Here is a 115,343-nt window from a genome sequence, read left to right as displayed (position 1 = left end):
TTCAGTACGTGATGGAATTAAACATCCACCATCATTAGTCAATATTTTTAAAGAATTACAAACGGACATTGGGCAGGATGTACCGGTAAGTGGTAATTTAGAGCATTGGGCTTCGCAAGGGATTTTATTACTGAATGCCACTTTAACTGTTCGCGCTCATGAAGCGGGTAGCCATCAGGGTAAAGGATGGGAAAGATTTACCAATGCGGTCATTAAAACTATCTCAGACAAAAAAGAGAATGTCGTTTTCTTACTATGGGGTGGGTTTGCAAAGAAAAAAATAAAATTGATTGATTTAAAGAAACATCATGTACTTTCAACAGGTCATCCATCTCCATTAAGTGCGAATCGAGGGTATTGGTTTGGTAACAAGCATTTTAGTAGGACTAATGAAATATTGCGAAAAACGAATCAGGACCAAATAAAATGGTAGGAAGACTAGTTATTGTGTATTGTATAATTTAATTTTAATGAGCGAACTTTAAATTACATTAAAGTTAATGAGCTAAATATTATTTTTTTAACAAAATACATTCACATTCTTTAAATCTTTTGTAATACTTACAACATTTGATGTGTTAAAAGAATAATACTCATAAATTTGTACAGAAAATTACTACTTTTAAAAAAACCAACAAACGCTATGATTTCCAAAGCTGTAAAATCGCTATTACTTGTCGACGATGATACTATTAGTAATCTATTGAATACCGTTTTCATAAATAAACTAAACCTTAAGGCTGATATTCATGTAGCACTACATGGTAAAGAAGCGATTGATATTTTAACTAAAAACCAATCAGTAATCGAGACGCCTTGCTTGCTTTTACTTGATATTAATATGCCTACAATGAATGGTTGGCAGTTTCTTGAAGAATATGAGAAAGTAGTAAGTCAAGAACTTAAGGATGATATAGTTATTGTTATGCTAACTATTAGCGAAGAACAAAGTGATGAAGTAAAGGCAATACAAAATCCTAATATTAAAGAATTTGTAAGAAAACCACTTTCAGAAAAATCCTTATCAAAATTGATTGCTACTCATTTTAAAGCCGATGAAAATGCCATGGTTTAGCGTAGCGCAATTTCATGTGATAGTTCATGATTAATTAATTTTAAATCAATTAAAGTGGAAACTACTTTTTGATATGTTTCTAAGCTAATTTGATTTTGACTCCATTCGGTAATAAAAAGCCAATCTTTAATATCTTCCAATTGTTGCCCATATCTATTAGAAAGTGTTCTATCAATGCTAGGTATTTGTTTAAATTCAATGGTGTAATCATTAATTACATTAAGAATATGCTTTATTAAACCATCATGCTTAGAAATAAATTTATTCGTCGCTGCAATTACAAAGCAAGGCCAGGGTGTCGGACAATCTCCTAATCTTCTAAATATTCCACTATCTACAATTGGTTTGGTGGTAAAATGCTCCCACATAAAATAATCAGCGGTTCCATCAGCGAGCCCCTTTTTGGCGCCTTCTAGATTATTTACAATCTCAAATTTTAAATTTTCGGTATTCCAACCCTCATTTTGCGCATTTACATAAGCCATAAGATGACTTCCGCTGCCAAACCGACTAATTGCCGCTTTAGTGTTCAAAAGGTCTGAAACAGCCTTAAACTCACTCTCAGCAGCTACATGAATTCCCCACAATAGTGGAGATGCTATATATTCTTGAATGATTTTAGAATTATTACCTTCAGAAATACTTTTTACAAGACCTTCTGTTAGAATAATTGCCAAATCTGTTTCCTCATCATTTAACATTTGGCACATTCGGCCAGTACCTTCAGGAATATCAGTCCATTGCAAATCTATGCCTCGTTCCTCAAATGCACCTTCTTCAACAGCCATATGCCATGGTAGATTAAAATGTTCAGGAACACCGATTATTCGAACTTTTTTCATTTTGCAATTTTATTTAAAGTGTATTCTATTAATTCATCTACCACCTCATTGGGTCTTTTTGAAAATTTACCAGTAGCTCTATTTGCCAATATAGCATTTAGCGAAATGGCACGATGCCCAAACAATTTAGAGAGACCATAAATGCCGGCTGTTTCCATTTCTAAATTCGTCAATTGCCAATTTTTGTATGAAAATTGCTTGATTTGCTCAAACTGATTATCTCCTTCCGCTTTTAACCGTAGTTCTCTAAATTGAGGAGCGTAAAATCCTGATGCCGTTATTGTTGCGCCTAATCGTATACGATTTGAAGCGAAAAGGGATAGTAGCGATTCATCGCCTTTTACCGCATAGGGGGTTGGTTTATCACTAGACCATGTTACTTGATCTCGAAATGCTTCTTCGAATGCTAAATCTCGTATGGAAACACCTTCATAATTACTTAAAAGAGCATCTAACCCTAAGGCATATTCACTTATTAAAAAACTATCTAATTCAATTTCGGGTTGAATTGCTCCAGAAGTTCCAATTCGAATAATATTAAGCTTTTTGATTTTCTCGTTTACGGTTCGTGTTTCTAAATTGATATTTGCGAGCGCGTCCAATTCATTTAAAACAATATCAATATTGTCAGTGCCAATTCCTGTGGAAATAACCGTAAGACGTTTTCCGTTTTTGGTTCCAGTATGGGTTATGAATTCTCTTTTCCCTTTTTTTAGCTCAATTATGTCAAATTTCGAAGAAACTTGACTAACGCGATCAGGGTCGCCAACAGTGATAATTGTATCAGCTATATCTTCTGGTAATAAGTTGAGGTGATAAATGCTTTTATCAGCATTTAAAATAAGCTCCGAGGATCCGAAAATCATTTTAGAGTTTTAGAATCTTATCGGTATCTGTGTTGTAAAGGAAATTATATTTTAAAGCTCCACCCAAATAAACATCGTTATCTTGAATACATGAATAATAGCTGGTTTGATTTTCCAAAATATCTTTGCCCTTTTTGGTAAGTCTAACTGGATTGAAAGAAGTGAAGAGTGGTTTTAGCCTACTAAAAGCTCTTCCGTATTGTGTATCTCCAAATCCTAATCCACCCTGATTCTGAAGTACTGTTTGGAGGAAGGCGCCTTTAGATTTTGGTTTTTTATCAATTGCAAGTCGTAAAATGTTATTTTCCATCTCGTTTAAACCATTTTTAATACTAGGAAAACGGTGCAAATGATTTTTTACGGCCTCCGATAAATAGTTAAACTGGTAATTTTCAAAATCACTAAGGTTTTCTAGGCGAATAGGGTTATCGCTACAATACAATTGCCATACATAATCTGCATATTCAATATCATCTTGACTTAATGTTACTCGATTTTCGTAAAGATTTAATAATTGCTCATCATTTAAATCACAAAGCCCATACATTTTATCCGTTTGGTCTTCTTTGCCACTGCAAACTAGTGTGATTTCTGCGTATTTGCGGTGCGTTTTAAGCCAGCTTATAACAGCAAGCATGTTTATTTGACAAAATAGGTCGTATTCAAACCAAAGCACAATTCTATCTTCTTGCTTGTGATTACACAAAGACCGGTATTCTTTAAGAGTTTTTTCAATAAACCAAGATTTTGAAACCTTGTAGTTTTTATTCAGGAATTCAAATCTGGTTTTCCAAAATGTTTCGCTACCAACATTTGTAAGTGTTTTGCCTTCACAAAGCATTTCACGCCAAGTAATAATATCACCTTTTAATTTGAGTGATTTTAACTTTTCAGTGAAACTGTCTCCGTTAGTGATATGTAGTAGGGAGCTCATATTTTTGGGTGTGGTTATAGATTAGTAAATAAAAATACCAAATAATTTCAATCTTCAAAATAAAATTAACAGAAAAAACAATTTCAATCTTCATTTGTGATATTCCTATCATATCACCAAAAAATCTATCCGCCAACTCGCTTTACGTTAAACCCTTTTTGCTTAAGTAATTCCATGATTTTATCTCTGTAATCGCCTTGTATTATGATGCTTTCGCCCTTAATACCGCCACCAACACTTAAAGCTTTTTTTAATTCCTTTGCAAGCTGTTTAATATCTTTGTCGGCACCGTTATATCCTTCTAATATTGTTATTGGCTTGCCTTTTCGCTTTTCGTACTTGCAAATAATAGGGTCTTCCTGGAGCCAAATAGTACTCTTAACAACCTTCTTGGGTTGCTCTTTTTCTATATGGTCTGGAAATAAGTTCTTTAATTGATCTTTTAAATCCATAAGAATTTTATAGTCTTAAATTCATTCAAATGGGAATGGCAATGTATTAAAAACTTTGCTTAATTGTTTTAATTTTTATCATTTCGTATACATTCTAAAAAATGTTGTAACCAAAAACTAAATTAACTGCCTTATAATCAGTTGACCAAAAAGTATAATCATTTAATATATTTCTTGAAAATGTATAACGCAATTCTAATTGTAACTTTTTATTTAAAGCATATCCAATACCTGAGACAAAATTTTGATTCGAACTCATTTCTAAATCATCTATATTACCTAAGATAATTTCAGAATCTGTATGAAAATCATGCGAAAAAGCAAAATCTATAAAAATTCTTGATTTTGTATTTAAAAACATTGAATAACGAACCCCTATTGGTAATTCAATGGAACTATAATTAACGCTAGCATCGTACTTCTCATTTTCTATAAACTCCTTGTAAATTTCTATCTTTTGCTCCGAAGCATATGTTTGGTAGGTAGGCTCAACAAATACAGACCACTTGCTTTTATTATATGGTAATACAAATTCTAGTTCTGTACCAAATCGAACACCGGCAGCATTAGGGAAATCAAAGGTGTATTTAGGATTAATACTATTGGATACACTAAAGGTATTATAAGTAAGAGCGGGACGCAGCCAAAGATTAAAATCAATTTTCCGAACCTCGGATTCTTCTATCACGAAATCACTATTTGTACAAGAATTGTAGTTGTCAAATACCCTTTTAAGTGATTTTGTGGTGTACTCCAATTTGTTTATTAGCGATGGCTTTACAGTTTCGCAACGCAAAGAGTTTAAGATTTGTTGGCGATAATGGTTGTTAATTTTGATTTTGTCAAACTCAGTTAAGTATTTTTTATATACTAATTGCGTTATTTCTCCGTCGTTGTAACTAATAAAGAATCTTCTTAAGCCTTGTTGATTATAACTATATAAGTTTGCAGATCCTTCTACGACAACCTTTAAAAATAATCTCTCATTTATAAATTTTGGTTGTTTATTGCGGTCTAATTTTTTTATAATATTAGAGGAACGGTCAATATCAACAGCAGTTCCAATATATTTAGCGCCGTTTAAAACTCCAAATTCGATTACATCCGAAACATCTGCTCGTTGAATTTTATCGTTTTCAGAAAGTTTGTAATTGAAACTAGTAGGACTTTCTTTCCAATCTACATTCCGAATTAAGCAACTAACTTTTTCGCCAGTGGCACTAATAAAATAGCCCTTTTCGTATTCAATTTGGGCAATAGCAGTACTTAAAAACAAGAACATTAATAAAGTTGAAATCTTTTTTTTCATTTTATAAACTATCATTTCTATGAATGCTATTAACGAATCATTTCAATAAATAGTCTATTAATCAAAAGGCTTTAGTAGATCTTATCTAGTGTACAGCATATATTGTTAATCCGCTGTTACTTTGCTTCCCCACCAATCAGGATTGGGTTGGAAATCATCTGATAATACCTCTAAACGCTGTTCTTCTAATTGTGGCCATTTTTCAGTTACGATACTTTCATGCCTTTTTTGATTTAAATCGGCATCGAACTTAGAATCTTCTGAAGCCATGTTTGCATTGACACTATTTAGCCAGGTTAAAAGATTTTTGCTTAATTCTTCTTTAATATTTTTATTGCTTTCTGAAAGATTGTTTTGTTCTCCAGGGTCCACTTCTAGATTGTACAGTTCTTCATGACCATCTTCCCAATAATGAATTAGTTTCCACTTACCCAAACGTATAATAGAAGACGGGTCGCCTCCTTGATTTCCATAATGAGGATAGTGCCAGTACAAGGGTCTTTTCGATAATTTACTTCCTTCAAGTAAAGGTTTAAGACTAACCCCATCAATATGCTGATTAGGTTTAAGTTCTATATTTGATAAATCTAATATTGTTGGGTATAAATCAGCACCAGTAACTGGATATTCAATAGTTTTTGTGGTATTTGCAATTGTCGGAACCTTCATAAAATAGGGTTCACGAATACCGCCTTCCCATTGGTATCCTTTGCCACCTCTAAGAGGAAGATTCGCTGTAGAAAATGAATCGCCGGATGCAACGCCACCATTATCAGATGTAAATACCACAATTGTATTTTTGTCTAATCCTAAGTTGTCTAAAGTTTTTAAAACTATCCCAACAGCATCATCCATTTGCGCTACTAAACCTGCATAAATAGGATTATCTTGCACTTGTCTAATCGGTAGTTTGCGTTCCATTATATATCCAGTATCTGCCAATCCTGCATTAACAGCTTTGTTTTGATATTTGGTCCATTTCTCTTTAGTCGTCTGTATTGGACCATGCACTGCATAAAACGAAAGCATTGCAAAAAAGGTAGTGTCTTTGTTTTTTTCAATGAAACGTGCAGTTTCATTAGCCAATCGCATTGATAGGTTCTCACCATCTTTTTCATTTTCGAGACTCGGATTTACCCAAGGTGAAAAATACCCACCCATTGGACTTCCTTTTTCCCATCCACCAGCATTAATATCAAAACCATGGTCTTCTGGATAAGATCCTTCATCTCCCAAATGCCATTTCCCCGCAAAAAACGTTTTGTATCCTCCTGCTTTCATGGCTTCTGCCATTGAAATATCTTCTTTGGGTAGTTCATGAGTATATGTGGCAGGTAGCATTTTATCATATCGATTATGCTCACGCCAAGCTTCGCCTGACTTGGCACCAATCCAATCTGTAACTTTATGGCGTGCGGTAAATTTGCCTGTCATTATAGTTGCCCGAGATGGGCTACACACACGACTTCCAGCGTAACCTTGCGTAAATTCTACGCCTTCCTTTGCAATTCGGTCAACATTGGGTGTTTCATAGTAGGTGCTGCCAGTATAACTTAAATCGTGAAGTCCGAGATCATCAACTAAAATAAAAAGCACATTAGGTTTTACTTTTTCCGGTACTGTAGCCTTTTCTTGACAAGAAGACATTACAATACCACATAGTAATAGAATAGAAAGGTTTCGCATTATTCTTTTATTAAACCAAGTTCGATCAAACGCTCATGTAAAAATTCGCCAGCAGTTATGTCCTCATATTGTTTCGGATTTTCATCATCGATGCAGTTTTCCAAACAGTTTAATGGCATCTCACTAATAGGATGCATAAAAAACGGAATCGAATATCTTGATTTTCCCCAACTTTCTTTTGGTGGATTAACAACTTTATGAATTGTGGACTTCAAACGGTTATTAGTGTGTCTAGATAGCATATCACCAACATTTATCATTAGCTGATCTGGTCGTGCTATAGCATCTACCCATTCATCATTGTGATTTTTAACCTGTAAACCGCGACCATGGGCACCCATTAATAAGGTGATAAGGTTAATATCGCCATGGGCTGCAGCTCGTTCTGCATTTTTTGGTTCAGCAGTTATCGGTGGATAATGTATAGGTCTAAGAATGGAATTTCCATTTTTAATGTAATCATCGAAGTAAGTTTCTTCAAGATTTAAATGGAGTGCCAACGCTCTTAGAACATATTTAGCAGTTTTTTCAAGCATTTTGTAAGTTTCTTTTCCCACTTCATTAAAAGCAGGTAATTCTTTTACATCAATGTTGTTATGATATTCTGCTTCCAATTTTGGATTGTCTTCAACATACTGTCCGAAGTGCCAAAATTCTTTTAGATCGCCTTCCGTTCTTCCTTTTGCATGTTCTTTTCCAAAAGATGTATATCCTCTTTGGCCACCGATACCTTCTATTTCATAGCTATCTTTAACATCTTGCGGTAGGTCGAAGAACTTTTTTATTTCTGCATATAGATTTTCAACTAATTCTTCGGATAGAAAATGGCCGCTTAAGGCTACAAAACCAATATCTTCAAAGGCAGAACTGATTTCGTTAATGAATTTCTGTTTTCTCTTTTCATCTCCTGATAGGAAATCTTGTAGGTCTACACTTGGTATTGCGCTCATGAAAATACTTTTTTAGTGGAATCAAAGTTAATAAATAAAGGTTCAATTCGCTATCTGGTTAAAATCGGAGATGTAAATCACGATTTTGCTATTTTTACTTAAATAATGTTAGTTTTTTATAAAGTTCAAATGGAATTCAAAACTAAAGGCATTGCCTCAGCCAAGCAAGTGCAGCTTTTTGAGCGAATGCTAAAGCCAAGAATGGTTGAAGAGAAGATGTTGATTCTCTTACGGCAAGGTAAAATTTCTAAATGGTTTAGTGGTATTGGACAAGAGGCTATTGCTGTTGGTGTTGCAAGTGCTCTAAGTAATGAAGAGTATATATTGCCAATGCACCGAAACCTTGGTGTTTTCACTTCGAGAGACATTCCATTGCATCGACTTTTTTCGCAATGGCAAGGTAAGTCCAATGGCTTTACGAATGGACGTGATCGCAGTTTTCATTTTGGCACTCAAGATTATAAAATAATAGGTATGATATCGCATCTAGGCCCACAATTAGGGGTGGCCGATGGTATTGCCTTGGGGAATCTGCTTAAGAAAAATAAAGAAATAACTGCTGTTTTTACTGGTGAAGGTGCTACTAGTGAAGGTGATTTTCATGAAGCATTAAATATTGCGGCGGTATGGAATTTACCAGTGCTTTTTTGTATTGAGAATAATGGTTACGGACTTTCTACGCCTACCAATGAGCAATACCGATGTAAAAACCTTATAGATAAAGGTGTTGGTTATGGCATAGAAGCTCATTTAATTGATGGTAATAATGTAACAGAGGTTTATGCGAAGGTGAAATCGCTTTGCGAACAACTTCGGAAGGAACCAAGACCAGTTATTTTGGAGTTTCAAACATTTAGAATGCGAGGGCATGAAGAGGCAAGTGGAACTAAATATGTACCAGAAGAGCTCATGCAAACTTGGGCTAAAAAAGACCCAATTGAGAATTATCAAAAGTTTTTACTTCGCTCTGGGGCACTATCTAAAGAAGATATAAATAAACTTCGTCATAATATTGCAGCTGAAATCAATGATGAATTGAAGCTTGCCTTTAATGAGAATGAAGTTGTATTAAACAAGGAGAAAGAGTTGCTAGATGTTTTCGCACCTTTTAATTATCAAGAAGTGCAACCTTGCAGTACCGTTAAGAATATACGCTTAGTTGATGCAGTATCTAGTGGCCTAAAACAATCAATGGAAAAACATGATGATTTGGTTATCATGGGGCAAGATATAGCAGAATACGGAGGTGTTTTTAAAATCACGGAAGGTTTTGTGGAAGCTTTCGGCAAAGACAGAGTTAGAAATACACCAATTTGTGAGTCTGCTGTTGTTTCAACTGCAATGGGATTAGCGATACAAGGCATGAAAGCCGTTGTGGAAATGCAATTTGCTGATTTTGTAAGTACCGGTTTTAATCCGATTGTAAACTACTTGGCTAAGTCTTATTATAGATGGGGCCAGTCAGCAGATGTTGTTATTCGTATGCCATGTGGTGCTGGGGTGCAAGCAGGACCTTTTCATTCGCAAACCAATGAAGCCTGGTTTACAAAAACACCAGGTTTAAAGGTTGTATATCCTGCTTTTCCTAAAGATGCTAAAGGGCTTCTGGCAACTGCTATAAATGATCCTAATCCGGTTTTGTTTTTTGAACACAAAGCATTGTATCGTAGTGTTTATCAAGATGTGCCTGTTGATTATTATACCATACCATTTGGGGAGGCTGTTTTGCTGAAGGAAGGCGTATCAGTAACCATTGTAACTTATGGTGCTGGAGTACATTGGGCTTTGGAAACACTTTTAGAATTACCTAATGTGTCTGCGGATTTACTAGACTTACGGACGTTAGTCCCAATGGATATTGAAGCGGTTTATGCATCTGTAAAGCGAACAAATAAATTAATCATTCTACAAGAAGATAGTCTCTTCGGTGGCGTTGCTAGTGATATTGCAGCTGCCGTTATGGAAAATTGTTTTGAATTTTTAGACGGACCTATTAAAAGGGTAGCCAGTCTTAATACCCCGATACCATTTGCTAAGACGCTTGAGGATAATTATTTGCCTAAAGAGCGATTTAAGGAAGAGCTACTGAACTTAGTCGCCTATTAATTTTAAGCGACATTATATTATCTCGAATTTTCTTACTAAGACTCTCTGATTTTTGTTAAAATTCCTATCTTTCATTATATGATTGCATATGATGTTATTATTGTTGGTGGTGGCCTAGCTGGACTTACTGCAGCAATTGATGCTAGAATTAGAGGTCATTCCATTTTGATTATCGAAAAAAAGACATACCCGCATCATAAGGTATGTGGAGAATATGTATCAAATGAAGTACTACCTTATCTTGAAAGTTTAGGTGTTTCTTTAAATAATCTTGGTGCTGTTAGCATCAATACTTTACAATTTAGTACAGTTGCTGGTGATGCAGTTTCTACGAAGCTCCCGTTGGGGGGAGTTGGAATTAGTCGCTATGCCTTTGATAATATATTATATAAAAAAGCAATTGATTTAGGTGTGAAATTCTGTTTTCAAGGTGCTTTGTCCATTGAATTTGAAAATAAACAATTTGAAGTTGCTACGGATCAAAAGGAAATCTATTCAGCACTAGTAGTTATTGGTGCTTATGGGAAGCGAAGCAATTTAGATAAACAATTAAAGCGTGATTTTATCCAGCAAAAATCATCTTGGTTGGCAGTTAAGGCGCATTATAAATATGAGTTTCCTTCAAATTTAGTGGCCTTGCATAATTTTAAGGGAGGTTATGGGGGACTGTCTAAAGTGGAATCGGGTGCCGTTAATTTTTGCTACCTGGCTAATTATGCCGATTTTCAAAAAGAAAGGAATATCGTAAGCTTCAATAAAAATGTGGTTTCGAAAAATCCATTTTTGGCTTCTTTTCTAAAAAATGCAGAATCACTTTTTGAAGAACCTTTAACTATTGCTCAGATTTCTTTTAATTCGAAAAAAGCAACAGAAAATCAAGTAATAATGTGTGGTGATACTGCTGGGTTAATTCATCCACTTTGTGGAAATGGAATGTCAATGGCTATTCATGCTGCAAAAATTGCTTCTGAACTCATTCATAAATTTCTAGATGAGAAAACTTATAGTAGAGAACAACTAAATACGGATTATGAAAATGAGTGGAATTATACATTTAGACAAAGATTATGGGTTGGGCGAAGAGTGCAATCTATTTTATTAAATCAAAGATTATCGAAGGTTGCTTTGGCAACAGCTGTGAAATCTCCAAGTCTTCTTCGTACCTTAATACAAAGAACGCACGGTAAACCAATTAAAGTGTAATGGATTTTTCATTTCGACATAGCGAATCCGAGTTGATGGATGATGCTCAAGTTCCTATGGATACTTTGAGGGCAACGTATCTTGATATTAATCGTGCGAATAATTTTTTAGGTGGAGATCGAATTGTTTTAAATACTTTGAAAATATTAGTGTCTGAAAATCCTAAAGAGAAATATAAGGTATTTGATGTTGGATGTGGTGATGGTGCTATGCTTCGTAAAATAGCAGATGTTTTTCGAAAGGAAAATATCAATGTAGATCTTTTAGGAATCGATATTAATGAAAAAGCAATTGTCTTAGCTGAAAAGGCTTCCAAGTCATATCCTGAAATAAAATATGAAGCTCTAGATATATTTAAAGTCGATGGATTAAAAGCTGATTTTGTGATTACGACACTTACGATGCATCATATTGCTGAGGGTGATGTTTTAATTTTTTTGAAAAGCTTGTTGAAAATGTCGCGGTTTGGGATCATAGTTAATGATCTGCAGAGAAGTCGCATTGCATATTATCTGTTTAAATTGTTTAGTGCTATTTTTATAAAAACAAAGATTGCTAAAAGTGATGGACTAGTTTCAATTCGGAGTGGATTCACAAAACAAGAGTTTAAGAACTACTCCAAACTATTTCCAACAAACCAACACTCCATCAAATGGAAGTGGGCTTACCGATTGAATTGGGTTATGCGTTTTAATGAAAAAGAAATTAATGAATAAAGTTCGAATTGCGGCAGTCGACAAAGAATTGCCAAAATATTGTCGAGAAACTTCTGATATTATCCCTTTGGTTGAAGCTTGGTTAGGACATCAAGATCAACGTTTTATGCGTAAAGTTGTAAAGATTTTTGAAGGTGCAGCTGTGGATAAGAGATATAGTATTATGAGTCCCGAAGATGTTTTTTCTGCTACATCTTTTGAGGATAAAAATAATATTTACATACGGGAAGTCAAAAAGTTAGGGTCTTCAATTTTAAGTAAAACTTTAGGTAAGTGTAATTGGCAACCTGAATCAATAGATTATATAATAACAGTTAGTTGTACTGGTTTTATGATACCTTCTTTAGATGCGTATCTAATTAATGATTTAAAGCTTCGACAAGATGTTGTTCGCTTGCCCGTTACTGAAATGGGATGTGCTGCTGGCGTGTCCGGATTAATTTACGCCAATAACTTTTTGAAGTCTAACCCAGGTAAACGTGTGGCATTGGTAGCTGTGGAGAGTCCTACTGCTACTTTTCAGCATACGGACTATTCGATGGCAAATATGGTAAGTGCTGCAATTTTTGGGGATGGCGCGGCTTGTGTGCTTTTGTCCTCAGAAGAAACGGTAGAAGGACCATGTATTATTGGTGGAGAGATGTATCACTTTGCGGATACTACCCAGATGATGGGATTTGATTTAACAAATCACGGATTAAAAATGATCTTAGATATAGCTGTTCCAGAAACGATAGCGGCTCATTTTCCAGCAATCGTACATCCCTTTCTTAAGAAATACGGGGTATCTATAGCGGAAGTGGAGCACTTGATTTTTCATCCCGGAGGAAAGAAAATAGTACAGACTGTTGAAGATTTGTTTGGTGCTTATGGGAAGAATATTGATGATACTAGAGCGGTTTTAAGGGAGTATGGCAACATGAGTAGTGCTACTGTCTTATATGTTTTGGAACGTTTTATGGAAAAGGAATTAAAGTCCGGTGATAAGGGTTTAGTGCTTAGTTTTGGGCCAGGTTTTTCAGCGCAACGCATATTGTTGGAATGGTAAAGTAATTATTCACTTTAAGTTATTAATTATCTATTTATCAATTAATTGTGATTTTATTCCTTTGTTTAATTAGTTTATTTTTGAGTTTTGATATTTGAAAATAACCCAGTTGCCAAATGGATTTTTAATACGATATTGAATTTAATGTATTTTCAAATGTTTTATATCTTATATAACTTTATGTAAAGTTTTATAAATAATTGCAATATAGTGTTTTACATAAATTTGTTTCTATATATTTCGACATGAATCAACAAGAAATTTTAAGTAAACTGCCGTATCAAGAACCTTTTTTATTTGTGGACACCTTAGATCAAATAAATGAAGACGGTGTAACGGGGAGTTATCACTTTAAAGAAAACGCTGATTTCTACAAGGGGCATTTCAAAAATGAGCCTGTTACTCCGGGAGTGATTTTAACGGAATGTTGTGCTCAAATCGGATTGGTTTGTTTGGGATTGTATCTGTTGCAAGAAAGTGAATTGAAATACATACAAATTGGAATGAGTAGTTCTGAAATGGAATTTTACATTCCTGTTTTGCCAAATGAAAAAGTAAAAGTGGTTTCAGAAAAAATCTATTTTAGATTTAATAAGTTGAAGTGTAATGTGAAAATGTATAACGAAAAAGATGCTTTGGTTTGCAAAGGATCTTTAGCTGGAATGTTTAAAATTATGTCTAATGCGTAGACGGGTTGTAATTACAGGTTTAGGTGTTTGTGCTCCAAATGGTATAGGTCTCGATGCATTTGGATTGGCCTTAGAAAATGAAACTAGTGGTATTCGTTTTCAACCGAAATTAGCCGAGCTCAATTTTGGTTGTCAAATTGCGGGAGAGCCACTGGTGCCATCTAACTTGGGAAATAATTACTTTACTCCATTGCAGTTACGTGGACTGAATGCCAGTGGTATAGTGTATGGTGTAATTGCAGGTGTAGATGCATGGAAAGATGCTAAACTATCTGTGGTTGCCGATACAAACCCTGATTGGGATAGCGGTATTCTCTTCGGGACTGGGATATTGGGCGTAGATAAGTTTAGAGAGGCTATTCATAATATTGACGATGGTAATGTTAGACGTTTAGGTAGTACTAGTGTTTTACAAACGATGGCGAGTGGTATTAGCGCCTATTTAGGTGGAATATTAGGTTGTGGAAATCAGGTGACTACTAATTCATCTGCTTGCACTACAGGCACAGAAGCCGTATTAATGGGTTATGAGCGTATTTCGACTGGTAAAGCAGAGCGAATGTTGGTTGGTAGCTGTAGCGATAGTGGTCCTTATGTATGGGGCGGATTTGATACTTTACGTATTCTTCCAAGAAAATATAATGAAAACCCAACTCAGGCAAGTAGACCTATGAGTGCTTCCGCATCAGGATTTGTGCCTGGTAGTGGGGCAGGGGCACTAGTCTTAGAATCTTTGGAAAGTGCTCAAAAAAGAGGTGCTAAAATTTATGCAGAAGTTTTAGGGGGTGCAGTTAATAGTGGCGGACAACGCGGAGGAGGTAGCATGACTGCACCAAATAGTGAAGCAGTACAAAGGTGCATAGCATCGGCTATTGTAAATTCGGAAATTGAGAAATCGGATATCGATACCATCAATGGGCATTTGACTGCTACTTCAAAAGATGCTGATGAAATTGCCAATTGGAGTGCTGCATTAGAAAGTAGTGGTGTAGATTTTCCATATATCAATTCTACAAAAGGTACTATCGGACACTGTTTGGCAGCAGCAGGCAGTATAGAGTGTGTTGCTTCAATATTACAATTTGATAAGCAAAAAGTTTTTGGAAATCGAAATTGTGAAGATTTGCATCCAGACATATTAAAAGTAATCGATGCTAGTCGCATTCCGCAAAAAACTTTTAATTATAAACCACAAGTTCTAGCAAAAGCTAGTTTTGGTTTTGGCGATGTAAATGCTTGTGTTATTTTTAAGGCGTACAATATACAATAGGTTGCTGAATAAAAACCTTCAGTATACTTCGATTTTCATATCAATAAAAAGTAGCAATGAATACGGAAGAGCGCTATCAAAAATTAAAGGCAATTGTAAAGTTATACTTACCTGAAGATGTTTCGGAAAGTGAAATATCCGAAGAAAGTCATCTCATTAATGAACTTAATATTAATTCTGCTAATCTAGTAGATATTATACTTGATGTTGAAGATGCATTTGATATAGTTCTTGAAAATGAAGACATGGATAAAATGGAAACCGTTAAAGATGCGCTACAGATTATTGACCAAAAACTAAGTGCTAAATAGGAAAAATACTATAAGATTCAAAATTCCAATTTTCTTCCTCAAACTAAGTGTTTGACTTTAAGGTGTTACCGAATGGTAAAAGTTACGTTAAATTTGAAATGGACTATCATTTATCCGAAGTTTATTCCTATATTTAAGTAACTAAATACCTCTAACTACATAGCTTTATTTAATGTGACCCATAAAAAGTGAAGGCACTTTTTATTCGATTGCCATCGAATACTTCCAAAGTTCAAAGGCAAGCTTTAAGCAACAGATTACCAAAAATTGAATTTTTAATTGGACTTAGCCCATAGTGTATAACTACGGACTTAAGAATTGAAATGTTTGTTTAACCCTAAATCGGAGTATATGGAAACTTTATCAAGAAAAAACAGTAATGATGTAAGTGCTATTAGAACTAATAGCTTGTTGAGATTAAAACGTGCTAACAATGAAATTAATTTGTTAAGCAATAAATTAAGGTCTTACACCTATGAACCCTGTACATACAGCCTTCATCAAAAGTTTCAATCGCTAAAAGAGCGAATGGAAAATCTTAAAAAGAGCAATGAGGAAATAATTTCGTCTGTAGAACAAGGAAGAGCTTTTGTAGGCGATGTTTCAGACAAAGTGATGGAACAAATTCGTGATTTCAATGATTTACGAATGGGGATTTTCGATTACACCAATATGGTTAAATCACACTAAACAGGTTCTTTTTTAATCGTTTTTTTGGACTTCCTCTTTTTCAGGAATTACCATAGAAACAACTATACCGCTTATTAGTGCAATAGATATAACAGCTAACGATACCCATTCTGGTGGATGGACATAGCTGGAGAAAAGCATTTTTAAACCTACAAATGCTAGTATGACTACCAGACTATAGTTGATGTATCTAAATTTATCTAGCATTCTTGAAATTAAGAAGTACATAGATCGTAGCCCTAAAATGGCTAAAATATTAGAACTAAAGACGATAAAAGGGTCTGCAGTAATTGCTAAAATGGCCGGTATACTATCAAGTGCGAATAGTATATCGGTCAATTCTATTACAATAAGTGCTACAAATAAGGGCGTGGCGGCATTAATACCCATTCGTTTTACGAAAAAGTCGTGACCATGAATGGTACCTGTAACAGGAAATACCTTTTTTATTTGACGAAAAACCCATGATTTCTTAGGGTCGAAATTTTCTTCATCAGATTTCAACATTTTAAAAGCAGTCCAGAGTAGAAATATTCCAAATACATAGATAATCCAATCGAACTTAGTGATTAATGCAACTCCGAATAAAATCATTAAGGCCCTAAATATTATAGCGCCTAAGATGCCCCAGAATAATATGCGGTGCTGATAAATTGCAGGAATTTTAAAAGACGAAAAGATAACAGCGATTACAAATACATTATCTACACTTAAAGAAAGTTCAATAAGATAGCCGGTAACATATTTTAATACTGCTTCATTCGGTGTAAGGTTCGTGGGGTTGTCAATTAAGCCGCTAGAAAATAACCAATAGATAACACCACTAAAGCTCAATGCAATGGTTACCCAAATAGCTGTCCAGATACTAGCTTCTTTACTACGGACAACGTGATCATTTTTATGAAAAACACCTAAGTCTAGTGCTAAAAAAACGAGAACAAAGGCAATGAATACTCCCCAAACCCACATAGTTTAATTTTTAAGGACGCGAAGTTAAGCAACTTTTATAAATGTTAAACAAAATGTTGTATTCATATTGATTATCAATTAAGTATGAATATCATATTAATTTTAACTGTATTGTCTTCTGCATGTTTTTTTATATTGATTCCGTATTCAGAAGTATTTATAGTCGCGATACCTATAAGTTGATTCCCCTTTTTTACAAAATTAATGGTCATTGGTTTTTCGATTGCTTTGATTGCCAATATGCCTTGTACGGTGAAACCAGAAGTGGTATTTTGCACCGATGTGCTTTCGAAAAATATTTTAGGATGCAATTCTTCATTAAAGTACTTACTGCCTTTTAGTGCCCAATCGCGAAGAAAAATTCCCGTTTTGATGGTTTTGACAGTAACGGCACCTTTCAATTTTGAATTTTCTATAGTATCGAAATCTATTTCTGTATCTGAAGAGAATCCAGCAATTGTTCCATCTACATCTTTGGCTTCAAAATTAAAAGTTATTTCGGCTGATTTTATGGTTGAAACTTGTCCGAAATTTAAGATAGGGTAGAGGACTAAAAAAAATAGAATCAGTTTTAATTTCATTATATTAAATGCTAAAGTGTGAAATCAAAGTTATCAATTTTGGTTTTGTGGTTGACAATAAGTTTACTTTTTAGAAGTTTTAGTTAAAAAGGTGTAGTTCATCGATAATCTCATTTAAGGATTTCGATAATCGGCAATTAATTTCGACAATCGGCTGTTAACCCTGTTGTTTATTGCTCTTTGTAGATTTTTATTTAACTTGCAACGAGAACTTTATATGAGAATGAAAAAGAATATTTTAGCGATACTCAGTATCGGATTTTTAGTTTTTAGTACAACTACGCTTTCTGCGCAGCAAACTAAAGAAGAGAAAAAGAATGTGCTTTCTGATGAAGAAGAAGGACCATTAATGTACAAATTTGAGCCTAATTTCTTGTCTGCTGTTGAAATGCGACAAGAAGAAATTAATAAGGCTAGGGCGGTAATAGATACCATGCAAATTTCGGATCGTAAAAGACGACGACTTTTACGCGATTTACACAAAAACCCAAATACGGTATCAATTTCAAAAACTTCGGTTGCCGACACCAAGTTTGAAGACAATTAGCGTTTAGAGAACAATCCCCAAAGTTCTTTGCCTACTTAAAGTGTTGCGACACATTGCTATGTGAATTATTCGTATTTTTAATAACGGATGTTTTACATCACAATATTATTTTGAACATGACAAAGTTTAAGGGGCAAATCACACTATTATTTTTAATTATTGCTACAGCTGTGCAAGCGCAAGATTCAATTTCTTATGCCGCTGACGAAGAAATTAGTGTGAAGAAGCATACAGTAATGGAAAAGTTTGAAGCTGATTACGTCTTACCAGTTGCAGAACGTAAACGTATGAAAGTAGAACGCCGTGAAGTTATTGCACATAGAAAAAGCATTCTAGATACTTTAAACATTTCGGATCGTAGACGCGAACGCTTGTTTCGCGAATTGAATAAAAATCCTTTTTCAGATAAAGTAAACAAACAGTTTGCTGAAATAGAATTTGAAGACGAAGACCCAGATATGGTCAATAATAATAAATAGAATGCTTTTTGTTCTTGTAGCTTTTTAGCGAATGTCAAATCGCAATTAGTGCGACTTCATTTTATCTTTTCGCTTACTTAGTTGTCTTTCCAACTCACCAATAGATTCTTTTGCCGAAGCTTCGAATACACCTGTACTAGATTCTGAAAATAATCGTGGTCCTGGAGCACTCAACCGAATATTGCAAATTTTACCTTTGTTTTCTTCCGAAGTGTTTTCGGTTTTGAAAAATACATCTGCACGTACGATAAAATCATATTTATCGGCTAACTTATTTAGGTGCTTTGTAGCAAATTCTTCAAGGCGTTCGCTTGCCTTTACATTGTGATATTCGAAAATTATATTCATGGAGGTATTGTTTTATTTAAAGTTACATTTCCATATCCATATGGCAAAGAAAAATTGGGTTAAAACAAAGCTAAAATATTAGGTGTACGTACACATCTAGATTAATAAAAGGTAGTGCTCACTTTGTTTACTTTGAAAGGCAATAATTTCCTATTACTTAGAATTTAAGAATCACTTTTAAAAAGGTAAATTTGTGATGCACTTTTTAAAAATTGAAAAAATGATTCGAATTTTGCTTACGTTTTGTGCTTTTACATTGGTATTGGTTTCTTGTAGAGAAGTGAAAACAACGTATGTAGATCAAGCTTATACGGTAGACCTTCAGGAATTTACCAATCCAGAACGTGGCTTCTATCGTCCTTTTGGTACACAATCGAGTAATTTTAAAGCGTTGAATGCAGAAGAATTATTAGCCTTACAAAAACCGAATCCCGCTGCGGGTGGTTTTTCGGTAGGGAGTACCTTAACCTATAGATCTTATCAATTTGATACGTTTCGAGATAAGCCACTTGATGAAGATATTTTACAGGCTATTCAGACCGATATGAATACGGTTAGAGCGGTAGGGAATAAAATAATATTACGATTTACCTATTCTTCAAATTGCTGTACACCACCTTTTAATGATGTGCCTAAAGAGATTATTTTTGAACATTTAGACCAATTAGAAGCACTAATACACAAAAACACAGATGTAATTGCTGTTGTGCAAATGGGACTAATAGGACCTTGGGGCGAGCAGTTTTATTCGGATTATTTTGGGGATTTGGAACACGGACCGGTGACAGCCCAGCATTGGTTGGATAGAAATGCTGTTATTCAGAAATTATTGGATATTGTACCAAAATCTAGAATGGTGCAAGTTCGTGCGCCCTATTATAAATTGCGTTATTTAGAAGGGGAGGAGGCACTACCAGAAAATGCTAAGCCACTTACAGCTGAAGAGGCATTTAGCGAAAGTGACAAAGCACGTTTAGCCCACCATAATGATTGTATTTTGGCAAATGCAGATGATTACTGGACCTATAATTCTTTTCATACATGGCCGGCAACGAGTGATACCTTGAATTTGAAAAAGTACATTGCTGATGAAACTAAATATTTAGTTTTTGGAGGAGAAACTTGTCCCGGTGGTGCAGCAGGGGAGGATGTTTTTAGTCCGTATAACGATTGTATCTCCGAAGGAGGGAATGCACAGAATTATTTAAAACGATTTCATACTTCATTTTTGAATACTTCGTGGTCGGGAGCTGTTAATGGGGATTGGACCAACAAATGTATTGATGAAATAAAACGGAATTTAGGCTATCGATTTGAGCTTAGAAAAGGAAATTTTCCAACAACACTTATAAATGGAAAACCTTTTAAAATGCAATTAGAAATTGAAAATGTAGGCTATGCTTCACCGTATAATTATAGGGCTGCAGAACTCATTTTAAAAGATAGTACTACACAAAAAGAATACCATCAGAAATTGGATGTGGATACGCGTTTTTGGTTTACAAATGAAGTGCAAAAAATTGCTACAAAGGGCGTATGGCCAGAAAAAGTCTCAAAAGGGAACTATAAGCTTTATATCAATTTTCCGGATGCTTCAGAAAGTATTGCAAACCGACCAGAATATGCTATTAGAGTAGGGAGTTTAAAAGATGGCACATCGGTATTTGATGCCGAAACTGGGTGGAATTTGTTGTTCAATGATATTGTGGTAAAATAAATTGATTTATTAGTTAGTTGGCTACAACTATTTTAGAATTTCTATCGTATATGTTTAGCGTAAAAGTGAGAACTGCGTAAGAAGAAGTTCAATATTAATAGGGTGTTAGCAGGTATATTAGCGGTGAAGCTCAGATATAGGCCGTTATTAGAAAGTTAATTCTTTATTATCAAAAAGATTATATACTGTTGATTTTCAACACAATGTTGTTCTTTGTATTGCGTTAGAAAGTATACACAACTTATTTTTCACAACTTAATCAACCTAGCTATTATGAATGCTCTATTAAAAAACACCGAGAAAACTTATGTGATTAGAGAATTACAGCGTAAGAGAAGTGCTGTAGATCAATTGCAACGAAAATTGAATTCGTATACTTGTGTACCAAAGACATTTCATCTTTTTGAAAAAATGGCCGCACTTAAAGCGGAATTAACATCTTTGGCTAACAATACTTCAGAGTTAGTAGCGACTTTACAAATAAACGATATCGTAATTGTAGACTATATAGAAAATGTAGAATTGCAATTTTCACGTTTTAATGTTTTGCATAACGAAATAGAAGAATACATACAAACTTCTAGATAAGGGAAGGAGCTTATTGAATTATCTTTTGGATGATTTATTTAGCTTGTAGTAGTAAGACTATTTAGAATACAATACCAAAAGCGGCAATCTTTGCGGCTATAGTGGTATATTTATATACGTGGTATTAATAAAGTAGTCTTATGAAAGTAAACCTTTTGTCTTGTGATGCTCAAAGACCGGATAGCAGAGCTATTGCGCAATGTATTACAGAAATAGGATCTGTAAGTGCATCATTGGCGCACGAGCTTACTGCAATTCTTTTAGAAGGCGATCCTGTTGATATTGAATTAGGCGATAAAAGTACGGGTACTGCTTTAAGAGCGTTACGGAAACTTAGTATAGATTACGAGATTTTAGAATAAGTTATCGAGAGGCTTAATATTAGTTTGTTGCTATTTTAGATTGTCCTGTGGATGATTTAAAATTTCGGCGAGATGTTGCAGGAGGACTTCATAATATGAATTTATAATTTATTTTGTGAGATATAAAAAGTAAGGTAAACAGAGGGTCTTCAAATATTCTATTTTACATACGCGAGCATTTTAGATTATCCTGTGGATGATTTAAAATGTCGGCGAGATGAAGCAGAGGGACTTTACAGATAGAATTTATAATTTATTTTAAAGGAGAGTTTTTAAGTACTATGAATAGTGGGTTCTTAAAAAGTCTATTTTACATAATATAAATTATAGTACAAAGTATAGCATTTGAACCACACAAAAGAATATACGTTTGTAAGCTATAATTCTATATTATATAAAATATCCCTCAAGCTCCGAGAATCGATTAAAACTTACAACAGGGTCATTAAACTTTTTTAAGCGGTGTCTGCGACGCATATTTTCATTTGTACCATAATTTGCCGTTATGTAAAATAGCCGCTGCCAAACGCTCGATTGCTTTTTAAAATCAAATTGCTCAGGCAATTTATTTTAAACACAATTTGCCACAGCTTGCCAACGCCATTTAAAAGCTAGCATTTTAGATTCTTTCAAAATTTGAGTATTCGAGGAAATGTGTGCAAAATTTTTTTCTACGACATTCTCGTCAGCTTGCCGCAACAGCTAAAAATTACTCTGCGAGATAATTTCTTAGCCCTTGCTAACCTCTCGTCTTGTTTGAAGTTTTTTTGAATGTGTTCCTAACATTATGTAAAATAGACTTTCAGCATTGTACCCGTAAGCGTTTTTATTTATCTTTTTTTCTTGATAAAAAAAGAAACAAAAAAATCAAGGCTTACAGATAATTTTAGAAACAATGTACGGCTCAGTCGCTATATTCTAGAAATCATTTTAACTCTTAAGACCACTTTGAACTCTTTGAAACATTAAGATGGTCAAAAAACCTTATAACCAGCCATCTAGAATATGGCCGCTCCCCTCGCCTATTGTTTAGCTAAAATTCTCTTAGGCCATAACGTTTACTTCAATAACCAACGTTTTAGAAACTACTTTTGAATAGAAAATTATTCAGATACCATTATATTCTTCGTCTAAAACCGGTTTAAACCACTGCGCGGGTCCTTTATCGCGACTTGAAATTGCTATATGTGCAAACTCGGAATTTGGAGCGGCACCATGCCAATGTTTAATATTTGGTAAACACTTTATCGTCTCTCCAATGCGTAATATACGTTTGGGTTTTCCTTCTTCTTGATAGTAACCTTCACCTTGGGTTACGATTAATATTTGCCCAGCTGGATGTGAATGCCAATTGGTATGTGCAGCGGGTTCAAAAGTAACCAAACCGGCATACATGGTATTTAAACTGTCCGGTGCTGCCAACATATTTAACCATGCGGTACCTGTAAAATTCGAATTTTCTATTTTAGTCCCTTTCTCGAAAAGTTGAACTTCCTTTTTACTTTCCTTTGGCGTGTTACATGCTGTCAAAAGTATCAGTAAAATGGCAATAGTATAGTATCCAGTATTTTTCATGGTTGTTTTTATTCAGTTCGTCTTTTCAATACTTCTGTAAGGACTGTTTTTGTTGCAAAAACATTGTCTTCAGTTGTAGTAATCACTAAGGTTTCAGTAAACTCTTTCAATTGTTCGGCTTGCCAGCCAACGTTCAATGAAAGGTTTAAGTGGCTTCTTAGCATAGGCTCTAAACTTCCCAAACTTGCAATGACGGAAATGGTCACCAGTTCACGTTGTTTATAGGTAAGCACATCTCGCTCAAAAATATCCGCAAATAAATGCTCTTTAAGAAACCTGTCCATTTCGGGTGAAAACTTTTGGTATTCTGGTTTTCCATCTAACGGTCGTCCAACAAGTTCTTCCAAAATAGTCTTTCCTCGTTCATATTTGCTTCTAGAATCGTCAATAGTTGTGGCTTCTGGGCCCCACTCATCTTCTATACCTTTAGCCGTCCTTTCTTCCAGTACTACTAAAAGTGTTTGCAAACCGCGTATACTTCTTGGGAACCCGGCATAGGCGTACAAATGAACCAATACCTCTTTGGCTTCATTCACGGTTAGCTTATGATCTAATCCTTCATGGAGAACATCCTTGAGCTGAGATAAATTGCCTTGGGCAGTGTGACTTGCAATTTTGATTATACTTTTCTCTTGGTTGGATAAAGCATTGTCTGATGTTGCTTGTTGCGCTATTGATTGACAGCTGATAAATAATACTAACCCGACGAATATATTCGCCGTGCGAAGGATATTTTTTAAACGCATGATAGGTCTTAATGACGTTACTTTCAGTAGTGGTGAATTAGTCGTTCAGTTGATCGGCAACACTATCATAATATTCTTGTGTTACCACTTCGGTCCATGTGGTGGGTTGTCCTCCTCCATAAATTGCTAAATAGGTAACATCACTATCTTTAGTTGAAGCGTGCCAGTGCTCTGTTTCTTTGTCACATTTGATTACATCGCCTGCTTTAAGTATCACAGGGTCTTTTCCTCTTTCTTGATAATAACCTTCACCGTCTACGTAAATAAGAACTTGAGATGTTGAATGTTTATGCCAGTCTAATGTAGAATTAGCCTTAAAAGTGGCTTTGGTAATATTTAAGTCGGTTTCATCATCAGCCTGTAATACACCGCTCAACCAAGCTTCGCCAATATAATGCGTATTTGGTGCCTTGAAGCCCTCGTCTTTGTATGAAGACACTTTGTAGTCCGTATTTTGGGCAAAAATGCAAATTGGAAGCATAAACAGTACTATTGTAATTAGATTTTTCATTTCTTTTATTTTTTAGTTTAATTTCTTTTCTTCTAGCCAATTGTACATTACATCGGCTATTTCTTGATTGTTTAAATCGGACATAGGGAAGTGCGTATTTCCCTTGATTCCTATTTCCGGTAACACAACTAAAGTTACATCACCACTAGCGTCGTTTACTGTTTTTGTCCATTTACGCGCCATGGAAAGGGCGGCGCGCCATTGGTCTTGACCAGGGTTTTTAACTTCAATTTCAGGGATGTAATCCCCATAATAAATTACAATGGGAATTTTGGTCAGTTTTTGAAATTCTTCCAATGAAATACCTTTAGCACGTAATGTTCCGCCCACATAAGAAATAGGTTCAGGAATGTTATCTTCTGGAAATACAAAATTACTACCAGGTTCGTAAGCTACTATAGCTTTTATTCGATCGGTCTTTAGAGCTGCACTCCAACCTTGTCCGCCACTATGGGAATGGGTAACTAGGATTCCGTCACCAATTTTTCCGAATAATTGAGAAACCGCTTCAATATTTAGATTGATGTTTAAAGGTCCCGTATCTGGAGTACTACGACGGAAGAATTGATTTAAAGCTTCAGGGTCCTTAGAAAATTGAACGTTCGGATAAAAACGTTTACCCTCGCCCATTCTGAATATGCCGAACCACAGTTGGTCTTCAGTTTTAGCTTCCAATGTTTTTGGTTCTAAGCTTTGTCCTGCCAATCCCCTTCTGGGTTGATCTAATAAATAGACAGGATACCGTTTTTTAAGGAATATACTTTGAAACCCTTCCCTGCCATCTGGAGTGCTTTGCCAAGTTCGCATGGACTGACCGTAGCCGTGCCAAAACACTAGCGGTAGTTTGCGAGATTCCGTAGGAATTTGATAAAATACCGATGCGTGGTCACCATGCAAGGTCTGCCCTTCGGTACTTTGATTTGAAGGATTAAAAGCACCATGGGCAATGGGGTCGAAAGTTCCATGGCTTTTCTTAACCGAACCACCAACGGCAAAAGTCCCTTGTTTTTGAATAGAAATAATATCATTCGTTTCAACAGGAGTATCTGCTATTTGCTTGTTTTGTTCATTACAGCCAATAAATAAAAGTATGCTACTAAGTACTAATGTATATTTTAGCTTTATCATGTATTACTTTGTTTTTGTAGTTATTTTAATAAGGGTTATGCCTTTTCTTAAATCTTTCTTTTTGTTGGAAAACTATAGTTCAATAGCACGCTCCAAGTGAAATCATCATCGGGCAATATTTGGGTGCTTATGCCTTTATTTATAACACCTGTCAACGAAAATGGACATTGCTTTTTACCAATGGTCAAGAACGCTGAGGTATAATATCCGGTTAAATCGTCAGAGGTAAGATAGTAAACTTGTGGTGTAAAATTTATATAAAACGATTCTGAAATGGGAAATAGACTAAAGGCAGCATTAAGCACCAAAAAATTAGTTTCTTTTACCCCTTTATCAAAACCTCGGGCGTACAGATAATACATGCCAATACTAGTATGCTTTGATAATTTATAACTGGGTATCACTTCGGCACCTAAATATCTTCTAGATTCTAAAAGTTCTTCGGTATTGCCGTTTCTAATAACATTTACAGTTCTAAAATTCAGTCCGGGATGCGCCCCTACCCTCAGTGAAAACTTTTCTTTTTCAATCGCCTTATAGCGAAACCAAAAAAGCATAGTCCACGGTTTGGCATCGAGAGAAAAACGCATGTCAGGCTCAAAACTTAACTTTTTTTTGGTGAATTTTAAATCGAACAGCAATGCGGGATCACCTAAAGAAAAAGAAGGAACTAATGAAACGCCATTATGGGTTATACTTGCACTTCCTCTAAAGTCATCTAAAAACCTATAGTTTTTATCTTTTGCATTTTCCTGCGCATTAGCAGTACTTAATAACAGCAACAACATTAAAGTTCCTATCTTCTTCATTGTACTTGATTACAATGCCAAAATTAGGGGAAGAACTTAGGTGCGGTACTACCCAAATAACGGATGTTTATACCAAAATTACAGATAATACATATGTAGCTTGATGATGTGATCATCAATAGGTTATCTTTATTTCAAATACAATGAGTCGTGAAGAATATTTTAGAAATTAAAACCATTGCAGACTACTTTAAATTGAGAAATTACGAAGTTCTGCATCCTTTGGTAGGTATTGTCGATTTTAAAAAGGTAAACCAAACCGGATATACCAATAAATCGTACGACGGATTTCATTACAGCTGTTATGCTATTTTTTTGAAAGATGCAGTGGGTTGTAAACTTAAGTATGGCGGTAACTCATATGACTATGACGAAGGTACCTTGGTTTTTATGGCGCCCAACCAGACTATTGAACTTGGCGGTTATGAACCGGGTTTTGTACCCAAAGGCTATGCTTTGCTTTTTCACCCAGACCTATTGCTGGGTACAAGTTTGGCAAAAAAGATTCACGAATTTAATTTCTTTGCGTACTCAAGTAATGAGGCTTTGCATTTATCCGCTAAAGAGCGAAAGCTAATCTTGAGTTTATTGGAAAAAATTCAGTTTGAATTGGAACAGCCCATTGATAAACATAGCAAGAAACTGATTGTGACCAATATTGAGCTATTTTTAGACTATTGCCTTCGTTTTTATGACAGGCAATTCATTACACGTGAAGTAGTGAATAAGGGTACTTTAGAGAAGTTTGATCATCTACTTTCTCAATATTTTTCATCGGAAAAGCCAAAAAATAATGGTTTACCTTCAGTAGCATATTTTGCGGATCAGCTTCATTTATCTTCCAATTATTTTGGTGATCTGGTTAAAAAGGAAACCGGCAAATCTGCCCAAGAATTTATTCAAGCGAAATTGATAGATGTAGCTAAGGAAAAAGTATTCGACCCTAACAAATCAGTGAGTGAAATCGCCTATGAACTAGGTTTTAAATATCCGCAACACTTTAGTCGGTTGTTCAAACAAAAAGTAGGGCGTTCCCCTAAGGAGTTTAGGGCCTCTATTAATTAATTGAAGTTAAAACCATTTCACACACATTACACTCCCCTCCTACCGTCGGCTCGTATAATAAGTGTTCCATTACCTTTAGAAGAAAGTTTTTAGAAAGAAAAAAACAAGGAAAAAAGTAGAAACTTTCGCTTTTAACCAAAGCTCAAGTTACATAACGCGGAACATTATAGTACAAATTCGTTCAATATGTAAAACGGCGTATAGCTGTGCTATTTGATATAATTGTAGATATAGCGCCTTTAGGTCTATATCGTCAACAATTATGTCAAAGCCGTTTTTCTGGAAAGTATAAAAATATTTATAGAACGGGCTGATTAAAGTATAACCGTTTTACTGGAAAGTTAAAACAATCGTCAGCAATTTTGTCAAAGCTAAAATGTCGCGACCAGAATAAAATTACCTATTGTGTGAGGCAGCCGCTGCAGCTCGCCACCAAAAGAAATCAGCCACTGGCTAATTTCTTTTGTCACGAATTTAAAAGCTAGCCTTTTAGATTCATTTAAAATTCTCGTATTCGAGGAAATGTGTGCAAGATTTTTTTCTACAGCATTATTCGCAAGACTTTTATTGATTTTTAATGGTGCTTATGAATGCTTCGCATTTCTCGGCAGCTTGCCGCAACACGGCAGTATTTTTGAAGGTCTGGTAGACCTTTTAAAATATGCGCGAGATGAAGCGCTGGCTCTACGAGATAATTTCTTAGCCCTTGCTAACCTCTCGTCTTGATTGAATCTTTTCTTTAGGTGCTTCTAACATTATGTAAAATAGGACATAAATTTTAGAGATTAAGTATCTCTGAAATTTTGGGCCAGTTGTAGCGTTGGTATTGATTAGCACGGTGTTTATTGAATCCTATTTTCTTTGTTTGAAGTCCGTAATTAGTTATTTAATTCTAATGAAGACAAATCAAATGGATCTGTTTTAAGTTCTCCTCTGGCATTAAACAAAAGAACCAAGTTTTCATTATTAATATGGAAACCCTCAAAATCTAGATAATCCAATGTCCCACGAATAGTCAAGCCATCCAAAAGAATTTCAGATATAACTTCCTTAGCAGTTATAAAATGGTCATTGTAATCTTCTGAGAAGTCATAAGTTGCAGATTCAATGATTTCTTCATAAAATTTTCTGTTTGCCATCCAATTCAAGCCTTTATCAATAAGAGCCGAATTTGTATTTGGTGTTAATTTAAAATCTTGGAGAAAAATTGTTTTTTGTTCTTTATTATATGCGGGAACAGTAGTGATATATAAACTCCCCTTAGTTCTTTTGGCTATTCCTTTTGTAACCTTAAAACCTATGTCTATCAAGATTCCTGCCTTGTTATTTTCCAGGATTATCCCTCTCATTTTAATTTCTTTAATCTTGAATTCGTTATTCCCTTCAGAATAAACCTGATCAGAATACTTAGTATTCAGCAAGTCTGTAATTGTTTCAAAGGAACCGTTAATAGGTAAAGATATATTGAAGCCACCTTGTTTTTTTTGATCAATGATTAAATCACCCATGGGTGTTGATCCTTTGACTGGAACATCGGAAATAGAAACTTTAGAAGCTATGCCAAAAGATAAGTTTATCATATTATTTGCGCTGTTCAAATTATCAAAATATACTATTTGAGGATTATTGTTCAAATAGAGTTTGCCATCGTCAATACTTATTGGTTCTTGAAATTTTGGCCATAATCTACCCACCTCTTCTTTAAGATCAATCTTGCTTAATTCCGAATTAATATAATCCTTAATTTGTTGGTCAATGGTCGCCGAATAGTTTCTTAATTGAGGTTCAATCTCATCTCTAATAGAAATATTAAAACGTATTACGTTGCCAATCAAATCAAAACTTAAATGCGGGTTGTTGTTCAATACAGCGTTAAAAGAAGAATAAACGTCCAAAGAATAGTCAGGGTTCATGCTAAACCCAAGAGTTAATTCTGTCATAATTTCGACCGTGGTATTTCCATTTTCCGTACTTGTAACGCCAGGAGTAGCACAACCATTACCAAAGGGGTTTGGTGTTGAGCAACAGTCCCCGTCTCTCCAAAACCCCACGCATGCAGTATAAGAACCACTTGCATTTACAGTAAGGGGAATATTAAATTTTAATTCGTTTCCACTAGGTTTAAAGGAAATAGGCTTGTTTCTAATTACCTCATATGAATAATTCTTTGTATTGCCTTCACTACCGGAACCACGATGAACCACCCCATTAGGGAGTTGAGATTCTACTAATTCCATCAACTGGACACCTTTAATAGATAAAGGAAGAAAGATTGTGGATTCTTTAGTCTCGGGTAGGTCTTCTAATTTTCCTTGTTGTGGGAAATCCACTTTTAGCCTTTCTCCACACCCAAAAACAAAAATTACCAAAAAAAATAAAATAATACGTTTCATACTTTTATGTTTTGTGTTTAATAAAACCTTTTAATTTCAAATGTTAAATCAAAAGGAAATAAATGTAAAACACAATACCCATTAGTGGGTAATTATCTAGAAATCAATTCATTATTTCATCATACACCCCTCACCTCTTATGTTCCATAATAAATAATAGATACAAATAATATTTCACCATATATGATTCCGGTTATAGGATAACACTCCGATTTTGGCTACTAATCAGCGTTAATGGAACAAACTATATTTATATATTGTGCTGACAAACGAATAAGATGACACCTACCAAAGATTACAGAAAATCATTTCAAATTATTAGCTTCGAGCGAGAATTAAACAAAGAAACCCTCTTTAGGAATATACTAAGGCTTTCCTTGGTTGCATGTTTATTAACTTTATTAATGGAAGCTTTTGTTCCGTTGGGTAATACCTATTTATTTACCCTAAATGTGTTGATTTCTTCCTTCATCGCGTTGGTCATAAATTCTTATGGGAAACATGAAGAGTCCTATCATTTTTTTTCTTTATCCACGACTACGGGTTTTTTTATTTTAAGCTTGTCTATTTCCAAGGTTTATCCTTCATTTATAAATCTATATTCTCTTGCGATTCTTTTTGTGATAGCATTTATACCTAGAAATGGATATATACTTATACTCTATCTGTTATATTATACTGTATTACAATTATTTCTGTCCCATCATTTTTTATCACCATTTTTTACCCATTTCCTTTTGTATGAGTGGATTTATGACGCCATTCACATTGTGGCGTATAACGTGGGAATATATTTTATCGCCATATACTTTATTAAATTCGCCAACGTACAGAAGGATGAAATTGATATGCTGAAAACCGAAAGTGATTTTTCTATCAATCGTGAAAAGGTAGATTTTTTAAATCTATCAAAATTTGAAACGTTATCAACACGAGAGAAAGAAATAGCTCTATTAGTTGGAGAAGGATTGACCAACCTAGAAATCGGAGATAGATTGTTCATAAGTGCCGAAACGGTCAAAACCCACAGAAAAAATATGAAGTCAAAACTATCAATCAAAACAAACAAGGACTTTTTTCATTTTGCTCTATTTCACAAGTGAGAAGTATCAAATGGTATTATAACACTCTCTGCTTGCTTGCGGAATTCTTCTATGAAATAGAGTTTCTTTTCTTTTTTTCTTGATAAAAAAAGAAACAAAAAAATCAAGGCTTACAGATAATTTTGGAAACAATCACGGCTCAGTCGCTATATTCTAGAAAGCATTCTGACTCTTAAGACCGCTTAAAACTACCTTAAACATTATGGTGTTCAACAAACCGTATTGCGAGCCCTCTAGAATATGGCCGCTCCCCTCGCCTATTGTTTGGCTAAAATTCTCTTAGGCCACACGCAAACCACGAACTAAACAATAATTCCAAAATTTGAACTAAGAAAGGGATTAATAATTTGCTTGGCCATAGCAATATACTCTTCTTCCGTGTTTAAATATTTTTTTAACCGCTTCATTTCGCGCTTTAAAATCTTATCAAAATATAATCTTTTACTTGAGTTTGCGGTATCCAAATTATCATTCACATTATTAACTGCATCAATAACTCTTTGGATCTGAGCTTTGATATCAATTAATAGTTTTTCTCTAGACTGAACCAATGGAATTCTTTGCAGTACATAAACTTCTATGGACTCTTTACCTTTATCTGTAATACCTCTGACGACCCCACTATTAACATCAAACTCTAAATGATCCTCTGGGTCATCAATACAGGGTTGAATTAAAAGTCTATAATTTTCCTCATCAGTTATATCAGAATTGTGACTTAGAACATATTTAGAAGAATCTGCCAATGGAAATTGATTCATTTTTCCCATTGTTTTTTTATGAGTTTCACCAATTACTAAGTGTCTAAGTTTTTGATTACAATTTCTACAGGATAATAATAAATTATCCCAATCCGCTGCAAGCCAATAATAGCCTGGTTTTAGAGCTACGTTTTCCTTTGTTAAAACTTCCCCTTTTGGTCTAAAATGCTCTATGTCACCAGAGTAAACATGCAAAAATTTACTTTCACAATAGGCACATTTTCCATTAAAAAGATCAATTAAGCTATCTTTTACTTTTGGATTCGAATAAACATTAAATTTTAAATTTTCTGGTTCATTATTATTAATACACTCTACATTTTTATTTGTTTCCTTAATGCCAGATTTTTCTGGATTAATTAGGATTTCAGGAACAGGGTGCGATGCTTTATCAATATATATCATAACATTTCATTATTATCTGAATCCAATTGCTTCCATATATCTTCAACTCTCCGTTTTACTTCCTCCTTTAAGTTTTCAATTTTTTGATTTTTAATATCTACCGTTTTTGTTTGTGCAATTAATTCATCTATAACATATAAAGCTAATTCTTCTCTTAAAGTATCGCCTAAATATTTAATCTTTGATACTTTATCACTTAGAGTCATTAACCTTTCTTTATCTTTTCCAGTTCTATCACTTTCTTCTTTTGCAAGTAAACCATAGTATTCATTAAAAACCTCCTCGGTTTCAGGAGATATTGCACTACTTAATCCAAAAAAGGGAGATGTCAAAAGTTGGTCTACTCTAAATTTACTTGGGTCTGGCAGCTCTGTTATAGGCAGTATATTATCTTCTTTATCTTTAGTTAAAACAACTACTTCACCTTCGTTTAAACCCCTTAAACATAAAGGTTCGTGAGTCGTAACTATAAATTGTAATTTTGGAAAAGCATTTCTTAGAGATTTTACAATTCGCATTTTCCACCGCGGGTGTAAATGAGTGCCTAACTCATCAATTAAAACGATACCTTCCGCTAATTCAAAACTCACATTTTCTCTTATGAAAAATGCCATGATATCAACAGCAAGAGCTATTACAGTTTTATATCCATCACTTTGCTGTTCTAAAGATTGCTTTTTTCCATTTTTATAAATCCATATTTCTTTTTCTTTTAAATCCTGTCGAATCTCATCATTTATTGGGTCAAGAAGCAATAAATCTTTTAACGTTAAGGCAATTTTACCAAAATCAGAAGATGTCCAACTTTTCCTAAGCAGCCATTTTTTTGCGTCTGTTAAGGAGTAACTATAGTCAAATAGATTTAAAACTTTTATTGAACCTCTTGTTCTAATTTCTTCTTGAATATTGTTTTTAGGTAACACTCTTACTGAACCATAACCCGCAAGTAGAGTGATTGCAGATTTTCTATTTGTGATAAAATCATTAGAATCACTTGAAAATTCGATAGAAACTGGCTCCTTATCACCAACTAAAAATAATTTTATATAGCCCTCTTTTTCCTCATTTTTCAACAACCTATTTGGAGTAATATCTTCCAGCTTTTTTCTGTACGTGTCCCCCATCAAACAAAGAGAAATTGCTTGTAATATTGAACTTTTACCTACTCCATTTTCTCCTAAAAAAACAACCCAAGGCTCTTGTAATTCATTTGTTGTATTAAAATCTTCTGTAGAAAAGTCTTGCGATGAAAAATCTCCAAGATTTGATGAATTATTAAAATCAATTTTTAATTCAGAAAAGCACTTGAAATTTTTCAACTCCAAAGATTTCAAATAGACTTGACTTTTAATTTTAGAAAAATCAACTTTTTCTTCATCAACTAAATCAGCAGTAGCAATAGTAAAATTTTCAATTTCATTTAGCCTATTATCAACAGAAGTTATTGTTTTTTTGTCATCCATAAACTTCATGGATACAAAATATTCTTTAATCTCAGCATTTGAATCTAATCTATCAGTAATTAACATTCTCCTTGATGCTAGATATGGCTTTTTATTATTTCCTTCAATTATTGACATCCATTCGGAAAACATTGATTTCAATTCAATAGAATTATCAAGGTCAAATATTTTTGTGATTCTTTCCCAACTACCAAATTCCTCCTTAATAGCTTCATATCTGGATGAAACTAAATCTTCTCTATTTAATTTTAGTATCTCAATAGTAACTTTTCCTTTTTCTGTTAGTGGAATTGCATTTCCTTGCTTATCAAAAGTCAAATGTTCTTTTGGTCGATCAATACAGGGGTCTATTAATAATGGTTTTTCTTTTTTAATTATTTCTTGATAAGGTGTTTTTATTTGTGCGGGCTTATTATTTAAGGGGAACCATGTCGCCTTATATCTATTGCACACAGGGCACGAATAGTAGAGGTTATTCCATTCATACATAAGCCACCAGTAATGTTCTGGGCTAAAACTTTTGTCATATCCTCTAGCACCACTTTTAGGTCTAAAATGATCTAAATCACCAGTTGAGGCAGCAGGGTTAATTTTTGATTCGCAATAAGCACATTTTTCATTAAACAGCTCTCTTAAACTGATTTTTAAATCCTTTTGAAATTCCCCTCTAAATGGCTGACTAAATCTTTGCTGGTTTTTTAACTTATCCCTTCGAGTATAAAACTCTTCAAGTTTTTCAATTGCAATAATGGTTTTTTCAGAATCAAATATTTTGGGCTTAGGTACCCTATTTCGATCTATATAAATCATTTAATAAGGGATTTAGAAAACTTCTCTAGTAATATTGTACTAGGATGATTTGATAATGAAATTAGCTTGTTGGCTAAGGCAACTGGAATGATAGAGTTATCATACATATCACATCTTAACTTTTCTATATTATCTAAAATAATATCGAAATTTTTGAAATCAAGTTTTTCCGGATTAATTACTATATTTTCATTTTCTACCGGTAACGTAATCACATGCATTCTGCCTTGTCTCGATTTAAATATTAATTTTGAACTATAGTATGATGTACTAGCATAAGGGGCTGGTGTATCAGGATTACCTGGCAAAATGTACTTGTAAATATGTTTATTATTTAAAAGGTATGCTTTTCCTAATTTGAAAGGCTCCATATCCTTAATTTCCTCCGCATGCTCAACAAAAGCGCCACTTTTTTCTAAACCAACTAATAAAACATTATAATTATCAAAAAGAAAATTACACAAGTTTCTCATTGGTTCATGAAGTCTTGCTGTTTGTCCAAAAAAGGCTAAAGGACCGTCTTTGATAAACAAAATATTTTTTAATAAGTCTGGCTTGTTGGAATAAATGAATTTTATAGTATGAATAATATTAAAATGCTCCAATATGTTTGTCAAATAACCTAAAATACCGCCGGCTCCTAGTTCATCATCAATTACTTCATGAAACCTAAAAACATCAGTTATATATATGACCTCTTTACAAACACACGAGCGAGATATAAAATCATTATTAAAATCATTCTTATTAAGTTTCACTTTTTTCTCACCACAATTGGGACAACTGGCAAGTTGAAAATCAACATCCTCATCCTTATAGGTTTCAAATAAAAACCAATGTAAAGTTTCTAATAAACTGGTTTTATCCTTTTTATTTTTAAAATACTCGAATATGCATTGCCTTATAGAATCAGTAAGGGTCAAATTTTCCTTGTAAGCGACATTTTTCGTTGGTAGTACCAATTTATCTCGTTCCAATTCTTTTAACTTGGACATTGATTCCCTTGATATAAATGGCTTTTCTGATAAACTGTTTAGATCTACAGTTTTCAAAACAAGAGTCCCTATTTGAAAAAAAGAAATTTGACTTGAGGGAAATGTTTTCTTGACAGAAACAGTTGAATACCCACCATCAACTGCGACAATAAGATTTACAGTATTCTCTTTAGGATATTCAATATCAACAAGTAAAGATGGATCTAAATGAATCTCTTCTTTAGATTTTGGATACGAGCAATTCGATATAAATTCTTTTACAACTTTATCGTTTATTATATGTGAATGAGAAATTTTACTTGCATTCTCATCTGGTCTTCTTCCAGTTTTACTTGAGTATGCCATCGTTATTTTACTTCAAATTTATCTATTTGTACAGGTACAACAAATGGGTTTGAATATGTTTTCATTCTAACAAAGCCTTTATCATTCTTTGCACTAAACCTTGTTAAAGATTCGGTAAAATCACTAAAATCGTAATATTTCTTTAGTTCCCTTGTTTCGTCATCATTATTTAAATGGGCTATAAACCAATTCTGTGTATTCTTGAGAATATTTGAGCTAATAGAACTAACTTCTTGTGTTGCGTATATCATACCTAGATTAAGCTTTGCTCCTTCTTTTGCTATTCGATTATAAATCTGACTGAGGTCTGAATCATCTTTTTTGGGAAAAAGATTATGCGCTTCTTCATAATAAAATTGAATAAAGTTATTAGGCTTATTATTAATAAATACCTTCATAGAATCATCGAAAATTTCTTTACACAGCATTTCCGAATACATTCTCTGAATTTTTGGAGGTCCTTGTGAAATGTCAATTATCACAATTTTTCCTTGCCTTAATAAATTCACAATATCTACAGTAAATGCACCATTACCCGTTGCTGTATGTTGGTCTAGAATACCTCTTAATCTTAGGAATCCATCATTGTCTACAGCACCACCTGACCTTCTTTTTCTTGTTAAAAAGACAAGTAAAGCTTTCAAGTCCGCATCAGCCCATTCTTTATCTTTTGAAGATCGATATTTCTGAAAATAATCTAAACTCTCATAATTTTCCCAAATAATACTAAACCAGTTAATTGCTTGATCGTAGGTTATGCCTTTAACGGGATCTAATGAGCCGTCTTCTTTAACCAGTTTATTCAAGATTGCGTTACCTTGAAATTTAATTGTTTTCATGTCACTTGGTATTTCAAACCCCGCAGATTTTAGACAACAGAAATATGCCGCAATCTTTCTTTCCCACCTACAGACTGCACTTTTATCTGTTTTATCTAAAGGTTCCTCTAAACTAACGGCAAGTAAACTCTTTACAAAACCTGCAGAATCATTTGCTAAATAGCTTTTTATTAACTCAAATCCTGATTGAATTTGTTTAAAGAAGTTAATCTTCATTACGACAAAGCCATCTTTCTTTAAAACGCTATATCGAGTAACATCATCTTTAAACATTTCAAAAATTGCAGTTCCTTCATCTTGCATATTGGGGTTTGCATATTCTCCATTTACATCGAAAATTATTTGGCCTACTGGATATTTAGGCGCTCCGTGCTCACTTAAAGGTTTTAAATTTCCTTCAATACTACCATCATAATCTTCTAATTTAATAGTGGCTTTGGAAGATATTTGGACTGTAGCTTCAATTACTTTTTTTACTGTATTGGATTTACCAGTTCTTGTCATGCCAAAAAGAGCAGTTCTTTTGCCTAACAAATCTGATGGATTCATATATACCCTTGCACTTTCTTCTTTACTCTGGAATCTCCTACTAGAACTATATCTGACATAACCAAAATCAAATTCATTTGGGTTTCCTGGAACTATGTCAGGGGAATCACGTTGATTTACTATAAACCCCAAAACATTTTTGTTGACTTTATAAACACTATAATGATGAGCGGAATAAAAATTCTCTAAATCAGCCCCAAATTCAATTTTACCTTCCTTCCTATAGAAAGTACCTAAAACCCGACATTCTAATCCTGAAAAGCTAAACTCATATTTCGTAAAGTCATCTAACTTTGAGTCATCACCAGTTGTTGGTAAATTATCTTTATAGTATTCAATCATTGAACTGACATTAGCGCTATCAGTCGGCAGTTTTGCTGGTGTTAAAGCCCTTAATAAAATTGCTTCTTCAACTATTTCCTCATTATCATAAAACGCTAGTAAAAAAGTGCCTTGAGCAATACCATTTACTTTCATTTTATCATCATCACAGATTAGAACGCTTGCATTTTCATAGGACAAAGAAAATGGTCGACCAGCAAAAAAATCTTTTAGCTTTCCTTCTTTGAGAATATCAGTATTTATAAATTCATTTAGTATTTTATCGTTAGCTGTCATATTACCCATTATTTTATAGCATTCTCTTTTACTAAAGGATTTTGAAATCTAATTTTTGCTTGTTCTAAATAATCTTCTTTTATTTCAAATGACATCCATTTTCTTCTCAATACTTCTGCGCAGAAACCAGTAGTGTTACTACCACCAAAAGGATCCAAAACCAAATCACCCTCATCAGTTAAAAATTCGATAAAAAAATTAATTAAACCACCATTCATCCTAGCTGGATGTGGAGTAACTTCCTTCTCTCTGCATGTCTTCAGGAAAAAATCATTTGAGTTTGTGTTTGAAAAACTTAAAACACTATGAGGTAGCCTAACATCTCTTTTTTCGTCATAGTTATTGAGCTCAAAAAAGTTATGAGCAATACTTCCTCCATGATCTTCTAAAAAGCCTTTTTCACTTATCACATGTTCAGATGGTCTTTTTCCCGAATTATATTTTTTCCTTTTCAAAAGATTAATCATACTCTTGCTATAGGGTTTTAAAACTTTACTATTATCTGCTTTTGGAAAATCTGATTTTGCAAGCCACCAGATATGAGTGTAACTATCTACTGTTCTAATTCTATTAACAGTTACCCATTGTGCGGGAGAAGGGAGTTTTGAAGGATTATAACAAATAAACTCTTGAATAAGTCTAAGACTCGCAGTTGGATGCTTTACTAGACCAAATAAGCACTCTAAATGGAGTAAAGATTGAATTGGCCTATTTGGTTCCCAAGAATTTCCAATTTCTATAACTAATGAACCTGTATCGGATAAAAGATTCGAAAAGACAGGAGCCAAATCGGTAAACCATTTAAGGTATTCTACACCTCTTTCATTACCGTATTTTTTTTTATTGTTTAAAGGAAATGGAGGCGACGTTATTATTAAGTCTACTTTTCCTTTTAATTTATGATTTAACTCATTGGACAAAATTTCAATCGAATCTCCATGAATATACTTTCCCTGTTTAGTTTTATATGTAATCTTCATTTATAATGTTTGATTTGAGTAAATTAAAAATAGGTTACTTTTTCTCATATAAAAAGCTATCCTTCCCATCTTCTCCATCTATCAATACCATCTTGATATAATTTATCTCCCTTAATAAATAACAAATCATTATTCCTTTCTACTTTAAACTCTATTGGTTGGTTATAAATCTTCCCTTTTTGCCATGCTTTGAAACATTCCATAAGAGAAGTTATTTCTTCATCCTTTGTTAAATCCATGTCTAACAAATACAATTTACTAATCAACGGTATAACTTCTTTTGGTGTTGCTGTATCAAAGTGTATTAATGGCGATAACCTTATAATATTTTCATTTGTCGTGAGTCCCGTAGTTGCTTTAAGAAACATCATAGCAATATAATTAGCTGTATCTGGTGGTTGATATAAAATTGTCTTCGCTTGATTCAATACAGTTTCTGAAAAAAACTTTGACTGAGGTTTTAGTTTCAAAAAGAATAGCTTTTTTCTTCGATATTTCAATGCAATTTGTTTCCATTTCCAAAAGCTCTTTTTATCATCCAATGACATTAAGGAATTACTTGTTCCAATGGAAATCATTCTAATTTTTTTTAGATCCACCCCTAGTTTGAAAGCTTCTATAACTCCTGCCAATACTGGGTTATTAAAGCCACCGAGCGCTCCGTCCCACAATTCAAAAAAAATATCACTTTCTTTAGCTTTAAATCTAGCAGGGAAATCAAAATACTGCACCGGGGCATTCGACGAACCATTTATTGCCTGCGTTAGTTTTACAGAATCATAACCATTGTTACTTGATGTATAAGATTTAAAAAATTTTGCTCGATTATTTAGAGCATCGTACGTACAAACTACTATTTTGAGTGATTCCTTTCCGATAAACTTAGGTAGTTCATCCATTTGAACCATATTTATCTTAGGGAAGAAATACTCGAAAGCCTCCTTTTTCTTTTTGGCACTATACTTTGGACCAAAGCCCATACCCAAAGCACGTATGTAGTCAACAGGAAAAAATCTATCCCTAAAAGAGTTTTTGTAAAAAATACGTTCTCGATTTTTCTTATCCTTAAATAAGCTGATAGCTTGGTCTATAGAGTAGTTTTCAGCCAGGGCAGCTAAAACAATACTACCGCCCGAATTTGCTATTATTAAATCGAACTTTTTTAGTAGCTCATGGCCTTTTATATTACCATATCTATCTTTGAGTGTTAAGAGTTGGATAATTGCCCAACTCCCTCCTCCGTCAAGTGATAATATTTTATACATATTGGTCAATAACATTGTTTAATACCAAATAGTTGGCATCTAGAGTTTACATAATTAGAGTTGTGGGAATTAGATTTATTGGAGATTATAAATATATTAATATTTAACAAGTAATCAATTATGTAAAAGCGTAATAAATTTTAGAAAATGTAGTAAAATACCACTACACATACATTACCTTCTCTCCTATCGTTGGTCAGTTAATTGTAAAGGATTCCTTCTCTAGATTTAATTATTCGAAGGTTTTGGAACCAATAACCCAGCTAATGCACCGATGGAAGCTGAGGCTATCATAACAAAAAAATTATTAACGTCTTTTTCTATAAGCTCTTTAGTTTTTGAGTTAGTTGTAGGGTCTATGATTTCGTTGTATTCGTATGGAAAAATACTGAATCCAGCAAAAACTATACATAACAATAGAGCTCCTCCCACTATATAAACTACTCCCATAAAAATTTGCTTATCCCAAATAGGTGGTTTATCGTTCTTTGCTTTTTCTTTCAGAACAGCTATTTGTTCATCTGTAAAACTGTTCTTAATTTCTGAATCTTTTTCTATGGAAGATACAAATTTTTGTAATCTATTCATATTCTTAAATTTATTGTTAGTCATTTTTTAATACAATTGTATGAGTTACGACCACTTTATGAGTTGGAAACCTTTCCTGGTGACGATTTTTAGCATCAAAAGCCTGGGTTTCTGTTTCAAATGAAGAACTGTAATCACTTTCTAAACATGTAACCTTATAAGGCTTTTCCCTGAGAATTCTAATTTTTGTTTTTACACTCATTAGTTTTGTTTTTATAATTGATATTTAAATTTAATAGGTACGGTTAATCGAAGGCCTAGTGTATTTCTTCCTAATAGATTAAGATTAGAATTTACGCGATTACCAATATCATTTAATGAATAGAATAATTCAGCATTTACAACAGACCCTGGATTGTCTTTGTTTTTATAGGATAGTAATAGGCCTATTTGTGTGCTAAATAAAGGTTTTTGCATTTGACTAAAGTTAGCTGTAGGGTAAAGGTGCAATGCGGCAAGGTTACCTTTAAAAAGGAAATAATAAATATCAGTATACAGCCTTAGTCCGGTTAAATTATTTTGATAATCTCCAACGTAGACATTTGTTTCGTCACGAATACTTCGAGTAACATTATTTATGTTAGAAATCAGAGTCTGGTCTTCAAGAGTTAGACTTTTTAATGAGTTTAAATTATCACCGTAGGTAATATTCAAGCCAGCATTAACCAAATAAGATTTCCAACTTTTTAGATAATTTCTACTATGCCATGAATATTGTAAGGTAAGTTCTAAGTTGGCATTTTCACTTGGCATCAATTGCTCTTCGTAAGGAGCTTCAGAGTCATAAAGAATAAAACTTTTAAGCCCACCTTTAAATCCAATAGAAAACCAATTAAATACTGAACCATATGTCTGTACAGCGTTTCTATCGTGTTTCTTTAATGCAGTTTGCAATTTGGTGCCCTCAATACTAATAAGCAATGATTTTTTACTTTTTAGATAAGCTATCTCTTCTTCCAATTCTTTTAATTTAGTTTGATGCTTGGTTTTTTCGTTTACTAAATCTTTTTGATGTTTAATTATATCAAAAGTTTTAAGTTTTAATTTTATAGCGGTCAATTTTGATTTAAGCTTGTCTTTATTCATCAAAGTATTTTTAACCGCAATATCATTTTCTAATAAACTTTTTTCTTCTATACATTTTTTTGTAAAACAATTTTGTAGATTATTTAAGATTACTTGTTTTCGGTCATTGTATTTTGTGCTTTTTTTGGATATAAAATCTAGATATTCTTGAAGGTTCGAGAGTTTTTGTTCTATAATGGCTATCTGTACTTTTAATAAGTCAACAGTGATAGTATTCACTCCCCCCGACTTTTTTATGTATTCAATCTTATTATCGAAATCATCTATTTTAGAAGATGTGGCAATTTTTTTTGCAATAATAGTTTTTAAGTTTTCACCCTGTCTGATGGCTTCTTTTTTCTTTTTTGCATCAGCAAGAAATTTTCTTCTTTGCATACGTTTGGATTTCCAATCCTCAACATCAACTTCAAACTGAATTTTTTTGGAAGCATCTATAAAATGAAACTGAAAACCCACATCAAGATTGTAATTCAATTTATTATTGTTTAAGAGCCTTAATGTACCGTCAGTAGTACTACCACTTATATTTAAACCAAAAACACTCCCTTCACGTACAAAAGATGACGCAAAAGATGCTTTTTTAGCCCCCACATTGATACTTGCAAAATTTCCAATGTAATTAGATGAAACATCAGATAATGCTGCAGTAAACTCTTTATTAAACAATGCTTTACGTTCTAAAGAATTAAGTCTTTGTCCGTTATTTGAAATCTCATCAAAAGATATGGAAGTGAAACCACTTTGTTCCTCTTTGTCTACAACTTGAGAAAAACTTGCAATATGGTAAAATGAAAATGACGTATAAAGTAAAATAGTAAGTGCTGTACATTTCATAATTATATGGTTTAATCAAACTTCAACTTTAAACAATGATTAATCAATACCCATTATTTGGTATTTATATTTCATTAAAAGGGGGAGAAAATTGTAGGAAATAAATTGTTTGAGGAATCTAAATATATTAAAAATTAACAAGAATCCAATTACGGTTTTTTGTAGTCTTTCGTGATTTGTAGTAAAACACCATTCCACACACATTTATTCATGGCTAGTTATTTTGTGTTTCTGAATTCATGCACCTCGTTAAAATCTCGGTGTCACTTCCCTCCTCTCGTCGGTCAGTTAATACGTGTTTATTCATTGCTAGTTATTTAGTTTTTAAAGGTATTCATGAATCTAGAATTTGATTTGGTTGGCTGAAATGCCAAAAAGACATTTGGCCATCGCCTAATCTCATTCTTCGATTTCATTACCTTATAAGAAGAGACTTTTTAGAAGAAAAATTCAAAGAAGATGTAGTACAAAATACTTTGCTTTACCAAAGCAAAGTGTCATAATGCAAGACATTATGTTTCAAAAACGAAACATAATATGACGTTATATCAAATAGTGATAAGTTATAAGTTATTGTTGGGTATTTCTAGTTTTTTTGCAGCTTACGGAAACGGTATAAGATTTAAGTCTTTATCGAACATTCCCATATTAACCCCAGTCCAGAGCTTTTCTGACATAAAAAGTATATTGTCATTGAATTTAACAAACCCATCAACATCCTCCCCTCCGTAATAAAGTTTTGCTAATTGATTTCCGTCAAAATCATATTTGAAAATCCAATCAATACTTGATAGGATAATGGCATCATTTAATAAAATTACCTCCTGTTTCGAATACCTATCATTGATTAATTCTTCATACGCTACCGTCAAATCAGGGTTCAAAATACGGAGACTACGTTGACCATATAGCAGGATTTTGTTATTGGGTAGGTTCATCATATGAGTTGATTCAATATAGGAACCAATATTGGAACCATTAAGTTCTCCAACTATGGCTAGTTCATTAGTTTGAATTAATTCGAAGTTAGCATCCAATTCCAGTAGTAATGGTTTTTCATTAGATAAACCATTATAGGCCCTGTCAAAGGAGTATGCCGAAGCTAAATATCCATTATTGTAAGAGATTAAATTGGTTATTATACCATTTTTATCGCCGAAATCGAATTCTTTTAAAATTGTTGTTCTGCCTGCATATCGTTCTTTTATCGCCGGAACATATATATTTACCCCGTTAATATTTTTTACATTCCCTCCTACAGCATATTTTTCATCATTGATTGTTGCATAGTTAGCATTGAAATTATTGCTAACCAAAGCTATTGGGTCATAAGATTCTCCGGTAGTTGGGTTTACCCAATAAGTATAGGGCTGAACTGTGGCTGTTGTTGCATAAGGGATATCCAAGTAAACCACACCATCAGACTCGAAACTACAGAGGGCTATTGGAAAACCATTTCTATCTGCACCACGAGAATCAATTTCGGTAAGTGTAAAGTCTAAATTTTCCGAGACATCAACATAATATAGTTCTTCACCATTTTTTTCAATAATAGCATACATTCTACCCAATACCGGATTTGTGCCGAATGCAAATAGTTCTGTATTATTACTAATTAACTCACTTGGCCACAAATAAGAATCATCAACAGGTCTTACATAATAATCTTGCGATGTAGTCACAGCGCCAAGTTTATAAAATACTTCTTGAGTAATGGTTTTGGAACCTACATCTATATCGTACCTTGAGTTTAGTCTTTCTAGAGTGATGTTACCGCCATTCCATTGATAGGTAACGGTGGTACCATCTTTTGAACAATCTTCAACTTCTATACTGTCACCTTGATTAATGGTGTCTTTGGCTATAGTAAAACATGCAGTTGGTACTATATCTTTCTCAACATTGCTATCTTCTTTAGAACAGGCCGAACTTAAAAAGAGTATAGAAACAATGCTAACGAAAAACAATTTATAGCTACTAATCTTAGAAATAGCAGAAATGAAAAGCATAAATGAAGTTTTTTAGCAAACGTAATTTAAAGCGCTTATATTATATAAAAAGAATGATACGTTCTCTTTTAAGGTTGTTCTCGATTATTTTTTAAGTAAAATAATCTTCCAATGAGAAAAGGGCTTAAAGAAGTAATTAAGGCTTTATTCCATTTCACACACATTGCCTTCCCTCCTGCCGTCGGTCGGTTAATAGGTGTTTATTCATTGCTTGTTGATTGTTTTTTAAAGGAGTTCATGAATTTTGAATGAGATTTGGCTGGCTGAAATGCCAAAAAGACATTTGGCCATCGCCTAATCTCATTCTGCTATTTCATTACCTTTTGAGAAGAAAGTTTTTAGAAGAGGACAGAAATTTTGAAGATTGAGAATCTTAAAAAATTTGTACGAGCTGGTGCGATGGATAAAGAAAAAGAAGTACATACCCATGAACTAGCTGGCTCCATTGCTAAAATTTAACTACGGGTACATCTTTTTAACCACCTATCTTAAAAATAGCTTTTAAAGCAGCAATTGCTGAAACCACTCATTTACCAAACTGTCTTTATTCAAATAAATAAGCGTAAGCCATATGGAATCATAAATTCCATGAATTAAAACTAATAGTAATAAGTTACTTCTGTTTTTAAAGTATAATGCAGCGAAAAATAAACTTCCTATTCCCACTCCTATTATTCCAGATAATCCTTGGTATCCGTGTGAAATTCCAAAATAGATAGCAATTATTATTCCTGAAAGGATCCAGGCTTTATTTGTGTCTCCAAATAATTTGGCAAAGCGTTGCATGTAATATCCGTGAAATAGAAGTTCTTCACCAAAGGCGGCAAAAATCCACATCATAACCATCATTGCTGCATAGCTACCAAAATCACCTCGAATATCATCTAGTGAACTTAAATCATGAGCTCCTAAATAATATTGAAGAATTGTATCTAGTATTCCCGATACAAAAAAGAACAAAATGGATATCCAAATACTATGTATTATGGTCTTAAGATTTATTTTTTGCCCAATTCCAGCAAATGACCAATCCCATTTTTTTTGCCAAATAATAAATAGTGTAATTCCTAATCCGAAAAAGTAACCCAAATTTCTATCTTCTAAAGATAATAACGTAGCAATTAGGATTACTACAATAACAGCATAGGGTTTGGTTAAATAATTATATAGTTTGGTTTTCATTTTATAATCTTCTTATAATTGTTTTTTATTTCCATTTGCTAATACCTGAAAGTATTTTCCTTCGGTAATTAAAAGGCCTTCGGATTTTTTAAATGGCCAATGTTTACTATAATCTTTTGGGTGTTTAACATCAATTGCAAAGACTTTTCCGTTGTATAATTTATTTACATTCCATTGAAGCGTATGACCTACAACGATTGCTTTTCCATGAAATTTATCAATTCCTTTTTCTACATCTTCCTGAGATAAATCATCGTTAAAATAACCTCGATACCAGCAAATTCCTTTTCTACTTGAAATGATTAACTGTGCAACATTTTCTTCGGGTTTAGGAAAGTATGCATGACGATAATTAGTTCTATTTATTAGATTAACCTGTTCTATAGTAATATCATAGTTTGCAAAATCTGGGTGAATACCGCCGTGGGCAAAAAGATGACCGTTAATTAATTCTAAAGTGTTTTTAGACGTCATCCATTTACCAATAAATGAATTTTCATCATATAGATTGTGATGCTGCTTTCCAAGAATTGATGCTACACCATTATATTTGTAAGAAGCAGACTTGTACTTTCCTTGCAAATTGTATAGTTCATGATTACCTATAATGAAGTGTACCGTTCCCCCCTCTTTTTTAGCATCTTGTTCTAGTTTATAAATAAACCATAGGACTTGGGTTGTTGAAAAACCCCTGTCCATAAAATCGCCAATTAAAACAAGATGTCCTTTGCCAAATGTCCAGTTTAAATTAGTGTCAATTACATTACTATTAATAAGAAAATCGCGGAATGATTGATATCCACTTTCAATATCAGATATGGCCATAATGGGTTCATTGTCAGAATAAGTGGATTTTGGAATATCGAAAGTAGATTTTAAAGTAAAGCTAAAAGTTGAACCATCAAGAGGAAAATAACTACTGGTTGGTATTGCTGCATTTATTGCATATTCCTTACTATCTAGATAAAATCCATCTGTTTTATTTCCTTTAATGTAATTTACATTTAGAGTGCTATCTGTTTCATAGAAAACGTATGGGCCTTCATTTTCTAAATTTAGTTTCAATGGGTTATCACCAAAATCAAAAGTGCCGTTTAAAGAAACTAAAGTGACTACTCCAATGATTAATAGAACAACTATGGTACCTAATATATGCTTGAGATAGCGTAAAATATTTTTCTTCATTTTCATTGATTTTATATTTGATCTTTTTTTATCACTGCGAACTTAATTTGAAGATTCTAGCGCTATAAATTTTTGTGATAATCGCAGGGCTTGTAATGATGAATTGTTGATAGGGTTGTACAAACCTCATATGTCCTTCATTTCGCTACTTTTAAACCTTGAATGACATCGTTCATCACTTTTTGTTAGATGTATTTAGGATTCTTACTACTTTGCAGTATGCTTTTACTCTTAAAAAGAAAAAATTGGCTTATAGTCAAAATCATTGTTATAGTTTCAATGGTTATTCCATTACTGATTCTTGGCTACGAATTGATTATACTGAAGAAGAATGCTGTCAATTATCATATTCCAGATATGATAGGACTTATTATTATTCTATATTATAGTATTCTTTTAGTGTTAGGAATTCTTTGGATTATTACAAAAATTAAGTCCATAATTAATTTAAAGAATGATAAAATAAAAAACGAAATGTTGCATTTGCAAAGTCAAGTTAATCCACATTTCTTTTTCAATATGTTGAACAATTTGTATGGTTTGGTTGAAAAAGATGTTGAGAAGTCTAAGGCACTAATTCTAAAGCTTTCTGATTTAATGCGATATAGTATTTATGAAGGGGAAAAAAATCAGGTATCACTTGAAGATGAAATTGCTTATTTAAAAAACTATATTGAATTACATCAAATGAGATATCATAAAAAAATTGATATTCAATTCAATGTTAACATGGAGAATAAAGGTCTAAAATTAAGACCGCTATTATTTATTATTCTTTTGGAAAATGCTTTTAAACATGGTGTTGAAAACTTAAGAGAGAATGCCTATGTCCATATCAACTTAAATGTAAATAGCGACAATGTTAATTTTGAGATAGAAAATAATTTTGATGCCAATGAGATTTCAGAACAAAAAGGAATAGGAATAAAAAACCTGAAGCGCAGGTTGGAGTTAGTATATCCAAAAAAACATACCCTTATATTTACAAGTGATAATTCAGTCTATAAGGTCAAATTACAATTGCAATTATGATTAGATACCTTATTGTAGATGACGAATATATAGCTCATGATATTATTAAAGGATATTGTGATTTGCTGCCGCACTTGAAATTAATGAAGCATTGTTATGATGCTATAGAAGCCCTAGAATATTTGAGAAATGATTCAGTTGACTTAATTTTTTTAGACTTAAACATGCCTAAATTAAAAGGATTTGAATTTTTAAGAACGCTACCAAATCCACCCAAAATAATTGTTACCACTGCTTATAAAGAATATGCTATAGAAGGTTATCAATTAGATGTTGTAGATTATTTATTAAAGCCTTTTAGTTTTGAGCGGTTTTTAAAAGCGATTAATAAAACTATTGCTTTAAAAAGTACTTCACTGCAACAAGAGTTACCCAAAACTTCTGAAGAACAGCACATTTTTTTTTACAGCGATAAAAAACATGTTCAGGTTAAATTAATCGATATTTTGTTTGTTGAAGCTGCAGGGAACTATAGCAAAGTTGTTTTAAAAGAAGACCAGATATTGATTAGAGAAAAAATATCTGATGTTTTAGAAATGCTTTCTTCTGACAAATTTATGCAAGTTCATAAATCTTTTATTGTAGCAACTGATAAAATAAAATTTATAGAAGGGAATCGCATATTTATAAACGAAAATAAAATACCTATTGGTCAAACCTATAAAAGTAATATCAATAATTTATTTAGTAGTTAATTCTCACTCCATTCATATTTATTCATCGCCAATTATTTTGTGTTTCTAAATTTAAGCACCTCGTTAAAATTTCGCTCAAAAAAGAAAAAGTCTGCAAGAACTTCCATTTTTATGCCGTCAAAGCAAAGTTACATATCGCAAGACATTAGTTCTAGATGAAATAAATGACCAGAACGAATCAATATTCATTTAAAGGCCGCCGTATCAACTCGCCGAAAAAAGTAATCACCACTGAACTCCTTTTTCTCGCATATATCAAATAGCGAAAAGTTATAAGTAATATAGGGAGTTTTCTAATGTTTTAATTGCATATACATTAGCTCTCAGGTAAAATGACTTCCTGTTTTTAATTACTATTTATTCGCTAATTGTTTAATGTATTTTGATGGTAACATACCATAAGCTTCTTGAAAGCATTTTGAAAAATAAGCAGGGCTGCTAAATCCGGTTTTATAGGCTATTTCAGAAATATTTGAATTTTGTTTCTCCAATAATTCAAGTGCTTCGTTCAATCTATAATCCTTCAAAAAGTTCTTTGGAGATTTTCCTATTATTGATATCATTGTTCTGTATAGTTTAGACTTACTGTACCCTAAATTTTTAAGATAGTCATTTACGGTCATATTTGAATGATACCACATAGTTTCAGTATATTCAATGAGTTGCACTATAAATTCCTCTTCCTGGTTTGTTAATGCTTTAATTTTAGTAGATATGGTTTCATTTTTGTTTTCACTTTCATAAAGATCCTTCACTTCATTTGAAATAAAAATTTTTTCTGTAGAGATTAAAGCTAAATAATTGGCTCTTTTAATAGTATCCTCAAAAATACTTCGTTTTGCAGTTATAGGTATGCCTGCGCTAAGACCTATTTTAAATTGTAGGTCAGGAGTTATCACACAATTATATAGTTCCTGAATTTTAAGGGCACAAAGAACTGCCTTTGTTACTGAATCAAATGAGATTAAGTAAGTATTCGCTTTTTCTTTTACTATGCGCCCGTTATTGTTATTGACAATAGTAGTTATCGATTTATTATAACCGCGAATAGCAGCATTTAAGGTTTCAATTTCTATGTTTCTTAAGACCTTCCTATTTAAATTTAGTACCATTAAGGTTCTAAAAGCTGGGTCGTTTATAATATTGAGCCTGGTATTCTTTGATTTTACCGGGTCTTCTATTCTGCCTAAAAAAGATTCAACAATGGCTTCGTTTACTTCAAGAATGCGCTGTGGTATTGCACCATGTGCTTTTTGGTGCAAATCTATTACTGCCTGTTCATTAGGAGCTTCCATTAAACAAAATGCCGTTCGCCTTCTCTCATCACACCAATAGGTTAACCCGCGGCAATTATAAGTGTGTTCAATTTTCAAATCTTCCTGATGCATTTCAGCAATATCTTTAGCCGTTATACCTTCAGGTAAATCATGTAAATCCATAAATATTGGCATACCATTCTTTTTTGTAATATACTCAATTTCAGAGTACAATAAGTTTTCTTTTAGCAGTCAACTTCTTGTCTAAGAGATGTTATCACTTAAAGCTCGGCCGTTTCGGGACTTATTACTGTGGCAACTTCACTTATAAAATTAGCTGGAAAACCTCCTTTTTTGGCATGATCTTCTATCAATTCTTTATTCTCAGCTTTATAAACACAATAAACTTTTTCACCCGTAACATAACTATGCAGCCATTCAATTTTCGGTCCCATTTCTTTTAGCACCGTACATGATGTTTGAGAAATACTTTTAAGTTGTTCGGCTGTTAAGTCACCAGCTCCTGGAATATTACGTTCAATTACATAAGTTTTCATAATTTCATTCTTTTTAGTTGTTAATTCATTTTGTTGACTTAGTGCATAATTTGTAGAAAAAAACACTAGGATTAGCATTAGTTTAATTGTCTTCATGATATATGTTTTGATTATTAATACTTCAAAACTACGCTATGATTAAATCAGTGGAGTATTCATTTGATCCAAAAAAGTATAATTTTGGTTCAGGTAGTTTAGAGTAACCTCATTTCATACACATTGCTTTCCCTCCTGCCGTCGGTTCTCATTATAAGCCAGTCCAAATTTACCTTTTCGTTACAGGTGGATGTTTATTTAACAGTTTTCTATTTTTTTAAACTAATTATAAATTCGAAGAATAACAGAAATAAATTTGTAAACGCCCCTACAGATAGTCATCATAAGGGGCGCTTACGTAGAAATTAGTATGAATCACCTGTACTTTATTTGTTCGAATGCTATTGGATGCCAAAAGCCTAGGAAATGAATTATTAATGCCTATTAATGAATTCAATAACCTTGTCTGCAAAAAGTTGGGGCTCATTCAACATAAGGTTATGCGCCGATTTCTGAAAAATAAAGAGCTCTTTATCATTAGATCCTAAATTATTAAAAGCTTCTTGTGCTAATGCTGTGGGAACCACCAAATCATATTTACCCCATAATACTATTGATGGGAGTGTTATTTCGGATAATCTATCTGTATATGACACCTGCTGAAAAAGCCCTTGTTCTATCACTAATATGTCATGTATTTTATTGCTATTCCATGTCACTTTTGAAAAGTCATCTGATGGCACATCATCACCATAATCAGCTACTGCTTCATTGATAACTTTATCCTCCAAAAGTTTCCCTTCTCCTTCATGTGCAGCTCCATTCAGCTTGCCAGAGGCTTCAATAGTATTAATTGGACCAGAATTTTGCACTAGATCTAGTACATTCTTCCAATGTGCAACACTATTTTCTAAAGCTATTTGCTCATTGGCAATGGAGTTTAAAGATATCTTATTTTCTTCGTAGAGCCCTTTGGGGTCATGTACACCTGCAACATCTATCCATCCAGAGAATTCTTCTTGGTTTTTTAATAAGGTCGCAGTCCCAAGTGTGCCTCCCCAACTATGGCCCATTAAAAATACTTTCGAGTCTTCACCGTATTTCTTCTTAATTACCTTTGCCAAAGCCACGATATCTTCAGCCATTATTGCAACACTAACCTCCTTTTCGGAATAATTACCTTGGGCATTGTTATGTCCTCTTTGATCAAAATACACAACTGCGTTGTTTTTTTCAATGTCGGTTCTTATGGTATTCAATCTATACCATAATCCATTTCCACCTGGCCCACCATGTAAAATGATGAGGAATACCTTATCAGAAGCATTACCATGAATATAGGCGGGCATGTCAGCCTTTTTATGCCGCACAAAAATGGTTTCATTGAGTTCATTTATATCTAAATTTTCTTTAGCGCATGAATTCATACTTAGCACTAATACTAAGATGGCTACAATTTGTAACTTACTTTTTATAATTTTTTGCATGATTACTTCTTTTTAAAATTAAAACGATGTCCATATTGAATTGAATATCCACCTAATACACCAGCATTATACGGTGTTCTTAAGGTATAGTTTAGATTGAGATACCAACCCGAACGCCTTTCTCCACTGCGCTGCCTACCAATTCCCACACCAATAGATGGTGCGTAATAACTTCTACCGGGAAGCTTAACTTTAGAGACTTTAGTATCTTTTACCTCAAAGGTTTCAGGAAGAAATGAGCGATAATATCCTAATGGATTTACCTCTAGATTGAATTGCCATCTTTTCGGACTTGTTCTCCGCCATATTAGCCCGTAATAGGTATGCAATCCATTATCTGTTTTAGTAGTGAAGTTTGTTGAATAGCCTACGCTTCCGTTTAATAAAAGTTGATGGGTAATTGTTTTAGGACCTTTCCTTTTTTCTTTAACCTTTAGCTTTTCTTTCCATAAATACTCAGCACCCAAATTAAGTCCGTTTTCATAAAATATGTCCCCATAATACCCGACTTTAAATTCTGTTCGATTTAAAAAGGAAGTTCCGTCAACCTTACTTTGGCCGTGCAAATTTATTGCGCAGGCAAGAAGTAACATTAGTGTATGTATTTTCATGTTTTTGAATTGAGTTGTTTGATTTATTGTAGTGGTTCTAAGCCAAATGTGTCTTCAAGACCCTGTACTATGAAATTTTCCAAAGTGGTAGTATGATTTCCTGAACCCTTAATTATATTCGTATTTTTCGATTCTAAAAACTGAACTTCTTCATCAGTAAGACTACCAACAGCTTCGTCTGTGGTTCCATAAATATAGGTTACGTTAGATAAGTCTTCAATGGTATTTAAAAGTTGCGTGTACCTGTTTTTTCCCAATCCTGCACTTATTCTGAGAAGGTTTCTTTCTTTTACATCAGGATCTGGTTCTGCAGCTATCACGGGAGTTGTGCCGTTCTCAAACCCTCCTTCAATTCCCGCTGCAGATGCTTGCCACAAATCTTCATTTATATCTAATCGACCAGTCATAATGAGATATTTATCAGCACTAGCTATTCCCTTTTTTGCAATAAGTTCTTGTGTTACAAATGCACCAAATGAAAAGCCTAAAACATAAACAGTTCTGCCCTGCCCTTTGAAATATGAAACTACCTGATTAAGAATTTCTAAACTTTCGGTATTAATAGTAACTGCTTGGTCTAAGGTGATATCATTATTTTTTACTATTGTAGAATCTAGGGTTTGCGCTTGGTGAACAGCAATGTTTAAAATTTCTGTAGTATTAAACAATTGGGGTATTAATTCTGCTATTTCTGTATTGAATTCTGTACTAGGACCACCAGGAATATTAATTAAAACTGTTGGTGCTTTTTCATCTCCTTTAAAATAAATTAAATCTTTAATTTCTTCTGATATTTCGGTTATCGGTTCAGGAGTCTCTTCTTCCTTGATTGGAAGCTGGTTGTCGTCATTGGAACAGGAGTACGAAATGATGGATAAAAATGCAATTAGCATTACATTGGTGAAGAACCGTAATCGATTCTGTTTTGTCATTTTTAAGGATATTCTTTTCATTGTTATATGTTTAAATTACACAACTAAAGACCAGTGGAATTTTAAACAGTTGCACGAATGAAAAAATAGAAAAGTATAGAAGAGCCTCAAAACAAGCATTTTATGAAGCAGAATGCTTGCTGAGAAGGTGTTTGAAAAAAACAATTTATGAAGTATTGAAGCTGTTATAGCTTCAAACGGACTCATTATTTTTTGGAAAAACTATGAGAATTTTAATGTTTAAGAAGGTGGTTTTTTAACGATTTTATATACTAACATCTTTTAAAATTGCATCCGCAATTGATTTGTTTTCACTATTATGAATAACAGATACATCACCAGTACTTTCAAAAATCACTGCTTTAACTTCATCGAAATTATGCACATTGGCTTCTCTCAGTTTGGCTAATAAATCGTCTTCACCGACATTACATTTTTTAAGTTTTTTGTAGAGAATTTCGCCATTCCACATAACGACTTGTGGTTTGTTTGTAAATAATTGCTGGAAAGCTTTAAAATTTCGAACCAAATATGAAAAAAGCGTTTGAAAGCCTATGATTGCCAATAGCGCAATACCACCTTTTAGTAATGAAAAATCGCTATTTAGAATAATCGACGCTAAAATGGATCCTATAGCAATAGTAGATGCAAAATCGAAGCTAGACATTTTAGCAAAAGTTCTTAATCCGAACACACGTGTTATCACAATTATTATTGTAAAAATTCCGAAAACGGATAGTACAAGCCAAAGTATTTCTTGAATGGTCATGATGTTAAAGTATTGATTCGTATCAAAACTAATTAAAGGACTGCTGAAATATTGATTCATTAAGAAGAAACCTTAACTCATTTATTATAAGAACGATATCTTCCGAAATGAGTTAAAAAATAATTTATTTGAGTTATTTGAAATTGAAATCGTGCTATAGCTTTGAGTATTTTCAATGGTTAAAATACTGTTTGAAATGAGTGTATTTATCAATTTACAATAACAATTTATATGACATCCACTGCATCAATTGATACTTTAGAACAACTAGACAAGATAGAACAAGACTTTAAAGATTTTGTACTGAAGCAAAAGCATCCATGTGTGATGGCCAAGTCATTATTTAAGATGGAGAACTATCATTTGAATATTTATGATGACTTTGATGCGGATAGCGCTATTAAACTTCTGAATGATTTGGAGGGTTATATTGCACAGTATGATTTTGAGAGTAATCAATTTGAAAGCTTTTTAGCTGTTTTTCCAAATACAAATTTTGAATCTGAATTGGCATTTGAAAAAGGCTTGTGGAAGATGCTTCAAATCTTGCACGATTTTGATGATTGTGTTTGGGATAGTGCTGTGAGTGATAATCCTAATAGTCCAAAATTTAGTTTTAGTCTTAAAGGCAAGGCTTTTTATGTGGTAGGCTTACACCCGAAAAGTAGTCGAAAAGCGCGACAAAGCCCTTATACAACTATCATATTTAATTTGCATAGTCAATTTGAATTGCTACGAGACATGGGTACCTATAAGCGCGTGAAAAAACGAATTCGAAAACGTGATAAGAAGTTTCAGGGTAGTATTAATCCTGTATTAAAGGATTATGGGAATGATACAGAAGCCAAACAATATAGCGGAAGACATGTTGGTGACGCTTGGAAATGTCCGTTTCTTTCTAAAACACAATCGTAATGAATTTACCTCATGTTATACCACCACAAAGTGGAAGTGCTTTTACACTAAAGAAAGGTGATTTGTTAACCGTAATTGACCCCAAAGGAGAACAAGTAAGTGATATGGTACTTTTTAATCGTAAGGATCTTAATGAAAAATTAAGTTCTGGAAAGACCCTAGATTTTGAATCGACACTCTTAATTACAAAAGGACATTATTTATGGAGTAATCGTTCTAAAAAAATGATGTATTTACTTGAAGATACAAACGGTAGAAACGATTTTCTGCTTGCACCTTGTAGTATAGAAACTTTTAAGATACTTTATAATCATCAGGGTGATCATCCAAGTTGTTTGCATAATTTATATACCAATCTAGCCCCGTATGGTATTAGTATGGATGACATACCAACAGCCTTCAATGTTTTTATGAATGTACAATTTGATAGGGATGGTCGGATTTCAGTAGAACCACCGACGTCAAAATCTGGTGATTATGTAACATTTAGGGCTGAAATGGATGTATTGGTGTGTTTAACTGCCTGTTCGGCTGAAGATAGTAATGGCGGTTCGTTTAAGCCGATACATTATACAATAAACTAAACATATTCTTAAAATTCTCTACTTCGCTCCCATTGCTTTATCTAAAGGCAGCGAATGTAAATTCAAAATGGTTTGTCAACATAAGTATTTTAATTTTCCCCTTATAATTAATAATACAATCTAAAATCAAGTAGTTTGCAAGCACTGTAATGTCTTTGGTGTAGCTCCTCCACAACAGCTAACATATCATCATCTTCTTTAAACAAATTAAAGAAAGCTTTATCAAGATTAGCACTGCTTATTCCGTTAAATGTATTGCCGTATCCAGAAACGGCTTTTGCACCGGTGATATCTAAAAAGTATTGCGCTTCTTCTTCTTCTAAATCTAGAATTTTTGCATTCGAAAAATGTAAAATCTTGCCTTTTAAACTTCCTTCGAAAATTTCGGCAATTTCTTGTAAACTATAGTAATAGTCATTTAAACAAATACTATTTGCTTCACCAGACATCACCAAATAGATAATTTCATAGTCTTTAAAATTATGATCATCTAATACTAAGGTGTTTAAACTAGCTTCTAAGCTTTCAATGGTGTCGCAAGTTTTGTAAATACTTGCTATTCCATAGTTCATGGCTAGTTGTTCTAAGTCCTTTTGTGCTTCAGTTACCTTGTCCGTTTCTATTTCGGCAACCCCTTCTAAACAGTAAATGAAATGGTCTTCATCTATAGATTGGTTTTGAGGTAACTGTTGTCTTTTTTCTAACAAGTTTTAGAATTTATTTACGTAAATGAAATGCAAAATTAAATAACGCTTTTATATTTTTCAGTGTTTTCAATTTAATTTCTTAACCATTCATGCTATACCCACTTATAGCTTTTTTTATTTGGGATATACAACTAAATACTACTTAAATCTTAGTATAATCCTAGTATTGTTAGTCCCAAATAGCGCTATTTATTTATATTTACCAAGTAAATAATTCACCCCTAATGAAGCACGTTTTTCTTTTAATTTCACTTATATTTTTGTCTGGATTGAATGCTCAAAAAGCTAATGAAAAACCGAGCAAAACTTATAAAAGCATCATTGAAGTATCAAAATCAAATAATTTTCAATCTTTAGTAAACGAAATTGATGCCTATTATTCGACGTCAGCAAAGCAGGAACGAAAAGATTATAAGAAATATATGCGTTGGAGAACATTTGCTGAAAATAGATTGGATGCGAATGGTGAAATTGCAAACATTGGTCAACTTAATTTTGAGGCCGCTTTAGAACAAAATATAAAGTTAAAGAAGGCTAATAAGAACGCATTAAAATCTGCTAAGAATGGTGCTGAACTACAATGGGAGAACATTATACATGAAGCGCCAAAAGAGCGTGGTAGAGTTGATTGTGTTGCCGTAGATCCTTCCAATCCAGATATTATTTACGCAGGAGCTAATACGGGTGGGGTTTGGAAAACCATAGATGGTGGTTTAAACTGGGCTCCACTAACCGATAATTTGCCAACGCTAGGAACAACCAGTATCGTAATAGATCCTAATTCTCCAGTTAATAGTCGAAAAATCTATGTTCTTGTTGGTGACGGAGGATGGGGTAATCAATATCATAGTACAGGTATTTATGTTACAAACGATAGTGGGGCAACATGGTCTCCCCTTAGTTTGCAATTTGATGAGACCGTAAATTATCCCTCGGCAAGAAAATTGGTTATGGATCCAGTGAATTCAGAAATTCTGTATGCGGTTTTTTGGACATCAATTTACAAGACGCAAGATGGTGGCAACTCATGGACTAAATTAAATATTAGTAATACTAATAATTATGGTTTTTATGACTTAGAAGTTTGCCCCGATGATAGTGAAACGTTGTATGTTGTAGAGCGTGATGAAATATTTCATAGATCTATTGATGGTGGAAATTCATGGAATGCTTCAACTATGCCTGGAGGAACTATAACCAGTGGTGCACAAACCGGAATCGCTGTTACACCCGCTAATCCAAATGTGGTGTACTATTTAAGTATGGAGCCTCATGGCACCGATAATTCTAAATTTAGTGGAATTTACAAGTCAACCGATAAGGGACAAACATTTTCTTTATTTGAAGATGATATGCCTGATCCTTATTTTTTAAATCAAAAAAATGGGATGGCTGAAATTGTTGTCTCTCCAACTAATGAGAATGATATTTTTACCGGAAGTTTCTATACACATAAGTATAATTCAAATACGGGTAATTTAGAGGCCATTGATAGTCAAAATGCCCATGTAGATGTTAGGGGTTTATATCTTATTAACGGAAAACTATTTAGCTGTAATGATGGAGGTCTCGATGTAACTACCGACTATGAAAACTGGCAAGATATATCTAATGGGATGCTGATTAAACAAATTTATGAGGTTGATACGGATAGTAATGATTCAAGAAAAATACTTCTAGGCACCCAAGATAATGGGTTCTCTTATGTGAATAACGGGAATGAAGAAGTTATTGCTATTGGTGATGCTTTTTATGTTGCTGCTTCAAAATTGTTTGATCGTGTGTATTTTAATATGAATTATCGATATGTAGGTGGTGCAAACACGAACCCTAACGAATTGAAAAAAATTGAACCGAAAAACACTGGTAGTGGCCCTATGCTGGTATATGATTCGTATTCGGAAAACGGATTAGACACTGATGTTTTGCTATTAGCAGATGGTTTTGATATAAAAAGAATTTTAATAGACCAAGATTTTAATTTTATTTGGCAAAATTTAAGTAATGGTCAGTTTAGTGACGGATATACCCGTTGGGTAGGCTTCGACGTATCTGAAACTAATAAGAATTCTTTTTATGGCGTTTCTGCAAATGGTAATAATTGGAATTTAATAGTAAAGTCTGAGAATTTACTTAATGCTCAACCTACTTTTACTGATATTTCAGATGCTTTTCCGGAGATTGAAAATAAATTGACAAGCGTAGTAATGAGCGATAACGAAACCGATAAAGTTTGGTTGGCTAGTGGAGGGTACACCGCTAATGAGAAAACATTTTACTCTAATGATGGAGGGCAAAATTGGATAAATATGTCTGAAGGATTGCCCAATACACCGGTAAACACTTTGGCTTATCAAAAACTAGATGATTCAGATGTTATTTATGCGGGAACCGATATAGGAGTCTATTACTTTATAAGTAATTTAAGTACCGCATGGCAACCTTATTGTCTTGAAACTTTACCGACTACTATTGTTTATTCATTAAAATATAATGGTAATGATGGACTACTGACTGCAGGAACCTGGGGACGTGGAGTTTGGCAAATTGAGGCTCTTTCAGAGGTGCCGAATAGTCTTGTCATAAGTCCAGAAACCCAGAACGTTGATGCTAATTCGGGAACAATCACCTTCAACGTTTCCTCAAATATAGATTGGAGTATGAGTGAAAGTTCTGATTGGCTGGATGCGGTTAAAACGGATAATACTACTATAACAGTAACGTATGATGAAAATATAATCGCAGCAAATAGGACAGCAACAATATCAATTTCGGGTGGTGAACTTAACAATGAAATATTAGTAACACAAAACGGTACAACACCAAGTTTAATAGTTACCCCGGAAACCCTATCAGTAGCTGCAGAAGCAGGTTCTGAAACTTATAGCGTTGCTTCAAATGTGGATTGGAATGTGAGTGAAAGTTCAGATTGGTTAACGGTGGTTAAGACTGATGAGAATACCCTGACCGTAAATTATGACGAAAATCTTAGCCAGGAAATACGCCTAGCAACTATTAACATTACAGCCGATGCTATATCAAAAACTATAAATATTGAACAAAATTTCGAGGAAGATCCTGTTTTTAACGAAAGTGAAATCACCATTCATCCGAACCCGACCAGTAATAAATTTTATATTAAATCGAATAAAGATATTACCTCCGTATTTGATATAAATATTTATGACCTTACCGGAAAGAAAGTTATTACTATAAAAGCAAATGAACTGCTTTCTGCGGAACCATTGGAAGTTGATATTTCCCGTTTACAAGCAGGACTATATGTTATTAAGTTGAATAACATTGAAATTGAAACACTTAAAAAAGTTTTAAAAAAATAGTTACGATGAAATTGCAATAAAGATTGAGTTATTCATTCCTGATGTATAAACTTGTCTGTGGCTTTGAACTTTAAGTGTTTTTAGAGTTACTAATTGCCGTATTTTTTTTAGAATTCTCCTCATTTGTAAAATGCATTTTATTCCAAGTTGATTAATAAGTCATCAGATTTTTCATGTAGTTTTCCTCAGGCTTTGTTTTGAAAACCTTCTGCGTTTTTGAAGATGGTATATTTAGCATTATATCAGTTAATACTTCATCTATTTCAGAAGCTGGCATTCCTACATAAACATCTGGATGGTATAAATAACGTAGTATATCATAATCTAGCGATAACGGTTCATCGGGGAGTGAACTAGCACACATCATACTTCTTTTTGGCTCATAACATAAATCTGAATGACTTAATGCCAATAAATGACCTAATTCATGAGAGAATAAAACGGTATTTGTTGAGTTTACCCAAAGCGTATTTTTATAATCTCCGTTTTCTAATTGGTACCCTGCTGCATATCCATCAAACCCATTACTTACAATATAGTCATAATGAAATGGCCATAAATCCTTTATATCTTCTACAGGGCCATGGTAAACATGTATGTTTGCTTCTTCTAATGTACTTACTATTGCAATTTCCATTCCATCAGTAAAAAGAGCGTTGTAAGTTTCCAATGTTGCTGCTACATTTTGCTTAAAATCGTCCGTAACATTACCATCTAAAAACAGTTGTAATCCGCCTTCTCTTTTATAAATACTCTCATAATAAGATTCAGGATCTTGGCTTTCATAATATAAAAGCATGTATTTAAATTGATAGATAACTTCTTTTTGGTAATTGGTTAAAGGTCCATCTTCTTCATCTGCAATATTTAAGGTTATGGTAGCAGTATTTTCAAATTCTGCATCAGAAACCGTAATTTCAAATTCAAGTTCTTGTACGGTTTCAAAATCAAACAAGGTAGTATCTTGACTGACCTGTAGTTCTCCAGATGTCGCATTTATAGTTAGGTATTGTTCAGAATCAATTGTAAAAGTTAATGGATCCGCTTCTTGGTCAGAAGCTAGTACAGCTCCAATAGAAGTTCCAATAATTGGATTCTCACTTAGTGTAAAAACTTGATTGTGAACAATAGGACCAGTATTTTCTGGTTGAATTTTTTCTTCTGGAATAACGGTTGTGGTTTTGGTGCCTTCTTCTTTGCTACAGCTTACAATCAACATGAGAATAAGAAAAGGAATACTTCTTTTGAGGAGGAACATCTAGTTTGGTTTTGGTTGTATAAAGATACTTGTTGATCTGTAATTATAAAATACCCAATAGTGGGTATTTATATATAGCGGTTTTGGATTCAGTGGAACGGGTGCCATTTACCAGTTCGGTAGTTTTATTGTTATTATTTTGGTTCTATACATTGTGGCCGATATTGTACTCTTCTCCTCTTACAATGTTTACCTTATGCCTACGATTCAACCGGATTCATTAACAAATTATGCAATATGAAGCCCTATAAGACGTTTGAAAAATAACGAATACGTTGCTAAAAACCATATTATGATTATTAGTCAATCTAGAATATTTTCATTGTTTTTAGTGTTTTTTATAGTCTTTTCTTGCGATAAGGATTCAACATCTGACATCTCAGAAATTGATGGAATTATTATGGTCTCTACATTATTAGATGGTCAAATTATTGATGAAGCCATAAAAATTAATGCTTCAATTAACAGTATGGGTGGCTCGGTTGAAGTTTTTATTGATTCCCAATCTATTTTTACTGCTCAAAATACTAACGATATTTCCGTAGATTTTAACCCGGAAAATTATAGTGCAGGATCACACGTATTAAAAGTGGTATTGAAAGATGAAGATGGAAAGACGAGTACGAAGGAATTGAATTTTGATGTTCATCGTAGACTTATTGCCATCAACCTTCCAGATAATATGGTTAATCAATACATAATAAATGCGGTAGCCTTTGCCTCAAAGATGGATGGTAGTCTTATATCGACCAAAACATTTACAAATGCGGATGTAATGGTGACCTTAAGTTCACCCGAAGAATTTGGCGTTGATGAAGAATTCATGCTAACCTTTGTTTTAACGGATAATGGCTATGCGACTAGTCTGTTTACGCATGCAAACCTTACTAGAAACAATCTTGGCGTTATTAATTTAACTAAACCCTTTCGCGGTATTGAAGGTGAAACTAAGACTTACCCATCAAAAGGTTTTGAAGAAAATGAATTTGTATGGTCTGGTAATGGTAACGAACCCTATTTTTCGGATTACCGCTTGCAATTTGACCCTACTTCAGGAATATTTAGCGTTTTTACTATCGATGATATCGATGGTAATGTACACGAATCAGAGATTTTCTATTTGTACGGATATAACAATTCAGGAATGTTCAATAATTACCAATATTTGGTCTTAACACCACCAATATCCAATGATTTTGTGCTCGATAAAGCTGATTTTAGTACTGAAGGATTAGAGTCTCGTAGTGTTTTAATAAACTCGTCTCAAAATTTTAAAAATGACGCGGCATTTATGAATATATATGGCTATTGGAATGCTAACGATATTGAAATCAATAATTTTAGCTTAATTTATAATATGAGTCAGACTGTATCGGCAGGGGATCAATTAAATTATGCGCTGAACTCCAATTTTTATGATTACAGATATTGGATAACATTTGATAATTTCTACGCTGCGGGTGTAGGTATACCAAAGGAAAGTTATACCATCCCTAATAATACAATTGACTTTGAGTATGCCAATAATACAGTTGACTTAACATTTACTGGTACAGCGCATATATTAGGTAGAATACGCGTTTTTAACAACCAAACTGTGCCTACACCTCAAAATTACCTTTGGGATATTACTTTCAATAGCAAAACAACTCAAAGTATTACGCTCCCACAATTACCAGTTGAAGTGGAGTCATCAAACCTTCTAGGCTTATATGAAAGCAACTCGTTGAAAGTTTCTTCTACCGAACTTGTTAATTATAAGGGCATTAGTGATTATGACGAGTATCTCCAAAAAGTAATCAAAAATCATAAAGACCCGCTATTAGTTACTGAAGGACAAGAGCTTATTTATAAGGGTAATGGCCCCTATCATGACGGACCAATCAAAGATTTTCTATTTCAATAGATTTTTACCTTTTTTTGGATTATTAAATTATAATGATTAGTCCTTATTTTGTTGTGCTTTTTACGAATAAAGAGAACTGCTCTTGTTTCTAATTTGCAAAGTTCTTACCCCTAATCTAATTAATAGTTTGAATAATCGTCTGTTTTACCTCGCTAAGAAATTAATAGGCTTTCAGTTTAATATGATATCTCGCCTCTTACCTTTTAACAGAATTACACAACACTTTATCGACGTTTCACATACAAAAAGTGACAACTGACAACAAATCAATATTTGTCCGAATCTTATTACAACGCTTTTATCGTAGGTATTACTAACCTATTTAATAAACCCCCCGAATCGAATGATTTCACTATTTGAAGTAGAAAAAAAGGCGCCTTATTTTAAAAATCAAATCTTACCATTTAAACTAATCCTAACTGTGCTATTTTTTAGCTGTAGTAGTACTGCAATTTTTGCTCAGGAAAACAACTACAAAGTCATGGAAGTTGTTGAAGTCGAATTCGAGACTCAACAACAATATGATAATGCCTACTTAGATGTAGATGTTTGGGTTGAATTAAGAAAATCTGAGTCAACAAATGAGGTATATCGTATTCCAATATTTTGGGATGGAGAAAACATTTTTCGTGCTCGATTGGTTGCTACCTCTCCGGGAAACTGGACATGGAATATTATTAATGCAACCGTTCAGAATTTAGATCCTGCCTTTATTGATAAAGGAGGTTCTTTTACTGCCACTGAAGCCGATGTTACCGCAAATGCTAATAATCATGGATTTATAAAGGTTTCGGATAATAAACGAACTCTGGAATATACCGATGGTACCCCCTATTTTTATACTGCAGATACTTCATGGTCCGCACTTACCGAAGTATTTGATTATAGTAATGCAAATAATATTACTGGAATCTCTTTTCAAAATTATATTTTGGCCAGAAAAAACCAAGGGTTTAATGGTCTAAATGTAATTGCTAGTTTTCCTGATGATACTTATCTGGAAAATTTGGATAGAAACCTAGATAGACCTGGTACTAAAACTGGTTTGTGGTCGACTAAAACATGGGGTAAGAAAATAGGTCCTGATGGAGCTACGCCGTTTGAAATGAAAAAGCAAGGACAATCTGTGACCGATAATCTTGAAGAAGTCGACTATAAAATGATTAATCCTAAATATTGGCAATCGGTCGATGAGCGAATGCAATTTTTGTCAGACGAAGGTTTTGTTACTTTGTTTGAATCTGTTAGACGTCATGAACGTTGGCCGTTTCGAACAGATGCATCGGAAAAAGATGCCTTCTACAACTATGTGCGTTACCTATGGGCTCGTTATGGTTGTTATAACATGATTTTTAGTTGGGTACACCATGATACCAATTCCGGAAATGTCTATCCTAAATGGCAGGAGTTGGTCAGTCATGCGAATAGTAAGTTGTATGAAAAGATTGGTGACTACAAAATGCCTTATGGTCAACCTAGAACCGCAATGTCCTATAACAGCTCTCTCACTAATTGGCAAAAGGACGTACCTAATGCCCTGGACCTACAAAACGTAAGTAATTCTGGCAGAGATGAAAAAATGCACCGATGGCTGAATGATATATATGATAATGTGGAACAACCTGCCCTTAATTTGGAACCATTTTATCCTGGTTGGGGTTTGCATTCAAATAATGAAATCAATCCAGGAAAAAATGATATCACTATGGCACAAATGCAGATGTATGGATCCGTACTAAGTGGTGGTCTTGCAGGGCATGCTTGGGGAGATGCTTGGTATGCAGGTGCAGCAGCTTCAACAAATAGGAGCCTGGAGGATGGAGGTACAATTGTGCCAAAGAACGACCCACAGGTCAATGCATTAACACGATTTGATTCTCAAGCGATGGGAAATCTAAAAAACTTTATTTTAGATACTGGTCACGAATATGGTCGATTGATACCAGCAGCAGATACACATTTAAGTGACAGCCAAGATTTTGTACACACCTTGGCTATTTCGGATGATGAAGAATTTGCATTGGGATTCTTTGCCAGTGATTCAAGTTTTAACCCCGCAGCACTGCCAACAATAACGAACTTAACATCCTTAAAAACCTATCTTTTTGAATGGTGGAATGTGACCACCGGAAAGTGGACATCTGCAGGTAAAATTGAAACGGACGATGATGGCATACTTCAACCTCCTTCAGTACCAAATAATGATCGATCAAATAGTTGGGCATATCGTATTCGATCAGAAGCTTATATCGGTGATGAAATTATAGATGAAGTTGTTGACGAGCCAACGAACAATTTTGCACTCCGAATTAACGCTGGCGGTGATGAAATTCTGAAAGATGGAAATGTTTTCTCAGCTGATACTTTTTTTAATACAGGTAATACACTAAATAGACCACAGACGAATCTCGAAGATCCTTACAAAACATTTAGATACAGTCGTTCACAAGAGATGAGTTACGATATCGCTTTAGAAGATGGCGAATATACGGTGCTGCTCCATTTTGCAGAACTTTGGTTCGGGGCTACTGGAGGTGGTAATGGTGGCGATGGCTTAAGGGTTTTTGATGTACGCATGGAAGATAACTTGGTTGAAGATAATCTTGATGTTTTTGCCGAAGTTGGTGCAGAAACTTTATTAACGAAAACATACACTATTACAGTTACAGATGGACAATTAGATATCGATTTTTCTTCACTGGCTTCTGATGGTGGAAATAGACACCCTATTATAAATGCTATCGAAATCTTAGTAACTGAAGTTGTAGATATACCAGAAGAAGAAGAAGAAGAAGAAGAAGAAGAAGAAGAAGAAGAAGAAAAAGTGAAAAATGAATTAGACGAATTGATTGGACATTGGCCTCTTGATGAACAAAATGGAATAAATGCCAACGATGTTAGCAATAAGGGCTTAGTTGGAAGGCTTAAAAATGGCTTAACCTTCGATACACATAAAACAGATGGACATATTGGGAGTGCCGTGTATTTTGACGGATTAGACAAACGAATTAGTCTACCTGATATTGATAATAACTTACAATCAGGATTATCTGTATCGGCTTGGGTAAACCCTAGCAACGCAGAAGGAGGGTATCAAGGTATTGTTGGTAGTTCTACATCTGGCGGGTTTATGATGTTCATTAAACAAAACAAATTGGCGTTTAAGGTAACTACAAATGAGAATGGTAAAAAGCTTGTTAGTGCTGGAAACATTCAAAACAATAGCTGGCAAATGATTACTTGTACCTATGATGGGGATACTATGCAATGGTATATAAATGGTGAAAATGTACATAGTGAATCATTATCTGGCACCATAAAAGATAAGGATGAAGCTTGGTTGGGATGGTCTGGCTGGGGAGAAGAATTTTTTGAAGGGGATATGGATGATGTGCGGTTATTTAACAAAGCACTAACGGAAGAACAAATATTCACTATGTATGAAAATCATATTGTTGTTAATGAAACTGATAATTTGAGTGCTAAAGAAGAATCTTCAATTGTAGAAGGTGCACAGGCATTTGCTTATCCTAATCCAACTGTCGGAAGGTTTAAAATATCAGGCTTGTCCTCTGGTATTAAAAACATTACGGTATTCGATTTTGCGAGCGATGTGCTTATTTCTTTAGAAAGTAATCAAACTGAACCAGAATTAGACCTTTCTGCATATCCTAATGGCATATATATTATTAGAGTACTACAAAACGGATTAGAGCAAGCCTTTAAAGTAGTAAAGGAATAAAGGCTTTATAGTTAAGTATAATTATAAACCTCGGTATTTTTGCCGAGGTTTTTTTTGATTATTTATCAAATATTATGATTGAAGTTCAATGCATTTAGGCATGGTGTAATCTTTTCGGTAAATCATATATCCTCTTCTAAAAAAATAAATCGACATAAAAATAGCTAAAGTAGACCTTTAAAAATGTAAAAGAACGTGCACCTCATGTTTCTGGTATTCAAATGATATTTTTTAAAGACCCCACATCGTAATACTTCATAAGTTGATTTCTTTGAAAATTATAAAAAAGAATTTTTTGATAATAGTACTTATTTAAAAGCTCTTTATTTATGCTTAACAATTTTTTCCATGTATATATCACCCGAAGCTAAATGTTGTAAAGAAACTATGTACATTCCTGCAGAAAGACTACTCATATTAAGTTCGAAGGTAGTTTCGTCAGTCTCCACCCTCTTGATGATTTTTCCGTTCAAATCAATTATTTGAATGTATGATTTAGAATCAATGCCTTCAATATATACAATATCTGAGGTAGGATTAGGATACATTCTAATATCCATGTGGCCTATAGGCATATTTTCTATTAGTACTTCACCATTGATATTGTAAACAGCAATTACAGGCGGTCTTGCATAGGTTCCTTGTTCGGTGTCCCCTTTTTGAATAGAAACATAGAGATTTCCGGTACTGGGGTCAAAACTAGCTCCACCAATTCCTTTTGAGCCGTTGGACTGAAATGGTGTTTTAAATTTTCCAAAATCGTATGGCCTCACTTCATATGCTAATAGGTTTCCGTTTTTTACGGCAACCAAATCATTCATATCCCAAAGCCAATAATATTGATAGTTGTCAGCGGCTTCAGGTGTACAATATCCACCGCATAAATTGCCATTATCTTGCGTACATTTATAACAAACCCCACTTACGTGCCCGCCACTTTTCCCTAGCGTTAAATAGGTTCTTGTTCCGGGGACGATAAAACCGTAGGTTGCTCTTGAAAGGTGTGTCCAGATATTATTGGACCTTGAATCATTACTAAGGTCTTTGTTCAATGGGTTTGATAAACTAAAATCTAATAAAGTGTTCGTCTGTATTGTGTTATCTGCATTGAGCAAGGTGTTCATTTTAAAGGAAAAAGCTGAAGGACCAACACTTGTTCGTGAAATTATAGGTATGCCGCTCGACTGACCAGTAATATGTGTGCCTTCCAAGATATCTTGCCATACTTCAGGGATGGGAGATATCCAACCAGAAGTATGCCCAGCTCCCCCTTCAAAACTCAAATAACCGTCTACTGAAGAGGATTCTATTTTATTTGCCTCGTTTATAATAAGTGTCGAGACTGTATTATCAGCTGGGGCATCTTAGTACTCATAGGCGTTGATAATTAGTTTTCCTTGCCCCTCATGATTAACATAAGAAAGCCCCCCTATAGTATTAATACCCTCTGGGTTGCCATCGGTAGTTTTGGATAGTACTTGGCTAAAAACTTGAATAGGGTTATTTACCATATTCAATTCTGAAAGTACTTCACTTTTTACAATTTCTGGTATCGTATATTCTGCAATGGCCTGTTGGTGGTTGTGCCCTACTATAAAAAGTGAATTGTTTTCATAATTATATGCAATAGGACCTTCTGAATAATTTAAATTAGATACACCGTTCTCATTTGCTGATATACGGAAAGCACCTTCATATGTAAGTTGTGATATATTGAATAGCGGAAGTTCCTCAATACCTTGAGAATATAAGTAGTTAAAGCATGTAGTAAAAATTATTAAAAAACGAATTCCTCTTTTCATGTGGCAATGATTTTAGTGAAATTGGCTTCTAAATAGCTATGAGCTTTTAGGTTATCCTATTCATAACGCACACATAAACAGTATGTTGTTTGAAAGTACTTTACACTAATCGTATTATGACAAACATTACATGAGCTAGTAAAGATTTCAAAAAAAGATTAAATGAGTAAAAAGTTTGATTATTTCATGTACTCATCAATAATTTAAACCATGGATTTATTACAATAAGTAGATTTCTCAAAATCCCTGACATTCATAGAAATAATTGGAACATTTGGTAACAATGATTTCAGTGCTACTATAATTGATTTAGAAAGTATTGCTTTTTGATTGGTAGTTCTTCCCTCCATAATATTAGCAAAAACATGAAGAAAATCGTCTGTAGTATTGCCAATTGTATAATGTTTGTAAGGGTTAAGTCTTACTTTTATATCACCTTTATCAAAAAGACTACTGGCATCAGCAGTTTCATAGACTTTTTGAATAATATTAATGGGAGAATTTATGCTAATAACATGTTCTGAACAATCGATTACAAAATGTGGCATAGATTTATTTTATTATATATTAATGTTCGTTTTTTGATGGAGTCGTTAATGATTTATAAATTCCAAATGCCTGTAGTTGCTGTCTCTCTTATATAATCAGAAATGTCCTTTGGTTTTCTACCAAGTATATACTCAATGTCATTGGTGATTTCTGAATTATTAGGATTGCCCAAAACTTCGGTAAATAAGTATTCTATTAACCAAATATAATTATCGGGTACGTCTTGTTGTTTCATAATATTAGTATAGGCGGATATTGTAATTGGGGTAAATGTGATATCTCTTTCAGTTTCTTTAGAAATTGCCGCTATTACCTCTTTAAATGTGAGTCTCCTTGGCCCGGTTAATTGATAGATTTTACCGGTATGCTTGTCATTTAAAAGTACCGCTACAGCTACATCAGAAATATCATCCGTATCTACGTAAGGTACTTTTATAGCTGATTGAGGTAAAGCGACATGACCTTTTTGTATAGGCTCTAAAAAGAAACTCTCACTAAAATTTTGATTAAACCAACTTGCACGAACAATCGTATAATCAATTCCAGAATGAATAACCAGCTGCTCGCACATTTCGGCCTCTCTTTCTCCTTTACCCGATAGCAATACTAGTTTTTTAATATTAGCATTTTTAGCGCACTTAGTTAAAGCTTCGATAGCTTCTAAAGCACCTGGAACGGCTAAGTCTGGCTGGAATGTTATATAAACCTTGTCCATTCCCTGTAGTGCAAATGACCAACCTTCTGGTTTATGCCAATCAAAGGCAGGTGATGCAGATCGAGAACCAATTCTTACGTTGTGTCCTTTTTTAATTAATTTGTTTACTACTTTTCGGCCAGTTTTTCCTGTGCCACCAATGACTAAAATATTTTCTTTCATGATTATTTTTTGATTAATTTTTATTAAAAAGACTTATAATTAATAATAGAAATGACAAACAAGAGCTAAGTGTTCTTATTAGATGAAGCGCATTCCATTTAATTTCAAAATCAGCACGTAAAATGTTTAACTCTTCTGAACTAATGTTCCTTAAAATTGTTTTATCCAACATTTCATTTAAAGGCACATTACCAAAAATGGTAACGAGTGCCACTCCAAAAACATAGAGTATAGTTGCAATTACTAGAAGCCATATGATTTGGTTGGTTGCTGATTTAAATAAGAAGAGATTTATAATATTCAATACTACTGGACCAAAGAATACCACAAAGAATGTTCGATTTAAGATACTTCTATTCATTTGTTGAAAGGCACTTAAATAGCCGAAATTGTCTAATCGCGCCAATCCTGTTGTTATGCTATTGGTCCAAGTAAAGCATAATCCAGCAGAAAGCCCCGTGAGCAATATTAGGCTTGTAAATACAATGTTTTGTAATGTAATTTCCATCGTGCTACTTTTTTAAAGTGTTTAACTTAGGATAAACTTTAGCATAATAATACAGAGCTGCAACCACTAGAAACTCTAATGCTATAATCCAAAATTCAAGTGCAGTAAAAAAGCTATAATGATTACCTCCATTCGGAATTTCAACTAAGGGCACAGTAATAATAGCATCTAAAACAACACTTGTAAGTAGCATAGTCTGCCCAACCCTAATGCCATGTGTTTTATTATCTTTCTTATAATAATATTTAGAACCTAGCCATACTAAGGGCATTACAGCTATAAAAAGCACTGTATTTGCTTGTATTGACGCATCTTTAATTAGGGTTATAGAATGAGAAAGTGAATAGAGTAAAACAGCAATTATCCAAATTGCAACTCCTGTTAAAATTGCTCGTTTTGTTTTCATGTCTTAATAAGTTTTAATTATAAGACAAATGTATCGTGACAATAAAATAGGAACTTATTTGAAAAGGATTATAATTTGTTCGAAAAGAAGCAATTTCTCAATAATGAGATTTTTATATTATTTAATTTGGCTAGGTCTATATCCAAATTTTTTCTCAAAAGCATTAGAAAATGAGCTCAAGCTGTCATAACCAACATGCCAAGCAGCTTCCTGTACTGTAGACCTTTGATTACGAATCATTTTATGAGCTATTGTTAGGCGTTCGTTTTGAAGATACTTAAACACGGGAACACCAAAAAAAGCTTTAAACTCTTTCTTTAGTTTAAAAGTATTTAAACCAATCTGCTTAGATATATCACTTAAAGAGGGTGGATTATCAATATTTTCTAGTAGAATATCTTTAGCTAAATTAAGTTTTTTGCGTTCAGGAGATTTTATACTCTGAGTTTTTAAAGTGGCTAATTGACCAAAAAAATGCGATAGCAAAACTGTTATTTGGCTCCTAAAAAACATCATTTTAGTTTTGCCTTCATATTTAATATTAAATATCGAATCTACGATAGTCTGCATTTCGGGGGTCATTATAAAACTAGGTCCTTCTACATAATGATCTGAAGGATTTACCAATTGATTGAGCAATTCACCAAACAACTCCCCTTCTTGGTTTGGAAGGCTTTCTATAGCTTTTGCAGAGGTTGCTATGACTAAGCATTCTAATGGGTTTGAAGCAAGAACAGAATGTATAAACTCTACTTTTTCATTGGCATAAAAAGACAAGGCTAGTCCTTTTGTATGATTAAATACCTTTTTTTTGTTTCCATATTTCACAGTTAAATCAACATTTCCTGAACCATAAAATGCCACGGCTATCAATGGTTCATCAAAGAAACAAGAGTCTATTGTTACCTCATTTACCTTGGCTTCTTCAACCAAAATAGTGAAATCGTTTATATCTATTATATCTCTCGTCATATGGTACACTGTAAATTTAATAAATATTCATTGGTTAAGTTTTAGTATAAAAGTGATATTACAGGGATACTTTAATGGATAATTTTATTTGATTACTATACAGGTCTATATAAACTACATAAGGTGACTAACAAAACCCAAAATAAAAGTCATGAATTGTCGACGTTGTGCTAATCTTCAAGAATCCATTTCGAATGAAAATTAGTATTCTAGAATCTCAAATTATTTGGAAACATTTTTAGGCTGCAACCAAAAAGTAGAAGTTATTGCTTAGATGGTCGAATTTGATATTGCATTTGACCTATACCCAAATATGGAAATGATTTCTTTTAGGCTAAAAATGTTTTATTTCCATTCACTTTGAGAATACTTATAAATCTGCTCTATTAAAAGTTCTGAAATTTTTGAAGTACTTAGTAAGTACGCTATAACTATTCTTTAATTATAGCCTTTCAATCCGCGGTAGCATAGTCTCATTTTTTTCTTGGTAGTCTTCCATATTCGAAAGTATGTTGTTCAAAAGTTGAAGTACCTCTTCCATATAAGGACCTTTATTAAGCATTATACATTCTGCTTGCAATGAGGTTACCACATCCGTTATTTCAGATCTTGAGGGCAATCCATTTTTTGCAAAGTTTTCCAATACTTGAGTTGCCCAAATTACGGGAACATGGGCCGCTCCACATAAAGATAAAAGTTCGTGTTGCACTTTACCAATATCTTTCCAACCAGTCTCAACAGCTAAATCTCCGCGAGCAATCATTACCCCCACATTTTTTACTTGCATTGTCTCGAGTAGAATTTCCTTTAAATTGTCGAAAGCAAATTTTGTTTCTATTTTAAGAATGATTCCTAAACTATTAAGTACACTATGTTTTTCTAGCTCCTTTAATAATTCTTGAACATCCTCTTTGGAATTTACAAAAGAGAAATTTACAATATCTGCATTTTCAGCAACGAACGATAAATCTTTCTTGTCCTTTTCAGTGAGTCCGCTAATACCCAAATTTGTATTGGGAATATTCATCCCTTTTTCCGCTTTCAACTTTGCCCCTTTTACTGAAGCCCTAGTTATAAGGACCTCAAAACTATTTTTGTTAGTGCGTTGAACTTTACCCTCAATCTTACCATCATCAAACAACACTAAATCTCCTTCCTTAACTTTGTCGAAAATACCAGGAAACTGACATGGAATATGTGCCTTTTCAATACAAATACCGTTTTCATCAAAAAGGGCCGAACTACCAGTAATACCTGTGTCAGTAATTGTTAAGATATCATCTTTAAAAAGTACTACTGCTTTTTCTATTTCGGGCAAATCACCAATGGTAGCAGTTATATTTTGTTTACTGTTTTTTATACTTAGTCCTGTTTTAAAATAAACAGTTTTATTTGTCTGAACGGTTACACCATTTTCATAAACATGGGTTACTTCAAGTTTTCTTTTTTTGTTTCGTGCATCGTTAATTGTAAGCTTATCCCCTATTTTTAATTCTCTTATCCTATCCGCCTGTAATGGAATTGTATTTAATTTCGAGGCTTCTGTTTGCGTAGAAACTAATTCAATTTCGGCCTTTCTAGAAACAGTACCATCATCATTTCTTACCGGTTTGTACTTCACAATTCTTTCACCTGGTTTTACAACTCCTGTACGGATTTTAGGACCACCTAAATCCATTGCAATTTTTATAGACACACCAAGTGCTTCTGAAGCTTTTTTTACATTTTTTATAATACGTAACCAAATCTCCGGAGTATCATGCGCACAATTTATTCTTGCACAGTTCATACCCTTGGTTGCTATATTATAGACTAATTCATAGTTATTTGCGGCCTCCGATGGCATGGTTACCATAATTCGAACTCTGCGACCTACTGAGGGTTTTCCAAAAAGGGCTTCTGTTTTTAGGTGTAAGAGAGCTTTGCTTTCATTGCGTGATAGTTGCGCTGTATCTACTGTATCCGTGGTATTTGATGATACACAGTATAATATATGTAGGACCTTAACAATACTGTCTTCCATATGTCCTTGGGCATTAGCAAAACGACTTAAACTTAAATTTGCTAATTGTCTTTGACTCTCCCTAAAATCTGTAGACCTAAATTCATGGTAGTGTACAAGATTTAAAGCACTTATTTTATGTTGAGGATGTATTTTTTCTAATTGACCTTTAGTTTCTCGCCCTTTCTGCCTGATATTTGCAAGAATATCCTCTAGTTTTTTTATTAGGCTAGCTATTTCAGTGGGATTAAAATGCATTGGTATTCTTAATTATAACTTTCCTGTTAGGTTTTGTAATTAACAATTTAGGGCTAATTATTCGGGAGTTAGGTTTAATACCATAAAATTCAATCTTATTTAAAAATAGTTTTCCAATTAAAAGCTAAATAGAGAACCCCTCCAAGTAAGAAAGAATCGATAAAATAAGCATGGGTCAACTGAAAGACGTCTAGATAGGTTAATAAAGTAATAATCGTGCTTAATCCCCAACTAATAAAGGCCGATGGTTCCCAATCTGTAATCTCATTTAACTCGTAACGTTGCTTCTTTACCCAGAAAAAGTTGACAATATAAATTGCTGAAATTGAGGGTGCGATAACACCCAACAAATTCAAAAAATCGAAAAGATATTGCGAGAATTCAAGTAATGCTAAGCCTATACCAAAAACACTTGCAAAAATCACTATTTTCCGAAATAACCATTCTGTTTTTATTGTAGAAAACGTCAATACTGTAGAATACAAGTTACTGGCATTTCCTACCCAAGTTGACACCAGCAAAAGCGCAAATGCAGGTACTATTAATCCGAATTGCTGCATCACTTTAATAATATCAACTTCGCCAGTTTGTATAGAAGGTATAGCGCTAAATATCAAAGCAGCTGGAAATCCAATTGTAATACCTAAAACAGCAATCATACTTTGTTTGTCATTATAAACGAATCTTGAAAAATCGGCCATCATTACTGGAAAAAGTATTGAAGAACCTACTAAAATAGAGGTGGCTTCAAACAATGTCATTGTTGGATTTTTTGGCACCCATTTAAATACTTCAAGAAAAGTCATACCATTTTCAAAGGAGACATAAATTACATAACATAAAAAAAGGGTCAAAAACGGTACGGCAATATTCGCTAGTTTTTCCAGACTCTTAATTCCGAAGAAAGTAGTGGCAGTAATTAAGGCTCCCATAATAATTACTATTGGCCATTGGGATAATTGTAGTGATAAGGTATTTAAAGCAGTATCTACCACTGCGACGGACAATAGTTCTAGCGCCACCGAAAACCAACCTAATAAAGTAACTCCGAAAATTAAATTTATGATTTTCGCCCCCTGTTTTCCGAAACTAAAATGAAGAATCATATATGTAGAAAGTCGAGAACGATTACCGATTTTGGTGGTGATTAAACACATAATAGTAAGTACTAAAGTAGAAAGCCCAAAAGCCCAAAGCGCATTTTTAAAACCAACACTTAAGGCTACTTCGGAACCCAAAAATAGAATAGGAAGGGTTAGGCCAGTACCAGCTATAATTATTGCTATAAGCCACCCAGAAGTAAAATCTTTCGATTGTACTTTTGTGTTGGTATATTGGTTATCGGCCATTCTATTTATTTGATAAAACTAATTATAAGTTCTTTAATACTTCCGTAAGAAACCTCCAGAATTTTTGGGTTGAACTAATTTGCAAACGCTCTTCCGGAGAATGAGCACCAAGTATATTTGGGCCAAAAGATATCATTTCCATGTCAGGATAGGTTCCAGATAGAATACCAGTTTCTAATCCTGCATGTATAGATTTTACATTCGGTTTCTTACCGTTCAATTTTTCGTAAATGGCTACAGCCGAATGCAAAAGTTCACTCTGAGGGTTAGGTTCCCAACCTGGATACGGACCTTTTTCAAGAACTTCGCTTTGGTCAAAAATGTGACTAATGGCGTCTATAATTTCGTTCCGTTCTTTGTCTACAGAACTTCTAGCATGACAAGCGATTGTATACTTCCCTCCTTCTATATTAATAATAGAAATATTGTTGGAGGTCTGCACCAATTCCGGCATTTTAGGGGTAACAGAATATACCCCATTTGGAATTTTCATCAGTCCAGTTAGTACGTAGTCCTGCGTTTTCTTATGCATTACAGATAAGGTAGTGGCCTTATTTGTTGTTGTAATCGTCAAGTTAGGGTCAGTTACTTTGTACTGCCCCCGCATCCTCTTTTCTAAACGGGCCAGTTCACTATTAAATTCAGCCATTACAATAGTTGGTATTGCAATTATAGCAGAACAATCTCTTGGAATTACATTTGTTAGTGTACCTCCTTGTATAGATTGTACTCTACAACCGAACTTAGCAGTTAATTCTTGTAAGCATTCTGCCATTACTTTGATAGCATTGGCACGATTAAGATGAATATCTACTCCCGAATGCCCTCCTACCAAATTACCAATTGTTAAGGTTCGCATTTTATAGGTAGATGCGTTCAAAATTTCGGTAGTATAACTCCCGATAATTTCTACATCAGCACCGCCGGCACAACCAATGGTAATTTCATCGTCTTCCTCTGAATCGAGGTTCAATAATAATTCCCCTTTTAATTGATGTTTTGTTAAGGCCATTGCACCTGTCATTCCCATTTCTTCATCTATGGTAAAAAGCGCTTCTATGGGTGGATGAACCAAATCGTTTGAAGATAGTACGGCCATTATTGCAGCAGACCCAATACCATTATCCGCACCTAATGTAGTTTCTTTAGCCTTTACCCAATCTCCTTCAACGTACATATCTATGCCTTGGGTGGCAAAATCAAATTTAGACCCGGCTTCCTTTTGGTGTACCATATCTAAATGGGCTTGCAATACAACCGTTTTATGGTTCTCTTTTCCTTCAGAAGCATGCTTTTTTATAATGACGTTTCCTGTGGCATCTACACTGGTTTCTAACCCCAAAGATTTTCCAAAGGCAATCATAAATTGAATGATTTCTTCTTCTTTGGTAGAGGCTCTTGGTATTGCATTAATTGCTGAAAAATGTTGCCAAATTGCATTAGGTTTTAACTCGTTAAGTACCATTTACTTGATTATTTTTTTAAGAATGAGATATAAAATGAAAGCGACTAAAAAGGAATCAAAAAACGATATGGTAGTCAAGGTCATATAATCGTATGCTCCCAAATACGCAACAATGCAGGCTACAATCCAACTGATACCAGCTGCTAAGTCAAAATTGGGAAGACTATCAAAGTCATCCAAATCATATTTTTGTTTTTTCACAAAAAAGAAATCTGCTATAAAAATTGCCGATACTGGTGGAATAAAAATACTGGAAACGTTCAGAAAATCAATAAAATAACTAGTTACGCCGGCTACAGCTAATACAGTCCCGATAACACTGGCAACAATACCAATTCTCCAATTTCCCTGCTTCGTAAATATAGTAGAAAAGGTAAGTACTGTAGAATAGAGATTAGCAGAATTAGTAGTCCATGTAGAAAATATTAAAATGAGCAAAGCTGGGAGCGTTAAACTCAAGCCAATCATGATTTTCATGATATCGATTTCGCCCGTAGTTAAACTTGGAATACCACCTGCCAAAAGTACAATAGGAAAACCTAAAGTTAATCCAAGAACAGCCAAGAGACTATCCTTATCTCTTTTTGCAAAGCGCGTATAATCAGGCATTAGTACAGGTGTTAAAATCGCCATGCCTACTACTGCCGATATAGCTTCTCTAATACCAATTCCACCAGAACCTTCAATAGAAACAATAACGTTCCATTCGCTACCTCCAATAGAAGTAAATAGCACAAAAATCATAAAAATCAACAACAACGGTACCGAGATATTAGATAGTTTTTCCATTGCCTTAATACCGAAAAGTGCGGTCAAAGTCATTAACAGACTACCTATGATAATACTTATCCAAGCTGGAAAATTCCAACCTAAAAGTTGGACAAAGGCATCATTTAGAGAAGTTCCAAAAATCTCTATGGTTACGGCGAACCATCCTAGTAACGTAATCCCAACAATAACATTAATAAGCTTTGCCCCTATTTTTCCAAACGGAAAATGCAAAAGCATATAGGTAGAAAGACGGGTACGATTACCGATAATTGCTGTGACACCACAAAGTATACTCAGCACCAGGCAAACACCTAAAAATATCCAAAAAGCGGTATTTATACCAACCGACTGAGTCACTTCTGCACCTAAGAACAATACGGGTAAGGTGATACCTATACCAACAATTATACCCGCAATACGAATGCCATGAACGGTCTTGTCTTCAGGTACTTTGGTTCTAGAATAATCATCTATTTTATGTTGTTGGTCGGAATCTGACATTATTTAATTACCTATCAATTTATCAGCTAAAGGTTTTAATTCTGGATGAACATAAACACCATCATCTACAATCTTAATATCATCTAAATATATACTAACCTTACCAACAATACCATCAAAATGTGATTTTGCAACTTGACCAAACGGAGGCATATCCATTGGGCTTGTATGTCCAAAGCCAAAATCTACACCACCCCAAATACGTTCATCTTCAACCACCTCGCCACACATTTGTCGTACACTAGGATTAAGTCCAAACATATTATGTGAAATCTTGTACATATTTGGGTCATCAAAAGAAGCAAGATAGTTTTTAAAATTTTCAACTTCAGAAGGTGTTCCCGTGACGTCAGCAATCGCTCCGTCTTTCATTTCAAATGCTAGCTTATTTTCCGTACCATAAACATTAGCATTCATTAATAAATCAAAAGCTATGGTGCCATTCATACTCCCTATTTTAGGAACAATATTTACATAACCAGGAGCTGTACCAAATTTTGGTTTTGAAAAATCGCCATCGTCTATATCAAATGAATAATTAAGATCAATATCATAAGAAACATCAGTACCATTATCGCTAGTAATATGAATTGTTTTGCAATCTAAAACCATTTCTCGAACTTTATTTAGCATTATTCCTAACTCTGGTACGCTATACCCGGTAAATGTTCGCATTAATGAAGGCGTTGTAGAGTCTGCAAGAATTAAATAACGAAGTTTTTTGTTATTCTTAAAAGCATTTTCCCAAATATCGGAATAAAGTAATATGGTAGAATTACACTCTAACCAGACGTCTACAGTACTCAGGGTGGCTGTAAGTGTTTCAGCAGGCCAATCATTTATTCCAGCTTGTCCATCTTCTTTCGCTTTCGGTGTCCAAATTAACAAACATTTTCCACCAGCTTCATTTGCAGCATCAAAAAATGCTTGCATTAATTCTGGGTCAGAACCTGAGTCCGCAGTAATTGCGACTGATTCACCTTCTTTTACCTGGAACATATCTTTTAAAATGACATCTGCCACTTTTTTACTATCTGAACTATATGTAATCATAATTTTTTTAATTTAGAATTGATGGAATTAAAAAGAGGGAAAAACGGACATTGCATTCCCTCTTTAGCTAATTCAAACTTATATTAGAAACTTATTGAAAAGGTGGTGCCAACCGTAGCAGGTGTTCCTCTCCAACCGAAACCAAAGTCAGAATACTCTAAATAATATTGTTGATCTAAAATGTTTCTGGCCCAAAGTGATAATTTCATATTATGGTATGACAAGGTTGCTTGAGCATCTAATAACTGATAGGCATCGGATGTGAAATCAGCCGCGTTCGAATCTTCCCAATAAATTTTGCCGGTACCATTATAATTAACGCTTAAATCTATTGTTGTTTTTTCGTTTAATGGAATGTTTGATGCTAGGCCTAAATTGAAATTATTTTGAGGCACTAATGAAGTGTTGTTGTCATTAAACTGATTTAAATCTCTTTCATCTCCATTCACGCCACCTGTTGAACCACCTTCCTTAATTGTAGATTTTACAAATCCATAGTTAAAAAGTAAATCTAGATATTTGGAAAGCCTAGTCTTAGTGTCAATTTCGAAACCTACGATTGTACTTTTGTCATAATTAAAATTACCAGGTGTGAAATTGTCTAATGTTATTGCAAATTGCTGTCTGTTGGTAAAGTCTGAATAGAAGACTGAACCGTTTAATATAAAGCGGTCGTTCCAAGAAGAAGTTTTAAATCCTACTTCAAAATTATCAGAAAATTCACCTTTAAAATCTCTATTAAACAATGGTGTTGCGACAGGGTTAAAGCCTCCTGAACGATACCCACGACCATAATTGGCATAAAGTAATAAGTTCTTTGAAGATTGATATGATAATGAGACTTTTGGTTGAAGTACATTTTCTTTTTTCTCATCGGTTTGAACATTTAGCCGATCTTCGAGGTCAAATTTGTCACTATCGAATCGTAGGCCAGCTGAAGCAGTTAACTTATCTGTTAATTTATAATCGAAAAAACCAAATAAGGCAATTGTATTAAAAGTAGCCGTATAATCGGTAACAGCCCATTCATCACTAAACAATAAATCGCTTTGAAAAAATGAGCGTTCCACATTTTGGTAGAAGCCACCTAGACTCCAATCAAATTTGGTATCTGTTTTTCTATTAGTAACCCGCAATTCTTGGTTAAATGACTTCGTATTGTTGAATTCCCCTTGATCAAGAACAAATACTGGAGTAAAATCTAAATCACCAATAGTTGAGCGATCCACATCATTATAAGAAGTGATACTTTGAAATTTCACGTTGTCAGTATTGTATTCTAAATTAAGATTGGTGTAAAAGTTTTTCATATCAGATGCTCCAAGAATATCTTGTGAGATAACATTGTTGCCATCTTCTGGGTTTGGATTAAGATATGTTGTAAACCCTTCAGGGTTAGCAGCATCTTCTGGACTTATTGAATAATATGTAGCCCCACCATCTGAATTTATATATTGAGCGGTTACATTCGCCTTGAATTTAGGAGAAAATTTGAACATCAATTGCCCCCTAAGCGTTAGTTCTTTTCTAAAGTCTACCTTTTCATTTAGAAATTCATTAGTTAATAATCCATCGAAATTTTTATATTGAGTAGAAGCTCTATAAAAAACTTTGTCTTTACTAATAGCGCCAGATGAAACAAAGCCAGCAGTAAGGGCGTTACCATTACCATACCCCAATGTTGCTTTATTTTTCATGGTATTTGTGGGTTCTTTTGAATAAATATTTATTGCTCCACCAATTGCATTTTTACCATATAGCGCACCCTGTGGACCTTTCACAACTTCTATTAAGGCCAAATCAAATAATTCTTGATTCAATAAACTTGGATCTGCTATGGTTACACCATCAATTACAAAAGCTACCGGAGCATCAGAATTTCGAATTTGAGGTATACCTCTTATTATTAGAGAATTTACACCAATAGCTTGACTTTCACTTAATTTAAGATTTGGAACGAGGTTGGCAAAATTGGCTACATTATTAATGTTTTGCTTTTCAATACCGTCACTATTAAAAGCTGTAACAGATTCGGGAGTTGTTTGAATAGATGCGGTACGTTTTCTCGATTTACCCATAACCCCAGTAAAACCTTGCACAACAACTTCGTCTAAAGCTTGGGCATCTTCCTCCATTGCAATATTGATAGTGGTATCATCACCTATGGTAATCTCTTGAGTTTTGAAGCCAATATAGGATAGTTCAAGTATAGCACCTAGAGCAGCAGAAATTTCAAAATTACCATTAAAGTCAGTGGTTACACCATTTGTAGTTCCTTTTTCAACAATGTTTACACCAGGTAAAGCTTCAGAGCCGTCGGTAATAACTCCGCTAATTGTTTTTTCTTGACTCCAACTCAAAAGAGGAAATAGTAATAAAAGTACAAGTAGTTTTTTCATAAGTTCTAATTATTAAAGAGTTAGCTGTTATTATTATTTCGATAAAAGTAGAAATTGATGATTATTTATGTTTCCTTTTAATTATTAAGAAATTATTTAATAATTTTAAATTTAATATTCGGAATTTATGTATAAATCAGAATCCAGTTCAGTTTCTCTTATTTCAGAATACTTTGGGCTGTTGTTAAAAGAAATAAAAGATAGGTTTAAAGAAAAGCATCAATTAAAAAAGCTTCCGAAATCAATGCAGTTATATGGTTATGGAAATTACGACTCTAATAAACCAAATTTAAAAGCTGATTTTGAAAGTTTAGGAAGTGATTTTATAAACGGTAAATACTTATATGATAAAACAAGAGATTTTCATACTGATAGACCAGTCATAAAAATTAATCAATATTATAAGTCAATCATATTATTGTATTTAGGGTATGACAACATTCAAGAATTTTTTGATAAGAATAAACTTGAAAGCGAAAGTGAAAAAAAGCAGCATAATTTAATTTATGATCAGACAGATACTAAGACATATTATTATCTAAACTACTATTTCGGGGAAGATAATTTAATGCAAAAAGGAAAAACCATCATTACTAACAATTGGAAAAAAATTAAAAATATATACCGCTACAAACAAAAAGATGGTGCCTACAAAGAGTACTACGACTTCGGAACAATATCTAAAAGAGAAGATACTATTCATATCAAAAATAAGACTTTGTTAAATGGTAAATTGGTAGAAGGTGCAAGCGAAATATTTTATATTGGGCAGAACAACCCTTCACATCTGGATTATTTAGTTGGAACGTATACCACCTTTGATATTTACAATAATACCGTTGCTGGAAGATGCATACTTGAAAAATGTAATTCAGAAGAGGAAATAGACCGGCGTATGAATACCTCCGAGATACCTGCATACATTGCAATGGAAATTAGAAACCAACGCATTGTTAATAAAGCGATTGTACCGAAGCATTATTTAGAACTCTCTAAGGATAGTCCTTATGCCGCCATTTATGAAAGATTAGCTGGTACTTATAATATAACTTTTAACATAGATAGTGATCGCAATGAAAAGTTTAACTTCAAGATTTTAGCCGATAATTATAAAATGATACCATTAGATGAAAATGTTTATTTTCGAAGGGATAGACTTGTTCTTTTAAATAGAGGTTCAATAGTATATTTTAGTTTTGTCTTTACCGGAATGATTGCATTTGACTGCGTTGATATTTATCTTAAAACCTATTATATAAGGGAGGGGAATAAAATACAAGAAGGTGTTTTTAGTGGAATCGACAATGAGAATAGATTGGTAAATGGGTCTTTGAATATAGAATTTACAGAAGCATGAAAACAGATATCTTGCTAATAAAATATACTATAAGCTAAAATTCTCTAATTTTCATATTACGGAACCAAGACTCAAAATACCAATTTTGAAGTGCAATTTTACCTTTGGTAACTTTACCGAAACCTGGTGCGTCTTTAAACTTTGAATTAGCTATTTTATTTTTCCATGTTATGGAGTTTATTTCTTCTTCGGCCGTAAGTATACCATTGAGATAGAACTGAATTTTTCCATTTTGTTGTATAATTCGCGTCGTATTCCATTGCCCAACTGGCTTGGCTTCAACGGTATTTAATTGTGGCGATAATCCCCATATGGTACCAGGTCTTTTTAAGGGAGTTTTGGTATCCATATGTTCTGGTTCTAATAACTGATACTCAACACCAGTGTTGTAAGTAGCCTTATATTCTGGTGACTCCTGAACATTGATAAACACCCCACCGTTTCCTCTGAGTGCCATTTGCCAATCGAATTGTAGCTCATAGTTTTCAAATGTTTTATCCGTCACTAAGTCTCCAAATATTTTACTTTCATCCGTAGCATTACAAAAGAGCATGCCATCTTGCACTTTCCAAGCGGAGAATCCAGTGGAATCTGGTTTATTAAATAAATGCCAACCATTTAGAGATTCACCATCAAAAAGTAAGCTCCAACCTTGCTCTTTTTCTATATCTAACAATTGATTGTGTACTTTATTTTTAATGGCCAGTTCTTTGGAACGTGTAATCTTAAAATCCTCTTTTTTTTCTGACTTACAAGAGGTGATAACTAACATTAATACTACTGAAACACAAAAGAAAGTTCTTATCATTGGTAATATTTACTATAGATTTTTGATGAATGTCTACAAATTAAATAAAAGAACTAAAGTAGTGAATTCAGGCAAATGATATATGTGTTCTATTATTCTTTAGTTGCCAGAGTATTTATAGCTACTTCCTTAAAAAATTTCAACGTTATCTTATTCCACAATTTTTATATCAATTGATGTTCTACTTTGCCAACCGGTTGCATCGGTTACCGAATATGCACAATGATAATCACCAATTTCAGCATCCGTAGGAATAGTTACAGGAATATTGATTTCATAACTAGTTAAATTACCTTCTATGGTATAGTTTTCAATAAATATTAAAGGGTTTGTTGCTTGCTTTAAAGCATCTAAAGTACATTCCGTTACTTGGTCATCATGTGTATGATGATCAAAATTATGATGAATATCTATACTATACGAGGCTAATGCACTATTGTCAGTAACCATTGCTTTAAAATTATAGGTTTTTCCACTTGTTAGCAGCGCACAACCTTGAGGAAAACCTCCTGTATAATTTACGCTTATGGTTGGTTTCTCTTCATCTATTTCAACACCACTATCATCGGAGCATGCTGTTATTAATGACATAAGAGAAAAAAAGTATAAATATTTTAATTTTGACTTCATTATATAAGATTTAAAACCGCATAGCATAGTTAATACTATGCGGTATTATTTATTTAATTATGCAGTAATATCAATATGTGTTTCATATTCCGTGGTGTTACCATCTTCATCTTCAACAGTAAATATTAAATGATATTCTCCTGCTGGCGCGGTAGCAGGAACATCTATATGTTCATGAAATTCTGCTTCTGTTTCTTCATGATATCCATCCAAGAATTCCACTTCATAATCCCACTCTACTTCTCCCTCTGCTGGTGTAAGACCATGAGCATGAACATCAACAGTAATTTTGTGTATGCCGTGTGCTGCTTCAATCATAAACTCAACGTGGAAATCTTCCCCTCTAGCGACCGTTTCATCCATTTCAAAACCACTAATTGTAATGGTGTCCATAATTTCAACATGTCCTTCTACTTCTGTGCTATTCCCTAATTCATCAGTTACTAAAAATTCAATATGATATTCTCCTACTGGAATATTTGCAGGAATATCTATATGTTCATGGAATTCAGGATTAATTACCAAATATTTAGCATCCGTATATACTTGTTCAAATTCCCAATCTACTTCATCCCCTGAAGCTGTTACTTCATCTGAATGAATAGAAACGGTAATGCTACTTACAGTGGCTTCGGCTGTAATCTCTGCTTCTAAATGAATGTCTGAACCTCTATAAGCATATGCTTCTTCTGATTCATGGTCATGATCTTCATCTTCGTCATGATGGCCTTCACCATATTCAAAATCTGAAATTACTGGAGCAGCCAATGTAACTGCCACATCATCATCATCACTACTACACGATTGGAAAAATAGTCCGATAGAAGCGACGATTGCTAAAAATTTAAAATTTGATTTCATACTAATTGTTTTCATAGTGTTTAATTTTAATTTGATTACTTGTTACTAATTATTTAAAAAGGTACTGTTACGGATAATGAGATATTTCTACCAGGTTCTGGAACGTCTATTAGTCTGTAAAAACTGGTATGATTAAAATATTTAGTGTCGAATACGTTATTTAATTTTGCACGAATTTTTAGTGGTAAATTATTTTTAAACACATTTGTTTCTGCTAAAAAAGACATGTTTAATACTTGGTAACCTTCCGTTTTTTCTTCAGGGGGCACAATGTCTTCTTGAGCAGCGGTAATTCTAAAATCTGCTATTACTTGGGGCTTTTTAAAAAATAAAAGTTTATTAAACTCATACTTTGCAGAAAACAATCCAGATAATGGCGGAGAAAATGGTAATGTAAAACCTTCTTTAGCGCCACTGGTTTGTTCCGAGTACACATATTCCAAGGATGCATCCAATTGTAAGTTTTTAGTAATTGTAGTGCTTGCATTAAACTCACCTCCTATTCTAAAAACCTCTGCTTGGGTATACTCGTAAATTTGTATGGTTTCATAATAGCTTGAGGTTGGGTTTAGGTAAATAAAATTTTGAAAAATATTTACAAACGGACTAACACCAACACTAAAAGATTTTTCAGTGTGATCTACGGATAAATCTAGCTGATACGATATTTCTGGGTCTAAGTCTAGATTTCCTTTTTCATAACGGTACATGTGATAGTTTACTCCGTCAGATGCCAATTCGTTAGCTAATGGCATCCTAAAACTTCTACCAACATTTATTTTGTAACTGGTTTTATTTTCGATGTAACTCAAACCTAAAGAAGCACTGAGGCTACCAAAATCTACGTTTTTGTTTTTAGACCTTTGTAGTTTTATATTTGATGTAGAACCATCATTATTGTTTATTGTAGAAGGATACCAATCATAATACGCCTTGGTATCAACCAATCCAAAATCGTAACGTACACCAGCTAAAACATGTAAATTAGTGTTGATTTTGAATTGGTCATAACCAAATATACCAGCCGTAAATCGGTTGTATTCTGGAATTAAAAATCCCCATCCACCAATATTATTATTTTGGTATTCTGTATTTAAACCAACAATTATATCATGTTGGTCATTCGGTTTAAACGCATCTCGAAAATTTAACGAATAGGTGTTTTTTATAAACAATCTTTCTTTGGTATCTGGTGGGGTTGGCATATACCCGTGAGGAACCGGTTCTGAATGTTCTTCCCTGTTATTGTTCTGGTATCCGAAGTCAATATGTAATATATGGTCCCCAGCACTTATAATTGTATTGTTAGTTATTTTGAAGTGATTTACCTTATGATATGGAAGATCAACATCTTTATTTGAACTGTCATAATCTATACTAGAAGTTCGTACCTCTAAACCATGGGCGTTAGCGAAGAACCCATTTTTGGCATTTACATTACTAAATACGGTTTCTGATTTTATTCCTTCTGAAACATAACCAATACTTAAACTAGCATCAGCTTCATTTCCGGCTGTATTTCTTAAATTGTTATCATCTAATTCAAAAACATAATTCTCATAATTTATTCTATCTGCTGGTACTTTATAGTCCCCATAGTCCCTATACGTTAGTCGGCCTCGATAAAACCATTTATCCTTTCTAGACGAAATACCAGCTGAAACACCCAATAAGTCATTGTTGCTTTCTCCTATAATATTTACTTCCCCACCAAAAGAATTGGGGAATGGAATTTTATTGGGCTGTATATCTACGACACCTGCAATAGCATCGGAACCGTATAATAAAGAAGCCGGACCTTTTATGATCTGGATGTTTTCAATACCATGCTGATCTATTTCTAGTCCGTGGTCATTTCCCCATTGTTGTGCTTCGTGCTTTATACCGTTTTGAACCACTGCTACTCTATTAAACCCTAGACCTCTAATAACAGGCTTGGATTGCCCGGATCCTATATTAATAGTGCTAACTCCGGGAATTTTACTCAAGGTCTGCATTAAACTATTTTCCCGATTACTATTGAGAAATTCTTCGGAAACCGTATGCGTAACCACTGGGGTTTCCTTGATTTCTCTTTTTTTTGTTTTTCCGTTAACCTTTACTTCATCTAGAACAGTAGCCGCTTCATTTATATAAACCTTGACACCTTCCATATTTGGTCCAACGTCAACACTTATAGTTTTAGGTTTACAACCAATATGAGATACAGTAAATGTGTATGTTCCTTTAGCCACGTTATTTATGGTAAAAGCACCAGTATCCGATGAAACGGAATGCATCTTTTCCCCTACGATTGTTGCACCAACAGCGGGTGATAAGTCTTTCGCATGTATTACAGACCCTTTTATTTGAAAAGAATCTTGTGCAAACACTGTTGAACACAGACTAAAAAATAGTCCTATGTTTATTATTTTATGAAACATATTGGATACACTAATAAGAATTGAATTGTTATTCTTTACTAAGAATTAAGACAATGGCCATACATTCATAGATGTTGAGAATAAATAGAAATTCTATCTCCCTTAATATTAATGATTATGGAGTTATTTCTGATTCAATCTGCATTGTAGAAAATGTATAGAAAACTTAAAGTGAAAAAGGAGGAGGTCTAGAAAAGAGTTCTCTTGCTAATACTGTATGAGAAACTATATAAGCGTATGAATTAGTTATGGCACGTTCAATAAATAGACGAATGTTTTCAATTTCAAAATCAATTATATCCGAATTAATTGTCGGCGTTAAATTGTTTGTAATAGCATGGTCACAAATAGCACATGATTCCTTCTCATTCTCATCATCTGTATGCGACATAGCATGAAGACCTGCCATTTTCGTAGTTAGAAAAAGAACAAGAAAAAAATAAGTAATATTTCTTTTTATTGGACTAAGCTTCATTAAAATGAAAAATATAGCGCGAATATATTACCTTTTTGTTTATAACGCAACTGAGTTGCAATAGTTATTTAAGTCAAATTACTTTTAGTATAAAAAAGTAAGAAATTATTTATGAAAAGAAATTTAGTTAGACTAAGTAAGACGGATATCTGAGTATAAATATGTTTTTAATATATTCATAATTTAAGACTGAATTGAATTGCTTTTTCTAATACATAAGGTTCACTTCCTGGTCCTATGGTTAATAGTTTTGACCCTGTAATTGGTATTCCTCTAAATGGCCTTACAAACACTTCACCATCTGGTGTTCTTTCAAAATACGTGTGATTTTCTTGGTCCCCAATTTTAGTGCATCCTTTTACTCTTAAAATGCTTTTAGGAAGTTGGTTGCAAATTTCATCAATGCAATTAATATGAGGTAAAGAAGGTAAATCTGTAGAACATGAAGCCAATGAGCTTTTTGATGCTCCATTTTTTCAGCAGTACTAATTATGGGTAAAAGTTCAGGAAGCAGAGAAACGTCTAATTCATCCATGGTTACAATTTTGGCTATAGGGTTTAGTGCTTGCAATTCCATAATTACTATTGCTTGTCTACTTTTTGTTGTCTTTTCTACATGTGTTAATACGAGAAGCGAAGAAACCTGAATTTGATTGGTTTCTAATTCATTATGCTTCGCCCTATTTTGCCAATTTTTAACATCAACCACAGATATTTGGATTGGAGGTAAATATCTATCACTGAGTCCAACGCCAAGAAACTCCATTAAGGAGCACGCATCAGAAGTTCCGTTTGCTTCAATTAAAGTAATTCCATTTTTTCGTTCTGGGATTTTATTTACCGTATATCTAAGTTCCATGATGCCGCTACAACAAATACAACTACCGCTAAGTGCTTTAATGGCCTTTAACTCAACTATATTTGTTAACTGTTGCGCGTCAATATGGGCATTCTCATAATCATTTAGAATAATATAGGGGTCCCAACCTTTGTTAATATAGCTATTGATTAGGAATTTTAACAAGGTAGTTTTTCCCGCACCTAAAAAACCAACTACCGTAATAATTGCTTCCATAATACATTTTTACCTACAATCTTATTTTTCAGGATAACTTTACAACTTTTCTTGTCCGATAATTTTCAAGAACTCATTACGTAGCTCAGGTTTGGAAAAACTTCCACCATATTCCAACGTGGTGGTAAAACTGCTTTGGTCTTTAATTCCTCTAGAGGAAACACAAAGGTGTTTTGCTGTAACAGATACTATAACATCTTTAGTATCCAAAACTTCTTGTAAATCATTTAATATTTGAAGCACCAATCGTTCTTGAACTTGTGGACGGCGTGCATAATAGTCTACTAAACGATTTATCTTCGATAACCCAATAACCTTATCCTTAGGGATATATGCTACATGAGCATGTCCAACTATTGGTAGAAAATGATGCTCACAAGCAGAATCAATATTGATATGCTGTTCTATCAACATTTTTTTATATCCGTATTTATTTTTAAATGTTGAAAGTTTTGGTTTATTCACAGGATTTAATCCGTAAAACAGCTCCTTTACATACATTTTGGCAACACGATAAGGGGTGCCAGATAAACTATCATCTGTTAAATCTAAACCTAACTCTTCCATTATTTTAGAAAAATGACGCTGAATACTTTCTATTTTCTCATTATCACTTTTATCAAAAGCATTAGGTCTCAAAGGAGTTTCTATGCTTGAGGAAAAATGGTTATCCCCATTAATTTCTATTTGTTCCTTATCCTTCATTTACACAACATTTATTAGTAGCACATTTACAGTGTTTTCCGTTGTATAAGTGCAGCCCTACCAAAGCAATGGCTGGTACATAGATAACGGCTTCAGGTAAATGAACTAATTCTAATTTTTCATTTAATATTATTGCTGCTAAAATGGACCAACTTAGCCAAAGTGCAGATGTTATCCATTTAATAGTAGTTGTTTTAGTAGTCCAATAAATTGCCATAAAAGAAATAGCTAAGAAAAAATAATCCATAAACTTCCACCACATAGGCGGACCGTCACAGCACGTTAATGAACCCGCCTGGGCCATAAAAAGAAAAGGAGTGGCAATACAATGAACTAAACACAAGGAACTTGCAAAGCTTCCTAAAATATCGGATTTTTGTTTTATTAAAATCATTATTATTAACGTTATTACAACTGAGTTGCAAATGTAATTATAATATTTGTTATTGCAACAGAGTTGCGTTATCTTTGTTTTATGGGTGTGATTAGGAAAACCAAGGCTGTAGAGGTATTACTTAGTGAGTTCAGCAATAGCACGGTAGCTATTTCTGCAAAAAAACTAATTGAACAACTAGGTAGTACGTTCAATAAAACTACAATTTATCGTGTACTAGATAAGTTGGAGGACGACGGTGTTCTACATTCTTTTCTGGGTAAAGAAGGCCATAAATGGTATGCAAAATGTAATGGGTGTACGGCAGCTGAACATAAGGATTTACACCCTCATTTTCAATGTCTTAGCTGTGGAAGGGTAGATTGTTTAACCGTTAGTGTTGCGTTACCAAAAATACCAAATAGGAAAATAGAATTTTCTCAGTTATTAATTCAGGGTAAATGTGAAGAGTGCCTAGCTTAAGATTTGAAATAAACCTTTGGGTTTTTATGTTCTAAAAAAAGCTCATTTTTGAAATTCAGATTAATGCACTTTTCCTTGATTTAACCAGCGGTGCATAAGTGTTTCGTTATGAGAAATACTTACCAGATGAAACTTAGTAAAACGCTTAAAAACTCTCGATTCTTTTAACTTTTCAATACAAACTGAAACAGGAGAAAAATAGTTGGAATGTATTAAAAATAATTCACCTTCTCTCTTTAAGAGATAACCCACATGCCCCTTGTCAAATCCTATAAAATATAGTCCTTCTGTAGTTATGCTGTCAATTTCTTTTAAGGCTTTCGCGGAAGAATCGTGCTCAACTTTGTTGATTACTGCACCACAACTAATCATTTTAGCCTCATCGAGCGGAGATTTTTGAGCCAATTTATAGCGATTAATATTAATACCCATATCACGTAAAGTGGTTGATATAAAATAACCACATGCTATTTTACCCCGATTAGGCACAGCAGTATGTCCTCCAAAACTCCATGGAGTGCCATACCAATGCGGTATAATTTTATCTACTAATTGATTGGTAAAAGCTGCTTTAATTTTATCTAAAGAAATAGTTCCTGATTGTAGGTCCACTTTTAATTTTAATCGTAGTTGATTAGCATCTATTTTGGTGCTAGAATAAGCATTTGCAATACTATCCGATGGTGTTTTCCGTTCCTTAAAAATGTAAGTTTTGGCAATAGGCATTGGCTTTTTAGCAATAAAAGTATTGGTCGATATCACATCCATATTGGGTGGAATATCACTATTGAATCCCAAAGAAAGTAGTAATGATATAAATAACATATTCTTTTGTAGTTATAGGAATTGGACTCTTTATTTATAACGCTTTAGTTATAAGTAAATTACAATAAATAAGTTAATTATTTAATGTATTGTAGATAATTTACTAGATACTTAGATTAACTGCCCACCAAACTTGATAATCTCTTTGTGCCAAAGGTCTGTAACTTTGAAAACCTTGATCTGCGATTTCAATTCCAATTATTGCATTCTTATCATCACGTACATAACTGATAAAAATAAATGAATGTCCGTAAGGATCTAGCTCGGCAACATTTACTCCTTGTACTACTTGTTCGTAATCGCCTTTTTCCCACCAAACTTGGAGGAGTGCCCCTGGTCTTAACCGACCACTCCAAATTCCTGAAGCATCAATCAAAGTACCCATACCGGCATAAGCAATAGCGCCAGCATTACCTTTGCCTCTATAATCTATTGGTAGACTTTTCCATTCCGGTTTAAGGTCTGAAGCGGAAGCATAAAGTGAATTAAAAGCTTGTTTTGGTGTATAGTATTTTGTGGCCATTCTGGCTGGTAAATCTTGGTAAGGTAAATGACCATGGACTTCTTTGTAAGCCTGTTCAAAACGGCTTTTGCTTATTGATAAACAATGTCCTCCTGGTATCTTATTTTCACTCTTAAGATAATTTTCTACAATTTTATCTGCTACCGGACTTTTTACATTTAAAATATTTGGATTGGCGAACTCAGGAAATGAAATTGCCTTTAAAAGAATTTTTTCCTCCTCCCTTTGCTTATTAATTCGTGATAAAGTATCTAGAATACCAGGTATTATTGCTATTTCTAATGTTGGTTTTTGATGAATACTAACATGATTTTCAAAACGATAATCTTTTATTGCAGTTGCTGTAGTACCCTTTATGCTATGTTCTTGTGCAGTATTTTGATTTGCTTCTAAGGCCCTTGTATGCGCAGCACTTTTTTTGGTTGATGTACAATCTGTAAACAATAAACCTAAAAAAACAACATAAATAAAAGATTTCTTTAACTCTATTTCTCGAGGGATTCTCCGCATTTCTCGGGCTTTTATTCACGCTCTTTACTAAAAGCATATAATAGGCAAATAACGCAATTACAAAGGTAATACTAATGACCGAATTCTAAAAAGTTACCTATATTTCCGTATTAATAAACCACTCAACTTTATGAAAACCAGTTTCTTATTTTTAATAGTAAGTTTAATTTCAATAAACCTCAATGCTCAAGAGGATTATTACTTCTCATCAGTACAAGGAAAAACCAGTAAAACGGATTCCATTATTGTTGATTCTGATCAGCCGAGCGCCATTAAAATTAAAATTGTTGGAGCACAAGCTTCTAATTTTAAACACCTGGCTACCACAATGGGTAGTTGTAAAAATGCGGGAAATTCGATTATAAAATTTAGATTCGAACCAGCTATAGAAGCCAATGGAATTTCTAAAGCTTCTTTAAAGATTAGCGGAAAGGGAATAAAATCTTTTGAAGTTCAACTGCGAGGAATGGGAATTCCTGCCTTGGAAGGTGAAAATGAAGCAACTTTAGCAAGTATTCTAGATGTATTGGATATTGGGACTGATGTAGGCTGGACAACTTTACCGCACCATACTAAACCAGAGTTGCAAGGTGAAGAAATTGAAGCATCACTCTTTAAAAAAGCTACGGCTGGTGCTGTTACAATGACACCAATTGCTCGATACTCCCCTCCTTCCATAATTCCGTTTGGTTATTATTTACCAGCTGCAGAAGGACCAGAATTAAAACAAGTTGGAATATTAGCGAATAGTGAAGTTTTTCATGAGCACCAAGCTTTGTATCCTAAATTGGAATCAGGGACAAATGCTTTTGACCCTAAAGATGAAACTTTTGGATTTTATGTGGTGAGTCACACGCACAATAGTTTTTCTGAAGACATCTGGAATATGATTAATTTTCCAGATCGAGCATCACATGCTACCAGAATATATCCTGTTAAGAATAAAAAAGGTGAACTTATTAAAAACTCCTATTTGGTTTGTTATGAAGAGGCTGCTAATGGAGATTACCAAGATTATGTGTTCCTAGTTGAAAATGTAACTCCAGTTGAAACGAATTCACTTTTTACCGTTTTGTTACAACCTAACGATTTTAAGGGATGGGATAAATTTTTAGAAACGAAAGGTTTAAATAATGACCCTGAGAATATCTTTAGTGTAAAAGACGGAATCTTAAAAGTAGTAGGAAAAGAAATGGGGTATATTATTACCGATAAAGTATATAAAAACTATCATTTAAAATTGCAATTTAAATGGGGAGAACAACGGTGGCCACCGCGTTTAGATGTTAAAAGAGATAGTGGAATTTGTTACCATATTCCTGAGGATGAAGAAAATAAAATATGGCCCCATTCTGTTGAATGTCAAATTCAGGAAGGTGACACTGGAGATTTTTGGTTAATTGGTCATAGTACAATAGAAGTTGATGGCAAACAAAATGAACCTCGTGATTATTCTAGCATGGTAAAATCGAAGGATAATGAACTCCCCAAAGGCGAATGGAATACTGTTGAAGTATTATCTTTTAATGGCACTTGTGTACACATTGTAAATGGAGAGGCAGTAAATTATGGAACCAATGCTAGTCTTAAAAAAGGTAAAATTTTATTACAGTCAGAATTTGCTGAAATCTACTATAAAGATGTAGAAATTCGGGAATTCAATTAATCTAAGTTTAAGGTTTAATAAAAAAGCAGCTCGTTTAGAGCTGCTTTTTTCATTTTATTTATGCTTCTAAATACCCAAATTTACCTGTATTAAAATCTTCAAAAGCTTCCATTAATTCTTCTCTTGTGTTCATAACAAAAGGACCTTGGGCCGTTATGGGTTCGTTTAAAGGTTCGCCACTTAGAACTAAAATAGTAGCATCCGTTTTTCCCTCAATGGTAAATGTATCGCCATCATTACCAAACATTACAAAATGGTCTTGCGGAGCGTCAGCGCTTTCATTAATTCTTGCATCACCCTCCACCATTACTAAGGCTGTAGTATAGTGGACTGGAAATTTCAATTGAGTTTTTTTTCCTTTATTAAGACGAACATTAAACATATTTATAGGAGAAAAGGTTGAGGCTGGTCCCTTTTTACCATAATATTCTCCAGCTATAACTTCAATTTCCCCATTTCCTTCTGGTAATACTATTTTAAGTATATCTTGGTTAGGAATTGCTTGGTATTTTGGAGGACTCATTTTATCCTTTGCTGGTAAGTTTACCCATAATTGCACCATTTGAAATTCACCTCCTTTTTTACTCCATTCCGTCTCATGAAATTCTTTATGTAATACACCAGATGCGGCTGTCATCCATTGTACGTCACCTTCTCCGATTATTCCACCTCCTCCGGCACTGTCACCATGTTCAATCCTGCCTTTATATGCTATAGTCACAGTTTCAAACCCACGATGCGGATGTACACCAACACCTTTGGGAGTATCGGTGGGCGGGAAATTAAATTTTGAATTATAATCCATCATAATAAATGGATCCATACGCTTCATTGATGATGTACCTGGTATAAAATTATGGACTCTAAAACCATCACCTACAAAATGAGGAGTTCCTGGTGGTGTTATTCTCTCTATGCTTCTTGTTTTCATTATATTGTCTTTTAAAATTGATTTACGCACTTTTTGGATTCTTTTAATACTGTAAAACTACGACGGCAATAAATGGTGTGCATTGACCTATGATAAGAAGTGAATTCCTCTTCTAAGCCTTAAAGTTTTCCTTAGCAAGTGACTTTCGAACACGACTTAAACTTTCTGGTGTTATCCCTAAGTACGAGGCTATCATCCATTGTGGTACACGAAGCATAATATCTGGATACATCTTTACGAAGTCTAAATAACGAACTTTAGCAGATGCGCCTATTAATAAACTAATACGATTATACAAATGACGAATATGATTTTGTAGCAAGATTTCATTTTGCTTTCTGAAATTAGGATTAATTCGTGCTACTTCATTCACAAATTGCTCATCCAGCATAACTGTTAGAGTGTCCTCTATTGCGTCAATATAAAAAGTAGAAGGTACGTGATAGAATACGCTTCCACGATCACTTACAATCCAGTTTTCCGTGGCAAATTGTAATATGTTTTCTTTGCCTTCATCATTTAATGCATAAAAACGCAATACACCTTGTTCAACAAAGAAGAAATGCGAGCAAATATCTCCTTGCGCTAACAGAAATTCGTTTTGGTTAACTTTTTTTGTTTGAATAAAAGGTACTACCAGATTATAATCGGCCTCAGATAATCCACCTTTTTCAATAAGATATTTTTTAAAGTTTGGAAGTGTCATGTTCTTATAAAGATAAAGAGAATCTAAAATAGTTTTGTTTTCAATTATTACCTTTTTCCTCTAATTTTATAAGGATGAATTAGCTACCATAATCTTTGCAATTTGGCTTTTAAACTAATACACCGTTTTATCTATTTTTTTAGTCCATTCTTGAAATGGTTTAATGGCTACTTCAGGTAATAATTGCTCAAAAGGGATACTTCTTTTATCATATGGCAAAGGAATTTCCTTGTAGATAAAGGCATCATCAAAACCAATATTGGCGGCGTCTGCTTGGTTACTTCCATAGTATACTTTATCTGGTCTTGCCCAATAAATAGCACCTAAGCACATAGGACAAGGTTCACATGAAGTATAAATTTCGCATCCTTCTAATTGAAATGAATTTAAATTTTTACATGCATCTCTAATAGCGGTAACCTCTGCATGTGCAGTTGGGTCGTTTGTTGATGTAACTTTATTATTTCCACGTCCAACAATTTCTCCGTCTTTAACAATTACACAACCAAAAGGCCCTCCCTCATTGTTTTGCATTCCTTTTAATGCTGCATTCACAGCTTCTTGCATAAACTTTTCTCTATTCATTTTAATCTAATTTTAACCTTCTACAAATTTACAAAGTATAACTTTGAACTATTGAAAATAAAGTGGTATTACATTACTACTAATTTTCTGAAATCTTATAGGATTATTTACGCTGTGAGTATATTGATTGAGTGAAAAATTTCACTACTTAATTGTTTAAATTTTAAATGAGTATGATTTTAGTTCGGCGCTTTCTAATGGTATTTTATATTATAACGCAAGTTAATTGCCAAGAGACGGGTAAACTGAATGTGATTGCAGACATGCCGAGTAGTCTGAAAGAAAGCTCAGGTATGGCTACTTATGACCAAAAAGCTGTATGGGTTGTTGAAGATAGCGGAAATCATGACAAAATTTATAAAGTAGACTTCAAAGGTGATATAAAAAAGGAATTAGAAGTTAAAAATGGAAAAAACCATGATTGGGAAGATTTGACTACGGATGTAAAAGGGAATCTTTACATTGGTGATTTTGGTAATAATAATAGTGACCGTAAAGATTTGGTTATTTACAAATTGCCCAATCCTGAAACGGAAAAAGGAGACAAAATTACTGCGGAGAAAATAGAATTTAGTTATCCTAATCAGGATAAGTTTCCACCAAAAAAGTCAAAATTGTACTTTGATGCAGAGGCCTTTTTTCATTGGAATGGTTTACTATATATCATCACAAAAAATCGAAGTCGCCCATATGATGGAAAAGCCTATCTATATAGTGTGCCAGATAAGGAAGGCCAATATGAGGCCAATCTTTTAGGAGAATGGATTATATGCTTAGATCAAGATATTTGCTCGGTAACTTCTGCGGATATTTCTTCTGATGGTAAAACTATTGCTGTACTAAGTAACGGTTTAGTTTGGCTAATTACGAATTTTGAATTTGATGACTTTTCAAAAGGAAATATTCGTCAAATTGACTTAGGTATTCGTACACAATTAGAATCCGTTTGTTTTTCTGATGACACCACTTTAATAATCTCCGATGAGCGTTCACATCATGAAGGCGGTAATATTTACAAATATGCTATTAAAAAGGCTTTATGAGTTATTCGTAGGCTGTATAGGTTATAACTAAATTATCGGAGTGGTTATTTACATTAACTGTAAATCCGTCTGTAGTAAAGGCAGTAAGAATTGCTGTAGTAAGACCTACTTGGTCGCCATTTTGGTTGCCATAACGAACCCCAATACATTCTCCGTCATCTGCATATCGAGAAATATCATTTATGGAATTACCATTACCGCCCACATAAATCACTTGCTGATTAATGGTGCCATTGTCATTTCTGGCATAACCATTCATAGTACCAAATGAATTTTGTAAAGTATTATTATTGTTCCCAACAGCGTTGTCTGAATTAATTGTTGTTGTTTCAATATTGGGATGCCCTGAAAATACGACGGCTTTGGGTTCAAATGGAAGACCAGAAATTGTTTGTGAACCAGTACCATTAATAATGAAATGTCCTGGATAACTAGTTCGACCAGATTTGAATTGTGTCCATGCAGTTCCATCAAAAAAATACATTTTATTTACAGTCGTATTATAAACAAATGAACCCATTATTGGACTGGTTATATTGTTCATTTCCGTAGTAGTTACTTCATGAATTTTAACTAATTCGTTAGCTTGAGGAACTTGTGCTTTTAACGAGAATATTGTTGAAATTAAGAATGCTAAATAGAAAATAGGCCTCATATATATTGTTTAAATCAATTGTATTAATATTCGCTACGGTCCGACATTGCCTAGTTATGAATCATAATAACTATTCATACGCAGTGAACATTACTACTAAATTATCTGTATAGTTATTAACATTTATGGTAAATCCGTCTGATGTAAATCCTGTAAGAATTGCTGTGGTTAGTCCAAGATTATCACCATTGAAATTTGCATACCGAACACCTATGCATTCTCCAGAATTAGCATATCTAGATATATCATTGATTGAAGATGCGTTACCACCAACAAAGGTTACTTGTTGATTAATTGATCCATTATCATTTCTAGAATAACCATTCATTGTACCAAAAGTGTTTACTGTTGTATTACTATTATTTCCAACTCCATTATCCGAATTTATAGTTGTCGTTTGAATATTTGGATGACCTGAAAATATAATATAACTGGGTTTAAAAGGCAGACCAGATATGGTTTGAGAGCCAGTATTGTTTATTATAAAATGCCCTGGATATGCAGTTTTACCGGTAGTCATTTCGACCCATTCAGTACCATTATAGATAAACATTTTATTAAGTGAGGTATTGTACGAAAATGAACCAATAAGCGGACTTGAAATACTATTCATTTCAGTAGTTGTCACTTCATGTATTTTAACCAATTGATTAGCTTCCGGAGCCTGAGCTTGAAATGAATTTGTGAAACCAATTAAAAAAACAAAGAAGAGAATAATCCTCATGAATATAAATCATTAGAATCAACCTGAATGAGATTGATAAGTATATTTCAAATATCGGTTATAACTATGGAAAAGGGAAATTTGAGTGTGCAAGTAAATGCTTATGTGGTGTAAGAAAAGTATAGGTAATTATGATTAGCGCTAGCATAAATAAACTGTTTATTCGTTTAGGTTTTAGTAAGACTATTTTGAATAAAAGCTATAAAATGTTTTTATAATTTGGGCTAACCATCCTATTTTTTTATTTCTAATAATTAGACATAAAAAAACAGCACCAATTGTTTTGGTACTGTTATATATAAATTTGTAAATCTTATTGTTGGAGTGATATTAGCCTAATAAGCTAATACTATTATTGTAATTTAACTCTTACTGCGTTTAAGCCTTTCATTCCTTTTTCAAGTTCAAAAGAAACTTTATCGTTTTCGGCAATCTCATCAATTAAACCACTTACATGAGTAAAGTATTTTTCTGAATCTTCAGCATCAATAATAAAACCAAATCCTTTAGAAGAATCGAAAAAAGAAACTGTTCCTTTTCTAATTGGGTCGATTTCTTCAATATCTTCAGCTAATGTTTTAGGAACACTAATAGCAATATCTTCAACATCAATTTCAACTTTTAAAGACGGATCTGGAGGAGTATCTGTTAAATTACCATTATAATCTACATAGGCGAATTGAATACCTTTTTTGTCAGACTCCTTAGCTTTTGCTTTACGAGCCTCCATCTTCTTTCTCTTCTCTTCACGTTTTTTTAAACGTTTTTTCTCTTTTTCTGTTTTATTAAATGTTTGTTGAGATTTAGCCATTATTTTATTTAAGGGTACGTTTTAATTATCTTGCAAGATATAATTTTTTCAATCATATTCACCTATTTGGCAGCATAAACTGTACCAGATGGTGAAATATTTGAATAAATGTTATAAAAATTAAAACCATCAATACTTTTGAAGGACTTTAGTACCTTCAAGGTTAAGAATAGTATGTAACTTAAATATTCGATTTTAATGAAATTATATTGTATATCGCTTAGTGCACTACTTCTATTTTGTAGCTGTCAAACCAATATGAAAAAAGAAGTTAAAACAAACGCAGTAACTACAAATGAAGTGATTGAAGTAGAACCAATTCCCTTTCCTGAAGAATTGGTGAAATTCAAGAGTTATTCAGAAAATCCTGTTTTTAAAGGAACAGGTGAATCTACTTGGGATAAAAATATACGTGAACGTGGTTATATTTTAAAAGAAGGTGAAACCTACCACATGTGGTACACGGGCTTAAGTACTGAAAAAGTACCATTAGCTTTAGGTTATGCTACTTCTAAGGATGGTATTTCTTGGGAGCGATATAGCGACAAACCAATTTTTAATGAAAGTTGGACAGAAGACATGATGGTCATTAAAGTAAATGATGCCTATCACATGTTTGCTGAAGGGAAAGGTGATATTGCACACCGGCTTAGTTCTAAAGATCGTATAAATTGGGAAGACCATGGTTCTTTAGATATCAGGACAACTAATGGTGAACCATTAAGTGAAGGTGCTTATGGAACACCAACTGTATGGAGAGAAAATAATTTGTGGTATTTGTTTTACGAACGGGGTGATTTAGGTATTTGGTTGGCGACATCTGAGGACTTAAATATTTGGGCTAATGTACAGGATGACCCTGTAATTGAGATGGGGCCGGAAGCTTATGATAAATACGGGGTTGCCGTAAACCAAATAATAAAATATAAAGGATGGTATTACGCCTATTATCATAGTACTGCTTTTGAAGATTGGCATGAGTGGTCTATGAATATTGCCGCTTCTAAAGACCTTATAAATTGGACTAAATACAGTGAAAATCCAATTATGGGTGAGAATAGATCTAGTGGTATATTGGTTCCTGATGGTGATAAATTTCGATTTTATACCATGCATGATAAAGTGGAGGTACACTTTCCATTAATGAAAACTACTAAATAGTTCGCCAACTATAGTGGGCTTTGTATTTCAATTTGGGTTCGTTCTATAAGGCATATATTTGCCAACTTATAGCTATGTTTATTTATGATTATTCCTAAACTGCATTATATTACTCAAGGAGATACACCAAAAGTGGTACTAGATAATATTCAAAAAGCATGTACTTCTGGAGCGGAATTGGTTCAACTGCGATTAAAAAATGTTTCAGAGAAAAAAGTATTAAAAGTGGCTATAGCTGCTAGAGAAATTACCGCTCATTTTCAGACTAGATTGATTATAAATGATTATTATAAAATTACCAAAACGGTAAAAGCTGATGGTGTACATCTTGGAAAAACAGACAGCAGCCCTACCCTAGCACGAAAAAACTTATATACTTGGCAAATGATTGGTGGTACAGCTAATACATTGCAAGATTGCGAAAGTTTGCTAAATAAGGCCATAGATTATATTAGTTTAGGTCCTTTTAGGTTTACCAGTACTAAAGCGAATATACCCGCTGTTTTAGGATTAAATGGCTACACTGCAATAATTGATGCTTTACAAACCGAAACACCAATTCTTGGTGTTGGAGGTATAACTACGGCCGATGTTGAAGACCTTTTAAAAACTGGAGTATCTGGAATAGCAGTTTCGGCTGCAATTACACGCGATTTTAATTCTATAAAAACTTTTAATGAACTTCTGCGAGCATCTTCTACCGAAGAACAACGTTATTCGTTTAAACCATAATTAATCATTATAATTTGATGGTGGCTTTCTGTGTTTCGTACCTTGTTCGTAAGAATAAGAAAGTTTAATTAAGATTGGTTCATCATACATTCTTCCTAAAAATTGGAGTCCCGCAGGTAGATTTTCACTTGTAAACCCCATTGGCACCGTAAATGCTGGCTGACCAGTATGCGGGCTAATTACTTGATTGTTATCACCTTTATATTCTTCTTCAAATAAATTTATATGAGCTGGTTGATTATTCCATGTAGGATAAACAATTGCATCTAATTTTAGGGAATCCATCATATTTTCTATGGCTTCTCTAAAAGCAATTCGTCTGGTATCTGAATACGCATCCAAACACGGTATTTCAGAATCTTCCCATCTTCCACTATGTGCTGCATTACGTTTTACACGCTCGCCTGCCCATTCAGAATTACTACCTATTCGTATAATATCTTCTATGGTTTTTACCGTATCGTTTTTTACATAAGTGTTTAGAAAAGTTTCTACATCTTCTGTAAAAGTTGCGCACCATTGATTTTGTCTTAATTCATTAAAACCCAGAACCGTTAATGGATCAATTATAGTAGCTCCCAACGAATCTAAATCAGAAACCGCCTGCTCAAATAAGTTTTTAATTTCGGAATCCGGATTATCATCACTTAATTCCCTTAAAACCCCTATACGTGCTCCTTCTAATCCGTTTTTTTTGAGAAATTGACTATAGTTTACTGGGATCTTTCCATTTGAATTTTTAGTAATTGAATCTTCTGAATCGTATCCAGCGATTACCTCCAATATTCTGGTTGCATCTTCCACTGTTCTACCCATTGGACCTACAACATCATTTCTTAAATACAACGGTACAATTGCGCTTCTACTTACAAGGCCTAAGGTAGTACGGAAACCAACTAATGAACAATGAGAAGAGGGTCCACGAATAGAATTTCCAGTATCTGTCCCAAGGCCGATTGTTCCAAAATTACTAGCAACAGCGGCAGCGGTTCCACCACTTGAACCTGCTGGAACATAGGCGGTGTTGTAAGGATTTCTAGTCGTACCGGCGGTTGAGCTTTCTGTATGCATGGGACTAAAAGCCCACTCTGCCATATTAGATTTCGCGATTACAATGGCTCCAGCAGCTATAAGTTTTTTGATGATAAATGCATCCTCTTCAGGAATAAAGTTCGCTAGCGCTAAAGCCCCTGCTGTTGTTGGTAAACCTGCTGTATTGATATTATCTTTTACGATAATTGGAATACCATGTAACGGACGAAGTTTACCTGTTTTTTGATATTCTTTATCAAGTGATTCTGCAATGGCAATTGCCTTCGGATTTATTGTAGTAATAGAATTTAAAGTACTATCGAGCGTATTTATTCGATTTAAATATGCCAGAACCAATTGAACACTGTTATAATCACTTTGTTCATAGGCCTTATGTATTTCTGAGATAGTTAACTCAGTAACATCAATTGTTTCGCTAGATGCTGATTTTTCTTTACAGGCACTAAAAATCAATAGTAGTACAAGTATTGAGTAAATATTTTTAGTAGAAATCATAAGCTGGTTTTGATACAAGTATTCTTATAATAGTATAATATCAAGTATTAATTAGCGTCAAAATAGTAATAAGTAATTTCTTTAACATACATTAAACTTTATTTCTTTAAACAAATATTAAATGCGTAATTAAACAGATTTATTTTAAGAAATAATGAATGGGTATTTAATATTTTTACGATAAATCGCCAAACAAGTAATATATATGAAATATGCAATAAAGCCAATACTATACTTCGTAATTTTTATATGCGCTATTAGTGCCTATGCTCATACAAATCCATATATACGTCTCGATTCAACGCGATTATCACTATCAAAAAGAATGATTGAGAATGGAACCGCATCCAAGGAAACAATTGCGGCATATCTAAAATTAATAGAGGATGCAGATAAGTTACTTTATGGCAAAATGCCTACGGTAATGGATAAAAGTATTTTACCACCCACAAATAATAAACATGATTATTTAAGTATTAGTAGATATTGGTGGCCAAATCCAAATACTAAAGATGGTTTACCATGGGTGCGACATGATGGTAAAACTAACCCCGATACACAAACGGATGCTGTTGATCGGAAAAGATTAGGTTTTATGGGGAAAAGTATATGGAAACTTAGTTTGGCATATTTTTTTACCGATAATGAAAAATATGCCAAACGAGCGGTTAATATGATTCATACATGGTTCATTAATCCAGAAACTTTAATGAATCCACATTTAGAATTTGCACAGAGTGTTCCCGGAAATCCTAATAAAAGACCTTATGGGATTTTAGATGGAAGATCCATCGTAATTAATATTCCTGATGCCATAAACTTACTTTCTGAATCAAATCATTGGAACAAAGCATATGAAAAAAAAATGATGCGATGGTTCTCAGATTATTTAAAGTGGCTTACGAAAAGTGAAATCGGAATTGAAGGAAGTTTACTGAAGAACAATCATGGCTCGTGGTATAAATATCAGGTAGCCTCTTTAGCTTATTACTTGGGTAAATTAGAGCTAACAAAGAATACAGTAGAATTGGCTCAAAATAGTTTGGATGATATGCTTAATAATGTGGGAGGACAAATACATGAATTAGCAAGAACTAGATCATTTTTTTATAGTTGCTTTAATTTGCAAGCACTCTCTTCTATTGCAGAGCTGGGAGATAAAGTGGGCATGGATATGTGGTACTATGAATCTAAGAACAAAAAAAGTTTATCATTGGCCCTAAGTTATTTAACGCCAGTTGTTAATGGTGAAGAATGGAAATTTGAAACTTTAAAACCCGTTGATGTTACAAGTTTAGTGCCAATTATTTCGAAATTAGTTTATAAATATAAGATGCAAGAGCATAAAGACTTATTGTCTAAAATTATTAAAAAAAATAAAAGAAATGAAAGTTTGGAAGAGTATTGGTTGCTAAATAGCAATTATTAGTTCTATATTCATACTTATTGTTTTTGTTGCTGTTTTGACCATAAAAACAGTTTCTTCTGTACTTTGGCTAAGTATAATTTTTATGTTATTTGGTAAAATCTATTACAACACTAAAAAACGCTTTATACTGTTATTTTTGGTTTAACTCCTTCATGATTTCTGCAAATAACTCATAAGAACGTATTCTATCTTTTACATCATAAATATTAGTTACCGCAATAAGCTCATCAGCCTTTGTCTGTTCCATAAATGACTTAACCTGTTTCTTTACCGTGGCCTTGCTACCAATAAAAGAATATTTCAGCATTTGATGAACCTGAGGATTTTGCATAATTTCCTTAAGGTCAGCTGTCATAGCAGTCGGCGGTTGTACTAATTCTCTTTTTCCTGTAAAAATGCCAACAATTAATCGAATTAAAGATGTCGCTATGCGTTCTGCTTCCTCATCGGTGTCGGCGATAATAATGTTTACACCCACCATAACATATGGTTTTTCTAATTTACTAGATGGGTGAAATTCTTCACGGTATATTTTTAATGCATCATTTAAACGGGTTGTCGCAAAATGACTGGCAAATGCATACGGTAGTCCTTTTTTTGCTGCTAAATGTGCACTATCTGTACTTGAGCCTAAAATATAAATTGGCACCGCTACACCTTCCGCTACAGTAGCACGTACCTTAGCTATTGCATTATTTTTAGAGAAATACCTTTCTATCTTTTCTAGTTCTAAAGGAAAAGATTGTGCCGCCTGCATAAAATCGGATCGTATGGCTTGTGCAGTTTCTCTATCAGTACCTGGAGCACGTCCTAAACCCAAATCAATTCTATCTGGATATAATGATCCGAGTGTTCCAAATTGTTCTGCAATTATTAAAGGTGAATGGTTCGGTAACATTATGCCACCTGAACCAATTCTTAGCGTTTTAGTTCCTTCAGCAACATTCCCTATTAATACGGCGGTAGCACTACTACCAATGTTGGATGCATTATGGTGTTCTGCCAACCAATAACGTGTATAGCCATATTCTTCGGCATGTTGGGCTAACTTTGTGACATTATTAAATGTTTCCTTAAGTGTATGGCCTTCAGAAACCAATGCCAGTTCTAAAATGGAATAAGCTGTTAATTGTTTACTCATATTTTAAAAAGTAAAAGATGACACTTGTATTCATATTCTAAGGATAACACTTTACAAAGAACAAAGTTACGTAACTCAACAAATATTAATAGGTTTTAGTTACTTTGAAAAAGTATAATTCTTTCTTAAAAAACACCTAACTCCCTCAGGCTAAAAGCGATATAAATTTCGCAGTAAAATTGTGAATATCTATTCTAAATTTCGACTTTTTAGGCTAAAGCTAAACTCTATATTTGGCATCCCTAAAACAAAATATAATGAGTGCAACGTGGTACGAGTGTAAAGTAAAATATAGAAAACTTGATGAAACATCTGGAACACAAAAGGTGAAAACAGAACCATTTTTGGTGGATGCAATTTCTTACACAGAAGCAGAAAGTAGAATAACTGAAGAAATGTCGGTGTATTTAAGTGATAGTGAAGAAATTAAGATCACAAATATTAAGGTAGCTAATTATGCTGAAATTCACCCCTTTGAGAATTCTGACAGATGGTTTAAGTCTAAAGTATCTTTAATTGCTTTTGATGAAGAAAGTGGTAAAGAGCGTAAAACTAATATGTATCTATTAGTTCAAGCTAATGATGTAAAGGAGGCTTATGACAATACAATTGGTGTAATGAAAGGTACTATGGGAGATTATACAGTTCCGGCTATTTCGGAATCTCCTATTATGGATGTATTCCCATATTTTTCTGGTGAAGAAGATGAAATGCAACGTTTAAAAGAATTTACAGCCATAAAGGATTCTTTGCCCGTAAATAATGAAATGGATGAAAAGTTAGAAATGGCAGATGTTCTAGCTGCTGAAGAGGAATAAAACTTATGTTTTTATAATAAAAGAGGCTGACCAATAATTATTAGATAGCCTCTTTTATTTTTTATAATTCTGCAGACTAAGTCCTTTAAAGCTTATTTGATTGCTCTAATTTTATGATTTTCGTAATCTGCAACATAAATAGTTCCATCAGGAGCTACAAGCATTCCCGCAGGCTCGTAAAATCTAGCTTCAGAAGCTATTCCATCTACATCACCAGACTGACCTGCACTTGTATTACTCATACCAGCTACTGTGGTTACTTCATCTACGGTAATTGATACTTTACGAATATTATCATGCGTAGCACAGGATACTAAAACATCACCCTGGTTATCTATAGCAATTCCGTTTGGAGTACCAAAAGTACTATTTAACCTTGTTCTATCGAATGAACCTGATAAGCCAGAAGTACCTGCCCAAGTTGTTACTACCCCATTAAGTGTAACCTTACGAACAGTTCTTCCAAAATAATCGGAAACTAGCAGCTCATTATCTGCATTAATAACGATACCCGTTGGGTCTTTAAATTGGGCTGCTGAACCGGTACCATTATCGTATCCATTTGTGCCACCAGCTAAAGTAGATACTAAACCATTCGGATCAATTTTTCGAATTCTTTGATTTTCTAAATCTGCAACATAAATATTTCCAGCAGCATCCATAGTTAATGCTGACGGTTTATTAAATTTTGCATTTGCTCCGGTGCCTTCCGCATAGCCACCTGTACTACCAGCTACAGTAGTTACCACGCCACTTAAACTTATCTTTCGAATTCTATTGTTCCATGTATCTGCTACATAAAGATAACCATCGTTACCCATTATAATATCTGATGGACGAAATAATCGAGCATCAGTACCAGTCCCATCTTGAAAGCCATTAAACCCTCCGGCTAATGTTGAAACCATACCTTGAGGAGTGATTTTACGAACAGTGTGATTACCATACTCCGTAACATATATGTTACCATTGTTATCCATTGCCATTCCTGTTGGTCTATCAAAAGTAGCTACAGAAATATCTCCATCTACATAACCTTCTGTAGAACCAGCAAATGTGATTACACTTATTGGTTCAACTAGATCTGTTATTGAAATAGTTATTTCTTGAGTTGCATTTACTTCACCCATAGTTACTACTACCGTGGCTGAAATAGATTGTACTGTTTCGAAATCGATTTTATCACTATCAATTACAGAAATGACTCCTGTTGATGATTCAATTGTGATAGCATCAGTAAGACTAACTGTTTCGATAGTATAAACAAGTTCTAAAGATGAATCTGTAATTGCAGAAACAGTGCCGATTATAGTACCATTCTCTGAATTTTCGTCAATTGAAAATTCATTTGAAGAAGTAATGGTTAATTCAGCATCTTCAACATCGTTAATAGTTATTGTAAAATCTAATGTCTCTGATGTTGTTTCTACGAGTGCTTTAACAACTCCAGTAACACTTGTATTTGTTTCGTAATCGAATACGCTTACATCGGATATAGTTAATTCACCAGTCTCTGAATTAATAGCTACTGCACCTTCTGGTATTTGAGAGACTATGCTATAAATCAAAGTGCCTTCATTAGTTGTTACTTCTACAGTTCCCAAACTCGTCTCAATTTCTTCATTTTCATTTATAGCACTACTAAAATCTTCTGCTGTAATTTCAATGGTAGTTTCTTGTTCTTCCTCCTCTTCTTCTTGTTCCTGTTGTTCTTCTTGTTCCTCCTGTTCTGGATTTGTGGTTTGTTGCTCATCGTCATTTGAGCAGCCGAATACAATAATATTTGAAATTAAAAGAATTATAATGTAATTAAAGGGGGACTTTTTCATAATTATGGTTTTGTTTTAAGGTAAAAAAAGAACGAGAATACTACCATTATATTGCTATTTGAAAATTACATATAGATTGGTAAATGATCAATCCTGAAGATTTATTGAAGATTTCAAAACATCGTACAATTCACTTTTACTAATGACTTAATCAGTGATATTTCATCAAAAAAAAAGGATATAAATGCTACCACTTATATCCTTTTATTATCAGTTGTTCGTATTACAAAAAATAAAATAGAAATCAATTTAAAAAGTTGAAATCAGTATTCCTTTACGAGAATCTATTTAAAAGACTAGTTTTAAGAACTTGTCTGGCTTTTTCTAAAATTTCGCTTACCTCTTCTAAGCTTTGTTTTCTAATAACTGCAATTTCCTCTAGGCTAAATTGAAAATCTGTTGCCAGTTCATATACTTTCCGCATTGATACGGGTAAATTATGAAATACCATAGCTATATGCTTCTTAACATTTTCCTCACTTATATTCTTATCTAGTTGAGTTATTAGTTCATCACTATTATCTTCAATAAAAACGTGATTTAATAAGTAATCATTTTTATTGTAGGATATATCATCTAATTCTTCAAGCATAACAAAATCACCATCACCATCGGTACTGAATTTTTCTTCCATTTCATCCCATTCAGGTTTTGTAAAATCGTCAATGTTTGAAAAGAAATAATCATCAAATTCTTCGTCCGCTATTTTGTCTTCTAATAGTTCATCTGCTTTTCTAAATAGAAATGGGTGCAAATCTTTACTATTTTCAACCCAATCAAAATGATCGTATACTTCTATAAATAATTGATCTATAAAATCGTCGGGTTTATATTTTCCCATTGGAAGAATATCTTTTGCAATGGCGTCACTCAATCTCTTCGTAATATATCGCTTTACTTGAGAGAATGTTTTTAACAAAAGGTCGTTGAAATCTTGCTTATTATTAGCCTCTTTATATTGCTTTAAACCTGAGAATGTACTTGCAACAAATACATTAAATTCTTTTTTACTTTCAAAATCTATTAGAGCGTCCATGGTACAAGTTTTTAATATTTCTTGTATCAAATTTGGCGTTTTATTAAATGAAAAACGATGACATTAATCAGTATTACTAAATCTTAACTAATTTTTTCTTAAAGTTCAGCATATTAAATATTCAACTAACTTAATTCAAGAAATGATTATAAACAATTACTGAATTTCAATAAAAACTCCATTAAGCATAACTTTGTCAACAGTATTCATGGCTTCTAAACTTTCTATGGGATTTTCACGTAATAGTATTAAATCTGCAACCTTGCCTTTTTCTATACTTCCTAATCTATCCTCGATTCTGAAAAATTTCGCATTTGTAAGTGTCGCAGCTTCAATGACCTGCATGTTGCTTAGTCCCGAAGCTTTAAGTAATTCCATCTCTCTATAATAAGCATAACCAAATTCTGCATAAGGCGCAAAGGTATGTGAACCTACCACTAGAGTACCCCCTTCTTTATTAATTCTACCCACAAACTTTAGCATATTGGCAAAGGCATTAACTTCAGCACTGTCGGCTTTAGCATATTGTTTTTCAAAAACAGCCAGCGTTGGGCTAACAAATGTTTTTTTCTTCACTAAAAAAGGGACAATAGAATCAACTTTACCGTTATTATCAATATCTAAAGTATTCCACACATCATAACGTCCTTTTCTACGGGCATTATTATCCGCCAGAATTAAGTTTTTATAATTTTCAGCATCTTCAGCATTTAGCAATGAAGCGCCAAAAGAAGTAATATGCTCGATGCCATCTAACCCAGCATTAATGGCATCATACATATTAGAAATTTCTAAATGAGCCGTAACTGGAATACCACGTTCATGCGCTGTTTCGCAGATGGCTTTTATTTTATCAATAGATAATCTATAATATACTTTAATTGCAGTTGCCCCTTCGTCTGCAAACATATTTACAGCACTACGCCCCTCTGATGAATCTTGTATTAAATAAGAGTTTTTGGGGTATGCTGGTGGGTAGCTATCAATATGTGGCCCAGTAAGGAATAATCTCGGTATGTTTTTATCTGAATTCCTAGCGGCATCATAAGAGGAGTTCCAAGCTCCTGGATCACGCACCGAGGTCACCCCCTTTTTTAAAAACAAATTAGTGATTTCACCAGATTCGCCATGAAAATGTGCATCTATGAGTCCAGGTAGCAATGTCATACCCGTGGCATCTATAATTTCTGCATCTTCTGGGATATTCTCTCTTAAGTGTTCGCCTACATAGTCTATGATATTATTTTTAATAATTACCATCGAATTCGATTGAGGTGTAGCTCCTGTACCGTCTATAAGTATTACTCCTGTTATAGCAATTGTCTTATCACCAATCTGAATCTCATTACTGTTTAATGCATGAATGGGTTTCGTCTTTATTATTTCATCAGATTTTAGTCCTTTTTGGGATTGTTGCTTACAAGAAATTGAAAAAATTAGGCAAATAATATAAAATGGAATGCTTTTCATTGATTTGGTTTAATTGTAAGTTCTAAAAATAAGAATTAATTCACGTTCCAATTTATCAATAATAAATAGGGGCATCTATTATTAAGCTCTAAATTTTAATCGCCTACTTCATTAGTAAAAAACAATTCTAAGTTGATGATTTGTAGCGATAAATAGACTTCAATTATGTTTTTTTAAAAAATAATTCAACATAAACGTTACATGTTTTTGTCCATTTGATTTTCAAAATTTGCGAATATTTAGATATTTATATTAAAATATTGATAAATTAGATATTTATTAGCCTATATTGCTTCGTTTTAATAAAAAATAAGATTTAAACAACCTACCAAAAGAAACCTATTAAATGCAAGAAGCAGCTATTATCACCCTCGAACAATCAGAACTTATTTCCGCTATTGATACTGTATGGGTATCATTATGTGCCGCAATTATTTTTTTAATGGAAGGCGGTTTTGCGCTACTTGAAGCTGGGTTTGTACGTGCTAAAAATTCAATGAGCATTATTGCTAAAGTAATAATTGACATTATTTTTGGAGGCTTAGCATTTTATGCGGTCGGCTTCGGAATTGCCTATGGATCGTCTAATGGTTGGTTTGCTTTTGATATTGGAATAACAGATTCTGATTTAGGATTAGGATTAACCGTTTCCAATAAATTGTTTTGGTTTATACAACTTGGCTTTGCAATCGCAGCAATATCTATAGTATCAGGGGCAGTTGCGGAACGTATGAAAGTTTGGGCGTATACCATTTTCGTAATTATTTTTTGTTCAGTAATGTATCCGCTTGCAGCAAATTGGGTTTGGAATCCGGATGGATGGTTAGCTGTTAGAGGTTTTAATGATTTTGCTGGCTCTGCCGCAGTACATGCTATGGGCGGATTTGCCGCTTTGGCAGCAGCAATAGTTTTAGGACCGCGATTAGGAAAATATAGTAAAAAGGGAAAACCAGTTGCCATACCAGGTCATAATTTACCACTTGCTGCAGTTGGTGGTTTTATTCTTTGGTTCGGATGGTTTGGATTTAATCCAGGTTCTACTCTCGGTGCCGTTGGAAATTGGGAACTAATTGGTACAATAGCTACCAATACATTCTTAGCTTCGGCTGCAGGTGGAGCTTCGACTATATTCTACACTTATTTTAGATATGGACAAATAGATATTACTATGACAATTAACGGTGTACTCGCTGGACTAGTAGCAGTTACTGCAGGTTGCAACGTTTTTGAACCGGGATCAGCATTAATAATTGGTCTAATTGCCGGTATCTTGGTAGATGTTGCTGTATTGTATATTGACAAGGTTAAGATTGATGACCCTGTTGGTGCAATTGCTGTTCATGGTGTTAATGGTTTGTTTGGAACAATAGCTGTTGGCTTATTTGCCGCGGAAGGTGGACTATTTTATGGCGGAGGGACTTCTTTGCTAATAACACAGACCATCGGGGTTTTAGTAATTGGTACTCTATCTTTTATTGTAACTTTTATTATTATGACAATTATGAAGAAAACTATTGGTATTCGAGTAAATAGATCTGAGGAAACTGCAGGTATTGATGCTGTTACTTTTGGTGTGGAAGCATATACCACTTTTGAATAATTTGTCCATTTGAAACTTAAAAAAATACCTACATGAAAAAACTAGAAGCGATTATCAGACCATCTAAACTAAAAGCTGTTCAACGTGGTTTAAAAAAAGCTGGTATTCCCTGTATCACTGTTACGTCTGTAAAAGGTACAGGATTACAAAAAAGTTATTCGGAGCGTTATCGTGGTACAGAACAATCAATGATTTTACAAAGTCGTGTCATGATTACTTGTGTTGTTAGTGATATTCATTTAGAAAAATGTATCGAAGTAATTAAAAAGAATGCATCAGAAAATAAGGTTGGAGACGGCAAAATTTTTATTTATGATGTACAAGATGCCATTCGCCTAAGTACTGGTGTACGAGGAAATGATGCTATTATATAAGTTAACGGCCTGGTAATAAATTAGATATAGCTAATATCTTATAATTATTACGTGCTATTTTGAATAGTACCACAGAATTTGTTATTTTCACCTTTCTCCTCATTCATGTACCTACTTTCCCCCCTATTGGTTTAAGTTAAAAGCTTTAATGGGAACAAACTATTTGAATGAAATCGAAAGCAATACTGCTATTCGTTACATATTTGTTGATTTTTTCGATACCATCGTACATCGAACTGTACACCCTAATCAAGTAATTCGTCTTTGGGCCAAATTGATGATTAGAGAATTGGGCTTAGAATTAACAATAGATGAACTCTATTTTATACGTAAAGATGTTGGTGAGTATTTAGGTAAAAAAAATAATAAATATTATTATGAAGTTGAGTATTCTGAATTAATTACTGAAATCTATAATAGATTAACAGCAACCTGTAAATTGAGCAATAGGTCTATTCAGAATTTTGCAATGTATTTTGAACTTGCTGATTCTCGAGCAGAAAAAAATGTACAATACCTAAATAAGTCTACTACAACCTTGTTAAGCACTTTAAAAGAAAAAGGTTATAAACTGTATTGCGTCTCAGATTTTTACACGTCAAAAGAGATAATTGAAAACCTTTTAGAACACCATGAGATAAATCATATTTTTGAAAATGTATTTGTATCAGCCGATTTTAATGAAAGTAAACATTCTGGAAAGCTTTACCCTCTTGTTCTTAAGGAATTAAATTTATTATCAGCTAACGTATTAATGATTGGTGATAATCTGAGAAGTGATGTGATAAATGCTAAAAAATATGGCTTAAGTGCTATTCACTTACCCAATACTAAAGATTCGAAAACTAAAAAACGATATTTAATTGGTTCTGACCGTAAAGATTATAATCGTTTAATTAAAAAACTATATAAATATTGTAATAATAAGAATGTTCCTCCTAACAGTGATTATATATTATTTTATGCGGTTTATATCGAAAGGTTGTATCATCATTTGAAAAAATCAGGAATTCAAAATATTCTTTTTTTAGCAAGAGAAGGCTTGTTTTTAAAACGAATGTTTGATCACTATCAGCTACATTTTACATTAAATAAAGAGGATAATATAAAAACGCATTATTTTAAAACTTCACGCCAGGCTTCAATGTTAGTGGCATTAAAAGATATAGAAGTAGAGAATTATACTTTCCTCAGAAGAAAATACCCTCACCTATCACCTATTAGCTTTTTACAAAATTTCACTTTTAATGAAGAAGTGATTGAATTAATAATTAACGACTTAAACCTTCAAAATATTAAAAATGAGGTCATTCCTAATTTTCTAGACTCAGAAGTTTATCAAAAACTAAAAGCAAATGAGACTTTTAGAGTTGCCTATGACAAGAATCGTTTTGGACAACAGGCCGCGTTTAAAACATACCTCGATTCATTCGAAATAGATTTTTCTGAAGATGGAATGCACTTGGCTGATATTGGTTGGGGTGGCTCTATGCAAGAATGTCTTTTTGATTATTTTGAAGAAAAAGTTGAAGTTCACGGTCATTACCTTGGTCTAAATGAAGTTTATGATATTCAAAAAGAAACAACACGTTGGGGTTTAAACTTTTCGATTTTTCCTTATGCAACTTATAATGATAACATATTACGAGGCAATACCGAATTGAATGAGCAATTACTTTCTGCTGGGCACGGCTCTACCCTTTCTTATAATCATTTAGATACTTTTACGAATGAATTCCATTATGAGGTTGAGAAAAAGACTTATCACGAACATATATTTGAAATTCAAGAATTTATGTTTACGCAGTATTCCAGTTTTATAAAGAATTTAGATTCGGTGTGCTATGATGATGCTGTAGTACAACATGCAATGACCGACTACGCTATGCGAATAGGCCTTTTTGCTTCGAAACGAAAGATTGCCAGTGCAATGAAAATTTCTGAAGGATTCTATACAAATGTTGGTGATTTTTCGAACGGACTTAAATTATCACCACAGAAATACACCCAAAATAAAATTGGTTTATTGAAGAACTTACTACTAAGTCCAGATAGTATGTTTCCTTTACTCTTGCGAGTTAAACCTTTTCTATACTCCAAGAAGAAGTATTTTTTAGTTTATCTATTTCCAAGTTGGTTCATTTACCAATATATAAAATTGACTAGAAGGGTTAAAAAATCTGTATTTCTAAAAGTAAGTCGTTTTAAATTTGATTATTTAAAATAAAAAAGCCCATTATAATTAATGGGCTTTTTCTGAAAATATATGATTGTACCTTAGATAACTGTTACGTTTACTGCGTTTAATCCTTTT

At 33.6% G+C, this 115,343-nt stretch carries 107 protein-coding genes (2 of these 107 cut by a window edge); 36 read left to right on the top strand and 71 right to left on the bottom strand.

Annotated features, from left to right (window positions below; translation table 11 throughout):
* Positions 1-433 carry the 3' portion of a uracil-DNA glycosylase gene (locus UH7x_RS18315; protein ID WP_482361375.1) on the top strand. The gene continues 233 nt to the left of window position 1, outside the view, so only the last 433 of its 666 coding nucleotides appear in the window; its start codon lies beyond the left edge, outside the window; the stop codon is at positions 431-433.
* Positions 434-643: 210 nt separating this feature from the next.
* Positions 644-1,075, top strand: a complete 432-nt coding sequence (locus UH7x_RS18310; protein ID WP_482361374.1) for a response regulator — start codon at positions 644-646, stop codon at positions 1,073-1,075.
* On the opposite strand, the gene UH7x_RS18305 is transcribed toward UH7x_RS18310, so the two are convergent.
* The 7 genes from UH7x_RS18305 to UH7x_RS18275 form a co-directional block, all read right to left on the bottom strand.
* Complete coding sequence (locus UH7x_RS18305) at positions 1,072-1,917, bottom strand: substrate-binding domain-containing protein (protein ID WP_482361373.1); 846 nt, start codon at positions 1,915-1,917, stop codon at positions 1,072-1,074. The two genes, UH7x_RS18310 and UH7x_RS18305, sit on opposite strands and share 4 nt — an antisense overlap.
* Complete coding sequence (locus UH7x_RS18300) at positions 1,914-2,783, bottom strand: nucleoside phosphorylase (RefSeq protein WP_482361372.1); 870 nt, start codon at positions 2,781-2,783, stop codon at positions 1,914-1,916. Before UH7x_RS18300 ends, UH7x_RS18305 begins: the two co-directional genes overlap by 4 nt.
* Position 2,784: 1 nt before the next feature.
* Positions 2,785-3,717, bottom strand: a complete 933-nt coding sequence (locus UH7x_RS18295) for a DUF1835 domain-containing protein (protein WP_482361371.1) — start codon at positions 3,715-3,717, stop codon at positions 2,785-2,787.
* 125 nt (positions 3,718-3,842) lie between these two features.
* Complete coding sequence (locus UH7x_RS18290) at positions 3,843-4,169, bottom strand: translation initiation factor (protein ID WP_482361370.1); 327 nt, start codon at positions 4,167-4,169, stop codon at positions 3,843-3,845.
* Positions 4,170-4,263: 94 nt separating this feature from the next.
* Complete coding sequence (locus UH7x_RS18285; protein WP_482361369.1) at positions 4,264-5,478, bottom strand: tRNA modification GTPase; 1,215 nt, start codon at positions 5,476-5,478, stop codon at positions 4,264-4,266.
* 105 nt (positions 5,479-5,583) lie between these two features.
* Complete coding sequence (locus UH7x_RS18280; protein ID WP_482361368.1) at positions 5,584-7,164, bottom strand: sulfatase; 1,581 nt, start codon at positions 7,162-7,164, stop codon at positions 5,584-5,586.
* On the bottom strand, positions 7,164-8,114 hold the full coding sequence (locus UH7x_RS18275; protein WP_482361367.1) for an isopenicillin N synthase family dioxygenase: 951 nt from the start codon (positions 8,112-8,114) through the stop codon (positions 7,164-7,166). The genes UH7x_RS18280 and UH7x_RS18275 overlap by 1 nt, the downstream gene beginning before the upstream one ends.
* 129 nt (positions 8,115-8,243) lie before the next feature.
* Between UH7x_RS18275 and UH7x_RS18270 the strand changes: the two genes are divergently transcribed.
* From UH7x_RS18270 to UH7x_RS18235, 8 genes are all read left to right on the top strand, one after another.
* On the top strand, positions 8,244-10,220 hold the full coding sequence (locus UH7x_RS18270) for an alpha-ketoacid dehydrogenase subunit alpha/beta (RefSeq protein ID WP_482361366.1): 1,977 nt from the start codon (positions 8,244-8,246) through the stop codon (positions 10,218-10,220).
* A 78-nt stretch (positions 10,221-10,298) separates the two neighbouring features.
* Positions 10,299-11,423, top strand: a complete 1,125-nt coding sequence (locus UH7x_RS18265) for an NAD(P)/FAD-dependent oxidoreductase (protein WP_482361365.1) — start codon at positions 10,299-10,301, stop codon at positions 11,421-11,423.
* Positions 11,424-11,458: 35 nt separating this feature from the next.
* Complete coding sequence (locus UH7x_RS18260) at positions 11,459-12,139, top strand: methyltransferase domain-containing protein (RefSeq protein WP_482361364.1); 681 nt, start codon at positions 11,459-11,461, stop codon at positions 12,137-12,139.
* Entirely contained in the window at positions 12,132-13,187 is a 1,056-nt protein-coding gene (locus UH7x_RS18255; protein WP_482361363.1) for a type III polyketide synthase, read from the top strand. Before UH7x_RS18260 ends, UH7x_RS18255 begins: the two co-directional genes overlap by 8 nt.
* 245 nt (positions 13,188-13,432) lie before the next feature.
* Entirely contained in the window at positions 13,433-13,876 is a 444-nt protein-coding gene (locus tag UH7x_RS18250) for a 3-hydroxyacyl-ACP dehydratase FabZ family protein (RefSeq protein WP_482361362.1), read from the top strand.
* On the top strand, positions 13,869-15,146 hold the full coding sequence (locus tag UH7x_RS18245; protein WP_482361361.1) for a beta-ketoacyl-[acyl-carrier-protein] synthase family protein: 1,278 nt from the start codon (positions 13,869-13,871) through the stop codon (positions 15,144-15,146). The genes UH7x_RS18250 and UH7x_RS18245 overlap by 8 nt, the downstream gene beginning before the upstream one ends.
* 56 nt (positions 15,147-15,202) lie before the next feature.
* Positions 15,203-15,457: an acyl carrier protein gene (locus tag UH7x_RS18240; RefSeq protein ID WP_482361360.1), complete on the top strand. Its 255-nt coding sequence runs from the start codon at positions 15,203-15,205 to the stop codon at positions 15,455-15,457.
* Positions 15,458-15,808: 351 nt separating this feature from the next.
* Complete coding sequence (locus UH7x_RS18235) at positions 15,809-16,147, top strand: hypothetical protein (protein WP_482361359.1); 339 nt, start codon at positions 15,809-15,811, stop codon at positions 16,145-16,147.
* A gap of 12 nt (positions 16,148-16,159) precedes the next feature.
* Here UH7x_RS18235 and UH7x_RS18230 read toward each other — a convergent pair whose 3' ends face one another.
* Together UH7x_RS18230 and UH7x_RS18225 are read right to left on the bottom strand one after the other, a co-directional pair.
* The gene (locus UH7x_RS18230) at positions 16,160-17,116 is read right to left on the bottom strand and encodes a TerC family protein (protein WP_482361358.1); all 957 of its coding nucleotides are present in this window, start codon (positions 17,114-17,116) and stop codon (positions 16,160-16,162) included.
* 74 nt (positions 17,117-17,190) lie between these two features.
* On the bottom strand, positions 17,191-17,697 hold the full coding sequence (locus UH7x_RS18225; protein ID WP_482361357.1) for a YceI family protein: 507 nt from the start codon (positions 17,695-17,697) through the stop codon (positions 17,191-17,193).
* 223 nt (positions 17,698-17,920) lie between these two features.
* Here UH7x_RS18225 and UH7x_RS18220 point away from each other — a divergent pair, with 223 nt between their 5' ends.
* Both UH7x_RS18220 and UH7x_RS18215 read left to right on the top strand, forming a co-directional pair.
* On the top strand, positions 17,921-18,244 hold the full coding sequence (locus UH7x_RS18220; RefSeq protein WP_482361356.1) for a hypothetical protein: 324 nt from the start codon (positions 17,921-17,923) through the stop codon (positions 18,242-18,244).
* Between the two features lie 116 nt (positions 18,245-18,360).
* Positions 18,361-18,723, top strand: a complete 363-nt coding sequence (locus UH7x_RS18215; RefSeq protein ID WP_482361355.1) for a hypothetical protein — start codon at positions 18,361-18,363, stop codon at positions 18,721-18,723.
* A gap of 45 nt (positions 18,724-18,768) precedes the next feature.
* Here the strand turns inward: UH7x_RS18215 and UH7x_RS18210 are convergent, their stop codons facing one another.
* A complete protein-coding gene (locus tag UH7x_RS18210; RefSeq protein ID WP_482361354.1) occupies positions 18,769-19,071 on the bottom strand; it encodes an HPF/RaiA family ribosome-associated protein in 303 nt (100 codons plus the stop codon).
* Positions 19,072-19,291: 220 nt separating this feature from the next.
* Between UH7x_RS18210 and UH7x_RS18205 the strand changes: the two genes are divergently transcribed.
* The 3 genes from UH7x_RS18205 to UH7x_RS18195 all read left to right on the top strand — a co-directional run bounded on the left by UH7x_RS18205 (position 19,292) and on the right by UH7x_RS18195 (position 21,738).
* Positions 19,292-20,788 (top strand): DUF4832 domain-containing protein, encoded by a 1,497-nt coding sequence (locus tag UH7x_RS18205; protein ID WP_482361353.1) that lies wholly within the window; start codon positions 19,292-19,294, stop codon positions 20,786-20,788.
* A 273-nt stretch (positions 20,789-21,061) separates the two neighbouring features.
* Positions 21,062-21,376: a hypothetical protein gene (locus UH7x_RS18200; protein ID WP_482361352.1), complete on the top strand. Its 315-nt coding sequence runs from the start codon at positions 21,062-21,064 to the stop codon at positions 21,374-21,376.
* A gap of 140 nt (positions 21,377-21,516) precedes the next feature.
* Complete coding sequence (locus tag UH7x_RS18195; RefSeq protein WP_482361351.1) at positions 21,517-21,738, top strand: hypothetical protein; 222 nt, start codon at positions 21,517-21,519, stop codon at positions 21,736-21,738.
* 1,107 nt (positions 21,739-22,845) lie between these two features.
* Here the strand turns inward: UH7x_RS18195 and UH7x_RS18190 are convergent.
* From UH7x_RS18190 to UH7x_RS18170, 5 genes are all read right to left on the bottom strand, one after another.
* The gene (locus tag UH7x_RS18190; protein WP_482361350.1) at positions 22,846-23,313 is read right to left on the bottom strand and encodes a cupin domain-containing protein; all 468 of its coding nucleotides are present in this window, start codon (positions 23,311-23,313) and stop codon (positions 22,846-22,848) included.
* A gap of 8 nt (positions 23,314-23,321) precedes the next feature.
* Entirely contained in the window at positions 23,322-23,849 is a 528-nt protein-coding gene (locus UH7x_RS18185) for a carboxymuconolactone decarboxylase family protein (protein ID WP_482361349.1), read from the bottom strand.
* Between the two features lie 247 nt (positions 23,850-24,096).
* A complete protein-coding gene (locus tag UH7x_RS18180) occupies positions 24,097-24,570 on the bottom strand; it encodes a cupin domain-containing protein (RefSeq protein WP_482361348.1) in 474 nt (157 codons plus the stop codon).
* 12 nt (positions 24,571-24,582) lie between these two features.
* Positions 24,583-25,698 carry an alpha/beta hydrolase gene (locus UH7x_RS18175; protein ID WP_482361347.1) on the bottom strand — a complete coding sequence of 372 codons (1,116 nt, stop codon included), beginning with the start codon at positions 25,696-25,698 and terminating at the stop codon, positions 24,583-24,585.
* Positions 25,699-25,745: 47 nt separating this feature from the next.
* The gene (locus UH7x_RS18170; RefSeq protein ID WP_482361346.1) at positions 25,746-26,507 is read right to left on the bottom strand and encodes a hypothetical protein; all 762 of its coding nucleotides are present in this window, start codon (positions 26,505-26,507) and stop codon (positions 25,746-25,748) included.
* 150 nt (positions 26,508-26,657) lie between these two features.
* Here UH7x_RS18170 and UH7x_RS18165 point away from each other — a divergent pair, with 150 nt between their 5' ends.
* Positions 26,658-27,572, top strand: coding sequence for a helix-turn-helix domain-containing protein (locus UH7x_RS18165; protein ID WP_482361345.1), 915 nt, complete (start codon positions 26,658-26,660; stop codon positions 27,570-27,572).
* A gap of 522 nt (positions 27,573-28,094) precedes the next feature.
* Positions 28,095-28,298, top strand: a complete 204-nt coding sequence (locus UH7x_RS18160) for a hypothetical protein (protein WP_482361344.1) — start codon at positions 28,095-28,097, stop codon at positions 28,296-28,298.
* Between the two features lie 152 nt (positions 28,299-28,450).
* Here the strand turns inward: UH7x_RS18160 and UH7x_RS18155 are convergent, their stop codons facing one another.
* On the bottom strand, positions 28,451-29,965 hold the full coding sequence (locus UH7x_RS18155) for a DUF4403 family protein (protein WP_482361343.1): 1,515 nt from the start codon (positions 29,963-29,965) through the stop codon (positions 28,451-28,453).
* A 278-nt stretch (positions 29,966-30,243) separates the two neighbouring features.
* Here UH7x_RS18155 and UH7x_RS18150 point away from each other — a divergent pair, with 278 nt between their 5' ends.
* A complete protein-coding gene (locus UH7x_RS18150; protein WP_482361342.1) occupies positions 30,244-31,068 on the top strand; it encodes a helix-turn-helix domain-containing protein in 825 nt (274 codons plus the stop codon).
* Positions 31,069-31,370: 302 nt separating this feature from the next.
* Here the strand turns inward: UH7x_RS18150 and UH7x_RS18145 are convergent, their stop codons facing one another.
* The 12 genes from UH7x_RS18145 to UH7x_RS18090 form a co-directional block, all read right to left on the bottom strand.
* Complete coding sequence (locus UH7x_RS18145) at positions 31,371-32,234, bottom strand: HNH endonuclease family protein (protein ID WP_482361341.1); 864 nt, start codon at positions 32,232-32,234, stop codon at positions 31,371-31,373.
* Positions 32,231-34,507: an AAA family ATPase gene (locus UH7x_RS18140; RefSeq protein WP_482361340.1), complete on the bottom strand. Its 2,277-nt coding sequence runs from the start codon at positions 34,505-34,507 to the stop codon at positions 32,231-32,233. The genes UH7x_RS18145 and UH7x_RS18140 overlap by 4 nt, the downstream gene beginning before the upstream one ends.
* Positions 34,504-35,847, bottom strand: coding sequence for a hypothetical protein (locus UH7x_RS18135; RefSeq protein ID WP_482361339.1), 1,344 nt, complete (start codon positions 35,845-35,847; stop codon positions 34,504-34,506). The genes UH7x_RS18140 and UH7x_RS18135 overlap by 4 nt, the downstream gene beginning before the upstream one ends.
* A 2-nt stretch (positions 35,848-35,849) precedes the next feature.
* Entirely contained in the window at positions 35,850-37,853 is a 2,004-nt protein-coding gene (locus UH7x_RS18130; RefSeq protein ID WP_482361338.1) for an ATP-binding protein, read from the bottom strand.
* An 8-nt stretch (positions 37,854-37,861) separates the two neighbouring features.
* Positions 37,862-38,833 carry a DNA-methyltransferase gene (locus tag UH7x_RS18125; RefSeq protein ID WP_482361337.1) on the bottom strand — a complete coding sequence of 324 codons (972 nt, stop codon included), beginning with the start codon at positions 38,831-38,833 and terminating at the stop codon, positions 37,862-37,864.
* Positions 38,834-38,889: 56 nt separating this feature from the next.
* Positions 38,890-40,098: a patatin-like phospholipase family protein gene (locus UH7x_RS18120; protein ID WP_482363627.1), complete on the bottom strand. Its 1,209-nt coding sequence runs from the start codon at positions 40,096-40,098 to the stop codon at positions 38,890-38,892.
* Between the two features lie 228 nt (positions 40,099-40,326).
* Positions 40,327-40,686: a hypothetical protein gene (locus UH7x_RS18115; RefSeq protein ID WP_482361336.1), complete on the bottom strand. Its 360-nt coding sequence runs from the start codon at positions 40,684-40,686 to the stop codon at positions 40,327-40,329.
* Between the two features lie 16 nt (positions 40,687-40,702).
* A complete protein-coding gene (locus UH7x_RS18110; protein WP_482361335.1) occupies positions 40,703-40,888 on the bottom strand; it encodes a hypothetical protein in 186 nt (61 codons plus the stop codon).
* 11 nt (positions 40,889-40,899) lie between these two features.
* Complete coding sequence (locus UH7x_RS18105) at positions 40,900-42,606, bottom strand: hypothetical protein (RefSeq protein WP_482361334.1); 1,707 nt, start codon at positions 42,604-42,606, stop codon at positions 40,900-40,902.
* 602 nt (positions 42,607-43,208) lie between these two features.
* Positions 43,209-44,615, bottom strand: a complete 1,407-nt coding sequence (locus UH7x_RS18100; protein WP_482361333.1) for a hypothetical protein — start codon at positions 44,613-44,615, stop codon at positions 43,209-43,211.
* A 501-nt stretch (positions 44,616-45,116) separates the two neighbouring features.
* A complete protein-coding gene (locus tag UH7x_RS18095; RefSeq protein ID WP_482361332.1) occupies positions 45,117-45,797 on the bottom strand; it encodes a CPBP family intramembrane glutamic endopeptidase in 681 nt (226 codons plus the stop codon).
* A 12-nt stretch (positions 45,798-45,809) separates the two neighbouring features.
* A complete protein-coding gene (locus UH7x_RS18090) occupies positions 45,810-46,982 on the bottom strand; it encodes a metallophosphoesterase (RefSeq protein WP_482361331.1) in 1,173 nt (390 codons plus the stop codon).
* 219 nt (positions 46,983-47,201) lie between these two features.
* On the opposite strand from UH7x_RS18090, the gene UH7x_RS18085 reads away from it, so the two are divergent.
* Positions 47,202-48,014, top strand: a complete 813-nt coding sequence (locus UH7x_RS18085; protein ID WP_482361330.1) for a sensor histidine kinase — start codon at positions 47,202-47,204, stop codon at positions 48,012-48,014.
* Positions 48,011-48,709, top strand: a complete 699-nt coding sequence (locus tag UH7x_RS18080; RefSeq protein WP_482361329.1) for a LytR/AlgR family response regulator transcription factor — start codon at positions 48,011-48,013, stop codon at positions 48,707-48,709. The genes UH7x_RS18085 and UH7x_RS18080 overlap by 4 nt, the downstream gene beginning before the upstream one ends.
* A 353-nt stretch (positions 48,710-49,062) precedes the next feature.
* Here the strand turns inward: UH7x_RS18080 and UH7x_RS18075 are convergent, their stop codons facing one another.
* From UH7x_RS18075 to UH7x_RS18050, 6 genes are all read right to left on the bottom strand, one after another.
* Positions 49,063-50,160, bottom strand: a complete 1,098-nt coding sequence (locus tag UH7x_RS18075; protein ID WP_482361328.1) for a nickel-binding protein — start codon at positions 50,158-50,160, stop codon at positions 49,063-49,065.
* An 86-nt stretch (positions 50,161-50,246) separates the two neighbouring features.
* On the bottom strand, positions 50,247-50,618 hold the full coding sequence (locus UH7x_RS18070) for a DUF4242 domain-containing protein (protein ID WP_482361327.1): 372 nt from the start codon (positions 50,616-50,618) through the stop codon (positions 50,247-50,249).
* Positions 50,619-50,992: 374 nt separating this feature from the next.
* Positions 50,993-52,045 (bottom strand): alpha/beta fold hydrolase, encoded by a 1,053-nt coding sequence (locus UH7x_RS18065; RefSeq protein ID WP_482361326.1) that lies wholly within the window; start codon positions 52,043-52,045, stop codon positions 50,993-50,995.
* A gap of 2 nt (positions 52,046-52,047) precedes the next feature.
* Positions 52,048-52,656 carry a hypothetical protein gene (locus tag UH7x_RS18060; protein ID WP_482361325.1) on the bottom strand — a complete coding sequence of 203 codons (609 nt, stop codon included), beginning with the start codon at positions 52,654-52,656 and terminating at the stop codon, positions 52,048-52,050.
* A 23-nt stretch (positions 52,657-52,679) separates the two neighbouring features.
* Positions 52,680-53,609 carry a hypothetical protein gene (locus UH7x_RS18055; RefSeq protein WP_482361324.1) on the bottom strand — a complete coding sequence of 310 codons (930 nt, stop codon included), beginning with the start codon at positions 53,607-53,609 and terminating at the stop codon, positions 52,680-52,682.
* 244 nt (positions 53,610-53,853) lie between these two features.
* Positions 53,854-54,357 (bottom strand): DUF421 domain-containing protein, encoded by a 504-nt coding sequence (locus UH7x_RS18050; RefSeq protein WP_482361323.1) that lies wholly within the window; start codon positions 54,355-54,357, stop codon positions 53,854-53,856.
* A 231-nt stretch (positions 54,358-54,588) separates the two neighbouring features.
* On the opposite strand from UH7x_RS18050, the gene gntA reads away from it, so the two are divergent.
* Together gntA and UH7x_RS18040 are read left to right on the top strand one after the other, a co-directional pair.
* Positions 54,589-55,272 carry a guanitoxin biosynthesis heme-dependent pre-guanitoxin N-hydroxylase GntA gene (gntA, locus tag UH7x_RS18045; RefSeq protein ID WP_482361322.1) on the top strand — a complete coding sequence of 228 codons (684 nt, stop codon included), beginning with the start codon at positions 54,589-54,591 and terminating at the stop codon, positions 55,270-55,272.
* Positions 55,272-55,856, top strand: a complete 585-nt coding sequence (locus UH7x_RS18040) for a DUF1989 domain-containing protein (protein ID WP_482361321.1) — start codon at positions 55,272-55,274, stop codon at positions 55,854-55,856. Before gntA ends, UH7x_RS18040 begins: the two co-directional genes overlap by 1 nt.
* Before the next feature lie 107 nt (positions 55,857-55,963).
* Here UH7x_RS18040 and UH7x_RS18035 read toward each other — a convergent pair whose 3' ends face one another.
* Complete coding sequence (locus tag UH7x_RS18035) at positions 55,964-56,563, bottom strand: DUF6642 family protein (RefSeq protein ID WP_482361320.1); 600 nt, start codon at positions 56,561-56,563, stop codon at positions 55,964-55,966.
* A 224-nt stretch (positions 56,564-56,787) separates the two neighbouring features.
* On the opposite strand from UH7x_RS18035, the gene UH7x_RS18030 reads away from it, so the two are divergent.
* The gene (locus UH7x_RS18030) at positions 56,788-59,904 is read left to right on the top strand and encodes a VPS10 domain-containing protein (RefSeq protein WP_482361319.1); all 3,117 of its coding nucleotides are present in this window, start codon (positions 56,788-56,790) and stop codon (positions 59,902-59,904) included.
* 151 nt (positions 59,905-60,055) lie between these two features.
* Here UH7x_RS18030 and UH7x_RS18025 read toward each other — a convergent pair whose 3' ends face one another.
* Positions 60,056-61,162, bottom strand: coding sequence for a hypothetical protein (locus tag UH7x_RS18025; RefSeq protein WP_482361318.1), 1,107 nt, complete (start codon positions 61,160-61,162; stop codon positions 60,056-60,058).
* A gap of 292 nt (positions 61,163-61,454) precedes the next feature.
* Between UH7x_RS18025 and UH7x_RS18020 the strand changes: the two genes are divergently transcribed.
* Both UH7x_RS18020 and UH7x_RS18015 read left to right on the top strand, forming a co-directional pair.
* Positions 61,455-63,068 carry a hypothetical protein gene (locus tag UH7x_RS18020; protein ID WP_482361317.1) on the top strand — a complete coding sequence of 538 codons (1,614 nt, stop codon included), beginning with the start codon at positions 61,455-61,457 and terminating at the stop codon, positions 63,066-63,068.
* A 343-nt stretch (positions 63,069-63,411) separates the two neighbouring features.
* The gene (locus UH7x_RS18015; RefSeq protein WP_482361316.1) at positions 63,412-66,810 is read left to right on the top strand and encodes a LamG-like jellyroll fold domain-containing protein; all 3,399 of its coding nucleotides are present in this window, start codon (positions 63,412-63,414) and stop codon (positions 66,808-66,810) included.
* A 323-nt stretch (positions 66,811-67,133) separates the two neighbouring features.
* On the opposite strand, the gene UH7x_RS18010 is transcribed toward UH7x_RS18015, so the two are convergent.
* The 13 genes from UH7x_RS18010 to UH7x_RS17950 all read right to left on the bottom strand — a co-directional run bounded on the left by UH7x_RS18010 (position 67,134) and on the right by UH7x_RS17950 (position 81,722).
* Entirely contained in the window at positions 67,134-68,093 is a 960-nt protein-coding gene (locus UH7x_RS18010) for a T9SS type A sorting domain-containing protein (protein WP_482361315.1), read from the bottom strand.
* An 81-nt stretch (positions 68,094-68,174) separates the two neighbouring features.
* Positions 68,175-68,612, bottom strand: a complete 438-nt coding sequence (locus UH7x_RS18005) for a hypothetical protein (protein ID WP_482361314.1) — start codon at positions 68,610-68,612, stop codon at positions 68,175-68,177.
* Positions 68,613-68,815: 203 nt separating this feature from the next.
* Entirely contained in the window at positions 68,816-69,160 is a 345-nt protein-coding gene (locus UH7x_RS18000) for a 5-carboxymethyl-2-hydroxymuconate Delta-isomerase (protein WP_482361313.1), read from the bottom strand.
* Between the two features lie 53 nt (positions 69,161-69,213).
* Positions 69,214-70,038 carry an SDR family oxidoreductase gene (locus UH7x_RS17995; protein ID WP_482361312.1) on the bottom strand — a complete coding sequence of 275 codons (825 nt, stop codon included), beginning with the start codon at positions 70,036-70,038 and terminating at the stop codon, positions 69,214-69,216.
* Positions 70,039-70,051: 13 nt separating this feature from the next.
* A complete protein-coding gene (locus UH7x_RS17990) occupies positions 70,052-70,546 on the bottom strand; it encodes an anthrone oxygenase family protein (RefSeq protein ID WP_482361311.1) in 495 nt (164 codons plus the stop codon).
* Between the two features lie 4 nt (positions 70,547-70,550).
* A complete protein-coding gene (locus tag UH7x_RS17985) occupies positions 70,551-70,952 on the bottom strand; it encodes a DUF5367 family protein (protein WP_482361310.1) in 402 nt (133 codons plus the stop codon).
* 117 nt (positions 70,953-71,069) lie between these two features.
* Positions 71,070-71,924, bottom strand: coding sequence for a helix-turn-helix transcriptional regulator (locus UH7x_RS17980; protein WP_482361309.1), 855 nt, complete (start codon positions 71,922-71,924; stop codon positions 71,070-71,072).
* Between the two features lie 442 nt (positions 71,925-72,366).
* Complete coding sequence (locus tag UH7x_RS17975) at positions 72,367-74,184, bottom strand: pyruvate kinase (RefSeq protein ID WP_482361308.1); 1,818 nt, start codon at positions 74,182-74,184, stop codon at positions 72,367-72,369.
* Positions 74,185-74,279: 95 nt separating this feature from the next.
* Positions 74,280-75,533: a purine-cytosine permease family protein gene (locus UH7x_RS17970; protein ID WP_482361307.1), complete on the bottom strand. Its 1,254-nt coding sequence runs from the start codon at positions 75,531-75,533 to the stop codon at positions 74,280-74,282.
* Positions 75,534-75,555: 22 nt separating this feature from the next.
* On the bottom strand, positions 75,556-76,998 hold the full coding sequence (locus tag UH7x_RS17965) for an aminoacyl-histidine dipeptidase (RefSeq protein ID WP_482361306.1): 1,443 nt from the start codon (positions 76,996-76,998) through the stop codon (positions 75,556-75,558).
* Entirely contained in the window at positions 76,999-78,270 is a 1,272-nt protein-coding gene (locus UH7x_RS17960; RefSeq protein ID WP_482361305.1) for a cytosine permease, read from the bottom strand.
* Positions 78,271-78,273: 3 nt separating this feature from the next.
* Complete coding sequence (locus UH7x_RS17955; protein ID WP_482361304.1) at positions 78,274-79,323, bottom strand: 2,5-dihydroxypyridine 5,6-dioxygenase NicX family protein; 1,050 nt, start codon at positions 79,321-79,323, stop codon at positions 78,274-78,276.
* 83 nt (positions 79,324-79,406) lie between these two features.
* Positions 79,407-81,722 carry a TonB-dependent receptor gene (locus tag UH7x_RS17950; protein WP_482361303.1) on the bottom strand — a complete coding sequence of 772 codons (2,316 nt, stop codon included), beginning with the start codon at positions 81,720-81,722 and terminating at the stop codon, positions 79,407-79,409.
* A gap of 127 nt (positions 81,723-81,849) precedes the next feature.
* Between UH7x_RS17950 and UH7x_RS17945 the strand changes: the two genes are divergently transcribed.
* Entirely contained in the window at positions 81,850-83,079 is a 1,230-nt protein-coding gene (locus UH7x_RS17945; RefSeq protein WP_482361302.1) for a hypothetical protein, read from the top strand.
* A 34-nt stretch (positions 83,080-83,113) separates the two neighbouring features.
* Here the strand turns inward: UH7x_RS17945 and UH7x_RS17940 are convergent, their stop codons facing one another.
* From UH7x_RS17940 to UH7x_RS17905, 8 genes are all read right to left on the bottom strand, one after another.
* Complete coding sequence (locus UH7x_RS17940) at positions 83,114-83,887, bottom strand: 3-keto-disaccharide hydrolase (RefSeq protein WP_482361301.1); 774 nt, start codon at positions 83,885-83,887, stop codon at positions 83,114-83,116.
* 150 nt (positions 83,888-84,037) lie between these two features.
* Complete coding sequence (locus UH7x_RS17935; protein ID WP_482361300.1) at positions 84,038-84,517, bottom strand: DUF4625 domain-containing protein; 480 nt, start codon at positions 84,515-84,517, stop codon at positions 84,038-84,040.
* 57 nt (positions 84,518-84,574) lie between these two features.
* Positions 84,575-85,393, bottom strand: coding sequence for a DUF4625 domain-containing protein (locus UH7x_RS17930; protein ID WP_482361299.1), 819 nt, complete (start codon positions 85,391-85,393; stop codon positions 84,575-84,577).
* 38 nt (positions 85,394-85,431) lie between these two features.
* Positions 85,432-87,750, bottom strand: a complete 2,319-nt coding sequence (locus UH7x_RS17925) for a TonB-dependent receptor (protein ID WP_482361298.1) — start codon at positions 87,748-87,750, stop codon at positions 85,432-85,434.
* A gap of 217 nt (positions 87,751-87,967) precedes the next feature.
* Positions 87,968-88,210: a hypothetical protein gene (locus tag UH7x_RS17920; RefSeq protein WP_482361297.1), complete on the bottom strand. Its 243-nt coding sequence runs from the start codon at positions 88,208-88,210 to the stop codon at positions 87,968-87,970.
* 430 nt (positions 88,211-88,640) lie between these two features.
* A complete protein-coding gene (locus tag UH7x_RS17915) occupies positions 88,641-89,351 on the bottom strand; it encodes a GTP-binding protein (protein WP_482361296.1) in 711 nt (236 codons plus the stop codon).
* A 39-nt stretch (positions 89,352-89,390) separates the two neighbouring features.
* Positions 89,391-90,056 carry a GTP cyclohydrolase I FolE gene (gene folE / locus UH7x_RS17910; RefSeq protein WP_482361295.1) on the bottom strand — a complete coding sequence of 222 codons (666 nt, stop codon included), beginning with the start codon at positions 90,054-90,056 and terminating at the stop codon, positions 89,391-89,393.
* The gene (locus UH7x_RS17905; RefSeq protein ID WP_482361294.1) at positions 90,046-90,450 is read right to left on the bottom strand and encodes a MerC domain-containing protein; all 405 of its coding nucleotides are present in this window, start codon (positions 90,448-90,450) and stop codon (positions 90,046-90,048) included. The genes folE and UH7x_RS17905 overlap by 11 nt, the downstream gene beginning before the upstream one ends.
* Before the next feature lie 81 nt (positions 90,451-90,531).
* Here UH7x_RS17905 and UH7x_RS17900 point away from each other — a divergent pair, with 81 nt between their 5' ends.
* Positions 90,532-90,912 (top strand): Fur family transcriptional regulator, encoded by a 381-nt coding sequence (locus UH7x_RS17900; RefSeq protein ID WP_482361293.1) that lies wholly within the window; start codon positions 90,532-90,534, stop codon positions 90,910-90,912.
* Positions 90,913-90,972: 60 nt separating this feature from the next.
* Here UH7x_RS17900 and UH7x_RS17895 read toward each other — a convergent pair whose 3' ends face one another.
* Both UH7x_RS17895 and UH7x_RS17890 read right to left on the bottom strand, forming a co-directional pair.
* Positions 90,973-91,737 carry a hypothetical protein gene (locus UH7x_RS17895; protein ID WP_482361292.1) on the bottom strand — a complete coding sequence of 255 codons (765 nt, stop codon included), beginning with the start codon at positions 91,735-91,737 and terminating at the stop codon, positions 90,973-90,975.
* A 103-nt stretch (positions 91,738-91,840) separates the two neighbouring features.
* Positions 91,841-92,770 (bottom strand): hypothetical protein, encoded by a 930-nt coding sequence (locus UH7x_RS17890; RefSeq protein ID WP_482361291.1) that lies wholly within the window; start codon positions 92,768-92,770, stop codon positions 91,841-91,843.
* A 130-nt stretch (positions 92,771-92,900) separates the two neighbouring features.
* Between UH7x_RS17890 and UH7x_RS17885 the strand changes: the two genes are divergently transcribed.
* Positions 92,901-94,436, top strand: coding sequence for a 3-keto-disaccharide hydrolase (locus UH7x_RS17885; protein ID WP_482361290.1), 1,536 nt, complete (start codon positions 92,901-92,903; stop codon positions 94,434-94,436).
* A gap of 58 nt (positions 94,437-94,494) precedes the next feature.
* On the opposite strand, the gene UH7x_RS17880 is transcribed toward UH7x_RS17885, so the two are convergent.
* The 3 genes from UH7x_RS17880 to UH7x_RS17870 form a co-directional block, all read right to left on the bottom strand.
* Positions 94,495-95,367, bottom strand: coding sequence for a pirin family protein (locus UH7x_RS17880; protein WP_482361289.1), 873 nt, complete (start codon positions 95,365-95,367; stop codon positions 94,495-94,497).
* Between the two features lie 112 nt (positions 95,368-95,479).
* Positions 95,480-96,073, bottom strand: coding sequence for a Crp/Fnr family transcriptional regulator (locus UH7x_RS17875; RefSeq protein WP_482361288.1), 594 nt, complete (start codon positions 96,071-96,073; stop codon positions 95,480-95,482).
* 114 nt (positions 96,074-96,187) lie between these two features.
* Entirely contained in the window at positions 96,188-96,658 is a 471-nt protein-coding gene (locus UH7x_RS17870) for a nucleoside deaminase (RefSeq protein ID WP_482361287.1), read from the bottom strand.
* Between the two features lie 173 nt (positions 96,659-96,831).
* Here UH7x_RS17870 and UH7x_RS17865 point away from each other — a divergent pair, with 173 nt between their 5' ends.
* Positions 96,832-97,701, top strand: a complete 870-nt coding sequence (locus tag UH7x_RS17865; RefSeq protein WP_482361286.1) for a hypothetical protein — start codon at positions 96,832-96,834, stop codon at positions 97,699-97,701.
* A gap of 1 nt (position 97,702) precedes the next feature.
* Here UH7x_RS17865 and UH7x_RS17860 read toward each other — a convergent pair whose 3' ends face one another.
* The 3 genes from UH7x_RS17860 to UH7x_RS17850 all read right to left on the bottom strand — a co-directional run bounded on the left by UH7x_RS17860 (position 97,703) and on the right by UH7x_RS17850 (position 99,891).
* On the bottom strand, positions 97,703-98,356 hold the full coding sequence (locus tag UH7x_RS17860; protein ID WP_482361285.1) for a hypothetical protein: 654 nt from the start codon (positions 98,354-98,356) through the stop codon (positions 97,703-97,705).
* A 70-nt stretch (positions 98,357-98,426) separates the two neighbouring features.
* Positions 98,427-99,080, bottom strand: coding sequence for a hypothetical protein (locus UH7x_RS17855; protein WP_482361284.1), 654 nt, complete (start codon positions 99,078-99,080; stop codon positions 98,427-98,429).
* Positions 99,081-99,432: 352 nt separating this feature from the next.
* Positions 99,433-99,891: a cold-shock protein gene (locus UH7x_RS17850; protein WP_482361283.1), complete on the bottom strand. Its 459-nt coding sequence runs from the start codon at positions 99,889-99,891 to the stop codon at positions 99,433-99,435.
* A 258-nt stretch (positions 99,892-100,149) separates the two neighbouring features.
* On the opposite strand from UH7x_RS17850, the gene UH7x_RS17845 reads away from it, so the two are divergent.
* Positions 100,150-101,052, top strand: coding sequence for a glycoside hydrolase family protein (locus UH7x_RS17845; RefSeq protein WP_482361282.1), 903 nt, complete (start codon positions 100,150-100,152; stop codon positions 101,050-101,052).
* 84 nt (positions 101,053-101,136) lie between these two features.
* Positions 101,137-101,784, top strand: coding sequence for a thiamine phosphate synthase (gene thiE, locus UH7x_RS17840; RefSeq protein ID WP_482361281.1), 648 nt, complete (start codon positions 101,137-101,139; stop codon positions 101,782-101,784).
* Here thiE and UH7x_RS17835 read toward each other — a convergent pair whose 3' ends face one another.
* The gene (locus UH7x_RS17835; protein WP_482361280.1) at positions 101,785-103,332 is read right to left on the bottom strand and encodes an amidase; all 1,548 of its coding nucleotides are present in this window, start codon (positions 103,330-103,332) and stop codon (positions 101,785-101,787) included. It lies immediately after the preceding gene.
* A gap of 205 nt (positions 103,333-103,537) precedes the next feature.
* Here UH7x_RS17835 and UH7x_RS17830 point away from each other — a divergent pair, with 205 nt between their 5' ends.
* The gene (locus UH7x_RS17830) at positions 103,538-104,761 is read left to right on the top strand and encodes an alginate lyase family protein (RefSeq protein WP_482361279.1); all 1,224 of its coding nucleotides are present in this window, start codon (positions 103,538-103,540) and stop codon (positions 104,759-104,761) included.
* 130 nt (positions 104,762-104,891) lie between these two features.
* On the opposite strand, the gene UH7x_RS17825 is transcribed toward UH7x_RS17830, so the two are convergent.
* Positions 104,892-105,902, bottom strand: a complete 1,011-nt coding sequence (locus UH7x_RS17825; RefSeq protein WP_482361278.1) for an LLM class flavin-dependent oxidoreductase — start codon at positions 105,900-105,902, stop codon at positions 104,892-104,894.
* Between the two features lie 257 nt (positions 105,903-106,159).
* On the opposite strand from UH7x_RS17825, the gene UH7x_RS17820 reads away from it, so the two are divergent.
* The gene (locus tag UH7x_RS17820; protein ID WP_482361277.1) at positions 106,160-106,720 is read left to right on the top strand and encodes a DUF4494 domain-containing protein; all 561 of its coding nucleotides are present in this window, start codon (positions 106,160-106,162) and stop codon (positions 106,718-106,720) included.
* Positions 106,721-106,812: 92 nt separating this feature from the next.
* On the opposite strand, the gene UH7x_RS17815 is transcribed toward UH7x_RS17820, so the two are convergent.
* The 3 genes from UH7x_RS17815 to UH7x_RS17805 all read right to left on the bottom strand — a co-directional run bounded on the left by UH7x_RS17815 (position 106,813) and on the right by UH7x_RS17805 (position 111,055).
* Positions 106,813-108,549 (bottom strand): NHL domain-containing protein, encoded by a 1,737-nt coding sequence (locus UH7x_RS17815; protein ID WP_482361276.1) that lies wholly within the window; start codon positions 108,547-108,549, stop codon positions 106,813-106,815.
* A 274-nt stretch (positions 108,550-108,823) separates the two neighbouring features.
* Positions 108,824-109,585, bottom strand: coding sequence for a sigma-70 family RNA polymerase sigma factor (locus UH7x_RS17810; RefSeq protein WP_482361275.1), 762 nt, complete (start codon positions 109,583-109,585; stop codon positions 108,824-108,826).
* A gap of 156 nt (positions 109,586-109,741) precedes the next feature.
* A complete protein-coding gene (locus UH7x_RS17805) occupies positions 109,742-111,055 on the bottom strand; it encodes an amidohydrolase family protein (protein WP_482361274.1) in 1,314 nt (437 codons plus the stop codon).
* A gap of 346 nt (positions 111,056-111,401) precedes the next feature.
* Here UH7x_RS17805 and UH7x_RS17800 point away from each other — a divergent pair, with 346 nt between their 5' ends.
* The 3 genes from UH7x_RS17800 (at position 111,402) to UH7x_RS17790 (ending at position 115,256) form a co-directional block, all read left to right on the top strand.
* The gene (locus tag UH7x_RS17800) at positions 111,402-112,655 is read left to right on the top strand and encodes an ammonium transporter (protein ID WP_482361273.1); all 1,254 of its coding nucleotides are present in this window, start codon (positions 111,402-111,404) and stop codon (positions 112,653-112,655) included.
* A gap of 32 nt (positions 112,656-112,687) precedes the next feature.
* On the top strand, positions 112,688-113,029 hold the full coding sequence (locus UH7x_RS17795) for a P-II family nitrogen regulator (protein WP_482361272.1): 342 nt from the start codon (positions 112,688-112,690) through the stop codon (positions 113,027-113,029).
* A gap of 148 nt (positions 113,030-113,177) precedes the next feature.
* On the top strand, positions 113,178-115,256 hold the full coding sequence (locus UH7x_RS17790) for an HAD hydrolase-like protein (RefSeq protein WP_482361271.1): 2,079 nt from the start codon (positions 113,178-113,180) through the stop codon (positions 115,254-115,256).
* A 50-nt stretch (positions 115,257-115,306) separates the two neighbouring features.
* Here UH7x_RS17790 and UH7x_RS17785 read toward each other — a convergent pair whose 3' ends face one another.
* Positions 115,307-115,343: the 3' end of a cold-shock protein gene (locus UH7x_RS17785; protein WP_482361270.1), read on the bottom strand. The gene runs 155 nt beyond the window's last position; only the last 37 of its 192 coding nucleotides appear in the window; its start codon lies beyond the right edge, outside the window — the gene reads right to left on this strand; its stop codon occupies positions 115,307-115,309.

The sequence above is a fragment of the Aurantibacter sp. UH7 genome, from assembly GCF_056839165.1.
The sequence above is the reverse complement of the archived record's forward strand: the minus strand, read 5'-3'. Positions and strand labels throughout refer to the sequence as shown.

Coding starts and splice junctions, on each gene's coding strand:
- UH7x_RS18310 (WP_482361374.1), top strand. CDS start 644: ATGATTTCCAAAGCTGTAAAATCGCTATTACTTGTCGACGATGATACT.
- UH7x_RS18305 (WP_482361373.1), bottom strand. CDS start 1,917: ATGAAAAAAGTTCGAATAATCGGTGTTCCTGAACATTTTAATCTACCA.
- UH7x_RS18300 (WP_482361372.1), bottom strand. CDS start 2,783: ATGATTTTCGGATCCTCGGAGCTTATTTTAAATGCTGATAAAAGCATT.
- UH7x_RS18295 (WP_482361371.1), bottom strand. CDS start 3,717: ATGAGCTCCCTACTACATATCACTAACGGAGACAGTTTCACTGAAAAG.
- UH7x_RS18290 (WP_482361370.1), bottom strand. CDS start 4,169: ATGGATTTAAAAGATCAATTAAAGAACTTATTTCCAGACCATATAGAA.
- UH7x_RS18285 (WP_482361369.1), bottom strand. CDS start 5,478: ATGAAAAAAAAGATTTCAACTTTATTAATGTTCTTGTTTTTAAGTACT.
- UH7x_RS18280 (WP_482361368.1), bottom strand. CDS start 7,164: ATGCGAAACCTTTCTATTCTATTACTATGTGGTATTGTAATGTCTTCT.
- UH7x_RS18275 (WP_482361367.1), bottom strand. CDS start 8,114: ATGAGCGCAATACCAAGTGTAGACCTACAAGATTTCCTATCAGGAGAT.
- UH7x_RS18270 (WP_482361366.1), top strand. CDS start 8,244: ATGGAATTCAAAACTAAAGGCATTGCCTCAGCCAAGCAAGTGCAGCTT.
- UH7x_RS18265 (WP_482361365.1), top strand. CDS start 10,299: ATGATTGCATATGATGTTATTATTGTTGGTGGTGGCCTAGCTGGACTT.
- UH7x_RS18260 (WP_482361364.1), top strand. CDS start 11,459: ATGGATGATGCTCAAGTTCCTATGGATACTTTGAGGGCAACGTATCTT.
- UH7x_RS18255 (WP_482361363.1), top strand. CDS start 12,132: ATGAATAAAGTTCGAATTGCGGCAGTCGACAAAGAATTGCCAAAATAT.
- UH7x_RS18250 (WP_482361362.1), top strand. CDS start 13,433: ATGAATCAACAAGAAATTTTAAGTAAACTGCCGTATCAAGAACCTTTT.
- UH7x_RS18245 (WP_482361361.1), top strand. CDS start 13,869: ATGCGTAGACGGGTTGTAATTACAGGTTTAGGTGTTTGTGCTCCAAAT.
- UH7x_RS18240 (WP_482361360.1), top strand. CDS start 15,203: ATGAATACGGAAGAGCGCTATCAAAAATTAAAGGCAATTGTAAAGTTA.
- UH7x_RS18235 (WP_482361359.1), top strand. CDS start 15,809: ATGGAAACTTTATCAAGAAAAAACAGTAATGATGTAAGTGCTATTAGA.
- UH7x_RS18230 (WP_482361358.1), bottom strand. CDS start 17,116: ATGTGGGTTTGGGGAGTATTCATTGCCTTTGTTCTCGTTTTTTTAGCA.
- UH7x_RS18225 (WP_482361357.1), bottom strand. CDS start 17,697: ATGAAATTAAAACTGATTCTATTTTTTTTAGTCCTCTACCCTATCTTA.
- UH7x_RS18220 (WP_482361356.1), top strand. CDS start 17,921: ATGAAAAAGAATATTTTAGCGATACTCAGTATCGGATTTTTAGTTTTT.
- UH7x_RS18215 (WP_482361355.1), top strand. CDS start 18,361: ATGACAAAGTTTAAGGGGCAAATCACACTATTATTTTTAATTATTGCT.
- UH7x_RS18210 (WP_482361354.1), bottom strand. CDS start 19,071: ATGAATATAATTTTCGAATATCACAATGTAAAGGCAAGCGAACGCCTT.
- UH7x_RS18205 (WP_482361353.1), top strand. CDS start 19,292: ATGATTCGAATTTTGCTTACGTTTTGTGCTTTTACATTGGTATTGGTT.
- UH7x_RS18200 (WP_482361352.1), top strand. CDS start 21,062: ATGAATGCTCTATTAAAAAACACCGAGAAAACTTATGTGATTAGAGAA.
- UH7x_RS18195 (WP_482361351.1), top strand. CDS start 21,517: ATGAAAGTAAACCTTTTGTCTTGTGATGCTCAAAGACCGGATAGCAGA.
- UH7x_RS18190 (WP_482361350.1), bottom strand. CDS start 23,313: ATGAAAAATACTGGATACTATACTATTGCCATTTTACTGATACTTTTG.
- UH7x_RS18180 (WP_482361348.1), bottom strand. CDS start 24,570: ATGAAAAATCTAATTACAATAGTACTGTTTATGCTTCCAATTTGCATT.
- UH7x_RS18175 (WP_482361347.1), bottom strand. CDS start 25,698: ATGATAAAGCTAAAATATACATTAGTACTTAGTAGCATACTTTTATTT.
- UH7x_RS18170 (WP_482361346.1), bottom strand. CDS start 26,507: ATGAAGAAGATAGGAACTTTAATGTTGTTGCTGTTATTAAGTACTGCT.
- UH7x_RS18160 (WP_482361344.1), top strand. CDS start 28,095: ATGTGTGCAAGATTTTTTTCTACAGCATTATTCGCAAGACTTTTATTG.
- UH7x_RS18155 (WP_482361343.1), bottom strand. CDS start 29,965: ATGAAACGTATTATTTTATTTTTTTTGGTAATTTTTGTTTTTGGGTGT.
- UH7x_RS18150 (WP_482361342.1), top strand. CDS start 30,244: ATGACACCTACCAAAGATTACAGAAAATCATTTCAAATTATTAGCTTC.
- UH7x_RS18145 (WP_482361341.1), bottom strand. CDS start 32,234: ATGATATATATTGATAAAGCATCGCACCCTGTTCCTGAAATCCTAATT.
- UH7x_RS18140 (WP_482361340.1), bottom strand. CDS start 34,507: ATGATTTATATAGATCGAAATAGGGTACCTAAGCCCAAAATATTTGAT.
- UH7x_RS18135 (WP_482361339.1), bottom strand. CDS start 35,847: ATGGCATACTCAAGTAAAACTGGAAGAAGACCAGATGAGAATGCAAGT.
- UH7x_RS18130 (WP_482361338.1), bottom strand. CDS start 37,853: ATGACAGCTAACGATAAAATACTAAATGAATTTATAAATACTGATATT.
- UH7x_RS18125 (WP_482361337.1), bottom strand. CDS start 38,833: ATGAAGATTACATATAAAACTAAACAGGGAAAGTATATTCATGGAGAT.
- UH7x_RS18120 (WP_482363627.1), bottom strand. CDS start 40,098: ATGTATAAAATATTATCACTTGACGGAGGAGGGAGTTGGGCAATTATC.
- UH7x_RS18115 (WP_482361336.1), bottom strand. CDS start 40,686: ATGAATAGATTACAAAAATTTGTATCTTCCATAGAAAAAGATTCAGAA.
- UH7x_RS18110 (WP_482361335.1), bottom strand. CDS start 40,888: ATGAGTGTAAAAACAAAAATTAGAATTCTCAGGGAAAAGCCTTATAAG.
- UH7x_RS18105 (WP_482361334.1), bottom strand. CDS start 42,606: ATGAAATGTACAGCACTTACTATTTTACTTTATACGTCATTTTCATTT.
- UH7x_RS18100 (WP_482361333.1), bottom strand. CDS start 44,615: ATGCTTTTCATTTCTGCTATTTCTAAGATTAGTAGCTATAAATTGTTT.
- UH7x_RS18095 (WP_482361332.1), bottom strand. CDS start 45,797: ATGAAAACCAAACTATATAATTATTTAACCAAACCCTATGCTGTTATT.
- UH7x_RS18090 (WP_482361331.1), bottom strand. CDS start 46,982: ATGAAGAAAAATATTTTACGCTATCTCAAGCATATATTAGGTACCATA.
- UH7x_RS18085 (WP_482361330.1), top strand. CDS start 47,202: ATGCTTTTACTCTTAAAAAGAAAAAATTGGCTTATAGTCAAAATCATT.
- UH7x_RS18080 (WP_482361329.1), top strand. CDS start 48,011: ATGATTAGATACCTTATTGTAGATGACGAATATATAGCTCATGATATT.
- UH7x_RS18075 (WP_482361328.1), bottom strand. CDS start 50,160: ATGCCAATATTTATGGATTTACATGATTTACCTGAAGGTATAACGGCT.
- UH7x_RS18070 (WP_482361327.1), bottom strand. CDS start 50,618: ATGAAGACAATTAAACTAATGCTAATCCTAGTGTTTTTTTCTACAAAT.
- UH7x_RS18065 (WP_482361326.1), bottom strand. CDS start 52,045: ATGCAAAAAATTATAAAAAGTAAGTTACAAATTGTAGCCATCTTAGTA.
- UH7x_RS18060 (WP_482361325.1), bottom strand. CDS start 52,656: ATGAAAATACATACACTAATGTTACTTCTTGCCTGCGCAATAAATTTG.
- UH7x_RS18055 (WP_482361324.1), bottom strand. CDS start 53,609: ATGAAAAGAATATCCTTAAAAATGACAAAACAGAATCGATTACGGTTC.
- UH7x_RS18050 (WP_482361323.1), bottom strand. CDS start 54,357: ATGACCATTCAAGAAATACTTTGGCTTGTACTATCCGTTTTCGGAATT.
- gntA (WP_482361322.1), top strand. CDS start 54,589: ATGACATCCACTGCATCAATTGATACTTTAGAACAACTAGACAAGATA.
- UH7x_RS18040 (WP_482361321.1), top strand. CDS start 55,272: ATGAATTTACCTCATGTTATACCACCACAAAGTGGAAGTGCTTTTACA.
- UH7x_RS18030 (WP_482361319.1), top strand. CDS start 56,788: ATGAAGCACGTTTTTCTTTTAATTTCACTTATATTTTTGTCTGGATTG.
- UH7x_RS18025 (WP_482361318.1), bottom strand. CDS start 61,162: ATGTTCCTCCTCAAAAGAAGTATTCCTTTTCTTATTCTCATGTTGATT.
- UH7x_RS18020 (WP_482361317.1), top strand. CDS start 61,455: ATGATTATTAGTCAATCTAGAATATTTTCATTGTTTTTAGTGTTTTTT.
- UH7x_RS18015 (WP_482361316.1), top strand. CDS start 63,412: ATGATTTCACTATTTGAAGTAGAAAAAAAGGCGCCTTATTTTAAAAAT.
- UH7x_RS18005 (WP_482361314.1), bottom strand. CDS start 68,612: ATGAAAAGAGGAATTCGTTTTTTAATAATTTTTACTACATGCTTTAAC.
- UH7x_RS18000 (WP_482361313.1), bottom strand. CDS start 69,160: ATGCCACATTTTGTAATCGATTGTTCAGAACATGTTATTAGCATAAAT.
- UH7x_RS17995 (WP_482361312.1), bottom strand. CDS start 70,038: ATGAAAGAAAATATTTTAGTCATTGGTGGCACAGGAAAAACTGGCCGA.
- UH7x_RS17990 (WP_482361311.1), bottom strand. CDS start 70,546: ATGGAAATTACATTACAAAACATTGTATTTACAAGCCTAATATTGCTC.
- UH7x_RS17985 (WP_482361310.1), bottom strand. CDS start 70,952: ATGAAAACAAAACGAGCAATTTTAACAGGAGTTGCAATTTGGATAATT.
- UH7x_RS17980 (WP_482361309.1), bottom strand. CDS start 71,924: ATGACGAGAGATATAATAGATATAAACGATTTCACTATTTTGGTTGAA.
- UH7x_RS17975 (WP_482361308.1), bottom strand. CDS start 74,184: ATGCATTTTAATCCCACTGAAATAGCTAGCCTAATAAAAAAACTAGAG.
- UH7x_RS17970 (WP_482361307.1), bottom strand. CDS start 75,533: ATGGCCGATAACCAATATACCAACACAAAAGTACAATCGAAAGATTTT.
- UH7x_RS17965 (WP_482361306.1), bottom strand. CDS start 76,998: ATGGTACTTAACGAGTTAAAACCTAATGCAATTTGGCAACATTTTTCA.
- UH7x_RS17960 (WP_482361305.1), bottom strand. CDS start 78,270: ATGTCAGATTCCGACCAACAACATAAAATAGATGATTATTCTAGAACC.
- UH7x_RS17955 (WP_482361304.1), bottom strand. CDS start 79,323: ATGATTACATATAGTTCAGATAGTAAAAAAGTGGCAGATGTCATTTTA.
- UH7x_RS17950 (WP_482361303.1), bottom strand. CDS start 81,722: ATGAAAAAACTACTTGTACTTTTATTACTATTTCCTCTTTTGAGTTGG.
- UH7x_RS17945 (WP_482361302.1), top strand. CDS start 81,850: ATGTATAAATCAGAATCCAGTTCAGTTTCTCTTATTTCAGAATACTTT.
- UH7x_RS17940 (WP_482361301.1), bottom strand. CDS start 83,887: ATGATAAGAACTTTCTTTTGTGTTTCAGTAGTATTAATGTTAGTTATC.
- UH7x_RS17935 (WP_482361300.1), bottom strand. CDS start 84,517: ATGAAGTCAAAATTAAAATATTTATACTTTTTTTCTCTTATGTCATTA.
- UH7x_RS17930 (WP_482361299.1), bottom strand. CDS start 85,393: ATGAAAACAATTAGTATGAAATCAAATTTTAAATTTTTAGCAATCGTC.
- UH7x_RS17920 (WP_482361297.1), bottom strand. CDS start 88,210: ATGGCAGGTCTTCATGCTATGTCGCATACAGATGATGAGAATGAGAAG.
- UH7x_RS17915 (WP_482361296.1), bottom strand. CDS start 89,351: ATGGAAGCAATTATTACGGTAGTTGGTTTTTTAGGTGCGGGAAAAACT.
- folE (WP_482361295.1), bottom strand. CDS start 90,056: ATGAAGGATAAGGAACAAATAGAAATTAATGGGGATAACCATTTTTCC.
- UH7x_RS17905 (WP_482361294.1), bottom strand. CDS start 90,450: ATGATTTTAATAAAACAAAAATCCGATATTTTAGGAAGCTTTGCAAGT.
- UH7x_RS17900 (WP_482361293.1), top strand. CDS start 90,532: ATGGGTGTGATTAGGAAAACCAAGGCTGTAGAGGTATTACTTAGTGAG.
- UH7x_RS17895 (WP_482361292.1), bottom strand. CDS start 91,737: ATGTTATTTATATCATTACTACTTTCTTTGGGATTCAATAGTGATATT.
- UH7x_RS17890 (WP_482361291.1), bottom strand. CDS start 92,770: ATGCGGAGAATCCCTCGAGAAATAGAGTTAAAGAAATCTTTTATTTAT.
- UH7x_RS17885 (WP_482361290.1), top strand. CDS start 92,901: ATGAAAACCAGTTTCTTATTTTTAATAGTAAGTTTAATTTCAATAAAC.
- UH7x_RS17880 (WP_482361289.1), bottom strand. CDS start 95,367: ATGAAAACAAGAAGCATAGAGAGAATAACACCACCAGGAACTCCTCAT.
- UH7x_RS17875 (WP_482361288.1), bottom strand. CDS start 96,073: ATGACACTTCCAAACTTTAAAAAATATCTTATTGAAAAAGGTGGATTA.
- UH7x_RS17870 (WP_482361287.1), bottom strand. CDS start 96,658: ATGAATAGAGAAAAGTTTATGCAAGAAGCTGTGAATGCAGCATTAAAA.
- UH7x_RS17865 (WP_482361286.1), top strand. CDS start 96,832: ATGATTTTAGTTCGGCGCTTTCTAATGGTATTTTATATTATAACGCAA.
- UH7x_RS17860 (WP_482361285.1), bottom strand. CDS start 98,356: ATGAGGCCTATTTTCTATTTAGCATTCTTAATTTCAACAATATTCTCG.
- UH7x_RS17855 (WP_482361284.1), bottom strand. CDS start 99,080: ATGAGGATTATTCTCTTCTTTGTTTTTTTAATTGGTTTCACAAATTCA.
- UH7x_RS17850 (WP_482361283.1), bottom strand. CDS start 99,891: ATGGCTAAATCTCAACAAACATTTAATAAAACAGAAAAAGAGAAAAAA.
- UH7x_RS17845 (WP_482361282.1), top strand. CDS start 100,150: ATGAAAAAAGAAGTTAAAACAAACGCAGTAACTACAAATGAAGTGATT.
- thiE (WP_482361281.1), top strand. CDS start 101,137: ATGATTATTCCTAAACTGCATTATATTACTCAAGGAGATACACCAAAA.
- UH7x_RS17835 (WP_482361280.1), bottom strand. CDS start 103,332: ATGATTTCTACTAAAAATATTTACTCAATACTTGTACTACTATTGATT.
- UH7x_RS17830 (WP_482361279.1), top strand. CDS start 103,538: ATGAAATATGCAATAAAGCCAATACTATACTTCGTAATTTTTATATGC.
- UH7x_RS17825 (WP_482361278.1), bottom strand. CDS start 105,902: ATGAGTAAACAATTAACAGCTTATTCCATTTTAGAACTGGCATTGGTT.
- UH7x_RS17820 (WP_482361277.1), top strand. CDS start 106,160: ATGAGTGCAACGTGGTACGAGTGTAAAGTAAAATATAGAAAACTTGAT.
- UH7x_RS17815 (WP_482361276.1), bottom strand. CDS start 108,549: ATGAAAAAGTCCCCCTTTAATTACATTATAATTCTTTTAATTTCAAAT.
- UH7x_RS17810 (WP_482361275.1), bottom strand. CDS start 109,585: ATGGACGCTCTAATAGATTTTGAAAGTAAAAAAGAATTTAATGTATTT.
- UH7x_RS17805 (WP_482361274.1), bottom strand. CDS start 111,055: ATGAAAAGCATTCCATTTTATATTATTTGCCTAATTTTTTCAATTTCT.
- UH7x_RS17800 (WP_482361273.1), top strand. CDS start 111,402: ATGCAAGAAGCAGCTATTATCACCCTCGAACAATCAGAACTTATTTCC.
- UH7x_RS17795 (WP_482361272.1), top strand. CDS start 112,688: ATGAAAAAACTAGAAGCGATTATCAGACCATCTAAACTAAAAGCTGTT.
- UH7x_RS17790 (WP_482361271.1), top strand. CDS start 113,178: ATGGGAACAAACTATTTGAATGAAATCGAAAGCAATACTGCTATTCGT.